Here is a 113032-nt window from a genome sequence, read left to right as displayed (position 1 = left end):
CGAGTTCCACGATCGACGCCGGCGCGCGTGGGGCGTTCACTCCACGGAACGGGTGGCGGAGGTCAGAGCTGCGCAGCCGGGACGCGGTCACCCCGCTCTCGAGAGCCTGCGCCGTCGTGAACGGCCCGCCCGCCAGGCGGTGGGGGAGCGGTGACGGCGGTTTGGGCATCCGGAGAGTATGCGCGCTGTCGGGTGTGCGCGTGCCGAGCTCTCCCCACCCTCCGGTTTGCGCAGTCGAGGTGACGCCAGCGGCGGTTATGGGGCCCGGAAGACAACCGCTGGCGTCAACTCGATGGCGGGGCGCGGGAGGGGGCGGCAGAGGGAGGGCGGGAGGAGGCGGCGGGGGAGGCAGCGGGCGGCGGGAGGTGGCGGGAGGTGGCGGCGGTGGGGTAATGGGGACAGACCCGGCAGACTGGAGGGATGGATCAGCCTGACGTGAATGCCGGAGCCGAAGCCGAAGCCGGAGCCGAGCCCGAAGCCGAAGCCGGGGCCGGAGAAGCAGCCGCGGCGGCCGCCGAGCTCGCGGCGCTGCTGCAGCGCACCGTCGCCGACCTCGAGGCCCGCGGAACCCACGACGAAGCACTCGGCACCGTCAAGGCGGGCCGTGGCCTCGGGCCGATCTCTACGTCCACGAAGATGGTGAACGCCGGTCGGGCCTGGCGGCTCGGGGTGCTGCTCATCGACCGGGATGCCCGGCTCTACGAGACCGGATCCGTCACCCGCGCGATAGCGCCGCTCCGCGCGGTCACCAACAGATCGGCCGAGGCCGAGGCCCGGCGCGACGACCGCCGGGCCGCCGCTCGGGGGAAGTTCCCCGAGGGTGAGGTGGTGAACTTCGACTACAGCCCGATCGACGTCGGTGCTGCCGCGCTCGAGGACGGCCGCGGCATCCTGTCGCTGCAGGATGGAGTCGTCATGGTCCATTGGCACGCGACAGATCCGCCGCGCCGCCTCGACACCTACCTCGCCGACCGGCTGGGCCTCCTGGGAGAGTTTTAGGCCCCTACTGGCCGATCACCGCTCCGAAGCGCTCGGCCATCGTCGCGCGGTGCACGCCTCGCAGTTCGCCGACGGAGATCGTGAACTCGTCCTGCACCTCGAGCTCGCCGCTGTTCTCGGTGACGCCGATGCGCAGGAACGGGTAATTCCGGCCCTCGCACAGGCCCTGGAAGCGCACGTCATCTTCGCGCGGCACACTCACGAGCATGCGGCCCGTCGATTCGCTGAAGAGGGCGGCCGTGGCATCCACGCCGTCGCGGGCCATGATCTCGGTGATCCACACGCGGGCGCCCACGCCGAAGCGCATGACGGCTTCGGCGAGAGCCTGGCTGAGCCCGCCATCGGCGAGGTCGTGGGCGGATGCCACGAGGCTCTGTTCACCGCCGGCACCGATGAGCGCCGCAAGCTTCAACTCGCCGCCGAGGTCGACGCTGGGCGGCATGCCGCCGAGGTGATCGTGCACAGTGCCGGCCCAGGCTGAGCCATCGAGCTCGTCACGGGTGATGCCGAGCAGGTAGATGTTGTTGCCCTCGTCCTGCCATCCCGAGGGGATGCGGCGGCCGACGTCGTCGATGGTTCCGAGCACGGCGATGACCGGTGTCGGGTGGATGGGCTGGTCGCCGGTCTGGTTGTAGAACGACACGTTGCCGCCGGTGACCGGGATCTCGAGTTCGAGGCATCCATCGGAAAGGGCTTCGACGGTCCTCGAGAACTGCCACATCACCTCCGGATTCTCGGGGGAGCCGAAGTTGAGGCAGTCGCTGACCGCGACCGGGGTCGCACCGGTCGCCGCTACATTGCGGAACGCCTCGGCGAGGGCGAGCTGCGCTCCGCGGTAGGGGTCGAGCTGGCAGTAGCGGCCGTTCGCGTCGGTGGCGACGGCGAATCCGAGACCGGATTCCTCGTCGATGCGCACCATACCGCCGTCGTCCGGGAAGCTCAGCGCGGTGTTGCCGAGCACGTACTTGTCGTACTGGTTGGTGATCCAGCTCTTGTCGCTGAGGTTAGCGGAGCCGAGCAGCGCGAGCATGTCTGCGCGCAGGTCGGTCGATCGCGGCAGCGAGGCGGTGGTGTCGGCCTGCAGCGCGTCGATCCAGCTCGGGTAGGCGACCGGGCGGTCGTATACAGGTCCGTCGACGGCCACCGTGCGCGGCTCGACGTTGACGATCTCTTCGCCGCGCCAGTTGATGATGAGCCGACCGGTATCGGTCACCTCGCCGAGCACGCTCGTCTCGACATCCCACTTCGCCACGACGGCGAGGAACCCCTCGAGCTTCTCGGGAGTCACGATCGCCATCATGCGCTCCTGGCTCTCCGACATCAGGATCTCTTCGGCGGTCAGCGTGGGGTCGCGCAGCAGAACCTGCTCGAGGTCGATAAACATGCCGCCGTCACCGTTGCTGGCGAGCTCGCTCGTCGCACACGAGATGCCGGCGGCGCCCAGATCCTGGATGCCCTCCACGAGCCCGAGCTGGAACAGCTCGAGGCAGCACTCGATGAGCACCTTCTCGGCAAAGGGGTCGCCGACCTGCACGGCCGGTCGCTTGGTCGGGCCGCCCGCCGAGAACGAATCCGAGGCGAGAATGGATGCCCCGCCGATGCCATCCCCGCCGGTGCGGGCACCGAACAGCACGACCTTGTTGCCGACGCCGCGGGCATTCGCGAGGTGCAGGTCTTCGTGCCGCAGCACACCCACGGCGAGGGCGTTGACGAGTGGGTTGGCCTGGTAGACGGAGTCGAAGTACGTCTCTCCGCCGATGTTCGGCAGGCCGAGGCAGTTCGCGTAGAACGAGATGCCCGAGACGACGCCGTGGACGATGCGCGCGGTATCGGGGTCATCGATGTGACCGAAGCGCAGGGCATCCATCACCGCGACGGGCCGTGCGCCCATGGAGATGATGTCGCGGACGATGCCGCCGACGCCGGTTGCAGCGCCCTGGAAGGGCTCGATGAAGCTCGGGTGGTTGTGGCTCTCGATCTTGAAGGTGACGGCCCAGCCCTCGCCGACATCCACGACCCCGGCGTTCTCGCCCATACCGACCATGAGGTTCTTCTTCATCTTCGGGCTGACCTTCTGGCCGAACTGTCGAAGGTAGTTCTTGCTGCTCTTGTACGAGCAGTGCTCGCTCCACATCACGGAATACATCGCGAGCTCGCCGCTCGTGGGGCGCCGACCGAGGATCTCGCGGATCTTCAGGTACTCGTCTTCCTTGAGCCCGAGCGCCGCGAAGGGCTGCACTTTCTCGGGGGTGGCAGCGGCGTTCGACACGGTGTCGGGAACAGAAGGCGAGAGGGTCACAAAGCTCCAGGGAAGGGATGGCCGAATGCCACGATTCTACGGGAGCACGCCGGCGTGCGCCGCGGCGCGATAACGGCAACAGATGTAGACGCCGTACACATAGCGTGGATATGCTGACCGCATGAGAATGCTTGTCGCTGTAGAGAACGTGTCGCTCGACGGCGTGATGCAGTCACCTGGGCGCCCTGACGAAGATACCCGCGGTGGGTTCAGTCGCGGAGGCTGGGCGACCAGACTGCTCATGTCCGACCAGGATGCCGCGATGGCGGCCATGGGTGGCCAGCGCTCCACTTCCGGGATGGTGTTCGGTCGCCGTACCTACGACGATCTCGTCGGACACTGGCTCACCACGCCCGACCCGAATCCCTTCACCGAGATTCTGCGGTCGACTCCCAAGCACGTTGTGACATCGAATCCGGAGTTGGCACACCCCAATTCGTACGCCATCACGGGTGACCTTGTCGAGAGCATCACTGCGGTGAAAGGCGACGGGGAAGGTGACCTGGTCATCCTGGGGAGCGGGATGCTCGTGCGCGCGCTCGCGGATGCGGCCCTCATCGACCGGTATGTCCTGACGATCCTGCCCGTCGTTCTGGGCAGCGGCGTCCGGCTCTTCGGCGACACCTACGCTCCGATGACGGTGGTGGAAAGCTACACATCACCGACCGGGATCGTGGTGGCCACCTACGCGGTCGCGCAGTAACTCAACTCTGCCTCGCTTGCGGCGATCCGGCGACAGAGATGGAGTGAGGTTCCCCTCAGCCCATCGAGGTGTCGCCATCGGCTGCTAACCTCCGACCTTAGTAGCGGCTTGTGACAGTTCGAGGGGATGAGCGGCTGTGCCTGCGCACTCCCACCGGGCGCCCAGAGCGGTCTCGTATCCTGAAATTTTGGTTGTGACAGGAGGTCTCATGTTCGAACAGTTCTCATGGCAGTCGTGGATCGGTCTCGGCGTCGCCGTGGTCATCGCCGTTGTCGTCGTCCTCGTCATCGTCGGGATCGTGACCGTGGCGGTGCGGGCGGCATCGCGGCGCTACCCTGGCCTGCACGAGTCCCTCGGCGGCGTGCGCCGCCGCGCGCGCATCATGCTCGGGATAGTCGGCATCTGGATCGCGGTCTCCCTGACCCTGCCCGCACCCGACTGGCGGCCGCTCATCGACCAGGGGTTCCGCATCCTCGCGATCGCCGCCGGAGCCTTTTTGCTGGCCGGGGTGATGGGGCTGCTCATCGATCGTGCGCTGACCCGGTACCCGATCGACGTTCCGGATAACCGCGTCGCGCGCCGGGTGCGCACCCAGGTCATGATCCTGCAGCGACTCGGCCTGGCGATCATCGTGCTTCTCGCGGTCGGCTCGATCCTTCTGACTTTCCCCGAGGTGCAGACCGTCGGGGCCAGCCTGCTGGCTTCGGCCGGAGTCGCGACCATCGTCGCAGGTCTCGCGGCGCAGTCCACCCTCGCCGCCGTCTTCGCGGGCATGCAGCTCGCGTTCAGCGACGCGATCCGCGTGGACGACGTCGTCGTCGCGAACGGCGAATGGGGTCGCATCGAGGAGATCACCCTCACCTATGTGGTGCTGCGCACCTGGGATGAGAGGCACGTCGTGCTGCCATCCACCTATTTCACGTCGACGCCGTTCGAGAACTGGACCCGCCAGGGCAGTGCCCTGACCGGCGCGATCCTGTTCGACCTCGACTGGCGGGTGGATACGGGCCAGCTGCGCACCCAGCTCGACGTCGTGCTCGCCGAGACCGAGCTGTTCGATGGCCGCGTTGCGAACGTGCAGGTGACGGATGCCACGGGCGGATTCGTGAGCGTTCGCGTGCTGGTCAGCGCGTCCGATGCCGGCCGGCTGTGGGACCTGCGGTGCCTCGTGCGCGAGAAGCTCGTCGAGTGGCTGCAGAAATCCGGCCCCGCCGGGCTGCCGCGCAACCGCGTGATGATGGTGGAACAGGAGCCGATCCCGCGGAGCGCGCCGCGCACCAGGGCGACGGCAGACACCGCCGCCCAGTCCGGATTCTTCAGCGGGACCCCGGAGGCCGAGGCGCGCGGAAACGACTTCACCGGCGCCATCACGATGCCCAACCCGACAGCTCGGGCCTGAATAACCTGAATTTCCGCAGGGTGCCATGGCAGAATCGGGGTGTGCCCGCCGCCGCCAGCCCCGACACGACAGTCCGCCCAGCCCTGAGTTGGGGGCTCATCCCTGCCACGCTGCTGAGCAGTTCCGCGATCCTGCTCTTCGCACTCAGGGGCACCTCGGTGGCCCTGAGTCTCACCGGATACGGCATGCTCGCCGGCGGCCTGCTCATCGCGTGGCTGTTCGACAGGTCCCGCCGCACCGATGGGCTGTTCCGCGACCTGCTGCTGATCGCGATCGGGATGGTGATCGTGTCGACGATCTCCGTCAAGGCCGACATCAGCTGGGGCAACTTCTTCCTCGTCGGATTCGTGCTGGCCGCCGCCGTCACGGTTCCCTACCTGGTCTCGCGGTTCGTCTTCCGTGACCGACTGATCAGGTTCCCGTGGCGCGGCGGCTGGCCGTGGAGCAGGGTGCAGTGGGGCTACATCGCCCTCGTGCTGGTGCTCGGCTGGCTCATCCTGCCCTTCTACTTCATCACCTCCGGCGTCTATCTGAACTGGCCGAACACGGTCACGGCGGATGAGATCGGTCGCCTGTTCGTGGGCGTGAATGCGGTCGGAACCTGGGATGAGCTGTTCTTCATCCTCACCGTCTTCGTGCTGTTCAAACGCCACTTTCCGGTCTGGCAGGCGAATCTGCTGCAGATGGTGATCTTCGTCTCGTTCCTCTGGGAGCTCGGATACCAGGCCTGGGGCCCGCTGCTGATGATCCCGTTCGCCCTGCTGCAGGGCTGGATCTTCTCGCAGACGAAGTCACTGCCTTATGTGCTGACGGTGCACCTGCTGCTGGACGTCGTGGTCTTTCTCGTCATCGTGCACGCACGCAACGACGGCGTGTTCCCGTTCTTCCTGGTCTCGCCGTAGCGATCAGGCCCTGGCGAAGGTCGACGCGAGCACGGTCGCGTCGAAGAACGACACCATGATCTCGGGGATGTCGGCGAGCGGCGTCGAGAAGTTCGCGAGCACGACCTGCTTGCTGTCGGGCACGGAGTACCAGTAGTCGACGATGAGATTGGTGATCGACTGTGCCGGAGCATCAGGATGCAGCGGCTCGACGTGTTCGCGACGGATCCGCAGGATCTCCGACCCCTCGATCGATAAGTCGGCCGCATCCTCGACACCCTCGATCTCCAGTTGGGTGAGGCCGAGTCGCAGCATCTGCTTGACCGCCTGAGGCGAGGTGCCGGTGGCGGGGGTCATCCGCAGTTCGCGCGGGCTGAAGATGGTCAGCATGATCGGCATCGGGGTGCCCGGGGTTATCTCTGAGGCCAGGAAGACTGTGACAGCGCCCGCGTCGCGCGCGGTCGTGAGCGCGGTCGTGAATCGCGCCCGCATGAGCGACCGGATCTGCGCTTCTGCGTCGGCCGGGCCCACGAGTTCGGCCACATAGTCGCGCACCGACGCCGAGATCTGCGCGTCAGCGCCGAGGACGATGCGCCTCCAGTTGCCGATCAGCTGGAAGTTGAGAGTCGGCGCGATCGCGGCGGGGGCGACAGTCACTCGCCGAACGCCTCTGCGAGGTACACGGTGGAGTAGGTGACGGAGTTGACCAGCTCGTTGTTCTGGATCCCCAGCTCTCGCGCCGCCGGGGCGATGTCGAGCGGATTCCCCGTGGCATCCTCTGTCTCCACTTCGACGGTCTCGACCTCGCCGAGTGTCGAGTCGAAGGCGATTCTGAGAACGTCGCTCAGTTCGTCTTTCGTCAAACCGTCGCTCGTCAGGGTCGGGAGAACATAGAGGGTGTTGCCCGTCCCGTCCCGCTTGACCGCGATGTAGGTGGATTCGATGGTGGGACTCGAATCGGTGATGGCCTCACCGAGCGATTCTGTGTCGATAGAGCCGGACATGTCGTTGCCGCTTTCCTGGGTGCGAGAAGGGAGGAGGAAGCACGCACTCAGGGATACCGCGATCGCGAAGGTTGCGACCAGCGACGTGAGAGTGCGGCGCGCGATTATTCCTGCCATGTGTACTGGTGTTGTTCGGTGACGGCGCCGGAAAAGTCGTCGAAGAAATGCTGGTACGGATCCAGCGCCGGCGAGTGAGCGGCTGTCTCGCTGTACTTCGAGTTGTTGTGGGAGGAGACGCCGATCGTCCCGTCGTTCGCGTCGGCCGATACCGTGACGTGGTTCGGGGTGTTCGGCTTCGGATTCGTGAGGTCGAGCGTCGGCACCACATCGCCCGTGTGCTGGATGCTCAGCACCTTCGTCGACTCGGGGATATCCATCGCATCGATCGGTGCGCCGTAGACGAACACCGCCTCGAAGTTGTAGGCGTCCGAACGGTTGGCAGCGAGGTGGCCCGCCATGATCCCGCCCTGGCTGAAGCCGACGAGCATGACGGGATCGTCAGGTCCGATACCGGCCTGCGCCATGGCGTCGAGCACCGCGCGCTCGTACTGCGTCTTCAACTCGGGAGTGAGCATGAGTGCGAGGTTGGAGTCGAGGTCGTTCGTAGCAGCGGTGTCGCCGTTCTTGGCCACCCAGTCCTGGGTGCTCGGAAGGGTGACGACCCAGCGTTCCACCCCATCCGGGCCGACGACCTTGCGGATGTCGACGACGGATCGGTCTTCGCCGCCCATTCCGTCTGTGTATCCCTCGGCGTCGGCATAGTCCTTCAGGGAGTAGAGACCGGCGACATCGTCGGCCGCAGCCTGAGCCTTCTTCTGCTCTTTTTTCTCGATGTCGGCAGGATCCAGCGGCGTGACCTTCGGGTCGGGCGCGAGCACATCACTGAGCACCCGCCACAACAGCAGCGCACCGACGAGCGGAAAGGCGACAGAAACGAGGATCGCGAGCAGTTGCGTGCGCCACTGGTCCATCCCCGGGATGAGGAAGCTCAGTAACAGGAGTCGACCCAGGATGAGCAGCAACGGTGCGACGAGCGCGAGCCAGGCCAGGATCAGCGCGATCGCGACGACGACCAGCACGAGGGCCACGAGCACGAGAACGACGATCAGGATCGCCTTGATGATGGTCGCGAGAACATCGGCGATCCACTTGGCGACGACGGCGAGGAAGTCACCGATCCTGTCCAGGAAGTCGCCGACCTTGTCCCTGAGGCTGTCGTTCGTCGAGTCGAGTGCATCGTCGATGCGAGCCATCGCCCGCTCGGCCGCTGCGTCGACGTCACGACGTAGCTGGGCCAGCTGGCTGATGGCGTCGTTCGCCTGCGATTCGTAGCCGCTCCGGCGCGACGCGAGCTGGCGCATCGTGTCATCGATGTCGTCGAGCCGCGGATCTCCCGGACTGCTCGCGTCGAGCTGTTCGCGGGTGCGCCCGAGTTCGGTCATCCGACCCTCGAGGCCAGCGGCCATGTTCTGGTCGGCGTGCGATTCGTTGATGATCGCGTCGGCTTTGCGGTGGGCATCCCCCAACTCCACGGCGAAGGCGACCAGGGCAGTCGCTGTGCCGTCGTAGCGGCGGTGGGCGTCCTTGATCTTCCCCGCCGCTTCGTCTGCGCGTTCGGCGACCACCTCGAGAGCATCGCCGGAACCCGCGAAGCTCAGCGCGAACAGTGCCTCCGCGGCATCCTGGATGGCCTGCGCCGACGCGCTCAGGGAGTCGGCCCGCGCGGCGAGCGCCGAGGGGTTTCCGTCGAGTTGCTGAAGAGTCATGGTCTACTCGTCCCCGCCTGAGCCTGAGGGCTGGCTCGGGGCCGGCGCGGTTGTTGTCGTTGCGGCTTTCGCCTGGGCCTCGTCGAGCTCCCTGAACGTGTCGATGATCGCGGTCAGCGATTCGGTCACGAACTCGAGCGCCTCGGTCAGCTTGCCCCTGTTGATATCCCAGGAGTCGGCGAAGTCGTTGACCTTGGAGGCGAGTCCGGAATGGCCCACCAGCCCGGAGATGTCGTGCCCCACCCTCTCAACGCTCTGGAAAGTGGAGACGGCGTGGTCGATGCGGGAGCGGGTCGAAACGAGTTCATCGAAGTCGACGACGAGGTCGGCCATGTCAGACCTCCCTGGTGAGGGTTCGAAGGGCGGCGAGCCTGGAATCCGCAGCGCGAAGGTGCACGGAGGTGGCGGCGACAAGGGCGGCGGCACCTGTCGAGTCGACCGCAATGGCCTGAGCAGGGGCATCCGGCGCACCGGTCAGCGCTGAGACTGCACCCTCAGGAAGCAGAGACCGGATGAACGCCCCGAGCGCCTCGCTGTCGACGCGGAGTTGCTCGGCATCGTCACCCAGGGTGGCCGCCAGCGCGTGGGAATCGTGCTGCTCGGTACCATTCTGAAATTCGGTCATGTCAGGCTCCGCTAGAGATTCGGATAATCAGACAATAATTCAACTGTCGTCGAGTCGATCCTAGGGGCGACTGGCGGCGCCTGCGATGGGCACCGCTGCCCATGAGCGGGGATTGCTCCGGAACCGATCCCGATCAACCCAGCTGCGGTGGCCCCAGCGACAACAGCACGACGAACAGCACGATTACCGCGACGACGATGAGCCCCACCAGCAGCAGGGGGCGCCGCAGGAACGCGCGAAGGGCGCGATTGATCCAGGAGGCGTCACGCGGATCGTCCGTCGGCTCGACCCGCCAGTCGCCCGCGAGCCGGCCGGTGCGTGCGAGCCAGAGCTCGACGGGGATCGTCGCGAACGGGATGACCGCGCTGCCGATCGCGAGCAGCGAGACTCCCACGCTCCAGCGCTGGTTCACGGCCAGCAGCACGGCGGTGGCGCCGTAGGCGAGAAAGACGAAACCGTGGATGCCGCCACCGATCGACACGGCAGCGTCGAGCCCGGCGGTGGCCCGCAGGATCAGCCCGGTGATCAGCAGGGTCCAGGTGATCGCCTCGGCGATGGCGAGGGTGCGGTAGAGCGAGCGAGGGGTGACCATGGTTACACGCGGGTCAGGGTCGCGATCGCGCTCGTAAAGAAGGCGAGCCCATCGGTGCCGGAGCGCATCGCATCAGTCATGTCCGGCCCGAAGCCGGGCTCGGTGGCATGCTCAGGATGCGGCATCAGCCCGACCACGTTTCCGCGCTCGTTCGACACCCCCGCGATGTCGTTCATCGAGCCGTTGGGGTTGACGTCGACGTAACGGAACACCACCTGGCCGTTGCCCTCGATGCGCCTGATCGTCTCGTCGTCAGCGACGAAACGCCCATCGGCGTTTTTGAGTGGGATGATGATCTCGGCGCCGGTCTCGTACTGGTTCGTCCACGCGGTGTCGGCGTTCTCGACGCTCAGCTTCTGGTCGCGGCGGATGAACTGCTGGTGCGCGTTGCGCGTGTGGGCGCCCGGCAGCAGGCGGGCCTCGGCCAGCATCTGGAATCCGTTGCAGATGCCGAGCACGGGCATCCCGGCGTTCGCCGCATCGATGACCTCGGCCATGATCGGTGCGTGGCTCGCGATCGCCCCCGCGCGCAGGTAATCGCCGTAGCTGAAACCGCCGGGGAGCACTATGGCGTCGACGCCGTGCAGATCGTGGTCACCGTGCCACAGCGCCACCGGCTCGGCACCGGCGAGGCGCACGGCACGCTGGGCGTCCCGGTCGTCGAGCGAGCCGGGAAAGGTGATGACGCCGATCTTCATTCGGTGACCGAGATGCTGACGACATCCTCGATGACGGTGTTGGCGAGCATATCTTCGGCGATCTCGCGGACCTCGGCGAGCATGGCGTCATCCACCGGTCCGTCCACGGTCAGTTCGAATCGCTTGCCGATGCGAACGCCCGTGTACCTGTCTTTGCCGAGCCTGCTGAGGGCGCCGGCGACAGCCTTGCCCTGGGGGTCGAGAATCTCTGCCTTGGGCATGACCTCAACGAGAATGGTGGGCACCGAAACACTCCAGGAGTTCGAGGGCGAATAGCCCGATTCTACTCGAAGAAGAGAACCGCGATCGAGGCGACCACGGCCAGCACGCCGATGCCGGCGAAGACCAGGCCGAGTATGCGCACGAGCTTCTCATCGGGCGCGCTCGCGGTGAAGTGCGCGTGGGCAGCCCGGCGTTTGCGATGGAACACCTCGAGCTTGTCGTGATCGTGGTCGATGGCGAGCTCAGCATCGCTGAGTTCGCGGGAGTGCACCTGCCCGTCGGGGGACAACCAGTTCAGTTGGCCCTCGGAGATCGCCGCCGGCGCTGTCTGCCACGGTCCGCGGGCGCCGACCATGATGATCAGGATCAGGTAACAGAACGCGGCCGATGCCAGGCCGACGATGGTGAAGACCTCGGCGAGGAGGCCGATCGTCGTCACCGCGCTCGTCATCCCTCAAGAATACGGTCGAAGGGTGGCAACTGTTGTGCTCACTTACCCCCGGATCGTCGGCGCGGCAACCCCTAGTCGGTTGACGCCGATGCCGTCAGGCTGGATGACGTGCACGTGTCGCTTTCTCCCGTTCCGCAGTCCCCGGGGCCTCTCACTTCGGCGGCCGTCGTCGATGCGCCTCGGGACGTGGATGCCGCGCTGGCGCTCGCGCTCAGGCTGGGGCTCTCCCGGCCTGTTCCGGGCGATGCATCCACCCGGGATCTCTGGGAAGCGTTCGCGACCCTCGGCGCCGCCGATCTTGGCGTCGTGCGAGCGGTGGAGCCGCATCTCGACGCGATAGGGATCCTTGCCCAGGCGGGAATCGACCCCGGCGACGGAATCTGGGGCGTCTTCGCCGCCGAGGGTGGGGATGATCCGCTCACCACCTCGACCGGCGATGCGCCGAGTCTCAGCGGCACCAAGCCGTGGTGCTCCCTGGCCGATCGACTCGACTCAGCTCTCGTCACGGCAACGACGAGCACGGGCCACAAGCAGTTGTATGCCGTCGACCTGAAGCACCACGGTGTGCGGGTCGCGCCGGCGACGTGGATGGCGAGAGGTCTCAGTGAGATCCCGAGCGGGCCCGTGACCTTCGGCGCGGTACCCGCGACTCCCGTCGGCGAGCCCGGCTGGTATCTCGAGCGACCCGGGTTCGCGTTCGGCGGCATCGGAGTTGCCGCGTGCTGGTTCGGTGGCGCCGTCGGCATCGGCCGGACCGTGCACGCCGCGGCCACGGCGAAGCCGAATCCTTTCCTTCTCGCGCACCTCGGCGCCATCGACGAACTGCTGCACTCGAGCCGTCGAGCGCTGCTCGAAGCGACCCAGCTGGTGGGCTACCCCTCGACCGACGGTCGGCTGCTGGCGAAACGGGTGCGCGCGCGGGTGGCAAAATCCTGCGAGGAGATCATCGAACGCGCGGGGCACGCCCTCGGCCCCGCGCCACTCGCACTCGACGGCGCCCACGCGAAGCGCGTCGCCGACCTGCAGTTGTACATCCGCCAGCACCACGCCGAGCGCGATGACGAGTCGCTCGGTCGTGCGCTCGCCGGGGGTCCGGCGCCATGGTGAGGTTCGACTCGAGCGTGGCAGGCACCCCGGCCGCGACCTGGCGAGCTGACCCCCGCCTGGCCGATCGCCCTCCGCTCGACCTGCACGGGGTGGATGAGCTGCTTGTCGTGGCCGCCCACCCCGATGACGAAACCCTGGGTGCTGGCGGCCTGATCGCGCTGTGCTCCGGTCGCGGCATCCGCGTCACGATCGTGGTCGTCACCGATGGCGGCGCAGGCGGGATCGCGGCCGTGCGGTCGAGGGAGCTGGCGGAGGCCGCCGCGATCCTGGGTGCCGGGAGTCCAGGAGCGGTAGTCGTCGAGCTGGGCTTCGCCGACGGCGAGACGCTCGAGCATCGGGTTGAGATCACGGCGGCCCTGCGCGAGCAGATCTCGCAGGCATCTCGATCCGCGCTCATCGTGGCGCCGTGGCGCGGCGACGGTCATCGTGACCACAGGGTGGTCGGCCAAATCGTGGCCGGGCTGGTGGCCGGGCGACGGTTCGCCGAATATCCGATCTGGCTGTGGCACTGGGGCCACCCAGAATCCGAGGCGATGCCCTGGCAGAATGTGGAGAGTGTGAGAGTGGATGCCACGAAGCAGAGCGCCCTCGACCGGTACCGCTCGCAGACCGCCGGGGACGACCCCGTGCTCAGGCCAGACTTCCTCGAGAACTTCACCGGCGGTACCGAGTTCTTCGTGACCGGGGATCGCGCGCTCGGAGCCGAGTATTTCGATGCCACGTACGAGCGGCACGATGATCCGTGGGGGCTCGCCACCCGCTGGTACGAGTCACGCAAGCGCGAGATCATGCTCGCGTCGCTGCCGCGGGAGTCCTACGGCCGCGTGCTCGAGATCGGGTCATCCATCGGCGTGACGACCGAAGCGCTTGCCGGTCGCACGTCAAGCCTCCTGTCGGTCGACGTCTCGGCCGCCGCTGTGGAGCGCGCCCGCGCGCGGGTCGGCGACCGGGCGACCATAGAAGTCCAGGACGTCACCACTGACTTCCCGGAAGGAGAGTTCGACCTCGTGGTGTTGTCCGAGGTCGGATACTATTTCGGCGCCGCGGGGCTGGCCGCCGTGCTCGAGTCGATCGTCGCCGCGCTCGGTGACGGCGGCACCCTTGTTGCCTGCCACTGGCGCCATCCGGTCGCCGACTATCCGCTGGACGGCGATGCCGTGCACGCGGCTATCGCCGGGCTGGGCCTACACCGGATCGTGCGTCACGAGGAGGAAGACTTCATTCTCGAGGTCTTAAGTCGCGACCCACGGTCCGTTGCGCGAGAGTCGGGGCTGCTGTGACGAAGGTCGCCGAACTCGTGGTGATGATCCCCGCGAGAGACGAAGAAGCGCTGATCGGTCGGTGCCTCGAGTCCGTGCTCGTCGCACGCGACCTCGTCGACGTTCCCGTGCGGGTCGTGGTCGTCGCCGACGGCTGCCTGGATGCCACGGCCGACGTCGCTCGCGCGTACCCCGGTGTGATCGTGGTCGAGATCGACTCCTCAAATGTCGGAATCGCCAGGTCCGTGGCCGCCGAAACGGCGCTGTCGCTGACCGGTGCGGATCCCGAACGGGTGTGGATGGCGAACACCGACGCCGACTCCGTCGTTCCGCCGAACTGGCTGACCGAACAGCTGCGGCTGGCGGATTCCGGTGCGGACGTGATGATCGGCACCGTGCGACCGGAGTTCGACGACCTCACCGACGAGCAAGTGCGGGCGTGGCGGGCGGGGCACGTTCCCGGCCAGCCCAACGGCCACGTGCACGGCGCGAACCTCGGAGTCCGGGCATCCACCTACCGGGAAGTCGGTGGCTACGATGCAGTGCCCGAGCACGAGGACGTGGAACTCGTGGCGAGGCTGAAGCGGATCGGCCGCGCCGTGGCGTCCGACGCGTGCGAGGTCGTCACCTCCGGCCGTCAGGTCGGCAGAACCCCCGGCGGATACGCCAGACACCTGCGCGACGACCTCGTGCCGCACAGGCAACGATCGACACAGCGTCAGCCAACCTGATGTGGAGAGTATGACGATGCCCGACCAGTACACCTTCGACAATCCCGTTGAGCGCTACAGTCGCGTCGAGCCGCCGATCCAGCACCAGCCGGTGCCAGGGGTGCAGGCGCAGATGACTCCAGTGCCCGACCTCGGCGAATCCAGCTACCGCGGCACCGGTCGCCTGGCCGGCCGCACGGCGCTCATCACGGGCGGCGACTCCGGCATCGGGGGTGCCGTGGCCATCGCCTTCGCCCGCGAGGGAGCCGATGTCGTGATCGTGCACCTCCCTGACGAGCAGGAGGACGCCGACCGCATCCTCGGCCTCATCGAGGACGCCGGGCAGAAGGGGCACTCGATCGCCGCCGACATTACCGACGCTGCCCGCTGCCGCGCGATCGTCGACGAAGCGGTGAGCGTGCTCGGCGGGCTCGACATCCTCGTCAACAACGCCGGTAAGCAGGTCGCGGTCGATCGTCTCGAGGATCTGAGCGACGAGCAGTTCGAGCTGACGTTCCGCACGAACGTGTTCGCCAACTTCTGGCTGACCAAGGCCGCTCTCGCCCACCTGCCCGCGGGCGGCACTATCATCAACACGGCGTCGCTGGAGGCGTACACGCCGTCCCCGGAGCGGCTGGACTATGCGGCCACGAAAGCCGCGATAAACAACTTCTCGAAGGGGCTGGCGCAGCAACTGGCACCCCGCGGCATCCGCGTCAACGTGGTCGCGCCCGGCCCGGTGTGGACGGCGCTGCAGGTATCGGGCGGTGTCTCCGACGAGCAGATGGAGGCGTTCGACGACGAGAGCGTCTACAACCGTTCGGGGCAGCCGGCCGAGATCGCCCCGGCCTTCGTGTTCCTCGCCTCCGCGGAATCGAGCTACGTTTCCGGCGCGACCATCAACGCCAACGGCGGCATGAATACACCGTGACCGGTCCCGACTGCACGATCTTCTTCCTCCACGGCCTCGGCTTCAGCGCCGCCTCGGCGTCGCCGTTCGCCGCGGCGCTCGGCGATCGCTTCCGGGTGGTCGATGTCGACCTGCCGGGGCACGGCGGTGCTCAGGATGCCGCTGACGGCTCCGTCGCTGCCATCGCGGATGCCGCGCTCGCGGCGATCGAGGCCGAAGCGGATGGCGGGCCGTTCCTGCTCGCAGCCCACAGCATGGGCGGCAAGATCGCGGCGCTGCTGGCCGAACGCATCCTGAGCGGTCGCGCGAACGTCTTCGGACTCGCTGGTGCCGTGTTGCTCGCGCCATCGCCGCCCACCGCGGAGCCCATGGACGACGACAAGCGCGCCGAGTTGCTCTCCTGGGTCGAGAACGGCGCCCTCTCCGAGGCACACGCCCTCGAGTTCGTGTCGCAGAACGTTGCGACGCCCTTGCCGGCGGCGTTCGAGCAGAGTGCCGTGACTCAGGTTCGGCAGTCGTCCCCGCTCGCCTGGCGGCGCTGGCTCACCGAGGGCAGCGGGGAGGATGTCTCGACCTCCGTCGGCGTCATCGACCTGCCCGTCGTCGTGCTGGCGGGCGAGGATGACGCAGACCTCGGTTCGACCGCCCAGCCTGGGCTGCTCGGCGCCGTGTACCCGCGAGCGCGCTTCGTGTCGCTCGCGGCGACGGGACACCTTCTTCCCTACGAGCGCGCGGCCGAGGTTGCCGCGGAGATCGTCGGGCTGTGGGACTCCCTGGGAGCCCCGCCGGTGGCCGCGGAGTGGGGCCGAGTAATCGCCTCGACCCGCACCGGCGTGGAGGAACGCGCCCTGCTGGCGCGTCGCGCGATCGCAGACAACCCCGAGTACGAGCCGCACGCACTCACGCAGCAGCAGCTCGCGACCCTCCGCGCGCTGGCCAATCGGCTGGTGCCCCAATCCGGAGTCGGACGCATCGACCTCGCCGCGCGCATCGACGCCGACCTCGCGGCAGGCCGCGGTGATGGGTGGCGGCCCTCGGGGCTGCCCGAGGACGCGACCGCGTACCGGCGCGGACTCGGGATCGTGGCATCCGTCTGGCCCGATGACGCTGCGGCACAGGATGACCTCATCCGACAGATCATCGCCGGTGAACTCGAGACCACTGGCGAGTGGAGCGGTGACGCGTTGCGGCGATGGTTCGACGACGTGCGCACCGACCTGGCGCGCACCTGGCTGGCGCATCCGGCGTCTCTCGCCCGCGTCGGATACGACGGCTTTGCGACCAGCGGCCCCGGGGCCGAGCCTGCCGGATATGTCGCCCTGGGCGCGGGAACGCGAGACCCGTGGGAGCCCATCGAACTAGGAGACCTCCCGTGAACCTGAACGACATGCGCGCCTACGACCTGGATGACGTGGTCGACGTCGTCGTCGTCGGGACCGGGGCAGGCGGTGCTCCCCTGCTGGCGCGACTCGCGGAACGCGGCCTCAGGGTCGTCGCGCTCGAGGCCGGCCCCAACCTCGACCCCGATCAGTTCACCAACGATGAGGTCGAGGCCCCGCGCATCAATTGGATGTCGGAGCGCGTCAGCGGCGGAAACGACCCGACGGCCTTCGGCCCCAACAACAGCGGCTGGGGTGTCGGCGGCGGCACCCTGCACTGGGGCGCGTTCACGCCCCGCCCCGACGCCCGCGACCTCAGCCTGTTCAGCGAGGCCGGGGCCGGGGCGGACTGGTCGATCGACCACGCCGAGCTCACCCGGTACATCGTCGAGGTCGAGCGCACCATCGGTGTCTCGGGCGCGACCCCGTACCCGTGGGATCCGGAGCGGGAGTATCTCGAGCCCCCCGTCGACCGCAACGCGTCGGCCGACGTCATGGCCGCCGGCTGTGCAGCCCTCGGCATCCGCGCTACCGATGCGCCGGCGGCCATCCTGAGCCGGGAGCGCGACCAGCCCCATCACGGCCGTCGCCTCGCGAGCCAGAACCTCGGCACCATCCACCAGGGTGAGAGATTCGGGACGAAGGCGACCACCGCAAATACCTACCTGCCTGCCGCGGTTGCTTCCGGCGCCGAGATCAGGCCGGACTCCATGGTGCACGGGATCGAACTCGACGCACTCGGTCGGGTCTCTGCCGTCGTCTACCTCCGCGATGGCCGTGAGTTCCGGCAGCGGTGCGCGAATCTCGTGCTCGCTGCCGGTGGCATCGAGACTCCGCGACTGCTGCTCAACACCGGCCACGCCAATTCGAGCGGCCAGGTGGGGCGAAACTTCATGGCACACGGCGGCGTGCAGGTCTGGGGCCGCTTCGACGAGCAGATCCGTGGCTACCGTGGCTACCCGTCCTCGCTCATCAGCGAAGACTTCATGCGCCCAGACGGCGTCGACTTCGCGGGCGGATACCTGCTTCAGAGCCTCGGTGCGATGCCGCTGACCTACGCGACCTCTCTCGTGCGCGGCGGCGGCCTGTGGGGCAGTGAGCTGATGGATGCGCTCGACGGCTGGCGATTCACGGCCGGCATCGGCATCAACGGCGAATGCCTGCCGGCCGAGAACAATAGGCTCGTGCTCTCCGACGAGGTGGACGAATGGGGAGTGCCGCGCGCGATCGTCACCTTCACGGCCGGTCCGAACGAGCAGGCGATCAACGAGCACGCGACCGCGACGATGATCCGCATCCTCGAGGCGGCGGGAGCACTCGATACTCGGGTGCTCGATCGCACAGCCCACACCCTCGGCATGTGCCGGATGAGCACAGATCCGGCGGACGGTGTCGTGGATGCCGCTGGCCGCAGCCACGACATCCCGAACCTCTGGATCTCTGACAACTCGACGTTCCCCAGCTCGCTCAGCGCGAACCCGTGCCTCACCCAGCTGGCACTCTCACTGCGGACCGCCGACCTGATGCTGCGCTGACGTGATGGTGCGCTGACGCCGCTGGCTGATCGCGCTGGTCTTGACTCCGTGTCAGACTCTGGGCATGCGAAGAGGCGTCGGAGTTCTGGTCGCGGTCGGACTGCTGCTCACCGGGTGCACCGCATTCGGATTTCAGCCGTCACCGACCACCACGTACATCGACGAATCGGGCAGCGAAGTCACGGTCGATTGGGTCGACTACCCAGCGCACGAGGGCAACGACGGCGAGTTGTTGATCGGATACCCGGACCAGACACAGCTCGAGCCCATTGCGCGAGACACGGTCGAGCGATTGCGAACTGCGGTTGCCGACGCTTCGGGGTTCGCGCTGACGTCGAGCGAACCCGAGTCGAAATGGTTCGACGACGAGAACTGGTTTCCAGCGGACGGCAACGGTTACGGCGGAGACGCGATGCTCATCACCGTCAACTGCTGTGACTTTTCATCGAATGGCGCTCCACGGCGAAGCGAGTGGCAGGGCGTCATCGACGCGGCCAGTGCGGCTGTCGAGCCCGCCGGATTCGGGGAGTTCGTGCTCGACGATCCGCTCGAATGGTGCGGTGCGCCCGCCGAGGAGTGCTGGCGCTGGAGCGGGTCGGCCACCGACGGTGTGCAATGGGTGTTCATCATGATCCAGGATGGCGCGCTCGATCCGACGGGGGAGGCCATCCAGGAAGCAAAGAATGCGGATCGGCCGGTCGCCACGGTGCAGTTCGACTACGGCGCCACGGTCGTACCGACCGGACTTTCGGACGAGTACGTCCGCGCGATCGACCCGTTTGTCGGGCTGAAGCAGCCCCGTGCCACGACCTCCGACTGACGTTTTCAAATACGCCTTTGATGTACATAACGCGACCATCGATGTACACTTAGAGCCATGTCGAACATCAGCGTCGCCGACGCGCGCAACAATTTTTCGGACGTTCTCGACCGTTCACAGGACGAAGCGGTTTTTATCGAGCGCCGTGGCCGCCGCGCAGCGGTGGTCATCAGCCCCGAGCGATATGAGCGAATGATGGAAGCGCTCGAGGACTCCGAAGACGTCGCGGCATTCGATGAGGCAATGACCGAAGAGGGGCCGAACATTCCGTGGGCGCAGGTCAAAGCGGACCTCGGCTGGGTGTGACCTACCAAATCGAGCTGCGACCGGCCGCGGCTCGCGCGCTGAAGAGCGTCGATCATCAGGATCGTGACCGGTTGCGCGGTGCGATTGCTCTACTCGCCGAAGATCCCCGGCCCCCAGGGGCTCGTGCGCTGCGGGGCCGGCCGGGGCTCAGGGTGCGGGTCGGCCACTATCGCATCATCTACACGATCGATGACGATGTGCTGCTGGTCGTCGTCGTGACCCTCGGGCACAGGAGCGACGTCTACGACCGCCGCTAGACGGCGACGCACTTCTCGACTCGCGGTGTCACGCTGCTGATCTGGGAAGATCAGACATGACACGAGGCAGTGACGAGGAGCTGCGGGCGCTGCGGGCGAGGGCATACGGGCCCGGTGCGGACATCCATCTGGATGCTGGCGCGCTCGAACGGCTTCGCGAACTCGAGGGTGAGGGTCGAGAATCGCAGCCGCCCGTGGTCGACGACGCTTCCGAACCCGAGGCGGCCACGCTCGAGCAGGAGGATGAACCGCCGGCGCGACACTGGCTCGAACCGCTCTCCAGAATCCGCCGCTCGACCGTGCTGCTCGTCCTCGGTGTCGCCGTCATCGGAGCGATCATCGCGGTGTCGCCCGCGCTGGTGGAGCGGGTGCAGGGCGATCCCCTGCAGATCGGAGCCGACCAGGTCGCCCGGCTGACAGCTGACCCCGGGTACGAGGTGCCCAGCATCTTTAGCGGATCCCGCTCCAGCACGGGCAGCACCTCGGAGGGGTTCGAGCTGTTCTACGGCCTCAGAGTCGTGCACGCCCAATACAGCGCTCTCGCGTCGGGCCCCGATGACGAGTGCCTGATCCTGTACGTGGATGCCGACATCGGGGATCCGGACTCCAACTCGTTCTCCGGCCCGGCCTTCAACGGCTGCTCGGCCGCCGGATTTCCTGCCACTGTCCAGTTCGTCACGACCACGGACGGTCTGCCCGACGAGTTGACTGCCGCGTTCCCCGGATCACCCGCACTGCAGTTCGTCTACGACAGCGACCACGACGAGGTGGTCGTGTTCGCCGAGCAGCCAGACGGCAGCCGATAACGCTAGAGGATGGCGCGTACCCGAGCCGCAACATCCCAACTTAGGATCGAAAGATGGCCGCCTCACGCACGTCACCCCAGCCCCTGAGCACAGAGCGGGTGGACGGATACGTCGACCTCCGCTCCTACGCCGCGATCGGTGACGGCCGCAGTGTCGCCCTCGTCGCTACCGATGGCGGCATCGACTGGCTGCCCATCCCGAGCCTCGACTCGCGGCCGGTGTTCGCGAGGCTGCTCGACGGAGAGCACGGCGGATCGATCGACCTCGCCCCCTCGGATGACTTCACCGTCACCCGCGAGTACATCGAGTCGACCAATGTGCTCGCGACGACGTTCACCACGGCATCCGGAGTCGCCATCGTCACCGATGCCCTCATCACCGGATTCGCCGGGCGGCTGCCGTGGGTGGAACTGGCGCGGCGCATCGACGGGGTGAAGGGTGCCGTGAAGTTCCGGTGGAAGGTCGCGCCGGGAACGGCTTTGGCGACGGCCACTCCGTGGGTCGACACGACGACGCACGGCAGGATCCTCAGGGTCGACGGCGTCACGATGGCGGTGCGCGGCCTCGACCACGGGCCGAGGGGTGGCGGCAACCGGGCCATCGCCGGCAGCTTCACGACCGCAGCGAAGTCACGCCACCTGCTCGTGGTTGCGGGCACCGCCGAGGAACCGCTACACGTTCCGCGCCCCGAGCTCACCGACGTGGCGCTCGATCGCACCATCCACGGCTGGCAGGAGTGGTCCCGCGACTTCGGCTATGACGGCCCCTGGGCCGATCACGTGCAGCGCAGTGCGCTCGCCCTGAAGCTGCTGATCTATGCGCCGACCGGATCGATAGCGGCCGCGGCCACGACCTCGGTGCCGGAGAACACTGACGGCAACAAGAACTGGGATTACCGCTACGCGTGGATCCGCGACCTCGCGTACACGGTGCACGCCCTGACGAGGTTCGGATTGCGCGAAGAGACCCAGGCGGCGGTGGCCTGGCTCATGCGCACCATCCGCGCCCACGGCGGCACATCCGAACTCGGCATTTTCTACACGCTGGCCGGTGAACTTCCTGGTGGCACCACCGAGTTGAGTGTGCCGGGGTGGCGCGGCATCGGCCCGGTCGTCGAAGGTAATCCGGCCGGCGAGCAGTCGCAGCACGGCGTCTTCGGAGACCTGCTGTCGCTCATGCTGAACTACGTGCGCGAGGGAAACGTGCTCGATGTTGCGACGGGCAGGATGCTGGCATCCGTCGCCGATCGCGTGTGCGACATCTGGCAGCAGCCGGATTCCGGCATGTGGGAGCTGCCGGAGTTGCAGCGCTACACGTCGTCCGCGATGGGATGCTGGCAGGCCCTCGACAGCGCGATCGAGCTGTTCGAGCTCGGCCAGATCCCCGGCTCCTCCGAGCACTGGCGCATCGAGCGTGACGTGATTGTGGAGTGGGTGGCCGAGAACTGCTGGTCGGAGGGGATGCAGTCGTACGTTGCGTGGCCGGGTACCGAATCCCTCGACGCCTCGGTGCTCCTGCATGCCCCGAGCGGCTTCGATCGTGGAGAGCGGATGTCGACCACGATCGATGCACTGAAGGCGCACCTCGGCCGGGAGCAGTTGCTCTACCGGTACACCGGGGTCGATGCTGACGAGGGCGCGTTCGTGGCGTGCTCGTTCTGGATGGCGGCGTCGCTGGCCTGCGTCAAGCGCCGCGACGAGGCGATCGCCATGATGGATGAGCTGGTCGAGCTCAGCAACGACGTCGGCATCCTCGCCGAGATGATCGAGCCGAGCGACGGCGCGTTCCTGGGCAACCTGCCGCAGGGGCTCAGCCACCTCGCCCTCGTCAACGCGGCGATTACCATCAACGAGACGGCCTGATCCTCACGCCGCGGCAGGTGCGAGCGCCTGTGGTCCAGACTGGTGCGATGAGCACCGATGCCGCGACCCAGTCGCGCATCGTGCGTGTGCTCGTCGCCGGGCAGGTTCTCGCGGGGCTCGGTCAGGGCGCGACCCTCGCCATCGGCGCCGTCATCGCAAACGAGATCGCCGGTGAGGCGTTCTCCGGGGCAGCCGCCACGTCCAGCACGCTCGGTGCGGCCATCGCCGCGATCCCGCTGGCGCGGCTAGCGCAGCGGTTCGGCCGGCGCCCGGCCCTCGCGCTCGGCGCGGCGACGGCCGCGGGCGGCTCCATCCTCACCGTCGTGGCGACCGGGCTCGTGTTCTTTCCGCTGCTCGTCGTCGGTTTCGCCATGCTCGGGGTCGGCACGGCCGTGGGGCTCCAGGCGCGATTCGCGGCAACGGATGTCGCGGCTCCCGCCCGGCGCGGTCGCGACCTGTCGCTCGTGGTGTGGTCCACCACCATCGGTGCCGTCGTGGGCCCCAACCTGTTCGGCCCCGGAGTCGCGATCCAGGACGCGCTCGGCCTCCCCGAGCACACGGGGTCGTTCGTGATCGCGATCGCCGCGCAGGTGACGGCCGCGCTGCTGTACCTCTCGGCACTGCGCCCCGATCCGCTGCGGCTCGCCCGGGGTCGCGCGGTGCTCCCCGCCCCCACCGCGGTCGCGGGGATCGTGCGCGGGCGCTCGGCTCTCGTTTTCGCGATCGGCTCCATCGCCATCAGTCATGCCGTCATGGTGTCTGTCATGTCGATGACGCCGGTGCACCTGACCCACCAGGGCGCGAGCCTCACGATCATCGGCTTCACGATCAGCCTGCATGTGGCCGGGATGTTCGGCCTCGCGCCCGCGTTCGGCTGGGCCAGCGACCGCTGGGGTCGGCTGCCGGTGATCCTCGGAGGGCAGGCGCTGCTCGGCACGGCGGTGTTCGTGATCGGCGTCGGAGCACAGAACACGCTGTTCGTGACCGTCGCACTCGTGCTGCTCGGCCTGGGCTGGAGCGCGGCGACGGTCGCGGGATCCGCCCTCGTCTCCGACCTCGTCACCGGTGCGACCCGCCTGCGCGTGCAGGGTCGCACCGACACGATCATGAGCCTCGCCGGTGCGATCGGCGGGGGAGCGGCCGGACCAGTGTTGTCGATCGTCGGCTATTCCGGACTCGCGTGGGTCGCCGGAGTGCTCGTGCTCGCGGTGCTGGCCGCGGCCAGCATTATCCGACCGCGAGTGCCCCGGTACCTCTAGTCACCGGGGCACTGCGCGCACTCAGCTCGCGAGGGCAGGGTAGTCGGTGTACCCCTCCGCGGTGGGGGTGTAGAACGTGCTGGGGTCGGCCTCGTTGACCGGCGCGTTGTCCTTCCAGCGCCCGACGAGATCGGGGTTGGCGATGACGGGGCGTCCGACGGCAACGGCGTCTGCGGTTCCGGCCTCGATGAGCTCGGCAGCCTCGTCACGGCCGGTCACGGCGCTGAACCCCGTGTTGATCACGAGAGGTCCGCCGAACCTGGCGCGCAGATCCTGCACGAGATCGCTGTCGGGCTGCGCGTGCAGAACGCTGAGGTAGGCCAGACCCAGGGGGGCGAGCCCCGTCATGAGCGCGTCGTAGGTTGCGCGCGTGACATCGGCGTCTTCCTCCAGCACGTCCTGGATGTTGTGGGACGGGGAGATGCGGATGCCGACGCGGTCGCCCCCGATGGCCGCCGCCACGGCGGTGGCGACATCGATGACGAGCCGCGCGCGCTTGTCGGGCGATCCGCCGTAGGAATCGGTCCGCACGTTCGATACGGGCGAGAGGAACTCGTGCAGGAGGTACCCGTTGGCGCTGTGGAGTTCGACTCCGTCGAATCCGGCCTCGATGGCCCGGGTCGCCGCGGTGACATGCTCGGTGACGATGTCGCCGGCCTCCGATTCCGTAAGCGCGTGCGGAGTGGGGTAGGCCTTCTTGCCGAGGGGGGTATAGGTCTGGCCGTTGATCGCGATGGCGCTCGGCGCCACAGGGGTGAGCCCTCCGGTGGTGTCTTCGTGGCTGACCCGACCGCCGTGCATGAGCTGCATCACGATCGTGCCGCCTTCGGCGTGCACGGCGTCGGCCACACGGCGCCAGCCGGCGAGCTGAGCGTCGGTGGTGATACCGGGCTGACCAGGGTTGGAGCGGCTGACAGCACTCGTGAAGACGCCCTCGCTCACGATGAGGCCGATGGATGCCCGCTGCCGGTAGTACTCGACCATCATGTCGTTGGGTTCGCCCGAGACGCCGGCGCGCATCCGGGTGAGGGGCGCCATGACGACACGGTTGGAGAGCGCCAGGGCGCCGAGGGTGGTGGGGCTGAACAGCTGCATGATCCTGATTTCCGTGAGGGGGGCGGGCGGATGTCGTCGCCCTGAGGCGAAACGAGCCAGGGCGCCGAGGTATTCCACCTCACAGCCTCTCGGCAGCTACAACCGGATGACGTGATCCGCCGTCGCTGCCGTCGCGGTGATGACCACAGCGTTGGCTTCGTCCGGGCCGAGCGCCCACGCCAGAGCCTGCTCCGGCGACTTGCCGAACCGCTCGTGGCGCGCGACGAGTCGCTCGATCCTCGTGTCGTGGTCGACGTCCACGAAGAACGCGAGGTCGAGCTGCGCGGCGGCCTCCTCCCACAGCAGCAGGTAGTTGCCGTCCACCACCACCGTCGATAACTCCTGCGGAATGACGATCGCGCCAGGCACCGGCTCCTCGATTCCGCGGTCGAATCCCGGGGCCGAGACCGAATTGCAGGAGTTGCGAACAGCGGCGAGGGTCGCCACGAACCCGTCGATGTCGAAAGTGTCCGGCGCGCCCATCCGCTCGCGGCGTCCGAGTCGGCGCAGTTCGGCCTGGGGGAGGTGGAAGCCGTCCATCGGCAGCAGCGCTGCGGCGGGAAGCAGCTCCGCGAGAGCCGCGGCGATGGTGGATTTACCGGCTCCCGGCGCTCCGACGATCCCCACGAGAAGGCGCTGCGCGGTGGGGGTCGTGGCGCGGACCTCGGCGACGAGGGCCGCGACTTCCGCCAGCGTGCCCAGGATCACAGCGAGCCCAGGATCACAGCGTACCGGCGGCCGCGGCATCCGCGATCGCGAACTCAGCCCAGTCCCGGTAGCCGCTCGCGCTCGGGTGAAACAGGTCTGTCGCGAAGAAGCCGTCGGTGTATGGCGGCGGAGGCGGCGACATGTGCACGCCGTCGAACGTCGCCGCGACGCCGCGCGCCGCATCCTCGAGGCTGCGCGAATGCAGGTAGAGGTTGAAGCGCAGCGGGTTGGGCAACAGCTCGAACCTGAAGAACGCGGGTAGCGACGACACGAGCAGGACGGGGCTCACCGTGGTCAGGGCGCCCAGGATGACGCGCATGTCGCGAGCGAAGGCCGAGCGGGTCCGCAACCCCAGCGCATCGTTGGCCCCGATCGTGAGGAACACGACATCCCACCGCTCGGCGACCGCCGCGTCGAGGTGATCCGTGATGAGGTCGCGCGAGGTGGCGCCGTTGCGGCCGGCCGCCGTCCACTGGACGCCCCTGCCGGTGCGCGCACCGAGCTGCCGCGCGAGGTTGCCCGGCAGCGCGTCGTCCTGGGTGGCCGCCCCGACCCCGGCCGCCGTGGAGTCCCCGAGCACGAGCAGTCTGAGCGGATCGGGGCCGTCGAGTGTTCCCTGCCAGGGCTCCGCGGCATCCGGAAGCCGGATGGTGTCCCTGCGCAGTCGCCGACCCTGCGCCAGCAGCAGGGGAGCGGTCGGAAGCATCGCGACCATGCTCAGCCTGCTGATCGCCCTCATAGTTCGAGCGTATTACGTTCATCATTCCGGAGGTGGTGGGGCTGCTGGGGTTGCACGGTATCAGTGGGACCTGTTCAGCCACTCCACTCCCTCCAGCAACACCACCTCCTGAATGATGAAAGCCGTAGGCTCCTTGCTATGGATATCACCGGCCTCGCAGACTTTCTCGACGACCAGGATTTCGCCGGCGTGGTGCTCATCCGCGATGGCAACCGCACGATCTTCGAGTCGGCGACGGGGCTCGCGACCCAGCGCTGGGGCGTCCCGAACGCGCTTGACACCCGTTTCGACACAGCCTCGATCACGAAGCTGTTCACGAGCGTGGCGGTGCTGCAGCAGGTGGGGAAGGGCAACCTCGATCTCGAGACCTCCATCCATCACTATGTCGACCTCGAGGGCACGGCCATCGGCATCGATGTGACCCTGCTGCACCTGCTGACCCACACGAGCGGCATCGCGGATGACGCTGACGAGGAGTCGGGCGAGAACTATGAGGATCTCTGGCGTGAGACCCCGAACTACTCGGTGCTTCAGACCACGGATTTCCTGCCGCAGTTCGTGAACAAGCCACCCCTCAACGCGCCCGGGGTGGAGTGCCGCTACAACAACGCCGGGTACATTCTCGCGGGCCTGGCGCTCGAGAAGGTCACAGGGGTCCCGTTCCGGCAGTACGTTTTCGACGAGGTCTTCACGAAGTCGGGCATGCACGATTCGGGCTTCTACGATCGCCGTGATGCCGCACCGCGGGTCGCCGAGGGCTGGGACCTGGTGGATGGCGCGTGGGTGCAGAATATCTACAGCTATCCGCCGATCGGTTCCCCCGATGGCGGCGCCCACGCCACCGCCGCAGACCTCGTGACCTTCCTGCAGGCCGTGCGCAACGGCGAGCTTCTGAATCGGGAGTTCACCGACGAGTTCTTTTCCCCGCAGGTCGAGCACGACGAAGCTACCTGGTACGGCTTCGGTCTCGAGTTCGACATGCACGAAGACGGGACGGTGCGCTCGTACTACAAAGACGGAATCAACCCGGGAGCCTCCGGCATCGTCCGCCATTACCTCGACGACGGGCTCGATGTCGTCGTGCTCTCCAACTCCGAGGAGGGGGCCTGGGAGGTCATCCAGCAGATCGACGAGCGCCTCGACGGCTGAGCCGTGAGGAATGACCCATGACGACATCATCGAGCAAGCGACAGTGGGGGTTCCGCACCAACCTGCTGCGTGAAGACGGCGAGCATGCCGACCGTGTGAGCTTTCTCGAACTGTTCTTCGACCTCGTGTTCGTATTCGCGGTCACGGAGCTGGCGCACACCCTCGTGTACGCGATCGACAAGGGCCAGGCTCTCGAGGGAATCCTGCAGACGACGGTGCTGCTTCTCGCGGTCTGGTGGGTATGGGTCTATACCGCCTGGTCCACGAACTGGCTCGACCCGGACAAGACCCCCGTGCGGTGGATGCTCCTCATCCTCATGCTCTTCGGCCTCCTGATGAGCACCTCCATCCCCGAAGCTTTCGGGGATCGGGCTCTCGTTTTTGTGACCGCCTACGTCGTCATGCAGATCGCCAGGTCGCTCTTCACCGCGTTGGGGCTCGGTCGCTTCACGCCCGAAACCGGACTGAACGTCTTTCGGCTCACGATCTGGTTCGCTGTCAGTGCGATTTTCTGGTTCGCCGGTGCGCTCGTGGACGATCTCACCCTCCGGCTCGGTCTCTGGGGCGTCGCCATCACCATCGAATACCTCGGCCCGGTCTCCGGCTACCGCGTGCCGTTCCTCGGACGCATGGTGACCTCGAGGCTGGCCATCCGCGGCGGGCACATCGCTGAGCGCGCCGGACTGTTCATGATCATCGCGATCGGCGAATCGATCCTCGTCACGGGCTCGGCCTTCGCCGAACATCCCATCGAACCCGCGGGCACCCTCGCCTTCCTCAGCTCGCTCATCGGCAGCATCGCCCTGTGGCTGCTGTATTTCTCCCGCGCGGAATCGGGCGGATCACGGTTTATCCGTCGCCACGACAATCCGAGCCAGGTGGCCGCCAACAGCTACACCTACCTGCACGTGGTGCTCGTTGCCGGCATCGTGCTGGTGGCGGTCGCCGATGAACTCGTGCTCGCGCATCCGGAATCGCCCGTCTCGTTCACCGGCCTCGCCCTGATCTACGGAGCCCCTGCCGTCTACCTTCTCGGCAACCTGCTGTTCAAGCGGTCGATCGGCGCTCCGTGGCTGCGGTCGCACCTGCTGGGGATCGTCACTCTCATGGTGTTCGTGCTCGGTGCGACAGTGGTGGTGCCCGGGCTGTCATTCGTCGTGCACTCCTGCGTGTCGACGATCGTGCTGATCGGCGTCGTGATCGGCGAGGAGCTCGATTTCCGGCGCAATCGCACGCTGCAGCTGGCGGCATCCGGAACTTAACTGACAGCTCTGGGTCGTCAGGTGGATGCCACGCCCACCCTGATCGCGTTGGCCCAGGGGTCGTCGAAGCTGACGGTCTGCCCGTCGTCGCGCGTCTGGATGCCGAAGTGGCTCATCCGCTCGGACAGCGCCGACAGGTCGTCCGCCGCCGGAACCTCGATGTCGACCTGCGCGAGCCCGAGCGCGGGCAGTCGAGGGCCGGCCCCGCGGGAGTTCCAGGTGTTCATGGCCATGTGGTGGTGGTATCCGCCGGCGCTCACGAACAGGGCCTGATCGCCGAACGCGACGGTTTCGTCGAAGCCGAGCCGACCGACGTAGAACTCGCGAGCGGTCGCGACGTCTCCGACCTGCAGGTGCACGTGTCCGACTTCTGCTCCGCCGATCATGGGTGAAGCGACGGCGCCCTCCGTGAGGTTTTCCTGCAGGAACGCGTTCGGGTCGAGGTAGAGGGTGGACATCTCGATGCTGCCGTGCACCCAGCTCCACGCCGAGCGATCCCTGTCCCAGTAGAGCTCGACACCGTTTCCCTCGGGGTCGGTGAAGTAGAAGGCTTTGCTGACGAGGTGGTCTGAGCTGCCGGTGAATGTCGCGGGATACTTCTGCGCCACTGAGTAGACGGAAGCGGCAAGCGCCTCTTCACTCTCGAAGAGGATCGCGGTGTGAAAGAGCCCGGCGTCGCGACTGCTCGCGTGCCGCAGGGCGGGAGCGTGCGTCAGGATGACGACGGGCGTGGCGCCGCGACCGAGGGTGACGGTGTCGCCCGCGGCATCCAGCACCTCGAGCGCGACAGCGTCACGGTAGTAGGCGGTCATGGCGTCGAGATCGCCGACGCTCAGGGTGACGGGCCCCATCCCGGTGTCTGCGGCAAGAAGGTGTTCGCTCATGGTCTGTACAACTTAGTTGTTGCTTCAACTATTCCACAAGACTCGAGCCCGGGCATGGCGATGGCCCGCCGTCTGGGGCAGCGGGCCATCGGTAGGGGTTCGGTGCCTTCACCGCATCGGATTGGGCCCCGTCACACCCGGATTGTCATGCCTGCGACCATTGCGCAAGCGCAGTGTGTTCATAACTCCTGCAACGGAGCGGCTCTCAGGCTGGGGAGGGTCGACGCTGCGGGCCCCCGGCTGCCCCGTGAGCGCCGAATGCCGGAGTTATGAACACGGCTGCCTCGAGCCGTGCACCTGACCCAGCAGCCCTCGAGTCAGAGTTTCTGAACCTCAGAGCACCTTCTCGAAGCAGAGGGAGTTGGCGCTGTCGACGTAGTAGCCGAACGTCGGGATGCCGTGAAAGCCTTCGCGCTCGTAGAACCGCACGGCATCGGGCTGGCGATGTCCGGTCTCCAGCACGAGCCTGTGCCAGTGGCGCTCGCGGGCGAACTCTTCGAGCCTGCGCAGGATGGCGCTTGCGGCCCCGGATCCGCGATGCGCCGGCTCGACGAACATCCGCTTGATCTCGGCGTGCTCGTCGTCGAGCCGCCTCAGCGCCCCACTGCCAATGGCCTCACCGTCGTCGGTGTACGCCACGAAGAACACTGTGATGTCGGCGGCCGTGGGGTGCGGCCCCGGCTCGGAGTCCGGGCTGCCGTAGCGCACGTCCAGGTCGAGCCGCTGGCCCACGCGCATGGCGACGGAATCTGGATGATCCCACTCGACCTCGCGGACGATCACGCTCCCGTCAGCCGCTCGATCAGCTCCCGGTAGCGCGCCGCGGTACGCTCCACGATTTCGGCCGGAAGCTCGGGAGGCGTGCCGGTCTTGTCCCAGTGGGCTGCGAGCCAGTCGCGCACGATCTGCTTGTCGAAGCTCGCCGTGCGATTGCCCGTCTCGTAGAGCGCGGCATCCCAGTAGCGACTCGAGTCGCTCGTGAGCACCTCGTCTGCGAGGGTCAGTTCGCCCGTCACCGGGTCGGCGCCGAACTCGAATTTCGTGTCGGCCAGGATGATGCCGCGCTGCTCGGCGATCGCGGACGCCGCCGCGAAGATCGCGAGCGAGGTATCGCGCAGGGCCGCGGCCACGTCGGCTCCGACGAGCTCGACCGTGCGATCGAACGTGATGTTTTCGTCGTGCTCGCCGAGAGGAGCCTTCCACGCCGGGGTGTAGATCGGCTCAGGCAGGCGGTCGCCATCCTTGAGGCCGGCCGGGAGCGGCACTCCACAGACGCTCTGCGACTGCTGGTATTCGAGCCAGCCGCTGCCGGAGAGGTAGCCGCGCACGACGCACTCCACGGGGTACATGTCGAGGGTCTTGACGAGCATGGCGCTCGCGGGAAGGCCAGCCGCGGCATCCGGAACCAGATGGCCTGGCACGAGATGGTTGGGCACGTCGAGCTGGGCGAACCACCACAGGCTCAGGCTCGTCAGCAGGGCGCCCTTGCCCGGGATGCCCGGTTCGAGCACGTGGTCGAACGCGCTCACGCGATCACTCGCGACCATCAGCACGCGCCCGTCCTGCTCGGGCGAGCGATACAGGTCACGCACCTTGCCGGAGTAGACCAGCTCCCAGCCCTCGGGAACGTCGCTCACTGTGCGACCCGCAGCGCGATGTCGGTCCGGTAGTGGCCGCCCTCGAGTGTGATGGTGTCGAGCGCCGTGTATGCGCGCGCCCTCGCCTCGGTGAAATCGGCGCCGAGCGCCACGACACTCAACACGCGACCGCCCGTGGCGACGAACTCTCCGCCGACGAGAGCGGTGGCGGCGTGCGCGATGGTCACGTTCTCGACGTCGGCAAGGCCGCCGATCGGCCGATTGGTGACCGGATTCTCGGGGTAGCCCTCACTCGCGAGCACCACCGTCACCGCGACATCAGTAGAAAACTCCGGCCTGGGCATCGAGCCGAGCTCTCCGGTCGCGGCCGCCAGGAGCAATCCGCTGAGGGGAGTGATGAGCCTCGGCAGCACGACCTGCGTCTCGGGGTCACCGAATCGCGCGTTGAATTCGATGACCTGCACACCGGCATCCGTCACGATCAGTCCGCAATAGAGCAGCCCGATGAACGGGGTGTCTTCGCTGGCGAGCTGGCGGATGGTCGGCAGCGCGACGGTCTCGATGACCTCGTCCACGAACGTGTCAGGCAGCCACGGCAGGGGAGAGTATGCGCCCATGCCGCCGGTGTTGGGCCCGAGGTCACCGTCGAGGGCGCGCTTATAGTCCTGGGCGGGAGACAGCGGAAGCACGGTGTGGCCGTCGCTCAGCAGGAACAGCGAGACCTCCTGGCCGGCGAGGAACTCCTCCACGAGCACGCTGCCGTGCGTGAGCCAGAACGTGGCGTGCGCGACGGCATCGTCGCGACTGTCGGTGACCAGCACTCCCTTGCCCGCGGCCAGCCCGTCGGCCTTGACCACGTAGGGCGAGCCGAACTCGTCGATCGCGCTGATCGCCTGCTCAAGCGACCCGGCGCGGGTGGCGCGACCCGTGGGAACCCCGGCGTCATCCATGATCCGCTTCGCGAAAGTCTTGCTGCCCTCAAGAGCCGCCGCCGCTTTGCCCGGCCCGAAGACCGGGATTCCGCGCTGGCGCAGCTTGTCTGCCACACCGGCCACCAGCGGAGCCTCGGGCCCGATGATGACCAGGTCGATGTCGCTGTCGAGTGCGTACTGCGACACGATGTCGCCGCGGGTCGGATCGAGAGCGACCACGGGCACGACCGCGGCGATGCCGGCGTTACCGGGAGCCGCGGTGATGTGATGAGCGGGGCTCTCCCTCAGGAGCGACGTGATGATGGCGTGCTCGCGCGCACCGGAGCCGAGAACCAGAATTCGCACGAGTCAACACTACCCAGCGAAGTACCGTAGGAGCATGCCTCCCAAACGCATAGCCGACGACGCCGGTCGCGCCGCGGTTGCTGCCGCCATGCTCGACTCGGCCCCGCGCGACGCCACGGCCACCGCCGTGCGATACCTGCTGCAGCTGCTCGCCGATAGTGCCGAGGGCAACACCGTCGAGATCCGAGTGCCGCCATTCGGAGCCGTGCAGGCCATCCAGGGCCCGAGGCATACCCGCGGGACTCCCCCCAACGTCGTCGAGATGGATGCCGCAACCTGGCTCGCGCTGGCCACAGGGCATCTGGCCTGGGCCGATGCCGTCCGCGCGGGCCGTGTGGCGGCATCCGGCCAGAGAGCCGACCTCAGCGACCACCTGCCGATCGCGTGGCGCGACGCCGCTCTCTAGCGTTGCCCCCGTCGCTCGCCCACCCCCCTGCCCCGCCCGTCCCCCCGCCCCGTCCCGTCCCGCCCGTCCCCCTGCCCCGCTCGCCGCCCCCCCTGCCCCTCACCTCCGCGTCTCCCCGCCGAGTGTTCCGCTTCTGCGGCTGACACGGGCGTTCCGGCCACGGAAGCGGAACACTCGGCGGTTGCGTTCAGCCGGGTGGGGGAGAATGGATGCGTGAGCGAAGAAACCCCAGCGCCCGAGGCCGGCACCGAGAGGGTGACGGTGCGTCGCGCGCCCAAAATCCCCGCCTTCCTGATCGTCGGAGGTGGAGTGGGCGCGATCGTGACGTTCATCCTCACGTCGCTGTTCCCGGTCGACCCGCTCGTCGGATTCGGGCCCCTGTTCGCCTACTTCTCGCTGTTCGGCGTCACGGCGGGCGTACTGCTCGGCGCGATCCTGGCCCTCATCGTCGACCGTCGGTCGAAGAAGCGCGCGAAAGAGGGCGAAGCCGAGTTCGTCACCGAGAAGCGTCCGGAAGCGCCGAGCTCCTGAGGAGCCGAGCTCCGGAAGCGCCGAGCTCCTGAGGAGCCGAGCTCCGGACGAGCCAGGCTCCTGAGGATGCCGGCTAGCTGAGTTGCGTGCGCTCCACCCAGTCCAGGTACTCAGGTGAGACGGTGCCCGTCACGTAGTCGCCCGTGAAACAGCTCATCTCGAGCGCGGCAACATCCGAACCCTCGATGATCGCCGCCTGCATGTCGGCGACCTCCTGGTAGATCAGGTAGTCGCTGCCGAGTTCGCGGTTGATGTCGGGGATCTTGCGGCCATGAGCGACAAGTTCCTGGCGCGAGGGCATGTTGATGCCGTAGACGTGGGGAAAGCGCACTGGCGGTGCGGCTGAGGTGAACGTGACCTTATTGGCGCCGGCCTCGCGGGCCATCTGCACGATCTCTTTCGAGGTCGTGCCACGCACTATCGAATCATCCACGATCAGGATGTTCTTGCCCCTGAACTCGCTGCCCATCGCGTTCAGCTTCTGCTTCACGCTCTTCTTGCGCTCGGCCTGGCCGGGCATGATGAAGGTGCGGCCGACGTAGCGGTTCTTGTAGAACCCCTCGCGGTATTCGACGCCGAGCTTCTGGGCGACCTGCATCGCGGCCGGCCTGGACGAGTCCGGGATCGGCATGACGACATCGATGTCGCCCATTGGCGTGTACCTGGCGATGGTGTCGGCGAGGCGGTCCCCGAGGCGCAGCCTGGCTTCATAGACCGAGATGCCATTCATGATCGAGTCGGGGCGCGCGAGGTAGACGTACTCGAACGAGCACGGGATCAGCCGCGGGTTGGCGGCGCACTGCCTGCTCGAGATCTCGCCATTCGGCGCGATGAAGACGGCTTCACCAGGAGCGATATCCCGAACGAACTCGTATCCGGCGCTCTCCAGCACGAGGGACTCGGATGCCACGATCCAGTCGTCCCCGGCGAATCCGACCTGGCGGCGCCCGAGCACGAGCGGCCTGATGCCGAACGGATCGCGGAAGGCGAGCATCCCGTGCCCAGCGATCAGCGCGATCGCGGCATAGGAACCTTCGACGCGTTCGTGGACGCGGGAGATGGCGTTGAACACCTGGTCGGGGTCGAGGTCGGTGCCGGAGACCTGCGACTGCAGCTCGTTGGCGAGCACGTTCACGAGCAGTTCGGTGTCGCTCGAGGTGTTGAGGTGGCGACGGTCGATGTGGAACAGTGCGGCGGTCAGCTCACGCGTGTTAGTGAGATTGCCGTTGTGGATGAGCGTGATGCCGTACGGCGCGTTCACATAGAACGGCTGCGCTTCCTGCTCATCGGCGGCGTTGCCCTTGGTCGCGTAGCGCACGTGGCCGAGGCCCATGTTGCCCGGCAGGTTGCGCATGTCCCTCGTGCGATACGCCTCGCGCACCTGGCCGCGGGCTTTCTGCATGTGCAGGGTGTTGCCTTCTGCGGTGGCGATTCCGGTGGAGTCCTGTCCACGGTGCTGCAGCAGCAGCAGTGCGTCGTAGACCTGCTGATTGACCGGCTGGGATGACACGATTCCGACGATGCCGCACATGGATAAGCGGGTCTCCCGAGCTCGAGGGGAAGTACCCGGCGCGGGTACGGTCTAGTTTCTCACACGTTGATCGCCCGCGTCGGTGCCGCCGGTACGCTTGAGCCGTGACTGACGACGCATCCTCCAGCTATCGCGACGCCGGAGTCGACACTGAAGCGGGCGACCTCGCGGTCGAGTTGATGAAGTCGGCGGTGTCTGCCACCCACGGGCCGAACGTGTTCGGCGGGGTGGGCGGGTTCGCCGGGATGTTCGACGTGTCGTTTCTCAAGAACTTCGAGCACCCGCTGCTGGCGACCTCCACCGACGGTGTCGGCACGAAGGTCGCGATCGCGCAGGCTCTCGACAAGCACGACACCATCGGACAGGATCTCGTCGGCATGGTCGTCGACGACATCATCGTCGTGGGCGCGCGGCCCCTCTTCATGACGGATTACATCGCGTGCGGCCGGGTCGTCCCCGCCCGCATCGCCGACATCGTCGCCGGCATCGCGCGGGCGTGCTCCGCCACGGGAACGGCGCTGGTCGGGGGCGAAACCGCCGAGCATCCGGGGCTTCTCGGGCCTGACGATTACGACGTGGCGGGGGCGGCCGTCGGAGCCGTGGAAGCCGACGACCTGCTCGGTGCGCACCGTGTCCAGGATGGCGATGTCGTCATCGCGATGGAATCGTCGGGACTGCACAGCAACGGTTTCTCTCTCGTCAGGCACATCCTGGCGTCTCGCGGCATCGGATACCTGGATCGGTCAGACGACCTCGGCGGCCTCGTCGGTGAAGTGCTGCTCGAGCCGACCCGCCTCTACACCACGCCGCTGCTGGGCGTGCTGCCCGGAGGCGGAGTGCACGCCCTCAGTCACGTCACGGGAGGCGGCATCGCCGCTAACCTCGCGCGAGTGCTTCCCGTCGGTTCCTGGGTGGAGGTCGAGCGCTCAACCTGGTCGCCGCCGCCCGTGTTCAGGGTGCTCTCGGAGTTCGCCGGATCCACGCTCGAAAGCGCCGAGGGTACCTGGAATCTCGGCATCGGCATGATCGCCGTGGTCAGCCCGGAGGCAGCCGACGGTGTGATTGCGCGGTTGTCGGCCGACGGCATCCCGTCCTGGGAGATCGGTCGGGTCGGGATGGCCGCGCGCGACCTGAGCGGATTCATCCAGGGCGCCAAGGGCGTCGACGGTGGCGCAGTTCGCCTGACCGGGGCCTACGCGGGCTGACCCTCGCCCCGACGGGCAGCTCAGTCGAGTGCCCTGGCTGCCGCCCGGTGTTCATAACTCCTGCAGCGGAGCCGAAACGGCAGTGACAGCAGCAGCATTCCGGGCTTTTCGCCGACCGGCAAGGCCGGTCTGCAGGAGTTATGCGCATGCCGGGCTGTGGGAGCTGCGCCTAGGCTCAAGGGGGTCATCGGCCTCAGGCGCGAGCCAGCCGGTCGTGGTTTCGCGCCCGTGCATGAGCGCGGACTGAGCGGTCAGGCGCGCCTCGGCAGCAGGTCGAGCGCCTCGACGGCGGCGCGCTCGTCGAGCAGCTCGGCCACGGTCGCATCGATCCGTGACCGCGAGAACGCGTCGATCGAGAGATCGGGAACGATCTCCCACTCGGCACCGGAGGACGTGACGGGGAACGAGCTCACGAGCCCAGCCGGAACGCCATAGGAACCGTCGGAGACGACGCCGGCTGAGGTCCAGTCGCCCTCGGCGGTACCGCCGATCCAGTCGCGAACGTGATCGATCGCGGCGTTGGCCGCCGAGGCCGCCGACGATGATCCGCGAGCTTCGATGATCGCCGCGCCGCGCTTCGCGACAGTGGGGATGAAGTCGTTCTCGACCCACTGCTGTTCCACCGAGACGGGGTTGCCGGCGACGAGCGCGTGACTGAGGTCGGGGTACTGCGTCGCCGAATGGTTGCCCCAGATCGTCACCCTCGTCAGGGACGAGACCGGCGCCCCGGTGTGACGGGCGAGCTGGGACAGGGCTCGGTTGTGGTCGAGGCGGGTCATGGCCGTGAAGCGGCTGGCCGGGACATCCGGAGCATGCGATGCGGCGATGAGGGCGTTGGTGTTGGCCGGATTGCCCACGACGAGCACGCGGATGTCATCGGCGGCCGCGTCGTTGATCGCGCGACCCTGCGGCCCGAAGATGCCGCCGTTGGCCGAGAGCAGGTCACCGCGCTCCATGCCTGCCGTGCGGGGGCGGGAGCCCACTAATAGCGCGACGCTGGTTCTGTCGAAGGCCGTGGTCGCGTCATCCGAGATGTCGATGGATGCCAGCTGCGGGAACGCGCAATCGTCCAGTTCCATGGCGATCCCCTCGGCGGCCCGCATCGCCTGGGGTACTTCGAGCAGCCGAAGCTCCACGCGCTCATCCGGGCCGAGCATCGCACCCGATGCGATGCGGAAGAGGAGGGCATAGCCGATCTGGCCGGCTGCGCCGGTTACGGTGATTCTCACACCCCGACAGTACGCCGCCCTCGCATCGCTGGCATCAGTTGCGGCGAAGTCGCCACGGCACGGTCAGGCGCTCTTGGACTCGTCTTCGTCGTCTTCGTCATCATCGGTGGCGTAGCGATCGACGTACTGGTCGTCGTCGCCGTCCACGGGCGTTGCGCCGGCGAACTCCGGCCATTTGCCGAGGTCTTCCTCGAGTTTGGGATCGATCGCTGCGCCCGGCGTGCCGAGCTCTTTCGCGAGGGCACCGTAGTTGGTATCCGGGCTGAAGTACTTGAGGTCGCGTGCAACCTTCGTGTGCTTCGCCTTTTGACGGCCGCGTCCCATGCGAGACCCCCTCAGATGTCTGTCCCGGTGCATCGGGATGCGCGGTACGCGCAGGCCGACGAACGAGCGAACAGGGATGGATGAAAACCAACCGCCAGTTTAGCATGCGACCCCCGACAGATTGCCGCAGGTATCACCGATGTTCGTCGTGGCGAGTAACGTTATCGGGTGACCTCCGCTGCGACCGATACCTCCGTCGTCGTCATCGGTGCAGGGCAGGCCGGATTGTCGGTCGCCTACTACCTGAAACGACTCGGGCTCGATCCTGGGAACGACTTCGTGCTGCTCGATCGCGGGCCATCGACGGGTGGTGCCTGGCAGTTCCGCTGGGAGGCGCTGCGCATCGGATCCGCCCATAAGATCAACGATCTGCCGGGCATGGACGAGCTCGATCTCAGCTTCGAGAATGCCGATCGCCAGGCGCCGGCGAAGGAGGTCGTCGCCGACTATTACCGTCGGTACGAAGACCATTACGGCTTCCAGGTCGTGAGGCCCGCGGATGTCACGGCCGTCGAGAATCATGACGCCGACCTGATCGTCACCCTCGCCGACGGCGACCACGTGCAGCAGGTCACGACCGAGACCGTGGTCAACGCGACAGGAACCTGGGGAGCCCCGTTCATACCGTGGTATCCGGGCCTCCGCTCGTTCCAGGGCAGGCACGTGCACACCAACGACTATGTCTCGGCCCAGCAGTTCGAGGGCCAGAACGTCGTCGTGGTCGGCGGCGGAACGTCGGCGATCGGATTCCTGCTCGAACTGGAGAACGTCGCCGCCCACACCACCTGGGTGAGCCGGCGCCCCATCGACTTCCTCGAAGACGGTGGGCTGAACCTCGAGGCGCGCGTCGAGGCCGTGAAGCTGCAGGATGAAGCGGCGCGGGCCGGGCGTGCCCTCCCCAGCATCGTCAGTGGCACGGGCGTGCCGCGCACCCGCCGCATCCAGGCAGGCATCGACCGGGGGCTGCTCACGCCGCGACCGATGTTCAGCGCCATCGAGCCGGACGGCGTGCGCTGGGCCGACGGATCTTTCCAGGAGGCAGACGCGATCATCTGGTCGACGGGTTTCCGGCCGGAACTGCGGCACCTGGCATCCCTCAAGCTGCGTGAGAAAGAAGGCGGGATGTCGGTTGCTGCCGGTGTCGCGCTCGGCGACTCACGCGTATTCTTTGCCGGCTATGGCCCGCAGGCGAGCACCATCGGCGCGAATCGGGCCGGCCGCATGATCGCCCGCCAGGTCATCGCGACCCTCAGCAAGCTGCAGGCCCTGCGCAACTAGCGCAGATTCCGGTCAGAGCAGGGGCGCCAGCATCGCGCCGCCGATGATCGCCCCGATGATCGCGGTTCCGATATAGACCGCGACCACGATGAGGAACGCGATCTCGGGCCCTCGCGAGCGGACTCCATCCCGCTTGAGCTTGCGTGCCCGTGCAGCGAAGTAGACCAGCGGTGGCACCAGCAGCATGAACAGGATGCTCGCCGTCTGGTAACCGCGCTGCCGCAGGGAGCGGATGTCGAGGCCGGCGAAAACCCAGACCGGGACCATTCCGATCACAAGCCCGAGAAAGCCCAATGCTGCAGGAGGGCTCCCGCCACCGACGGCGGCCATTCCGATACCGAGCAGCACCCCCTGCGCAACTCCGATGGCGACAGCGCTGATGTACGGGCCGAAGGCGAGCAGCCAGATCCAGACGGTGTTGGGCGACTGGACTGTCGTCGACCACGAGGCCGGGGTGCCCTGGTACGGGGAACCCGGGCTGCCGATTCTCGCGTATCCGGTGCCGGGGTATGCGGCGCCTCCGCGACTCGCACCGGTCTGCGCCCAGGGCACGGACGGGATGGCGGGGACGAGGGACTCCTCCTGCGGAACGTAGGACGCACCAGCTGCGGGCAGAGTGTCGAACGACGGCAGCGTGGCCCGTGCCGTTTCCGTTACGGGTGTGGGCTCCGGTGCCGTCGCCTCGACAGTTTTCTGAACGGTTGGCAGCTCGGGCGACACGTGCTCAGTCCACGAAACACCGTCCCACCAGCGCTGCGTCGCCGCGTCCAGCGGATTCGGATACCACCCTGCTGGCGCTGTCGTCGTCGTCGACATTGTCCCCCCGGTCCTGTCGTTGTGGGGTCAGTCTATAAACCGGAGGATGCCTCAGTCCTGCCCCACTTCGGGGACCACCGCGCGGCTGGTCAGCCGACGACGAAGGGCAGGCTTCCCGCCGTCACCTCGCCGGTGCCATTGACGACCACGCCGCCAGCCACGCCCGCAAAAACCAGCCCATTCATCGTCACGCCTCCGACGACGCTCGTCGGAGAGATCCCGAGGCTTCCCGCTGGGGCATCCGGCTCCAGGCCCAGAAGGCTCGACAGCACAGAGACGGCCGAAGCCGCCGACCATGCCTGGGGGCGGCAGGCTGCGGCGTACGGCACAGGGGCGGAGAACTCGGTTGCGGAGTCGCCGGAGTGCAGCTCGGGCATCCTGTAATCGAATCCGGATGCCGCGGCGAGCAGCCCGCGGGTCAGCTCGTCGGCCTCGTTCCTGAAGCCCTCCCGCGCCAGCCCGGCGATCGCGATCGCGGTGTCGTGCGTCCAGACCGACCCGCCGTGGTAGCTCATCGGCCAGTATCCGGCGGAATCCGTGGACATCGTCCGCAGCCCGTATCCGGAATTGAGCGAGGGTGCGACGAGTCGCGCGGCGACGAGGGCGGCCTGGCTCTCGTCGAGAATCCCGGTTCCGAGCACGTGGCCGATGTTGCTCGTGACGGTGTCGACCGGGTTTTTGGCGGCGTCGAGCGCGATGGCGAGGTGGGCGCCCGTCGCGTCGTGGATCCAGAACTTGTCGTGGAATGCCGTGCGGAGCTTCGACGCCCACTCGCGCCACGGCGAGCCGTCGGCACCGAACGCGTCGAGCAGGTCTGCGCCGTGCGTGGCGGCCTCATAGGCGTAAGCCTGCACCTCGACGAGGGCGATGGGCCCTGCGGCGAGCGTGCCATCGCGCCACTGCACGGAATCGCCCGAGTCTTTCCAGCCCTGGTTCGACAGCCCGCGACCCGTCTTGTCGGCGTATTCGAGCAGGCCGTCGCCGTCCGAGTCGCCGAAGTCGCGCATCCACTCGAGCGCACGTTCGAGATGCGGGACCAGTGCGCGTACCTCGTCGACGGGCATCCCCCACTTCCAGGCGTCGTGCAGGAGGCAGACCCACAGTGCCGTCGAGTCGACGGTGCCGTAGTAGAGCGGGGGAAGGTGCAGCCCGTCGGCCGGCATCTCGAGCGAGACGCGGCGAAGCTCGTGCATGATCTTGCCGGGCTCCTCTGCGGTATCGGCGACGGGTGCTGTGCCCTGGAGGCTCGCGAGAACCCTGAGGGTATCCGCGGCGATGCGGGTGCCGAGGGGCAGCATGAATCGTGCCGCCCAGATCGAGTCGCGGCCGAAAAGCGTGAAGAACCAGGGCGCCCCGGCGGCGAGGAACTGCTGGTCAGGGGCGTCGACCGGGGTCAGGCGGAGGGTATCGAGGTCCCTGAGTGCCTGTGAGACCCACCTGCTCAAACGGTCGTCGCCCGAATGCAGTTCGGGCACGACCCACGGCACCGGTCCCGTCGCGCCATTCACCACGGCGAGCTGGTCGGTTGCGGAGTACGACCAGGACACGCTCGCGCTTCCGCGCGCGGGAATCGTCACGATCCACGAGATCGAGTCGGCGGTGATGGATGCCCCGCGAGCCTCGAGCTGCACCGAGACGTCTTCGCCGCTCCAGAGGGCGGCATTCGTGATTCCGCCGCCCATCGAGACGAGCGGGGTGTTCGACTGCCCTGCCCCTGACTTGACGAAGTCCATGCCTGTCGCGTCTGCGACGAACTCGACCCGCACCTCGGCGACGAGTTCATGGTCGAGTCTCGAGGTGATCTCGAGTCGCTCCTCGATGCCGGTGATGGTGGCGGTGCGAAGGTGCTCGGCGCGCACGCCGGGGTCGGCGGTGGAGTCGTCGAGCTGGCGGGCGAGTGAGACGAAGGCCGAGGAATCCGCTCCCCGGGGGACGGTCACGAGGTGCTCGAGCGGGGCCCCCGCGACGAGGATCGACTGCGCCGAGACAATGCGCACGTCGGAGAAGTAGATGCCGTGGATCGACCGGCTGCCAATCGATCCATCCTCGGCCGACCAGGCCTGTGTCGGAGCTCGCAGCACAACTGTTTCGTCGTGCAGCAGGGGCTGCAGCGGTGGCTGTTCAGCGGCTTCCATCGGCGGCTGGAGAACTGTGTGGTCGGTGTTCTGCAGGGCATCCATGAGTATTCTCACGACTCCTCATTGATTCGGTTGATGGACAGCGGGTTGACATTTACGTCTACCGAGGTAACGTAGCACTTGAAATTTGAACGATCAAACTTTTACAGTTGGATCGTTCAAGAAGCGCAAGCGACGGGCCAAAGGAGGCCGGGGTGACACAACTGCCGACTGTCGACGATGTCGCTCGGGTCGCGAACGTTTCCCGTCAGACCGTCTCGAACGTGCTGAATTCGCCCGAGATCGTCAAAGCGACTACCCGGGGGCGGGTAGAGGCCGCGATTGCCGAACTCGGCTACCGCCCGCACGCATCGGCTCGACGGCTCCGCACCCGCCAGTCCTCGACGATCGGGGTGCGCCTCGACCCCGTCACCAACGGCATCTCGGGTTCGGTGCTCGACCGCTACCTTCACGCCCTGACCGAACTGGCCGCCGAACGGGGCATGCGCATCATGCTCTTCACCGCGACCGACCTCGACGACGAGATCGAGCAGTACCGCACCCTGCGCGACGGAGCCGATGTCGATGCTTTCGTCGTCACGGCGACCAGGCACGCAGATCCCCGCATCGAGTGGCTCACGACCGAGCGGGTGCCTTTCGTCAGTTTCGGCCGACCCTGGGGTGCGGACATGGATGCCCCGGATCACCTCTGGGTGGATGTCGACGGTTTCGCAGGCCACTACGAAGCCACGCGACACCTGATCGGCCGGGGCCACACCCGCATCGGATACTGCGGCTGGCCCGCAGGTTCGGGAACGGGGGACGAGCGCAGGCGCGGGTGGGCCGTCGCGATGAACGAGGCCTTCGGGCTGGATGACGCGGCGCTGGAACGGCTCACAACGAGAACCGAAGAAGGTGTTCCCCAGGCTCGCCGTCTCATCGAGAAGATGTTCGCTGCCGATCATGACCTCGAAGCACTCGTGTGCGTCAGCGACTCCGTCGCCCTCGGGGCGATGATGGCCGTCAATGAGGCCGGCCACCGATCCTTCCCCGTCATCGGATTCGACAACACTCCCGTCGCACAGGCCGTGGGCCTGTCGAGCGTGGAACAAAGACTTGATCAGGTCGCGGCGGCAACGCTCGAGCTGCTCATGGGCGCCACAGGCCGACGCGTGCTCCCTTCTGGAGAAAAGCGGCCTGACGACGAGGCAGGCGCAGCAGACATGGGCCACCGCCTCGTCATCCCGAAACTTGTCGTTCGCCGGTCGAGTCACCTGGCGCCCGTCGACGAGACCGAGAGCGCCGATGCCGGGATTGCCCCGGCCGGCAGTCACCATCGAGAGGAAATGCAATGAAGTACAGGAAATGGGGCGCTGCCCTGATCGCCGCTGGTATCGTAGCCAGCCTCGGAGCCTGCTCGAGCGGAGGCGGCGACTCGGCCGACGGTCCGCAGGCCCTGACCATGCTCATCGGCTCGAGCGGTGACGCCGAGACGGCCGCCGTCGAGAGCGCCACCCAGGCGTGGGCAGCCGACAACAACGCCACTGTCGAGGTGATCGTCGCGAGCGACCTCACCCAGCAGCTGAGCCAGGGTTTCGCGGGCGATGACGCCCCCGACGTGTTCTACATGGGATGGGACCAGTTCTCGACGTACGCCAGCAACGGCTACCTCGATTCCTACGCAGCCGATCTCTCCAACGCCGGGGACTTCTATCCGTCCCTCGTCGACACCTTCACCTACGACGACACCTTCACGTGTGCGCCGAAGGACTTCTCCACCCTGGGCCTCATCATCAACACCGACCTCTGGGCAGCCGCCGGGCTGACCGATGCCGACGTGCCGACCGACTGGGACAGCCTCGAGGCCGTCGCCACGAAGCTGACGACGCCAGACACTGTCGGGCTGTCGTTCGGGCTCGAGTACGCCCGCGCCGGTGTCTTCATGAACCAGGCCGGCGGCCAGCTGGTCGACGGTGACACGGTCACGGCCGACAGCGACGAGAACGTCGCAGGGCTGGAGTATCTCCAGAAACTGCACGACGCCGGAGTGCTCAAGTGGCCATCCGAGATCTCCGCCGGATGGTCCGGTGAAGCACTCGGCGCCGGCAAGGCAGCCATGGTGATCGAGGGCCCCTGGATCAAGGGCATCAAGGGCGACTTCCCCGACACGAACTACGCGGCATTCGAGCTTCCGGCAGGTCCGGCCGGCCCGTCGACGTTCACGTTCACGAACTGCTGGGGCATCCCCGCCAACTCCGACTCGAGGGATGCCTCGGTGTCGCTGGTCGAGTTCCTCACCTCGGATGAGCAGCAGCTCGCCGCCGCCGACGCCTTCGGCGTCATCCCGTCGACCGAGTCCGGCGCCGCCGAGTACGCCACGAAGTACCCGGAAAACGCCTCGTTCGTCGCGGGAGCCGACTACGCCGTGAGCCCGGTGAACTTCGCCGGTTCAGCGACAGTGATCAGCGACTTCAACGCGCAGCTCGAAAGCCTCATCGGAGGGGATGCGAAGCAGATCCTCGGCAGCCTGCAGTCCAACCTGCAGGCAGCGCTCGACGAAGCCAACGGCAACTAGCAGCACCAGAGGGCGGGCCCGCTCCGGCAGCAGCTGGAGCGGGCCCGGCCATCCTGATCGACAGTTCCATCCTGACCAGGGAGAGCACCATGGCACAGACTTTTCGGGGGAAGGGCATCCGCGGCGCCGAGGCCCGCTACGGCTGGGCCTTCGTGGCGCCCGCCATCCTCATCATCGGCGTCTTTCTCGTCATCCCCATCTTCCTCGCGCTGTTCGTGAGTTTCAGCAACTGGAACGGCCTCGGGTCGCCGCTGAACAACTCAGCCCTGGTCGGAGCCGACAACTACGCGAAGGTGCTCGTCGAGCCCGGGCTCGCGCAGCGGGACTTCGGTCTCTCGATCCGCAACAACCTCTACTACGTAGTTCTCGTCGTGCCGCTGCAGACCGCGCTCGCGCTCTTTCTTGCGGTGCAGGTGAACCGGCGCATCCTTCGCGGTCGCGGCTTTTTCCGCACCGCGTTCTACTTCCCCTCGGTGACGAGCTCCGTGGCGATCGTCACGATCTTCATCTTCCTGTTCACCGCCTCCGGTGCGGTCAACGCGATCCTGGGCTTCTTCGGGGCGGACGGGCCGAACTGGTTCGCTGACCCGAGCGGCATCATCCATAATCTGCTCGCCGGCGTGGGCATCACGAGCGCCCCGGATGCCCTGCTCGCGGCCGGACCACTCGGGCTCGACTGGTGGTCGTGGCTGAGTGGACCGTCTGTGGCCATGTGCGTGCTGATCATCCTCGCGATCTTCACCACCTCCGGCACGTTCATGCTTCTCTTTCTCGCGGCCCTCCAGAACGTCAGCGGTGAGATCGACGAAGCGGCGATGGTGGATGGCGCAGGGCCGTTCCGCAAGTTCTTCTCGGTAACACTGCCGATGCTCAAGCCCACCCTCTTCACCGTGCTCACCCTCGGGCTCATCGGCACCTGGCAGGTCTTCGACCAGATCTACCTCACGGGAAAGGGTGCTCCGGGAAAGACGCTGCTCACCCCCGCCTACCTCGCATACGACACCTCGTTCAAAGGACTGAACTGGGGGGAGGGTGCCGCGATCTCGTTCATCCTGTTCATCATCATCGTCTCGTTCACGCTGCTGCAGCGCTACGTGTTGCGTGACCGCGACCTTGGACGCTCGGGCGAGCGCCGCGCGGCGAAGCGAGAGAAGCAGTTCAGGAGCGAAGCAGCCGAGGGCGCTGCCCAGCTCGCCCGGAAAAGTGACGCCTCCACCCCGCAGGGAGAACGACGATGACCACGACAGAACAGGCGATCCGAGTAGTGACTCCTCCCGGCTCACTCACCCCACCCCGGCGCAAGCGGCAATTGTCCGGGCGGATCCGAACCACCGCAGTGCTGAGTTATCTCGTGCTCATCCTGCTCGCACTGATCTATATCTACCCGTTCCTCATCTCGATCGCGGGAAGTTTTAAGACCGACAGCGGCGCAACGCAGGATCCGCTCTCACTGATCCCTGCGACGTGGACCTCAGCGGCCTACGAGAGGTTGTTCACAACCGTCCCGTTGCTGCAATGGACGGCGAACTCGGCCTTCATCACGGTGATCGTCACGATCGGCAGGGTGTTCTTCGATTCGCTCGCGGGCTACGCGCTGTCGAGGCTGCGGTTCCGCGGCCGTACGGTCATCTTCGCCGGGGTCGTCGCGGTCATGGCCGTGCCCGGCGTGGTGCTGCTCATCCCGCGCTTCCTGATGTTGAAGGAACTCGGTCTCTACGACAGCTTCGGAGGGATGATCCTGCCGCTCATCATCGATGCTGCGGGCATCTTCATCATGAAGCAGTTCTTCGAATCGATTCCGGTCAGCGTCGAGGAGGCGGCCAGGATCGACGGGGCCGGGATCTTCCGCACCTTCTGGACTGTGGTGCTGCCCATGGCGCGCCCCGCGATCATCACCCTGTTCATCCTGAGCTTCCAGGGTTCGTGGAACGAGTTCTCGCACTTCGTGATCTCGCGCCAGGACCCGGCGCTGAACACGCTGACGACGGGGGTGGCATCCCTTACCTCGGGCGAACTGGGCGCGGGCAACCAGTATCCGCTGCAACTGGCGGCGGCCGTGCTGATGTCGATCCCGGTGGTCGTGATCTTCTTCATCTTCCAGAAACGGCTGATGAACACCACGGACGGTGGGGAGAAGGGCTAGCGGCCTGCGTTCCGGCGCCAGCGCCCGGCTGCCCCGCTGCCCGGCTGCCCCGCTGCCCGGCTGCCCGGCTGCCCGGCTGCCCGGCGTCAGCGCCCCGCGCGAGCCCATCCCGCCCCTGCCCTTTCTCATCATTCCGGAGGTTGTGGGGCTGGAGTAGCTGGAGTGGCTGCAGTCATCCCTGCAGCCACTCCAGTCCCTTCTCCCACACCGCCTCCGGAATTCTGAAAGGGGCGGGGCGGGGCGGACACCGCTACTTCGTGGTGGTGCAGGTGGGTGCTGCGCCGGCAGCGGTGGTGCTGCCCGTGCCCTGGAATCCGAAGGTGGTGGATGCCCCGGCGCTGAGTGCGCCGTTGTAGCTCACGTTCTTCGCGCTCACCTTTGCGCCCGAAACGCTGTAACTCGCATTCCAGACGTTGGCCACCGACTGGCCAGAAGCCAGCGACCACGATGCGGACCAACCGGTGGAGGCCGAACTCCCCGAATTGGTGACGGTCACGTCTGCGGTGAAGCCGCCGTTCCAGGTGTTGGTGACCTTGTATCTGGCGGTGCATGGCGCTGATCCGCCCGTGCCGCCACCGGTGCCGCTCCCGCCGGCCGCAAACGCGAAGTCCGTGACAGCGAGGCCGGTACCGCCGACCCACGGCTCGAAGCCGGCCTGCACACTGGTCATATACCAGGACCGATCAATCTGCCCACGAGTGACGGCATCATCGACGAACGCCTTCACGCTGAAGTTCGTCATGTCGTTCGTCGGTTGTTGGCGCACGTACGACACCACGTTCCAGCCGATATTACCCACCCAGACATCCCAGACCGCGCCATTGATCGTCTTCGTCGCGACAGGTTGTCCGATGGGCCGCGGAGCCCCGCGATGGTTGGCCCAGATCATGAGTTCTGCGCCGGTATTCTGGCCATCCGTGCGCTTGGTGGGGTCGAACCACAGGTCGAATGAGGCGTTCCATTCCCCCGAGTTGGGCGTGGCGATCTTGTAGGTGGCCCGCGGGTCTGCGAAGTCGCTCACCTTCAGCGGCAGGCCGCTGTTGGTCGTGCACTGGGTGTAGTGGCATCCGGCGAAGATCGACGGGTAGCTGGCGGGCGGACCGTTCGTGGCGTTGTTGTGCTCGGCCCGCGTGATCGCGAAACCATTACCGCGAACATCGATGCACTGTGCGGTGGATGCCCCCCAGCGGTTGTTCTGGACGATGTACTTTCCACCCGCCACCGGCGCGGCCCCGAATTGGTCGCAGAGCACGGGGGCAGCTTCTGCCGACGGCACCGATGCTGGCGGGGCTGCCGCGAGGGCCGCCCCCACCAGCAATGTAGCGACGGCTATTCCCAGCCATTTCCTGGTCATACTCTTCTCCTTCGTTACGTGCGCCTGGTGGCGCCCTGCGTATTTCTGGACAACTGCATAGTTCTGCACGACTGTGTAGTTCTGCACGACTGTGTAGTTCCGCGCGACCGTGTTCCCTGTCCGAGGGGTGGCCCGGCTCACCGCGTCGCGGTGCACGTCAACGGTGAGCCTGCGGCCCCGGCGCCGGTTCCCTGGAACCCGAAGGTTGCAGCAGCTCCTGGGGCGATGGCGCCGTTGTACTCCGCGTTACTGACGGTCACTTGTGCTCCGGATATCCTGTTGCTGGCGCTCCACATGTTCGTGATCGCCTGCCCGGACGCCAGGGTCCAGCCGACCGTCCAGCTCTTCGTGGCGGTTGGCCCTGGATTGGTGACGGTGACATCGGCGACGAATCCCCCCGACCATGAATTGGTGACCGCGTAGGTGGCGGTGCATGAGCCGCTCCCTCCGCCACCGGGGCTGGTGGCGGTGCGGACCGAGACGGCGGCGGATGGCGCGGATCGGTTGCCCGCAGAATCCTTCGCTTCCACCCGGAACGAATAGGCCGTATCGGGGGTGAGGCCGGGTACGGTCGCCGTCGTGCCGATCACAGTGGCCCCGGCGACCGGGGTCGTTCCGCGGTAGACGGAGTAGCCAGAGACGCCGACGTTGTCGGTCGATGCCGTCCACGAAAGCGAGACCGAGGTTGCCGTCGTCGCGGTCACTCTAAGAGCCGTCGGCGCCGTTGGGGCGGTAGTGTCACCCGGCTGAGTCGGACCGCCCGCCTCGGGAATTGCTGGGAAGGCGTTGCCCACGAGCATGGCAAACTGCGCCCCAAACCAGTAGCCGGCCAGCGGTGCATTGGGCAGGGCACCCGTCTTCTGGCCCATCAGCACGGGAGCGTTGAAGGTGGGGTCGCACATCGGATCCGCCGCCTTGCCTTCGTTGTTCGGGATGGTGGAGCTGGCGCCATCCGACTCTCCGGGAGGCTTGACCCACACGAACGCGTCGAGGTGTGACGACGCGAACCCAGCGGGAGAGGCCTGCGGTGCCGCGCCCATCCCCGCACCGCTCAGGTTGCACCAGGCACCACGGTGGTTTCTCTGGTCGATCTTCGACTCGGCGACGTAGGTCGACACGTTGGTGCTCGAGCTGACCGCAGTCGGTCGCTTCGATCCACCCCATCCATTTCGTGATGTGTCGACGATCATGCCGATGTCGGCGGGCCATCCCGCGGCGACGAACGCCGAATACAGGGAGGCGGTGAAATCGGATTCATCGAACCGGGGGTTGTACTCGTAGAACTTGGGGTCGCTCTTCACCGGTACACCGCCGACGATCTTCTCTGGATCGGTCAGGAACGGCTCTGCCGTGGGGGTGTAGTTCGAGGTGTTCGTGGCGAAACCTGAGACGTTACCGAAGCCACCCGCTGTGCCGCGCACGAGATCGGTGTAGAGCTGCACCGTGGGCGTCAGGTTGTTGTCCCAGCCGAGCCACCCGGAGTGGGCGATGTCCATGTAATTGTAGACGTTCGGGATCGCTCCGAGCTTGTCGAGCGCATACTGCATCGCCTTCACCTGGATGCCGCTCGACTTCGCGAGCTGGCAGTCGGGATCGGATGCGACGTTCGTCACGAGATTCGGGAGGCCGTCGACCTCGACGACCGTCGTGATGCGAAGATCGGCGAATTTGGGTTTTGCGAAGACCGCCGCGATCGCGTCGATGTACTCGGTCTTGTACCGCTGCAGGCCGGCCGCCGTCAGGGGCAGCTCGCCGTTGGAGGCGAGCGCCGCGCAATCCCGGCCGGGCAGGTCGTAGATGACGATCTGCACCGTCATGGGAACACCGGCCTTCTTTTGTGCCAGTGCCGCGTCGAGGTGGCCCTCGAGGCTCCTGCGGCCACCGTTTGAGGCGCCACCGGCAATGGCGGCGATCCGATCCATCCATACGGCTGTGGGGTAGGTCTGGATCGTGCGCATCTTCCGCTTCGCCGATTCGGTGGATGCCGCGGCGATCGACGTGTTGACGAGCGCGGCGTAGTCGGGGTTGACGTAGTTCGTCGCCCCCGCAAAGGGGTTGTCGACCCGGGGAGGGGCCGCCACGGCCGGGGTGGCCGTCAGCATGCCGACGGCCAGCAGCGCGCTGATGCCGGAGGCAGCGACCGCGCGGCCGAACCTGCGGGAAAGGGGGGATTGTGTATTCATGTCGGCTCCGTGAACGTCGTTGTTGCTTCCGAAAAACCTGAATCATGTTGTCGGCGGGAGTGTCTGACATCTACGTGAGAGCGCTCTCACGCCGACGCGAATGAACCTACTCCGGTGTCGCGGCGCGGCGCAAGGGCAGGGGTAGAACTTATGCTCTATGGGTTCCTGAGGACCGCTGAGATGGCGGTTCGCGGCTCCTCAGCTCGCGAGCAAGAACCCGATAGCGGCCGCCGCGATCCCGAGCACGAGGTTCGCGGCAATGCTGGCCAGGGCGACTCGCCACGTGCCGTCCTGCACGAGCTGGATCGTCTCGACGCTCCAGGTGCTGAAGGTGGTAAGCCCGCCGCACAGCCCGGACACCAGAATGAGCCGGATGTCGCCGCTCACGCCCCCGCTGGCGGCCAACCCCAGGACGACTCCGCCGAGGCTCGCGCCGACGACGTTCACGGCGAGCACTGCCCACGGGAATCCCTTGTGCACCGCGAATGCCCGGGAGACGAGGTAGCGGATGACCGCTCCAGCCGCTCCGGCGGCCACGGTCACGAGTATGACGATCACGGGTGCCGCCCGAGCCTGAGGCCGAGCGCGGCCGCGCCGAAGCCGAGCAGCAGTGTCACCGCGAGGTAGGCGAGCGCGGTCATCCACCGCTCGGCATCGACCAGGGTGACGAGCGAGACCGCGAGGGCCGAGAACGTCGTGAACGAGCCGAGGAGGCCCGGGCCGAGTGCTGCCCGCAGCCACGACGGAGCTGAACCCCAGAGCCGTGCCACAAGCAGGCCGAGAGCGAATGCTCCCACCGTATTGATGATCAGGGTCGAGACGGGAAAGGCGTCATCTGCATGGGGGATGAGTGCGTCGATGCCGAGTCTCAGGGCAGTTCCGACCGCGCCGCCCGCGACGACGGCGACGAGGTCACGAATCATGCCCGGTCTTTCGGGGACGCCGGATCTTTCGGTGGCGCCGGTGGCTTCTTTACCGCCGTGGCGGTTCCCGTCGCTGATTTAGCCCCGGTCTTGGAAGCGCTGGCCCTCGGCGTCGTTGGCTTCGCCCGCACCACGGCGGCGGCAGGAGGCATCGGCTTGCGCGCTACCGGTCTGCGCAGTTCGCCCCGTCGGTCCTGGCCGGGCAGAGGGCGCGATCGCCGGCCATAGATCAGGGTCGACGAATCGAGCAGCCACGGCACGAGGGCGATGACCACACCGTGAGTGAGCGCGAGTTTATGGCGGATGCGCCTCGCCGTGTGGTTGTGCAGGAGGTTCTCCCACCAGTGCCCCACGATGTAGTGCGGCGTGTAGACGGTGATCACCTCAGAGCCGTGGAGCTCGCGGCGGAACCTGATGTACTTGGCCAGTGGTGCGCTGATGTCGCGGTACGGCGACTCGAGGATGTTCAGCGGCACCCTGATGTTCTGCGCGATCCAGTCCTTCTCGAGCTGGTCGGTCGCCGCGTCGTCGATCGAGACGTGCACGGCCTCGATCGACTTATGGCGTGCGGCGATCGCATAGTCGAGCGCCTTCAGCACGGGCTTCTGCATGCGGCCGACGAGCACGATCGCGTGGTCGCCCTCTGAGCCGAACATGGTCGTCGGGTCTGCAGCGATCTCTTTGTCGACGTCGCGGTAGTAGCGGTTCACGCCGAGCATCAGCATGAACAGCACGGGCATGATCAGATAGACGAGCCACGCGCCGTGAGTGAATTTGGTGACGGTGACGACGATCAGCACGATCGCGGTCATGGTCGCCCCGAGTGCGTTGATGGCGAGGCTGCGGATGACCGCGCCACGATCCGAGCAGCCCTCGCGGAGCATCCTGAGCCAGTGGCGCACCATGCCGATCTGGCCGAGCGTGAACGAGATGAACACGCCGATGATGTAGAGCTGGATGAGCGCGGTCACCTCGGCCTGGTAGATGACCAGGATGATGGCGGCGACGACCGCGAGGATCAGCACGCCGTTCGAGAAGATCAGTCGGTCGCCGCGGGTGGAAAGCGATTTGGGCGCGTAGCGGTCGGTGGCGAGCACCGAGCCGAGCAGTGGGAATCCGTTGAATGCGGTGTTGGCAGCCAGCAGGAGCACGGCGGCTGTGGCGCCCTGGATGATGAAGAACAGGATGCTGTTGTTACCGAAGGTGGATGCCGCCAGTTGTGCGACCAGGCTGCGCTGCGGGATGTCTTCACAGCTCGCGTAGCCGATGAGGCTGCACGCGTCTTCGGCGTAGTGCACTCCGGCGATGAGGGCGAGGGAGATCAGTCCGACGAAGAGGGTGATCGCGATCGCGCCCATGGCGACGAGGGTCTTCTGGGCGTTCTGAACGTGGGGCTTGCGGAATGCGGGAACCCCGTTGGAGATCGCCTCGACGCCCGTGAGGGCGGCGCATCCACTGGCAAAAGAACGCAGCAGCAACAGGATGATGCCCGCTTGCGCCAGGTTCTCCGCCTGCACGACGTAGCCGGCACTTTCCGCGACGGGAGGGTCGCCGGCGATCGTGCGGGCGATGCCGACCACGACCATGAGGGCGATGCTGCCGATGAAGAGGTAGGTCGGCACGGCGAAGGCCTTGCTGGATTCGCGGACGCCGCGCAGGTTCACCGCGGCCAGCAGGATGATGAATCCGACGGCGATCTCGATCCTGAAGGGATTCAGTGACGGGATGGCCGAGATGATGTTGTCGACACCGGATGCCACGGATACCGCGACCGTCAGCACGTAGTCGACCAGCAGGGCAGACGCCACGACCAGTCCGGCCTTTTCGCCGAGGTTCTTCGATGCGACCTCGTAGTCGCCGCCCCCGCTCGGATACGCCTTGATCAACTGACGATACGACAACACGACCACGATGAGCAGGATGACGACAGCCATGGCGACCCACGGTGCGAACGAGAGGAACGCGAGGCCGCCGATGAGCAGGATCATCAGAAGCTCCTGCGGCGCGTAGGCCACAGAGGACAGCGGGTCGCTGGCGAAAATGGGTAGCGCCAGGTGCTTGGGGAGCAGTTGGCCCTCGAGTTTTTCGGAGGCGAGAGGCTCCCCGATGATCCACCTCTTGGGCGACCGTGCTTCATTTGTCACGAGGGACGACCCTACTCCTAGCAGAGGCGCGCTAAGCAATTGCTGGGTGCCCGCTATTCCCGGGCGGAAACCCAGCATGTGAGTCCTGCACGAATACGCGAGATATCAGGTAGGTAAATATCTGATTCGATTCTCGTATTAACAGTAGACAGTGCTGTATACCTGAAGTACCGGGGATCACAAGCGTTCCATACGTGCTGGGTTGTGCTTCCTCCACTCAGACAGGTGCCGCCATGGCCCGCTCAAAGTTCTCCCGTTCCTTCACCGCTGGAACGACAGTGGCTGGCCTGGCTCTCGTCGTGGTGTTCTCCACTTCGCTGTCGGCGGCCGCAGACACGACGATCAACGGCCCGATCGACCTCGGCAGCGCGGCCGATTTCGGCGTCCTCGCGGCCAGCGAGGTCACCAACACCGGACCCACGGGAGTCGACGGCGATGTGGGGCTCAGCCCCGGCACGTCGATCACGGGATTCGACGGTGCTCCGGATGGCGAGATCAACGGCACGCGACACCAGACCGACACGGTCGCCGCGCAGGCACAGATCGACCTGACCACCGCATACAACGTCGCGGCCAGTCTCACCCCGCAGGAGAGCGGGCTGGAAGAACTGAACGGCCTCGTGCTCACGCCCGGTGTCTATTCGGGTGGCGCGCTCATCCTCTCCGATACCGGCACGCTGACGCTCGCCGGTACGGCCGAATCGGTGTGGGTGTTCCAGGCGGCGAGCTCGCTCACCATCGGTGTCGGAACCGAGGTCGTCGTCACCGGGGGAGCGAGTGCCTGCAACGTGTTCTGGCAGGTCGGCAGTTCGGCCACCCTCAATTCCGGTTCGGCTTTCCAGGGCACGATACTCGCCCAGGAGTCGGTGACGGTCAACGATGCGACGACTGTTGTCGGTCGTCTTCTCGCCAGGACTGCAGCGGTAACGCTGATCAATGACCAGATCACCGTCCCGACCGGATGCCCGGCGTCGGGAACCGTGACCACCTCTCCGACCATCACCTCCTCCGCACCGACGGATGCGACCGTCGGAACTCCCTACGACTACACGGTGACCGCGAGCGGCACGCCGACGCCGAGCTTCAGCATCACCTCCGGCGCGCTTCCTCTCGGGCTGTCGATGGATTCGACCACCGGCGGCATCACCGGCACCCCCACGACCCCGGGGGCCAGCACCTTCCTCATCACGGTGAGCAATGGAGGCAGTCCGGATGCCTCGGCCGAGTACACCATCGCGACGGCCGCCGCCCGACCGCAGCTGGCCAACACGGGCAGTGGAAGCTCACCGGCCTTCGCGACCGCTGCGGTTGCGGTGTTGCTCGGTGGCGCTCTCGTCGTCCTCGCCCCTCGCCGTAGCCGTCGCCGCCACTGAGAGCCGTCCGGCACCTCTCCAACGGTTTCTCCTGACCGTTGTGCTCCGATCTGTGTTCTGATGGAGCCCTGCGAGTGCCGTCGTTCATGGACGCCCGTGGATCGATCTGGAAGATCCTCATCAACACACCAGCGCGCCGCCATGGTCCACAGTCACTCTCGGAGACGATCTCGAGCGATGTGATCGATGCCCTGCACGCCCTGCAGTCGGCAGAATCCCAGTTCCGGGGCCGATTGAGAAAGCGGCTTCAGCTCGGAGCCAACGAGTTGCTCGCCATCCAGCTCATCTCACGCCGGCAACGGCAGGGGCTGGAGGTGAGGCCGGATGACGTCACGGCCGCCCTGGGTGTGACGAGTGCCGCGACATCCATCATCCTGACCAGGCTGGTCGGCCGGCGCTTCGTCACGAGGCACAGCAACCCCCTCGACGGCCGCAGGCAGTACGTCCGTCTCACTGACGAGATGAACTCCGCCATGGCGAATGCCATCGGCGTGAGCCAGGCCTCGGCGCTCGACAAGCTCGGCGGATTGACGGCCGTCGAGAGCGGGCTGGTGATGATGCTACTGGGCAGCGTCACCGATTCTTATGACGCCGGCGCCCTGCCCGACACCCCCGGCCGCCCGCTCCTCTGAGCGCTCAGCGACGCGGCGACTCGCCTCGGGCACCCGCAGCAGCGGAAGGGTGACGCCGACCATCGGGCCGATCAGCAGCGCGAAGGCCAGCGTGCCGAATCCCACAGTGCCGCCGAGCAGCCAGCCGATGGCGAGCACCGTCACCTCGATCGAGGTGCGCACCACCCAGATGGGAAGGCCGGTGCGTCGATGGATGCCCGTCATGAGCCCATCGCGGGGGCCGGGGCCGAACCGTGCCCCGATGTACAGTCCCGTGGCGACGGCCAGCAGCGCCAGTCCGCCCGCGAGCAACAGGATCTGCTGCCACAGCCCGTCGGGCTCGGGCAGCATCCACAGTCCGACCTCGATGGACGGACCGATCAGCAGCACGTTCGCGACGGTGCCGACCCCGGGTCGCTGGCGGATGGGAATCCACAACAGCAACACCAGCAGCCCGATCACGTTGGTGACGATCGCGAAGTTGAGGCCGGATTTCAGCACCACCCCCTGGCTCAGCACGTCCCACGGGGAGGCGCCGAGCCCGCCGCGCAGCATCATCGCGATCGCGAAACCGTACAGGAACAGTCCTGCGAGAAGTTGTGCGATCCGTCGGGTCATGAGCATAAATGCAATCCAATTGCAGGATTGGACTGTAATCAAGATGCCAATTCCGTATAGTGGCGTCATGAATCTCGTGTCTTCTCGCGTATTGGCCTCGTTGCTGACCGGCTGGCGCGACGGCGGAGTGGCCTACACCTCGCTCGCTGGCCGCATCCGGTTGCTCGCTCTCGATGGCAGGATCGCGGCGGGCACGCGCCTGCCGGCCGAACGCGAACTCGCCGCCCAGCTCGCCGTCAGTCGTACTACTGTCACCGCGGCGTACGCCGAGCTCCGCGATGCCGGCTACCTGCTGAGCACGCGAGGATCGGGCAGCGTGGTGCAGCTTCCGTTCAAGGTGCCGGTGCAGAGCGAGTTCCAGCCGGGGTTCCTCGACTTCAGTAAAGCGACGCTGCCGGCGATCCCCGGCATCGTCGCGGCGGCGCAGCAGGCGGTCGAGCAACTGCCCACGTACCTCGGCGACTCCGGCTTCGACCCAGTGGGAATGCCGGCGCTGAGGGAAGCGCTCGCCGAGCGCTACGCCGCGAGGGGACTGCCAACGGAACCCGACCAGATCATGGTGACCATCGGCGCCCAGCATGCGATCGCTCTCATCGCACGCACCGTCATGGCACGGGGTGACCGAGCACTGATCGAGAATCCGACCTATCCGCATGCGATCGACAACCTCAAATCTGCAGGGGCGAGGCTCGTCCCCGTGAGCGTCACCTCGGACGGAGGCTGGGATGAGCTCGCGCTCGAACAGGCGATCCAGCGCACCAGCCCGTCGCTCGGCTACCTCATGCCCGACAACCACAACCCCACCGGCGTCACCATGTCGGTCGACCTGAAGCAAAAAGTGCTGTCGCTCGCCGCACGGCACGGCACCACGGTCATCGCCGACGAGACCATGGGCGAACTCGGGCTGGGCAGCGACGGGCCGGTGTTGCCGTTCGCCGCGCACGGCAACGCCATCCTTGTCGGCTCGGTCGGCAAGACCGTGTGGGGTGGCGTGAGGGTGGGCTGGATCCGGGCCGATCGCACGATCATCCAGCGACTCATCCGTGCGCGCTCAGCGGGTGACCTCGGCACCCCTCTGCTCGAACAGCTGATCGTGCTCAACCTCCTGCGCGACTTCGACGCCATCCTCGATTCCCGCAGGGCCTACCTGAGAGAGGGTCGCGCGAGGCTCGAGCGGCTGCTCCACGAACGACTTCCGGAGTGGACGGTCCCGCACGCCGGGGGCGGCCTCACGACCTGGGTCAACCTCGGCCATGCCGTGAGCTCCCAACTCGCCCTCGCCGCGCGCAATGAGGGGCTGGTCATCGCGGCCGGCCCGCGATTCGGCGTCGACGGCGCCTTCGAGCGATTCATGCGCATCCCGTTTTCATACTCCGCCGACGAGACCGAGCGGGGTGTGGATGCCCTCGCGCGAGCCTGGGCGACCGTAAGCCGACATCCCCTCGCCCAGCCCGCGCCCGACTTCGCGTCGAGTGTCGTGTGAGGCTCGCCCTCCCGGCCCGTCGCGTCCCCGGTGCGGCCGGCGGAATAATCCGCACGGAGTACGTGGTTCACAGCATCCACAGGGATAATTCTTGGCAGGCACACTGGCGTGCTGACTATGGCAGACCAGTAAGTCCCCCTCGCAGCAGAGAGTAATCACGTGCACCTTTTCTCCGTCTTCAGCCTGCGCAATCGCGCCCTCATCGCGCTCGTCACGATCGTTATCGGCGTATTCGGTGGCATTTCGCTGACGTCGCTGAAGCAAGAGCTGATCCCGAGCCTCTCGCTGCCGCAGATCTTCATCATCACGACCTACCCCGGCGCCTCGCCCGCCGTCGTCGACAAGGATGTCTCGACACCGATCGAAGCGGCTATCCAGGGGGTCGAGGGGCTCGAGTCGAGCTCGTCCACCTCGAGCGCAAACGTCTCGAGCGTCACGGCCGGCTTCACCTACGGCACCAACATCGCCACAGCCGAACAGAAGGTCCAGCTCGCGATCAACCGACTCGCGTCGCTTCCGGATGCCGCAACCACCCAGGTGCTGACGTTCAACTTCTCCGACCTGCCGGTCATCCAGATCGCGGTATCCAGTGACATGAGTGCCGAGGAGCTCTCGACGCAACTCGAGAGTTCGACCATCGTCGACCTCAAGAAGGTCGCGGATGTCAGCGACGTCAGCCTGCTCGGCACCACGGCGCAGCGACTCGTCATCACCCCCGACCAGGACGCGCTTCTCCAGCGCGGCATCACCAACCAGGCCATCACCGATGCCCTCGATGCCAACGGTGTGCTGCTGCCCGCCGGTCAGATCACCGAGGACGGCACGACCCTGACGGTGCAGGCGGGGGCCCGCATCTCGACGCTCGACGAGGTTGCCGCCCTCCCGCTGCTCGGCGGCAACACCGGCGCGGTCATCCCGCTCTCCGACGTCGCGAACGTCACCCTGGCGGCCGACCCGGTGACAGGCATCTCGCGCGTCAACGGCGAGCCTGCGCTGACGATTGCCATCACCAAGACCCCCGCCGGCAATACGGTCGCCGTCTCCCAGGATGTGCGTGATCTCATCCCCGAGCTCGAACAGGCTCTCGGCCAGAACACGACGTTCACCATCGCCTTCGACCAGGCGCCGTTCATCGAGGAGTCCATCAACTCGCTCGCCACCGAGGGGCTGCTCGGCCTCGCATTCGCCGTGATCGTGATCCTGCTGTTCCTGCTGTCAGTGCGATCGACGCTCGTCACGGCCATCTCGATCCCGGCCTCGGTGCTCATCACCTTCATCGGCATGCAGGCGGCGGGCTACACACTCAACATCATCACCCTCGGTGCGCTCACGATCGCCATCGGTCGCGTCGTCGACGACTCCATCGTCGTCATCGAGAACATCAAGAGACACATCGGGTTGGGTGAGGAGAAGCTGCCGGCCATCCTGACCGCGGTGAAGGAGGTCGCGGGAGCGGTCACCGCATCGACGGCCACCACGGTCGCGGTGTTCCTTCCGATCGCGCTCGTCGGTGACATCACCGGCGAGTTGTTCCGCCCGTTCGCGCTGACCGTCACCATTGCGCTCGCGGCCTCGCTCTTCGTCTCGCTGACGATCGTCCCCGTGCTCGCATACTGGTTCCTGGGAAACAAGCAGCCGCGCAAGCACGCTGGCGCTGTGCCGGTGGATGGCCGGCCCGCCGATGAGCTCGAGGCTCCGACCCGCCTGCAGAAGCGCTACCTCCCCGTGCTCGAGTTCACGCTGAAGCGCCCGATCGCGGTGATCCTCGCGGCCGTCCTGCTGCTCGGGGGAACCGTGGCGCTGCTGCCGTTCATGAAGACCAACTTCATCGGCGACAGCGGCCAGAACACTCTCACCGTGAACCAGACCCTCCCGCCGGGCACGAGCCTCGACGCGCGCGACACCGCGGCCAAGAAGGTCGAGGACGTGCTGCTCGGCATCGACGGTATCGACACGGTCCAGCTGTCGATCGGCTCCAGCGGCAACTCGCTTCGTGCAGCGTTCTCCGGGACGGGAAGCTCCACCTTCTCGCTCACCACCGACCCCGACGTAGACCAGACCCAGCTTCAGGCCGACGTGCGTGCCGCCGTCGCAGACATCACGGACAGTGGGGACATCTCGCTTGCAGCGGCCGGCAGCGGTTTCGCGTCATCCGACATCGAAGTGAACATCACCGCGACGTCAGAGCAGGAGCTTCGGGATGCCGCCGACTCCGTACTTGCGGCGGTGCAGGATCTCGACGTCGTCGCCGAGGCGACAAGCAACCTGTCGAACAACCAGCCGTTCATCGCAATCTCCGTCGACCGGGCCAGGGCCGCGGCTGCCGGGCTCAGTGAGATCCAGGTCGGTGGAATCATCACGGCAGCGATGAACCCCTCGGCCGTCGGTTCTGTCGTGATCGACGAGACGACCTTGTCGATCTACATTCTCAACGAGAGCGCTCCGACGACGATCCAGCAGTTGCGCGACTTCACGATCCCGACAGCCACGGGTCTCGTGCCGCTGTCTGATCTCGCAACGGTCGACCAGCAGAACGGACCGGCCTCGATCACGGCGATCAAGGGTGTCCGTAGTGCCACGGTCAGCGTGACTCCGAACGGCGACGACGTGGGAACGGCATCCTCGGTCGTGGCTGCGGCCCTGAAGGATGCCACCCTGCCGACAGGGGCCGACGCCGAACTCGGTGGGGTCACCTCCCAGCAGGGCGACGCGTTCAGCCAGCTCGGACTCGCGCTGCTGGTCGCGATCCTCATCGTCTACGTGGTGATGGTGGCCACGTTCAAGAGCCTGCGCCAGCCGCTGCTGCTGCTCGTGTCTGTGCCGTTCGCCGCGACCGGTGCCATTGCGCTGCAGGTCATCTCGGGCATCCCGCTCGGTGTCGCATCGCTCATCGGCGTGCTCATGCTGATCGGAATCGTCGTGACGAACGCCATCGTGCTGGTCGACCTGATCAACCAGTATCGCGAGCGCGGCATGAAGGTCAGGGAGGCGATCCTGCAGGGTGCATCCAGGCGACTGCGTCCGATCCTGATGACCGCGACGGCCACCATCTTCGCGCTGCTTCCCCTGGGGATCGGGCTCACCGGCAGCGGCGGGTTCATCTCGCAGCCGCTCGCGATCATCGTGATCGGCGGGCTCGTGTCATCCACGCTCCTCACGCTCGTGGTGCTGCCGGTGCTGTACTACCTCGTCGAGGGCGCTAAGGAGCGGCGCGACGACAAGCGCGCGGCGCGAGCAGCTGCCGAGCCCGCTGTCGCATAGCCGCGCCTCGCTACGCGCCCCCGCCCCCTTACTGGACCCCCCCGCGCCCCCATTCCGCGCCCCCGCCCCCTTACTGGCACCCCCCCGCGCCCCCAACTCGCGCCGAGTGTTCCGTTTCTGTCGCTGGATTCCAGGTTCCGGCAGCAGAAGCGGAACCCTCGCGCCTATCGCGGCGAGCAGCTACAGGGTCAGCTCCATGCAGACGCTCGACGCCGAGTCGACGTAGTCACCGAAGCGCGGGATGTGACGGTAGCCGCGCTTCTCGTACAGCGCGACCGCAGCGGTGGACCGGTCACCGGTTTCGAGCCGGATGGCCGCTGCCGCGGCATCCCGCGCCTGGTTCTCGATCGCGTCGAGAAGCCGACCGGCCACCCCCGAACCCCTTGCGTGGTCGTGGACGAACAGCCGCTTCAGCTCGGGAAACTCGCCGGTCGTCACGAGGGACGCCATGCCAAGCGCGGAACCGTCGCGGCGGGCTACCCACACCGTGACTCCGGACCTGTCCAGTTCTGAGACGTCGAGCAGGAAGCACTCCTCCGCCGGATAGACGTTGAGCGCGAATTCCTCCCCGGCGCGCAGCATCGCTTCGACGTCGGGTTGCCTGGCCGGCTCGATCTCGATCTGCATTCCGCAAGTCTGGCGCACGGGGCTCTGCCGATACAGCGGATTTCGGGCGTCCGACGTCGTTCTCCTGCCACACATCACCTACTCGCGCTCACTGGTCCGGGGAGCGGAGCAATTGTGCCGGCTCTGGCCGAACGGCCGTCGATGGAGTAGCGTAGGTAAGTCGGCTCAAGACAGCGCGAATCTTCGCGCATGGGTTTGTAGTCTTGCGGGCCGGTTTGCCAGCTAATGCGTCAGAGATGCAGGAGCTGGTGACAATCACACGAATGTATGTGACGGCCCCGGTCAAAGATCGCCCGGGTTCAGTATTGCGTGGCTGCGTCTATCCAGCTCAGTCGGCGCCCTACCTTCATGCGCTCTGTGTTTGCTCACGCGTGATGTTCACGCGTGTTAATTCACAACAACAGAGAACCCAGGAAGAACCATGCCTAATTACTCGAACTCCTCAAGCTCCAAGCCGCCCGCTGGCGGCAAGAAGCCCTACAAGTCCACTCCCTCCTCCAGCGCCCGCGGTGGCGCAACCGGTGCTCCCAAGAAGCGCTGGACCGGGGATGACCGTGCCGCCCGCACCGGCGACCGCTCGACCGGCGCTGCCCGCCCTGCGCGCGACGACCGTCGCCCCGACTGGAGCCCGCGCGACTCCAAGCCGTCCTACCAGGATCGACAGGCGCAGGATCGCGGCGCCCGCCCGTCCTACGGCGACCGCAAGCCCGCCCGCCCGTCGTACGGCGACCGTCCGGCCGTAGAGCGTCCGTCGAACGGTGACCGTCCCGGCCGCACCGAGCGCCCCGCGTACAACTCGGACCGTCCGGCCCGCCCGTCGTACGGCGACCGCAACGACCGTCCCGCGCGTTCGAACGACCGCCCGAGCTACAACTCGGACCGTCCGGCTCGCTCGAACGACCGCACGGCGTACAACGACCGCGCTCCGCGTACAGATCGTCCGGCGTACAACTCCGACCGTCCCGCTCGCACCGAGCGCCCCTCGTATAACTCGGACCGCCCGGCCCGTTCCGACGACCGCCCGAGCTACAACTCAGACCGTCCGGCCCGCTCGAACGACCGCCCGAGCTACAACGACCGCGCTCCGCGTACAGATCGTCCGGCGTACAACTCCGACCGTCCCGCTCGCACCGAGCGCCCCTCGTATAACTCGGACCGCCCGGCGCGTTCCAACGACCGCCCGAGCTACAACTCGGATCGTCCGGCTCGCTCGAACGACCGCCCGAGCTACAACGACCGCGCTCCGCGTACGGACCGTCCGGCGTACAACAGCGACCGTCCCGCTCGCAGCAACGATCGCCCCGCCTACAGCGACCGCACCGAGCGTCCCTCGTACTCCAGCGCTCGCACCGAGCGCCCGAGCTATGACCGCGCTCCGAAGCGCGACTTCGACGACCGCGCCCCCAAGCGCGAGAGCGACTACTACACGGCCCGCACCACGACCGGCCCGGTCGAGGATGTCGTGCTCGAGCGCCTCGAGGCAGCCGTCATCACGGCAACCGACGTCGAGGGCGTGAGCTTCGCAGACCTCGGCCTCGGCAGCAACATCGTCCGCCAGCTCGCGAGCATGGGTGCAGAGGCTCCCTTCGCGATCCAGGCAGCAACGATTCCGGATGTGCTTTCGGGCCGCGATGTCCTCGGTCGCGGCAAGACCGGCTCCGGTAAGACGATCGCCTTCGGCGCGCCCCTCGTGGAGCGCCTCATGGAGAACAACGGTGGCAAGGACCGCCAGATGGGCCGCAAACCTCGCGCGCTCATCCTGGCTCCGACCCGTGAACTCGCCATGCAGATCGACCGCACCGTGCAGCCGATCGCTCGCTCGGTGGGCCTGTTCACCACGACGATCGTCGGTGGCGTTCCCCAGTTCAAGCAGGTCTCGGCGCTGCAGCGCGGTGTCGACATCGTCATCGCCACGCCCGGCCGCGTCGAGGACCTCATCGAGCAGGGTCGCCTCGACCTCAGCAATGTCATCGTGACGGTGCTGGACGAAGCCGACCACATGTGCGACCTCGGATTCCTCGAGCCCGTGCAGCGCATCCTGCAGGAGACAAGCAAGGGCGGCCAGAAGCTGCTGTTCTCGGCAACCCTGGACAAGGGTGTTGCCACCCTCGTCAAGCAGTTCCTCGTCGACCCGGCCGTGCATGAGGTCGCCGGTGAAGACCAGGCGTCATCCACGATCGATCACCGTGTGCTCCTCATCGAGCAGCGTGACAAGCGTGAGATCATCCAGGAGCTCGCCCGCGGCGAGGGCAAGACCCTCATCTTCACGCGCACGCGTGCGTTCGCCGAAGAGATGAGCGACTACCTCGAGGATGCCGGCATCCCGGCTACCAGCCTCCACGGTGACCTCAACCAGTCGCGCCGCACGCGCAACCTGCAGCTGCTCACGAGCGGCCGGGTCAACGTGCTCGTCGCGACCGACGTTGCCGCCCGTGGCATCCACGTGGATGACATCTCGCTCGTCATCCAGGCCGATGCACCCGAAGAATACAAGACCTACCTGCACCGCTCGGGCCGCACGGGCCGTGCGGGCAAGGTCGGAACCGTCGTCACGCTGATCAACCGCAACCGCCGTCGCAAGATGGACGAGCTGCTCGGTCGCGCCGAGATCGACGCCAGGTCGGACTTCGCGGCCCCCGGTGACGCGATGCTCGCGGAGCTCGCAGCGCTGTAGTTCCCGCACACACGTACTCACACCCGCTCGACTGCACAGCATGCAGTAGCACGATGGCACTCACCCTTCGGGGTGGGTGCCTTCGTCGTTGGGGCGACCTCGTTGTAACGACCTCGTGTTCATAACTCCTGCAGATCCGTCGCTCGATGTCGCGGGAACCCCGGCTTTTGGGGGATCCGCCGTCGATCCGGGCTCCATCTGCAGGAGTTATGAACACGGGGTGGTCCTGCCAGACTCGATGGATGCTGATCCGACCGTTCCTCGAGGCCGACACCGAACCCGTGGTTGCCCTCTGGGAGGCCTGCGGCCTGCTTCGCGCGTGGAACGATCCGCGGAAGGACATCGCCCGCAAGCTCGACGTGCAGCGCGAACTCTTCCTTGTGGCGGAGATCGACGGGCTGATCGTGGCAGCTGCGATGAGTGGGTACGACGGGCATCGGGGCTGGGTGAACTACTTCGCGGTCGATCCTGCGGAGCGCGGAAAAGGCCTCGGCCGCAAGCTGATGGCCGAGATCGAGTCGAAACTCCGGGCGCTGGGATGCCCCAAGCTCAGTCTCCAGGTACGCACCGGCAACGATGACGCGATCGCGTTCTATCGCGCTCTCGGTTACGAAGTCGATGCCGCCGTCAGTCTGGGCAAGCGACTGATCACCGACTGAGCCCTGAGTCGCGCCGCTGCGAGCGCAGTGCCGCGCATCCATAGTGCAATGAGCGTCGTTATCGGGGAGCCGTTCCGACAGGAACTGCACTCTCGATCTCGGGAGCGCCGCCGCGCGGGAATAGAGCGGCCCGCGAGTGTGCTGTAACTTTCAGACGCATCTCGGCAGCATTGCCTAATCTGGTGCTCACCGGTTTTCCAAGAAAGGCGCTCTCATGGCCCGCATCCACAACGACATCACCGAGGTCTTCGGTAACACGCCTCTCGTGCGCCTGAACAAGGTGACCGAGGGGCTCGGCGCGACAGTGCTGGCCAAGCTGGAGTTCTACAACCCCTCGTCGAGCGTCAAAGACCGGCTCGGTGTCGCGATCGTGGATGCCGCCGAGAAGTCGGGCGAGCTGAAGCCCGGCGGCACCCTGGTCGAGGGCACCAGCGGCAACACCGGCATCGCGCTCGCGATGGTGGGTGCAGCCCGCGGCTACAAGGTGATCCTGACGATGCCGGAGAGCATGAGCCAGGAGCGCAAGACCCTGCTGAAGGCCTACGGCGCCGAGCTCGTGCTCACGCCCGCCGGTGAAGGCATGAAGGGCGCCGTCTCGAGGGCGGCCGAGATCGTCGCGAACACACCCGGCGCCGTGCTGACCAGGCAATTCGAGAACGCCGCGAATCCGGCCATCCACTTCGCCACCACCGGCCCCGAGATCTGGAATGACACAGACGGCGCCGTCGACATCTTCGTCTCGGGCATCGGCACCGGCGGCACCCTCTCGGGAACCGGCAACTACCTCAAGCAGCAGAAGCCCGGCGTCGTCGTCGTGGGTGTCGAGCCCGAAGAGTCACCGATCCTGAATGGCGGAGCCCCCGGCCCCCACAAGATCGCGGGAATCGGCGCGAATTTCATCCCCGACATCCTCGATCGCGAGGTGTATGACGAGGTCATCGATGTCAACATCGCCCAGTCGGTCTCGATGGCGCGACGCCTCGCGAGAGAAGAGGGCATTCTCGCCGGAATCTCGTCCGGTGCCACGGTCGAGGCAGCGCTCCAGCTCGCGGCCCGCCCCGAGAACGCCGGCAAGACCATCGTCGTGATCGTCGCGAGCTATGGCGAGCGCTACCTCTCGACCGTCCTGTACGAAGACCTCCAGTGACGGCGCCGTTCTCCCGGATCCGGGAGGACATCGCCAACGCTCGACGCCGTGACCCCGCTGCACGATCGAACATCGAGATCTGGCTGACCTACTCCGGGCTTCATGCCGTGTGGGGCTACAGGTTCGCACACCGGTTGTGGATGCGCGGACTGAAGACCGCGGGTCGGGCCGTATCGCAGTTCACGAGGTTCCTCACGGGCGTCGAGATCCATCCCGGTGCCATCATCGGCCGACGGTTCTTCATCGACCACGGGATGGGGATCGTGATCGGCGAGACGACGATCATCGGCGACGACGTGCTGATGTACCACGGCGTGACGCTCGGTGGCACGAGCGCGAAACACGAGAAGCGGCATCCGACCCTGGGTGATGACATCGTGATCGGCGCCGGCGCCACGGTGCTCGGCAATGTGACGATCGGTTCGCACTCGATGATCGGTGCGAACGCGGTCGTGGTGACGGATGCGCCCGAGGGTTCGCTTTTGGTGGGTTCCCCCGCGGTGCCGAGGCCTCGGGCCCCCGCCGCGACCGACTCGTACTCGGATTCGACGATCTACTACATCTGAACCATCAGCCGAGCGCGAGCATCGCGCCTGCTGCGATGGCCAGCACGAGCCCCGCGTACTGCACAGGGGCGATGCGTTCGCGCAGCACCACGGCCGCGAGGATGATCGTGCCAGCCGGGTAGAGAGCCGTGAGCACGGCCATGACGGACAGGTCGCCGATCCGCACCCCGATGAGCAGGCCGACGTTGGCGATCGCGTCGATCACTCCGCACGCGATGGCGAGCCGCAGGCCGTTTCTCCACTTCCCGTGTGCCGCCCCCGAGTTTCGACGCCGCGCCGCGACGACCATGATCCCGACGATGGTGAACATGATGACGGAGTTGACGGCCCGGTTGAATACGAGGGGGATGAGCCCCGAGTCATCCGGCGCAGCATCGATGATGACGAGGAAGGTCCCGATGCCCGCTCCCGATCCCACCGCCATCAGTACGGCCCTGATCGTCGGCCGGACGGCACCTTTCTCGGGCACGAAGCCGACCATCACGATCGCGACGATGGCGAGACCGATGGCGACGTACCCGATCGTGCCGAGGCGTTCGCCGCCGATCAGTCCGATGGCGAGCGGGACGACAGCCGAGACCACGGCGGTCAGCGGTGACAGGATGCTCATCGGGCCGACCGCGAGGCAGGCATAGAGAAGCCCGATCGCGATCGCTCCTGCGACTCCGGATGCTGCGCCCAGCAGCACGGCGTCAGCCGACCAGGTTCCCCCGGAGAGCAGCAGCCCGACGAGCAGCACGACGAGGCCGGCGAGTGCCGCGATCGCTGTGACGAGCACGGCGCTCATGCGACGTGCGGCGAGCCCGCCGAGGAAGTCGGCAGAGCCGAACACGAGGGCGCTGCAGAACCCGATGACGACAGTGAGCATGACGACCAATCGTGACGGGAGCTCTGAAGGGCATCGGGTTGCCGCCCGATGAAGGTCAGGTTACCAATCGGCGGTCACTGTCGACTTTTGAGGGCCGCCCCCCTATGGTGAAAAATAGTCCCCCGAAGAGGGGTAGAACGCTGTGCGAAAAAGGAGACTGCCAGGTCATGCGATCTTTCACACCCCAGCCGGAAGAGCAGCAGCCTTCCCGCCCCCACCGCAGAATGGTGGCAGTCGCGACGGCGACCGCTCTGGCCCTCGCGTTCACGAGCCTCACGGCCGTGCCCGCGAATGCGGCCGACGTGACGGCGACGATCGCCGATGTGCAGGGCACCACAGACATCTCGCCGCTCGCCGGCAGTGTCGTCACCGTGCAGGGCGTAGTCACGGGTGACTACCGCAACAGCACGGCGAGTGGATACCGCGGTTTCTACCTCCAGGACCCGACCGGTGACGCCGCCGACAGCCGCTCTGACGGCATCTTCGTCTTCTCGGCCACCGCGAACCCCGCTGTCTCGATCGGTGATCTCATCACCGTCACGGGAGCCGCGAGCGAGTTCAACGGCCAGACCCAGATTTCGGCAACGACCGATGCCGCGTACGAGCTCGTCACCGCGGGGGTTGGCGTTCCCGCCCCCACCGTCCTTCCCAATGCTGCGACTGGCACGGCTCGCGAAGCATTCGAGGGGATGCTCGTCACTCCCGAGACCGCGTACCTCTCGTCCAGCCACCAGCTGTTCAACTTCGGCAGCCTCTGGCTGAACGTCGGTGAGCTCGCGGTCAAGGCGACCGAGACCACGGATGCCGGTGACGCCGCGAACGCGATCGCTGTGGCCAACCGCGCGAACCGCCTCCTCGTGGACGACGGCTACAGCATCCAGGTTTCCAACGGCGCGCACCCCGGAACCCAGCCGTACTTCGACGCCGCGACGGTGGTACGCAACGGTGACAAGTTCGTCTCGCCCGCCGCCGGCATGATCCTCGGCTGGGGCTTCTCCGACTGGCGCCTGCAGCCGCAGCGTCCGCTGAGCAGCACCTCGCCCGCGGAATACGCCGCACTCGAACCGACCTTCGAGACCCTGAACCCGCGCACCGATGCTCCGGCCGAGGTCGGCGGCGACTTCTCGGTCGGCGCATTCAACGTGTTCAACTACTTCACCACGTTCGGCGGGGATGCCCGTGGAGCCGACACCGCTGAGGACTTCGCCATCCAGCAGTCCAAGATCGTCTCGGCGATCAACGCGCTCGACGCCGATGTTGTCGCGCTCATGGAGATCGAGAACTCGGTCAAGCTCGGCGAGCCCGCCGACGAGGCCCTCGGCAACCTGGTGGCGGCGCTCAACGCCGCAGCGGGCTCCGAGGTCTGGGCCTTCGTGCCCACCCCCGCCTCGTTGCTGGATGCGGCCACGACCGACTTCATCACCAACGCGATCATCTACAAGACCGCGACAGCGACACCGGTGGGTGTCGCCACGGCTGACACCGACGAGACAGTGTGGAACATCGCGCGCGAGCCGATCGCCCAGACGTTCGAGGTCGACGGCAAGGTGATCACCGTCGTCGCAAACCACTTCAAGTCGAAGAGCCCGCCCTCGGGTGGCGGCACCGAGCCGAGCGACCTGCAGGGGTTCTTCAACACCGAGCGCGTGGCGCAGGCCAACCGTCTCAAGCTCTTCGTCGACGGCATCATCGCCGACGCGGCCAAGGGCCCGAACGTCATGCTGCTCGGTGACTTCAACGCCTACGCCGAGGAAGACCCGTCGCAGGTTCTGACCGCGGCCGGCTTCGTCGATCTCGTCCCCGCCAACACCGACGAGTACACGTACACCTTCGACGGCGAGCTCGGTTCGCTCGACCACGCGTACGCTTCACCCGCGCTCGCGGAATCCGTCACGGGAGTCGACGTCTGGAACATCAACTCGCCAGAGTGGTCAGACCGCGGCTTCGAGTTCGACGCCGCCGAGGCTGGCACGCCGTTCCGCTCGAGCGACCACGACCCGGTGAAGATCGGGTTGAGCTCTGCTCTTGCCCCGGTCAACATCGACCTGCTGAGCATCAACGACTTCCACGGGCGCCTCGAGGCGTCGGGAGCCGTCGCCGGTGCCGCAGTGCTCGCCGGAACCGTGAACAAGTACCGCGCGGCGAACCCCAACACCGCCTTCGTCGGCGCGGGTGACCTGATCGGTGCCTCGACGTTCACCTCGTTCATCCAGAACGACCAGCCGACGATCGACGCGTTCAATGCGATGGGGCTGGATGCCAGTGCACTGGGCAACCACGAGTTCGATCAGGGTCGCGATGACCTCGACAACCGCATCCTGCCGGCCGCCAGCTGGGACTACCTCTCGGCCAACCTCTTCGATAAGGCGACCGGTGAGCCCGCGTACGACGAGTACTCGCTCGAGACCTTCGGCGATGTCACCATCGGATTCGTCGGTGCGACCACAGATGAGCTGTCCAGCCTGGTCAGCCCGGCCGGAATCGCCAGCCTGGAGATCAAGCCTGTCGTGCCGGAGGTCAACCGTGTTGCGGATGCACTGAGCGACGGTGATCCTTCGAACGGTGAGGCCGACGTGATCGTGCTGCTCGTGCACGAGGGCGCCGCTACCACCGCCATCGCCAGCGCCATCGACGACTCGGCTTTCGGCCGCATCGTCACGGGTACGAATGCCAACGTGGATGCGATCATCTCCGGTCACACCCACCTCGCGTACAACCACCTCATCCCGATCGCAGGCACCGATAAGCTGCGCCCGGTCATCTCCTCGGGCCAGTACGGCGAGAAGTTCGCGCACTCGGCAATTTCGGTCGACCCGAAGACGGGTGAGCTGCTGTCGTTCACCACCGAGGTGCTGAACCTCGCTGGAGCAGCCGCACCCGACCCCGAGGTCGCTGCCATCGTCGCTGACGCCGTGGCTGTGGCCAAGGTGCTCGGCGCCGTGAAGGTCGGCGACATCACCGCCTCGTTCACTCGCGCAAAGCAGACAGCCGGCGCGGAGAACCGCGGCGGTGAGTCGACGCTCGGCAACTTCGTCGCCGACGTCCAGCTCGAAGCCACGAAGGATGCCGGAGCCGACATCGCGTTCATGAACCCCGGAGGCCTTCGCGCCGACCTGACGTTCGCGTCTACCGGTGCAGCCGATCCCGATGGCAACGTCACGTTCGCCGAGGCGGCGGCCGTCCAGCCCTTCGCCAACACCCTCGTCACGACCGAGTTGACGGGAGCACAGTTGAAGGCGGTGCTCGAGCAGCAGTGGCAGCCCGCCGCTGCCGCCCGTCCGTTCCTCAAGCTCGGCGTATCCGAGGGTTTCGAGTACACCTACGTGGTGAACCCGATCGTGGCCGGTACGCCGGTGACGGGAACCGTCACGGGAATGAGCCTGGACGGAGTCGCCATCGCCCCCACCGATGTCTTCACCGTCACGGTGAACTCGTTCCTGGCATCGGGTGGCGACAACTTCGGAGTATTCGCGACCGGAGCCAACCCGGCCGACTCGGGCAAGATCGACCTGCAGAGCATGGTCGACTACTTCGAGGCCAACCCGGTGGCGAGCCCCGACTCGGCACAGCGCGCGGTGGGCGTCAGCCTTTCCGCTCCCGACGCCGACGGCTACTCGTCTGGCGACCAGGTCACGCTGTCGCTGTCGTCACTGCTGTTCAGCACCTCGGCTCCACTGGCCGGAACCGCTGTGGTGAGTGCCGGCGACGTCGAACTCGGGCGCGCCGCCATCGACCCCGCGATCGTCGACACCACGGATGAGGGTGGCCGGGCATCCGTCGCCATCACCATCCCGGCGGGAACGGCAGCGGGAACGCTCGTGCTGACGGTGAGTGTGCCGGAGGCCGGGACGTCGGTCGACGTGCCGATCGCGGTCACAGCGATCGCAACCGTGATCGAGAACGTGACGGCGCCGATCATCAGCGGGCAGCCGCGGATCGGCCGTACCCTCACCGCGACCGCAGGAACGTGGAGCGTCGAGAACCCGACCTTCGCCTACCAGTGGAACCGCAACGGCACGGCGATCACGGGAGCCACCGCCGCGAGCTACACGCTCGTCGCTGCTGACGCCGGCGCGAAGATCACCGTCACCGTGACCGCGAGCAAGGAGGGCAGCCTCGACGGCTCAGCCGTCTCGGCCGAGGTCACGGTCCAGAAGGGCAGCTCCACCACCTCGGGCTCGACCAACCGCACCGTCGTCTTCGGCAGCCAGCCTGTGACGTACACGGTGACGGTCCGCGGCGAGGGCGGGGTTGTTCCGACCGGCCAGGTCGCGATCTACGACGGCACGCGCAAGATCACCACGGTGACCCTGACGGCGGCCGACAACGGGCGCGTCACGGTTCCGGTGAGCCTCAGCCGCGGCATCCACCTGCTGACGGCTCGCTACCTCGGTAGCGACGCCCTGCAGGGCTCGATCGGATTCCCCGACTTGGTGATCAGGTTCTAGTCGGTCACCAGTAGCACCGCCTCGGGCGGGTCGGCTCACGCCGGCCCGCCCTTCGCGTTGCAGGGGTACCGACGCGTTCATAACTCCTGCACTGCGCCCGGCGGCCACCGGTCGACGCCCGTGTTTGCGGTGTTCGCCGCTCTCGCATCGTCCGGATTGCAGGAGTTACGAACATCGGTGCCGGCGCATCCACGGATATCGGGCAGGCGGCGGCGGTCGTCAGCGGTCGCTCGTACACTCGACTAGTGACTGCTGCGCCTGCCCTTCCCGCCCTCGGCGTTCTCGAGAAGACTTTCGGGTACGACAGCTTCCGCGGGCAGCAGGCCGAGGTCATCCAGACGGTGATCGACGGCGGCGACGCCCTCGTGCTGATGCCCACCGGCGGCGGCAAGTCGCTCTGCTACCAGATCCCCGCTCTCGTGCGCGAGGGCACGGGCATCGTCATCTCTCCGCTCATCGCCCTCATGCAGGACCAGGTGGATGCCCTCTCCGCCGTCGGGGCGCGCGCCGAGTTCCTCAACTCGACCCAGTCCTCGGACGAGAGACTGAGGGTCGAAACAGCGTTCCTTGCCGGCGAGCTCGACCTGCTCTATCTCGCCCCGGAGCGGTTGAGGGTCTCGTCCACCACCGATCTGCTCGACCGGGGAAAGATCGCCCTCTTCGCGATCGACGAGGCCCACTGCGTATCGCAATGGGGGCACGACTTCAGGCCCGACTACCTGCAACTGTCGGTGCTGCATGAACGGTGGCCGAGCATCCCGCGCATCGCTCTCACCGCGACCGCGACCGAAACCACGAGGCGGGAGATCGCCCACCGCCTCGACCTCGACGATGCCCGGCAGTTCGTCTCGAGCTTCGACAGGCCGAACATCCAGTACCGCATCGAGAGCAAGCAACAGCCGCTGCAACAGCTGCTGTCACTACTGTCGAGCGAACACGCGGGCGACGCCGGCATCGTGTACTGCCTGTCGCGAGCGTCGGTCGAGAAGACCGCAGACTTCCTCGTGCAGAACGGCATCACCGCGCTGCCGTATCACGCCGGCCTCGACGCGAGGGTGCGGGCATCCAACCAGAGCCGCTTCCTGCGCGAGGAGGGCATGGTGATGGTCGCCACCATCGCTTTCGGCATGGGGATCGACAAGCCGGACGTGCGATTCGTCGCCCACCTCGACCTGCCCAAGAGCGTCGAAGGCTACTACCAGGAGACGGGTCGCGCCGGTCGTGACGGGCTTCCCGCGACGGCCTGGCTGGCGTACGGGTTACAGGATGTGGTGCAGCAGCGCCGCATGATCGACCAGTCCGAGGGCGAACTGGCCCACCGGCGGAACCTCACGGCCCACCTCGACGCGATGCTCGCGCTGTGCGAGACGATCCAGTGTCGCCGGGTGCAGCTGCTCGGCTACTTCGGCCAGGACTCGACAGCCTGCGGCAATTGCGACACCTGCCTCTCGCCGCCGGAGACGTGGGACGGCACCGTCCCTGCGCAGAAGCTGCTGTCGACGATCGTGCGGTTGAAGCGCGAGCGCAACCAGAGCTTCGGCGCCGGTCACCTCATCGACATCCTGCTGGGCAAACAGACTCCACGCGTCGCGCAGCATGGCCACGATGCCCTCGCGACGTGGGGGATCGGTCAGGATGTCGGCGAGCAGGAGTGGCGCGGCGTCGTGCGGCAATTGCTCGCCCAGGGCCTGCTCGCCGTCGAGGGGGAGTACGGCATCCTGGTGCTCACCGAGGCGTCGGCGACCGTGCTCGGTGGTTCGCGCACCGTGCTGCTGCGCAGGGAAGCACCGAAGCGGTCGAAGGCCGCCAAGCGTGCCGTCGCCGCGCAGCTTCCCGAGGGGGCGATCGGCCTGTTCGAGCTGTTGCGCGCGTGGCGTTCGGCCGAGGCGCAGGCCCAGGGTGTGCCCGCCTACATCGTGTTCGGGGATGCGACGCTCCGCGGTATTTCTGTGACGAAGCCGTCGACCCTAGCCGAGCTCGGCACCATCAGTGGTGTCGGCGAGAAGAAGCTCGAACAGTATGGGGAGGCGCTGCTCGAGGTGGTGGCATCCGGAACATGATCAAGACCCCACGGCTCCTGCTGAGGGAGTGGCGCGAGGGCGATCGGGAGCCCTGGGCGGCCATGAACGCCGATCCACTGGTGCGCGAATACTTTCCCGGAGTGCTTACGCGGGCCGAGTCCGATGAGTCGTTCGATCGGTTCAGTGCCGGGCTCGACTCGCGGGGCTGGGGCCTGTGGGCTGTCGAGCACGACGGGGTCTTCCTCGGATTCACGGGGCTCTCTGTGCCCTCGTTCCGCGAGGGCACAGAGATCGGCTGGCGACTCGCGGCGCACGCCTGGGGTCAGGGCTTCGCCACGGAGGCGGCTCGGGCCGTGATCGATTACGGATTCTCCGAACTCGACCTGGCCGAGATCATCTCCTTCACCGCGGTCGGCAACATGCGCTCGCGAGCGGTCATGGAGCGGCTCGGCATGACGCGGGATCCCGCGGATGACTTCGATCACCCGCTTCTCGAGCCCGGGCATCCACTCCAGCGTCACGTGCTGTATCGACTGGCTCGGTGAGCCGGAGCGTTGACGCGCCGTGCGGGGAGGCGCACACTTGCCCCATGCCCCCACTCAGCTCGACAGCCTCAGTCGATCGGCTTGTCGACCGCCTCGCCCTGAAGTTTCCGGCGAGCCAGCGTGCGCACATCGCGTCGACGGTCGCTGAGGAGTATGCCGCTCTTTCCGACAGCCGGATCCGCACGTACATCCCGAATCTCGTGGAGCACGGAGCGCGAACACGCCTGCAGCACGAACTTCACCCGCTCTCGCCGGCCGCCTAGCGAGGGCGCGGTCGACCGCAGCCGAGATTCTCGAGCGCCGAGGAAATTGCTTTAGCGCTCGCGAAAGAGCGCGGCGATCGAGGATGTGCCGCGCCGGCTACTCTGCGACAGTCTCCTGCTGGGCTGCTTCCTGCTGAGCCGCGACCTGCTTGTGCACCTCGTCCATGTCGAGAGCACGGACCGCGGTGATCACCTGCTCGAGCGCGGGGGCCGGCAGTGCCCCGGGCTGCGAGAACACGAGCACCCCGTCGCGGAACGCCATGAGGGTCGGGATCGACGTGATGCCGGCTGCACCAGCGAGCTCGCGCTCGGCCTCGGTGTCCACCTTGCCGAACGTGATGTCGGGGTTCGCTTCGCTTGCTGCGTCGTAGATGGGTGCGAACTGGCGGCAGGGGCCGCACCATTCGGCCCAGAAGTCGACCATGGTGATGCCGGTTTTCGCGACGGTCTCGCCGAACGCTTCGGAAGTGAGTGTGACTGTAGTCATGATTCCAGCCTACGTGGCCGCGTCAGCCCCGCCCTGCTGTTCGCTCACTGCGATCCCGGGACCCGCGATCCGGGATCCGCGATCCGCGATCCGCGACCCGGGACCCGCAATTCCGGGATCCGCGATTCCGCGAACTGCGGCATATGGTGCATCCGCTCGAATGTCGCGACGATCTGCCGCAGTTCGGCGCCTCGCCGCCGCTCACTGCTGCCGCCGGCCTCCGCGCCTCAGGTGCGCTGCGCTTCGAGGGCCGGGAGCGACCGCGGCGCGATACTCAGCACGAGCGATGCGACGAGGGAAAGCTGGCCCAGCATGGCGCACCAGGCGCGGATGTCAGATCCCCCGCCGCGGAATGGCGGGAGCGTGTCGGAGATGCTCATGCCGATCCCGAAGCCCGCGAAGAACTGGAAGAACACGGCACCCGCTACGAGCAGTAGCCCGGCGCTCGTCAGCGATCGAGTGGATGGGCGGGCCGCCCTGCCCAGCACCGAGATCCCGCCCGCCAGGTAGACGAGCGTGGCGACGGTCCAGAACACGATCCAGATGATCACGAAGGCCATCCCTGCGGCGAGTTCTGCAGGCGGCAGCGCTGCCCAGATCTCGCCGAGGGCGTAGTCGGGGGCCATCGCCTGCGGCGACCACACGAGCAGGTCCAGGGCGCCCAGAGCCACTGTCGCCAGGGCGAGCGTTGCGGTCCCGATCACGGCATACCACGCCGCACGCGGTGCGGCTTCGTGGGCGGTGCGTCGGGTGCGCAGGACGAAGATGGCGCCTCCCACGAGAGCTGCGACAGGGATCACGAATACGGCAAGCCAGATCGTCAAGGAACTCAGAAGCAGGGTAAGGGATGCGAGCAGCACCCCGGCAACAACGAGCGAGAGGATCAGCGCCGGTGGCAGGCGTCGTGACGTGGTGGGAATGGCGGCGGCTGCGGGACTGCCCGGTCCAGCACTGCCAGCCCAGGCCGCGGCGGCGATACACGTGCCGATCATGGCGAGCACCAGTCCCACCGGCAGCACCACCACCCCAAGCATGTTCGCCGGCGGGATTACCAGCCCTGACGCGAAGACGAGGATGGATGCCGTCAGCGTCACCGCACCGATTTTCGCGAGGGGCGACGACAGCAGCGCGGCTCGCCACAGCGCGATGAGTCCGGCAATGGTTCCGACCACGGTGAGGGCGATCCAGAGCGCGGTCGCTCCCTGGAGAGCTCCACTGCTCTCGATCGACAAGCTCCCTGTGATGTAGCCTCCGAACGCGAACACCATCGCCGAGAGCAGAAGGGCGGTGGCCCAGCGGGCGTGGCGACGCGCGGCAACCGACAGCGGCATCCCGAGTATGTCCGGAGTGTCGCGACTCATGGTGGCGCTGAACAGCACGGCGGCTGCCGCGATACCGGATGCCGCAACCCCGGCCGCGCGTGATCCGGCGATGTCGCCCAGCCACTCCTCGCGGTAGCGCTCGCGAACACCGGCGGGCAGAGTGCGGGCCGCGATCCGCACCACAGTGCGCGCTGCGCGACTCATGCCGTTACTCCCGCTGCGCTGCCGGGCGCCGGTCGAGCACGCACCGCTCGCCGGGCGGCACTCGCCCCATCTCCGGTCAGTTCGTACAGGCGTCGGCGGGGGCCAGGTCGGTTTTGGTCGTCGTCCCATTCCGACGTGACCCAACCACTGCGTTCGAGCCGCTCAAGGATCGGGTAGACACTCCCGGCCGGCCTGCCGGACTCCCTGATGATCAGGAGCCCCCAGGTCGGCTCCGCCGCCGAGATCAGCGACTGGAGCACGTCGACAGTGGCCGGGGTGATGCGGGAGAGGGGCTGCATCCTGCAACTCTACCTATATAGAGATAGAGCGCAACTGTCGGCTTCAGTGACGCCCGTCAGCTCAGGATGCGGCTGATCCGCACCGTCACGGTGGCCTCGAGGCCGGCCGGGATCGCCGCGAGCAGTGCCGCGGACACCGCCGCAGCGGTATGCGGTGCCTGCACGCTGGAGGCCACCCCGATGCTCGCGGCAACCTGCCACACTCCCTGCACCGACCGCACGGTCACGAGAGTCCCACCTTCGGGCCCCTCGGTGAGCTGGCGAACGACCGAGACGACAGCCGGAGCAGTGGAGTAGAGCGACACCACTCCCGGCACGTTCCTCACGACGATGTCGAGTTCTGAGGCGAGGGCCTCCGGATCGATCATGATGCGTCTCCATCCGCCGCGGGCCGGGTGACGATGTGCACGTCGCTGACTGTCACATCGATGGTGCCGATGCTGAGCTCCGTATGCGCGAGCAGTCGGGTGTACACCCGTTGCCGAACCTGTTCCGCGAGTTCGAGTACTGGTGTCTGCAGCACCACGCTGATCGCCAGGTCGACCGTCACGAGTCCGCCGACGACATCCACATCCCCTTCGAGAGTGCAGCTGCCGACGAGCACTCCATCGACGGAGTCGCCCGCTGACCTGATCAGCTCGCGGATAGCTCCCTCGGTCACGCTCAGTGATGCCCGCGGGTCCGGGGCGGTCAGCGGGATATCGCGTCCGGCGCGCACTTCACGGCTGATCGACTCGAGAAGCCCGCCGAGCCAGCCCTCTTCGAGCATGGGATGCTCGCGCTGGTCCTGGGCGACCAGGTCCCGTGTGAGCGAGCCCATGCGCTCCATACTGGCGAGCATCGCCTGGCATTCCGGGCTGTTGTCGATCGCCGCAATAGCGGGGGTCCGCCCTCGGTCGAGGTAGTCGCTCAGGTCATCGAGGGTGAATCCGGTCTCCCCGATGCCAGCCGATCCGGCATCCATCGTCATCGCCACGCCTCCATGTCCTTCACGACCGTCGCGCGGGCCCTGGCGAGCTTGCCGCGCACCGTCACCACCGACATCCCGAGCCGTTCGCCGATCTCCTCGTAGCTGAAACCGCCCACTTCTTTCAATACCCAGCACTGGCGCTGCCCCTCGGGCAAGTGCGCGAGCACCGCAGACAGTGCGTCGAGCCTCGACGACGATTCGGTGCGGTGCTCAGGGCCGAGACCGGGGTCTTCCGCGCGTTCGTCATCCAACTCATCGGATGCCCGCCGCGACCTGATCTGGTCTGTCGCCTTTCGGGACACGACGCTCACGAGCCACGACCGCACCCTGCTCGGATCCTCGAGGGTATGCAGCTGGTTCCACGCGGTGATGAGTGCTTCCTGCACTGCATCGTCCGCGTCTGCGGCGGAACCGGTGAGCCGGATCGCGTACGCCCGCAGGAAGGGGCCGTGACGACGCACCAGCACCTCGAAGGCGACAGCGTCACCGTCGGCGGACCGCTGAGCGAGCAGCGCATCCCCGGCCGAAGCGAGGCTCATGGGCAACCTTCCGCGCTCAGCTTCTTCTCAGAAAAATGTTCAGATCCGACCGTGACGTTTTCCTCGCGGAATGCGTCTCCTTAGCAACAACGATAGCGGCAGACGCACAACACGAAGCCGTCATTCGACCCACAACTAAGGAGAACATCATGGTTGACAAGACCCCCATCATCAGCACCGCCACCACGACGGGCGCGGCCTCAGGCAAGACCACAGTCGTCGACCCCGTCGTCGCCAAGATCGCCGGAATCGCTGCCCGTGAGGTCCCCGGTGTCTTCGCCCTCGGCGGCGGCGCGGCTCGCGCCATCGGCGCCATCCGCGAGGCCATCGGCGGAGCCGACCTCTCGCAGGGCATCAAGGTCGAGGTCGGCGAGACCCAGGTGGCCGTCGACATCAGCATCGTCGTCGAGTACCCGCAGCCCCTCCAGTACGTGGCCGACGGCGTTCGCGCCGCGGTTGCCACCGCCATCCAGCAGCTCGTCGGCATGGAGGTCACCGAGATCAACGTGACAGTCTCCGACGTGCACATTCCGGGCGAGGAGCCGACCGAGGCCGAGGCTCGCGTTTCATGACCGGCACCGTAGTCGGCGCCGCCGCGGGCTTCCTCCTCGCGGTGACCGCGCTCCTATTCGGGTTCTGGGGCTTCCTCCTCGCGTTGGTTCTCGCGGCAGTCGGCGCCATCATCGGTGCCGTGGTGAGCGGTCGACTCGACCTGCGCGCCGTCACTGAGGCGGCTCGCGGCCGTCGAAGCGCCTGATGCTCCCGGGTCGGGTGTCGATCACCCCCAGGGCGCTCGAGCACACGGCCGCCGCTATCGCCGCGGATCACCTGGGCGTCGATCGCTCGACGGTATCGGTTCGACTCAGTGATCTCCGCGGCCAGCTGGCCGTGGCGATCACCTCCCCGCTGCGAGTGTCCCCCTTGGGGCGCGGGTCGACCGTCGGAATGGTGACCCGGTCGCAGGATGCCCGTGAGGCCATCTCGCGCGACCTCACCCGCATCGGCGGATCGACCGTTGGCACAGTGACTTTACGCGTGACAGGCGTGTCGATGATGGAAAGTTCGAGAGTGATATGAGTCCCATAGCTGCGCCACCCGCCGAGGCGGCGACCTATCGCCGCATCATCCGGCGCGAGCGTCATAACTCACGCTCGGTCGCGGTGTCGATCACGCTGGCCCTGGTGGCTCTCGGCCTCGCTTATGTCACTGTCGAGCTGGTGCTCGGCGCGCTGGAGCTTCCGGCGCTGCTGGTGGCACCGGTCGACGCCGTGGCCGTGCTTAATGAGCCGACGGTTCCGGTGATCGCCGGGTCAGCTGTGGCAGTTGCGATCGGCCTCGTGCTGCTCATCATCGCGCTGGCGCCGGGTCGCCGAGCCCGGCACGAGATCCCCAACACACGAATGGCTGTGGTGGTGGATGACGTCGTGCTGGCCGGGGCTCTCGGCCGCGCGGGCCGCGTCGCGGCATCCGTTCCCGCCCAGAGGGTTCGCACCACCGTCACGGCTCGCCGGGCACTGGTGTCGATCACCCCGACGAGTGGCATCGAGGTGGACGCGGAGGCGACGGAAGCCGCCACCAGCCGCGTTGCCGCCGAACTGGCAGCCAAACCGCCACTGACGGTCTCAGTGTCCATCGCACAGTCAGGAGTAGTGGGTTCATGAGCTCGAGCAACCGTTTTCTGAATCGCCTGCTCCTCGTCGTCGTCGGCCTTGCCCTCATCGGCATGGGTGGATGGCTGCTCGTAGCGGCCTATCCCCAGGTGCTGTCCGTAGTTCCGGGCCTGCCCGAAACGCTGCCGGCTGTGCCCGAGACCACCGTCCCCGTGCTGTGGATTGCCGCGGTCGTTACAGCCGTGCTGGCGTTCCTGTGTCTGCCGTGGGTATTCACCCGTGGCCGTGGCCGCATCTCCTACCTGCTGCAGGAAGAGGGCGCAGCCGGTTCCGTTTCGTTCGACAACGCCGTGGCCTCACAGCTCCTCGATGATGCGCTGGGCACACAACCCGACGTGATCTCGGTGAAGGTGACATCGCACAGAGTGCGCCGTCGCCCGGCGCTGGCGATCGCGCTCACGGCTCGCAACGGTTCTGATCTGCCGCGACTCCTCTCAGCGGTCACCGATGCCGTCGAGCAGCTGGATGCAGTGGTGGAGCAGAGAATTCCGGTGTTGCTGCACGTGACATCCGGGGTGCGTGCGAGTTTCGCACGCGAACAGCGTGTCACCTGACCGGGTGCGCGCACCACAATCGAAAGGAGCATCTCATGGGTGCAGACGACAAGATCAAGAACGCCTCACACGACCTGCTCGGCCAGGGCAAGGAAGCTGTCGGAAACGTCACCAATAACGACAAGCTCGTCGCTGAGGGCAAGGCCGACCAGGTCAAGGCCGCAGCAAAGGATGGCGTCGAAGACGTGAAAGACGCCGTCAAGAACAACTAAGTCCTGCATCGCAGAAACTGCCGGCCGGCCCCTCGGGGTCGGCCGGTTTCTGCTTATGGCGGTCGGCGCCGGTCGCGCCAGGCGATCCCATCGCTATCGTGGGAGCCATGATCCTTCCCGAAACTGTGACGGTCGATGAGGGGCTGACCGTCGTCGGTGCGTCTCCAGAGCTGTTGGAAGAACTGCTGGACTTTCTCGATGTCGAGACCACGAGGCTGGGGGTTTCAGTTCGGGATGCACTCCTTCCTGGTCTCGCCCGCCAGCAGGTGCAGGATGAGTTCGGAGCGGTCGGGCTTCAGGCCCCGGAAGAGCTGATCACCTGGTGGGGCTGGAGCAATGGCGTGAGGCCGGGTGTGATGGGCACTCGATCATTCGAATTTAACTCGCTCCAGACCACGCTGGGCTCCTGGTCCCGGGAAGTTCACGGCTCCGGCAACAACGACGGCACCTGGAACCCGGAATGGCTGCGTGTGCTGGGTCCAGGAAACTATGGCGTTCTGGTGAGCTGCGCAGCCGTGGACGGCCCTCCCTTGGTTCGCGATAGCGACGGGGCGCTAGGAACCGCGGTCTGGGATACCGATAACCAAGTCGTATCCCTGTGCACGCCCGTCACCTGGTGGATCCATGCCAGACAGCGCGGCTGGACCACCTGGACACCCGCGCCAGGAGGACAGAACGAGTGGATGGTCGACTGGGAAAAGTTCCCCCTCGAATGGCGACTCACTCAAATCCCTCAATACTGAAGCCCGCGCAACTGTAAATTCTTGCGAAGAGGAACCGGCCGGCCGGGGCCAGTCGCGCGGGGCTCCCCTCGCTATCGTGGGACCCATGATCCTTCCCGAGACTGTGACGGTCGATGAGGGGCTGACCGTCGTCGGTGCGTCTCCAGAGCTGTTGGAAGAACTGCTGGACTTTCTCGATGTCGAGACCACGAGGCTCGGGGTCTCAGTTCGGGATGCACTCCTTCCTGGTCTCGCCCGCCAGCAGGTGCAGGATGAGCTGGGCGCTGTCGGGCTTCACGCCCCGGAAGAGCTGATCACCTGGTGGGGCTGGAGCAATGGGGTGAGGCCCGGCGTGATGGGCACTCGATCATTCGACTTCAACTCGCTTCAGAAAACGATCAAAATGTGGACACTCAAGACACACGGCGCTGGCAACAATGACGGCACCTGGAACCCGGACTGGCTCCTGGTCCAGGGCCCGGGGACGGACGGCGTTTTAGTGAACTGCTCAGAAGCAGACGGCCCACCGCTGGTCCGCGATTGCGAAGGTGCGATCGGAACAGCCGACTGGGACACCGACAATCAGGTCGTATCCCTGTGCACACCCGTCACCTGGTGGATCGAAGCCAGACAGCGCGGCTGGACCACCTGGACACCCGCGCCCAGCGGACAGAACGAGTGGATGGTCGACTGGGAAAAGTTCCCCCTCGACTGGCGACTCACAGAGATCGCCACGATCTAGATCCTGTCTCGACCATATCGCTACCCCACAAACCGCGCGATCTGAAATTGTGGGGTATCCACAAGCCCCGGAAGACCGTCCCGACCGCCGTTTGGTGCCTCCCTACCGACTTCGTGCGGTCGCGAAGGGCCGGACGTACCGTAGTTTCATGACCCAGCTCACCGACCGCCCCGCACAGTCAGCACCGATCGCCGACCCGCAGTCCCCAGCGACTCCGACGGTCGACGTCGCAGCCCTCGGGGAGCACCTCATGGGCCGCTGGGCAGACGTGCGTCGCACCGCGCGGGCGCTCGCGGCACGCCCCGACGTGAAGCGCATCGAGGGCCAGTCCATGGCTGAGCACCGTGAGCGCACGATGGGCCAGTTGCACGTGCTGGTCAACGAAAGGGCTGTGCACCGCGCCTTCCCGAAGTCGGTGGGCGGCGACGAGAACCACGGCGGCAACATCGCCGGATTCGAGGAGCTCGTGCTCGCCGACCCTTCGCTGCAAATCAAGTCCGGCGTGCAGTGGGGACTGTTCGGGGCTGCCGTGATGCACCTCGGCACCGAGATCCACCACCAGAAGTACCTGCCCGGCATCATGAACCTCGAGATCCCCGGCGCGTTCGCCATGACCGAGACGGGACATGGATCGGATGTGGCGGCTGTCGGCACCACGGCGACCTTCGATGTGCACACCGGCGAGTTCATCCTGAACACCCCGTTCCGCGCCGCCTGGAAGGACTACCTCGGCAACGCGGCAGTCCATGGCCGCGCCGCTGTCGTCTTCGCCCAGCTCGTCACCCAGGGCGTCAACCACGGAGTCCACGCCTTCTTTGTGCCGTTGCGCGACGACAACGGCTTCCTGCCGGGAATCGGCGGCGAGGATGACGGCCTCAAGGGCGGGCTAAACGGCATCGACAACGGTCGACTGCACTTCACCGACGTGCGCATCCCTCGCGAAGACCTGCTCAACCGCTACGGCAACGTCGCTGAGGACGGCACGTACTCTTCACCGATCGAGAGCCCCGGCCGCCGCTTCTTCACCATGCTCGGCACACTCGTGCAGGGCAGGGTGTCGCTGGATGGCGCGGCCGTCGTGGCCAGCAAGCTCGCGCTCACCATCGCCGTGACCTACGGATCGGAGCGCCGGCAGTTCACCGCAGGCAGCGAGTCGAACGAGGAGGTCATCCTCGACTACCAGCGCCACCAGCGCAGGCTGCTGCCGCGACTGGCCACCACGTACGCGATGTCGTTCGCGCACGAGGTGTTCCTCGCCAAGTTCGATGACGTCTTCAGCGGCGCGCACGACACTGATGCCGACCGCCAGGATCTCGAGACGATCGCCGCAGCGCTCAAGCCGCTGAGCACGTGGGCCGCTCTCGACATCCTGCAGGAGTCTCGCGAGGCCTGCGGAGGGCAGGGATTCCTGGTGGAGAACCGCCTCACGTCCCTGCGTGCTGACCTCGACATCTACGCCACGTTCGAGGGCGACAACAATGTGCTGCTACAGCTGGTGGCCAAGCGACTGCTCACGGACTACAGCCGCAAGTTCGCCCACGCCGGCCCCGGCGTCATGGCGCAGTTCGTCGTCGACCAGGTCAACGAGGCCGCCATCAACCGCACCGGACTGCGGGGGCTCGCGCAGAGCGTGCGCGACTTCGGCTCGACCGCGAGATCGGTCGGCAACATCCGCGACGAGGATTCGCAGCGCCAGCTGCTCACCGACCGGGTGCAGACCATGATCGCCGAGATCGCGGCACGGCTCCGCCCGGCATCCAGACTCGCCAAAGTGGAAGCTGCTGCCCTCTTCAACTCCCACCAGAACGCGCTCATCGAAGCAGCGCGAGCCCACGGCGAGTTGCTGCAGTGGGAGGCATTCACCGACGGCGTGAACGCGATCGAGGATGCCGGCACCAGGCAGGTGCTGACCTGGCTGCGCGACCTGTTCGGCCTCTCCCTGATCGAGAAGAACGCCGCGTGGTACCTCATCCATGGCCGCATCTCGGGCCAGCGCGCCCAGGCGATCACGTCGTACATCGATGACCGCCTGCTGCCGCGGCTTCGTGGCCACGCGCTCGATCTGGTCGCTGCCTTCGAATTTACCGCTGAGCACATCGGGGCACCGATCGCGCTCGGTGCGGAGAAAGCGCGCCAGGATGAAGCGCGTGACTACTATCGTGCCCACCGCGACGCGGGAACCGCGCCGGTCGACGAGAAAAGCCTCGTAAAAGGAAAGCGCGCCTAGGCTTGACCCGATGATCAAATTCATGGCTCGGGCGTTCTTCGCGCCGGTCGCACGACTGGTGTTCCGCCCGCGCATCATCGGCAAGAACAATGTGCCGACGACAGGGGCAGTCCTGCTCGCCAGTAACCACCTCTCGTTCATCGACAGCGTGGTGGTGACTCTCGTCGCCCCCCGCTCCATCTCCTTTCTCGCAAAGTCCGAGTACTTCACCGGCACGGGCGTCAAGGGATGGATGTCTCGGGCCTTCTTTACCGGAATCGGAGCGATCCCGGTGGAACGTGGTGCTGGCCACGCCGCGCAGGAGGCTCTCGACAGCGGACTGAAGGTGCTGCAGGACGGTGGCGCCTTCGCGATCTACCCCGAGGGCACGCGTTCCCGGGATGGCAGGCTCTACCGTGGCCGGACCGGCGTCGCGTGGCTGGCACTCACCGCCGGCAGTGTCGTGATCCCTGTTGCGCTCACCGGCACCGAGAACCTGCAGCCCCCGGGCGCGAAGTGGGTCAAACTGGCGCGCGTGACGGTCGAGTTCGGGGCTCCGATGGACCTGTCCGCCCACGGGCCCGCGACCTCGGGTCGCGCCAGGCGCACCGCTACCGACGATGTGATGGAAGCGATTCAGCGGATGAGCGGCCAGGAGTTCGCTCACGAATACAACGAGCCGCCGCCCGTGACGGTAGCGGAGCGGGTACGCCGCGTGTTCCGCCGGCGCGGCCGCCACTAGTCCGTCGTCGAGGGAGGCCTAGGGGCGCTGCGGTTCGGCTGCTGCCTTCTCGCGCGACTCCACCGGTCGCGATTCCCCGAGCCTGAGGGTCGCCAGGAACCCGAGCGCCAGGAAGCCGGCGGCCGCGAAGGCCGCGTACCTGGTCGCGTCGCTGAAGGCGGCGCGTGCGTCTGCCGCGGCATCCGGAGACTGAGCATCGAGCCCGGGGATCGCGGTGCCGGCCGAGTCGACGACAGCATCCACGATCTGGATGCGCGCAGCTTCGGGAATCTCGGGTCGGTCGTCGAGCCTGGCGGCCAGTCCGGCGCCGAGCGAGGAGAACAGAATGGTGCCGAGGATGGCGATGCCGAGCGCCGAACCGACCTGGCGGGCCGTCGACTGTGTACCGGAGCCCTGCCCGCTCTGCTCGACCGGCACGTCCATCAGCACGACGCCCGTCAGCTGGGCCGTCGCGCTTCCGACACCGAAACCGTAGACGAAGAGGCCGGGCACGACCTGCCACCACTGCGCATCCGGGCTGATGGAGAGCGCGACCATCACGACGCCGACAATCTCGGCGATGATGCCGATCCGCACGATCAGCACCGGCGCTATGCGGTTGCCGAAGGCGCCGGCGAATCCGCTGGCCACGAACGAACCGATGGCGAGGGCGAGGATGACCAGTCCGGTCTGCAGCGCGTCGTAGCCGAGCACGTTCTGCAGCCACAGCGGAAGGGAGAGGATGATGCCGAACTCACCGAGCGAGACGATCATCGCGGCGATGTTGCCGTTGCGGAACGAGGCGATGCGCAGCAGCCCGAACGCGAGCATCGTCGACTGGCCGGCCCGCTCCCGGCGCAGCCCCCACGCGATGAACGCCACGAGGGAAACGAGAGTCAGGGCGAAGACGAACGGGATCGGGGAGACATCCAGCGTCCAGAACGCCGGCGGGGTGTCGCTGAAGAACCAGCCGAATGTGCGGCCCTCGATGAGCCCGAAGACGAGGGAAGCGAAGAGCACGACAGACAGCGCGGCTCCCACGATATCCACTCGCCTTGGCGCACCCTGCTCGCGTGATTCGAGCGCGAACACGAGCACACCGATGACGATGATCACACCGAGAGGGACGTTGATGCCGAACGCCCAGCGCCAGGAGAAATAGGTGGTCAGCCAGCCGCCGAGCAGGGGGCCGACAGCGGCCATGCCTCCGATGGTCGAACCCCAGACCGCGAAGGCGATGGCCCGTTCCCTGCCGCGGAACGTCGAGTTGATGATCGACAGCGATGACGGCAGGATCATGGCGCCGCCGATGCCCTGCACGAGCCGTGACGCGATCAGCAGGTCTCCGCTGGACGACAGCGCGGCGAGGATCGAGGCGAGCGCGAAGATGACGACGCCGATGAGCAGCATCCGGCGGCGACCGAACCGGTCGGCGAGTGTGCCGAACACGAGCAGCAGCGAGGCGAACACGAGGGTGTAGCTCTCCTGCACCCACTGCACCTGCGTCGAGGTGATGCCGAGCTCATCGACGACGGACGGGATCGCGACGTTGACGATCGTCGAGTCGACGATGATCAGGGCGACGGCGACGCTGATGAAGACGAGGCCGATCCAGCGCCTGCGGTCGGGGGCGGCGGTCTCGCTCATGCTGCTTTCACCGCACCGCTCGTGAGCCGGATGATCGCCGTGACGGCGACGATCACGATGACGGCCGCGATGGCCGCGATGCCGGCCGGTGTGGAGATGAGTTCACCCGTGAGCCGCCCGACGGCGACCCAGGCTATTCCCCAGCTGAGCGAGATCGCGGGAGCGATGCGCCCTTTCCCGATGATGGCGAGCATCACTCCGACGGCGGACGCGACGATCAGCACAAGCACGGCCCACGCATCCGGAGACAGCCCGAAGCCGTCGAATCCCGCGGCGGTGAACACCGCGGCGGCGTTGGCGGCGGTCGCGATGCTGACCCAGCCGAGGTAGAGACCGATGGTGCCGTCGGTCAGCAGGGCATCGATCGCGCCGCTCGGCCGGTACCTCAGGCACAGTACGAACGACCAACCGAGCACACCGAGAAGCAGGGCGATGATCGGCAGGCTCAGCGGCAGCAGGTCGAACTGCACACTGAGAATCCAGGCCGCGTTCAGGATGAGGGATGCCGCGACCCAGTATCCGAGTCGACGGTGTCGCTCCGCGCTCGACTGCCTGGGCAGGAACTGCCAGACCGCGTACGCGATGAGCCCGAGGTAGATCACGCTCCAGATCGAGAAGGCCGGAGTGTCTGGCGCGATGGGCGTCGACGTCGCGCTGAGGGCACCGCCCGCGGCATCCTGGATCGGAGTGCCGCCCGCTGCGCCCGAACCGACGAACGACCCGATCACGGCGATGACCGCGCTCGCGCCGACGGTGATCTGGCGCACGACGTCGCGTGTTTCCCTCATGGTGGCCTCCCGGGCGGCAATTGATAAGCTGGCTTACTAAATTACCGTAGCACTGGGGGCGTCGCATGTCAGAGTCCGTCGACGACTGGCCGCTCGGGCGGCTGCTGTCGATGGCGGCGCGGCTCGTGGAGCACTCGTGGAATGACGCCCTCGAGCAGCGCGGACTCACTCACGCGGGGCTCATCACCCTGCACTTCCTCGATGGCGGTCCGCTCAGCCAGACCGAGCTCGCGCGGTTCGCGAGGGTCGAGAACCAGACGATGTCGCGCACGGTGGAGCGCCTGGAGCGCGAGGGGCTCGTGCGTCGCGAAGCCGATCCCCGCGACCGTCGACGGCAGATCGTGACGAGGACCGACGCGGGAACGGCGGCGTGGGCATCCACCCGCGACCTCGAAGCCGAGCTCTTTCCCCGGCTCGAGCACCCCGAGACGTTGCGTGACCAGCTCGTGGAGATCATCCAGCGCTCCTCGGAGGGTCGCTGGTAGAGAGGGTCGCTGGTAGTACCGTCGGACTATGACGTTCAACGACAACGCGCGCATCAATCCCGACAAGGTGTCCCGGCGTGGCCGCAACACCGGCATCGCGGTCGGTGGCGGCGGTGGTCTGCTCGTCGTCGTGCTGTTCGTTGCCTCGCAGTTTCTGGGGGTCGACCTGACCGGGCTCGCCGGTGGGGGCACCACCGGCGGTGACCAGCAGGGCGAACCTCTCACCGAATGCACCACGGCCGAAGCCGCCAACAACGGCATCGACTGCCGGATCGCCGGCGCGGCCGACTCCCTCGACACCTACTGGGAGGGCGAGTTGCCGGCCCTCGGCCAGACCTACCGCACCACGAACGTCGTGCTTTTCACGGGGCAGGTGAATACCGGATGCGGCGGCGCCACCAGCGCAACCGGTCCGTTCTACTGCCCGCCCGACGAGCTCATCTACGTCGACACCGCCTTCTACGACGAGTTACGCAACCGCTTCGGCTCCACGGGCGGCCCGCTCGCGGAGATGTACGTGATCGCGCACGAGTGGGGTCACCACATCCAGAACTCCACGGGCATCATGGACGGTCTCGACCTGCAGACCTCGGGGCCGTCATCCGACTCCGTGAGATTGGAACTGCAGGCAGACTGCTTCGCCGGATCGTGGGTGGGCGCCGCGTCCACCATCAAGTCCGAGACCGGTGCGACCTTCCTCGACCCCGTGACCGATGCGCAGATCGCCGATGCGCTCAGCGCGGCATCCGCGGTCGGCGACGACCGCATCCAGCAGTCCACCCAGGGTCAGGTCACCCCGGAGACCTGGACTCATGGCTCGAGCGAGAAGCGCCAGCAGTGGTTCACGACCGGCCTGAACGGCGGCCCGAACGCGTGCAACACGTTCGAGGTGGCGAACCCGTGACCGGTGCGAGCCTCGCCTCGGTGAACATCGGGTCGAGCGCGCCCAACCCTCACACCGATGCCCGGCTCACCGGCATCAACAAACTCGCGCAGCCAGGCCGGTGGGAAGTGCGTGCTCCCGGTCCGAAACGGGGTGGACTCGGCAGCGGGCTCGTGGGTGACTTCGTCGGCGACTCCCGCCATCACGGCGGGGATTCGCAGGCCCTCTACGCCTACGGTCGCGAGCAGCTGGATGACTGGGAGGCGCGGCTCGAGCGCGAACTGCCCAACGGTTTCTTCGGCGAGAATCTCACGACACACGGGCTCGACGTCAACGGGGCGAGACTCGGCGAGATCTGGCAGATCGGCGACACCGTGCAATTGAAGGTCACCACGCCACGGCTGCCGTGCAGGACGTTCAGCGGATGGGTCGGCGAGGCCCGTTGGGTGAAGACGTTCACGGCCGCTGCACGCCCCGGCGCGTACCTGAGCGTGGTCACGCCGGGCTTCATCGGTGCGGGTGACGAGATCACGGTCATCCATCGCCCGTATCACGAGGTGACGATCGAGCTGAGCTACCGTGCGACCACCCTCGAGCGCGAACTGCTGCCGCGGCTGCTCGAGGCCGGAGACGACCTCGACCCCGAGCTCCGCGACGCCGCGACAGGCACCGCCCGCTGATCCGTGCTCATGATGTGGCGAGTTGTAGATTCGGGCGCCCTCGCTTCTATAGTGTTTTGCTGTGGACCTATCCCTTGAGCTTTCTCCCGACCTGATCGTCGCGTTCCTCACACTCTTCGTGCTGGAGATCGTGCTGGGCATCGACAACGTCATCTTCATCTCGATCCTGGCGAGCAAGCTCCCGGCCGAGCAGCAGGCGAAGGCCCGCAACCTCGGACTGTCGCTGGCCATGCTCACCCGAATCGGGTTGCTCTTTCTCGCGTCGTGGATCATCTCGCTCACGAACGACCTGTTCGAGCTGTTCGGGATGGGCTTCTCGGGACGCGACCTGATCCTGATCGTCGGTGGATTGTTCCTGATCTACAAGGCCGTGCTCGAGATCCACGAGAAGCTCGAAGGGGCCGGGGAGAAAAGTGGCAATGGCAAGGCCGTGACCTTCGGGGCCGTCATCGCCCAGATCCTGCTGCTCGATATCGTCTTCTCGTTCGACTCGGTGATCACCGCCGTCGGCATGGTCGACAGCCTCCTGGTGATCATCGTCGCCGTGGTGCTGTCGTTCGGTGTGATGCTCTTCTCGTCGAAATACATCTTCGCCTTCGTCAACAAGCACCCCACCGTGAAGATGCTCGCGCTTGCTTTCCTGGTGCTGATCGGCGTGACCCTGATCGCCGACGGCTTCGAGGTGAAGATCGACAAGGCCCTGATCTACGTTCCGATCGCGTTCGCGATCATCGTCGAGGCCCTGAACCTGACCTACAAGTCACGCCAGGAGAAGAAGTCGGGTACGCACGTCGACCCCGTCGCGCTGCGTCAGGCCTATTCGACGGCTCCGGATGGCGATGCCAGAGCCGCGGCGACATCCGGTGCTGGCGGCAGTGGTTCGGTGACCATCTCGACGAAGCCGGTCACGGGGACCCCGACCGACCCCGAATAGCTAACGCCGCACGAGTCGCTACTTCGTGAGGACGGGTTCGTTCGAGAAGTTCGGCACCAGGTCGGGGAACGCGATCGCGGCGATGATCGTCAGAGCGGTCAGGATGACCACGATGCCGATGCCGGAGAGTGCGACGAGACCGAGGACGCCGATTGTGCGAATGACCATGCCTCAACGGTACCGCGCATTCGCGGTCGCGGTGCGCTCTCGAGGGAAGGTCCCGGTCATATCGGCATCTCGCCTTCGACGCCGGCCCGAGCGGATCCCGCGGGCACAATTCTCATCATCCGACTAGTCTTGCGGCACGGCGGTCACGTCCACCCGGACTCTTCCGGAACCTGCCGGGGTTCTCAGATCCAGCGACGGTTCATCGAAGCTGTTCGGGGCGCACGCAGTGCCGTCACCATCGCACCAGGTCGTCGAGCGCACGCTCAGACTCGATGACCTGCCTCGCTGACACCGAAGGAAGAGAACAGCATGGACGGCACCTCCCGCGAGACCCGTGTCAACGCTGCATTCGTCGCGGTCGCTGACACGCTCACCACCAACTACGACATGGTGGACCTGCTGCACACCCTCGTGCAGGAGTGTGTCGGCATTCTCGGGATGCAGGCCGGCGGGCTCATGCTCGTCGATGGCAGCGGCGAACTCCAGCTCATGACATCGACGAGCGAGGCGGCCGGCTTCGTCGAGGTGATGCAGCTGAACGCCTCGGCCGGGCCCTGCATCGATTGCTTCAGAACGGGCACGGCGGTCTCGGTGAAAGAGATCTCCGACTCGGCACTCTGGCCCGCCTTCCGTGCCGCGGCCTCGCAGCACGGGTTCCGGTCCGTGTTGGCGACACCGATGAAGCTGAGGGGCAGAATAATCGGCACCATGAACCTGTTCGGCACCCATCCCGGCGAGGTCAACGCGAGGGATGCCGCGGTGGCGCAGGCGCTCGCCGATGTCGCCACCATCGGGATACTCCAGGAGCGGGTCATCCGTGAGAGCCATCTCATGGAGGAGCAACTGCACCGCGCGCTCGACAGCCGGATCATGATCGAACAGGCCAAGGGTGTGATCGCCAACGAACTTTCCCTGAACATGGACGATGCCTTCGGCCTGCTGCGGACCTATGCGCGAGATCGAAATCTGACCATCAGGTCTGTGGCGAAACAGGTTAGCAACCGTGACGTCAGGGTGCGCGAGATCGCCACAGCGGCTCGACCGTGAAAATGGCCGTCACCGCGGCGATGTCGGGCTACACCGCGGCGTGATACTGTCCAGCTAGTTGCTCCAAACCCTGGCAGCGGAACGTGATCCGCGATCGACCAGGGATTGCCGTGGCTGCCTCAGCACGACTCCCGCCTGGATCCGTTCATGGAACGCACCAGATATCCAGCGAGAGAAAGAGTTGATCCCATGAAGGCTGCACGTTTCCACGGTCGCGACGACATCCGAATCGACGACATTCCGGCGCCGGAGTTGCGTGCGGGGGCGGTGGCGATCGACATTGCGTGGTGCGGAATCTGCGGCACGGACCTGCACGAATACCTCGAGGGCCCGATCTTCATTCCGGCCGCACATCAGCCTCACCCCCTTACCCGCGAGGAGGTTCCCGTGACGATGGGTCACGAATTCTCCGGAACCGTCAGCGCCCTCGGCGAGGGTGTCACCGATCTCACCGTCGGCGACAGTGTTGTCGTCGAACCGTATTTCGTCTGCGACGAGTGCGCGCCCTGCCTGGCTGGACACTACAACCTGTGCACGAAGATGGGGTTCATCGGCCTCGCCGGCGGCGGTGGTGGCCTGAGCGAGAAGGTCGTCGTCGACCGCAGGTGGGTGCATCCTGTCGGCGATATCCCGCTGGATCAGGCCGCTCTGATCGAACCGCTTGCCGTCGGCCACCATGCCTTCGTGAGGAGCGGTGCGAAGAAGGGTGACACTGCGTTCGTCGGTGGAGGCGGTCCCATCGGTCTTCTGCTTGCCGCTGTGCTCGCGGCAGAAGGCATCACCGTCATCATGTCCGAGCCCGGAGCCGCTCGCCGCGCCATGGCTCTTGCGACCGGTGTCGCGCACCACGTCATCGACCCTTTCTCGGAGGACCCTGTCGCGAAAGTGCTCGAGCTGACCCACGGCGCAGGGGCCGACGTCGCGTTCGAGTGCTCGAGCATCAACGCCGTGCTCGACCAGCTCTTCGACGCGGTCAAGCCCGCCGGCGTCATCGTCAACGTCTCGATCTGGAGTTCCCCGGCGAAGCTCGACATGCAGAAGCTCGTGCTCAAGGAGATCGACCTGCGTGGCACTATCGCGTACGTCAACGACCATCCGGCGACCATCGCTCTCGTGCAGGCGGGGAAGATCGACCTGGAACCGTTCATCACGGGCCGCATCGCGCTGGACAGGCTCGTGAAGGACGGCTTCGAGACCCTCATCAACCACAAAGAAACAGCAGTGAAAATCATCGTCAGCCCGACGATGGCGGACAGCGACTGAGTCCGCCCCAGTGCTCGAGGTTGCCCCGCTTCCTGCGACACTGGATGTGAGGACGCACCTCGCGACCTCGGCAACGGAGGACATCATGAGTTCAGGAACAGGTTTCGAGTATCCCGACGAGTCGATCGACCCTGAAGAGATCGTGACCAACGATGCTGTGGCCGGAGAGCCGGTCGAGCCGACCGGTCACTATGCCGGGCCCGAAGGTTCTGAGCCCCTCGAGGCGACTCCCGTGTACGACGAGCACTCCGACGATTCCGACGACGGACCGACCGACCTCGAGAGCGAATAGCCGCGACAGCGTCCGCACATGACGTTCGACGGATTCGGCCCGGGCGCGCTCGACTTCTTCGCTCGACTGAAGAAAGACAACACCAAACAGTTCTTCGACGAGCACCGGGCCGAGTACGAGAGCAGCATCCGCCAGCCCATGGAGGACCTGCTCGGGGCGGCCGAAGCGAAGTATGGCAGCGGCCGTGTCATGCGACCGAACCGGGATGTGCGGTTCAGTGCGAATAAGGAGCCGTACCGCACCAACGCGAGCATGTGGGCCGGAACCGTCGGAGGTGTCTACCTCAGCCTGACTGCGGAAGGGCTCGAGGTCGGTGGAGGGCTCTATGGTCCCAGCCGCGACCAGCTCCAGCGCGCCCGCACAGCCATCGATTCCCAGCCTCTCGCTGCGTCAGCGCTTCGTGACATCGTGTCGGACCTGGCCAGACGCGGATTCGAATTCGCAGGCCCAGCGTTGACGACGGCGCCGCGAGGCTACGACAAAGATCATCCCAGCATCGAGTTGTTGAGACTGAAGCACTTCGCGGCCCTCGAGAAGCTGCCGGTCTCCACTCCGGCGACCTCGATCTTCGCGACGTGGGAACGCGTGGAGCCCCTCATCGAGTGGTGCGGAACGTACGTGGGGCCCGCGCTCTCCTGGCCGTGACGTGTTCGCAACGGCCGGAAGCCGACCTCGAGGATGAATCAGGCGGGAGCGGCGGCGATCGACGACCGCAGGACGACCGGCATGGGGACGAGGATCTGGCCGGTCGGGTGGTCTGACAACAGGGCCTCCACCGCGCGCTTTCCCATCTGCACGTGGGGCAGGCCCACGGTCGTGAGGCCCGGCCGGAGGTAGGCGGCGAGCTCGTCGTTGTCGAACGAGACGACCGAGACATCCTGGGGCACAGACAATCCGGCTTCGGTGAGGGCCTGGTACGCACCGAACGCGATGCGGTCGTTCATGCACAGCAGCGCGCGGATGTCGTCCCGTCGCTCCAACAGGGCCCGGGTCGCCCGGTAGCCTTCGTCGGGCTCCCAGAGCCAGATCGACTCCTCGGCGACGAAGGTGAGACCCTCTGACTCCATGGCGCTTCGGATGCCAGCCACGCGGCGAGACACTGTCGCCGATCGAAACGCATCCCTCTCCACGTCGTCGTTCTGTCCCATGAGCGCGATTCCCGATCGGTGACCCGCCTGCACGAGCAACCGGACGGCCTGGGCGCCACCCTCGAATTCGTCGGGCAGCACGGAGGCCGGGAATCGCGGGTTCGTCGCGTTCAGCATCACGACGGCTGTGCCCGCTGGCAGGTCCGGCACGAAAAGCTCGCGGGCTCGCATGGTCGCGAAGATGATCCCGTCGACCTGTCTGTCGAGCACCGCGGCGATCGCCTCGGCCTCCCTCGCGGGATCACCGCCGGTTTCGAGCACGAGCACGACGTGCCCTGCGGCTTCGGCCGCTTCGAGTGCTCCCTTGATCAGTCCGCTCGCGAAACGGGTGGTCGCGACGAGGTCGGAGATGAATCCGACGGTCAGGGTCTTGTCGGTGCGAAGCCCGCGGGCGGCGATGTTCGGTCGGTAGCCCAGTGCTTCAGCCGCGGCGTTGACGCGATCGTGCGCGTCCTGTGAGAGCCGCGTATCCGGGCGCCCGTTGAGAATCATGGAGGCGGAGGTCGGCGACAGTCCGGCGAGCCGCGCTACATCGGCAAGGGTCGCTCTCTTGCTCGCCATCGAGCCGTCCTTTCCCATGTCCGCATAGTAGCGATCTCGAGGTGATGCTTGACAACCCGAAGCGCCCACCGCAATATTAGTAGTGCTAAAAGGATTTAGCACGCACCAATCGACAGTGATGTCGATACACCGGCCCACATTCAGGCCCATCTCCACCTACCAGGGGTGTCGATGGAAGGCCACAGTCTGCACAATCACAGAAGACAAAGGAGTCAACGAGATGTCATCCTCCCGACCCCGCGCCCGTTTCGGGCGTGGACCCGTGGCCTTTGCGGCGATCGCTACCGCGGCCACCATCACCCTGGCCGGTTGCGCACCGGGCAGTTCCGGCCCCGCTGAAACCAATTCCGTCGACGTGAGCACCGAGCTCACGACCGAGGATGTCGTGCTGACGATCGCCGATGAGACGGGCTTCCCCCTCACCGACGATCTCGCCGCCGAGTTCACCAGGCAGTACCCGAACGTCACGTTCAACGTGACGCGCGACACCTTCGCGAACCTCACGGCGAACGCGCCGAAGCTGCTCGCGAGCGATACTCCGCCCGACCTCATCCGCCTCCCCACCATCGGCGACACCGTCAAGGATGGCCTGCTAGCAAACCTCGACGCCTGGTTCGACGCCTACGGGTGGGACTCCTGGTCCGAAGCACAGCTCGCACCACTGCGCATGAGCGAAGAGGGGATCCGAGGATCCGGTTCGCTCTACCAGCTCGGTCTCGGATACAGCATTACCGGTATCTACATGAACACGCAGCTCGCAGACCAGCTGGGAATCGACGGACCCCCGTCGACGCTGGCTGAGCTCGAAGAGGACTTCGCCACGGCGAAGGCCGGCGGCGTGCTTCCGATGATGGAGGGCGACAAAGACGGCGTCGTGAACTTCGTCGTGCAGGCCGCGATGAACCAGTACGCAGACCCGAAGGAGATGATGGACTGGATCCTGAACGAGCCTGGTGCGACCTACGACACGCCCGGCAATGTTCAGGGCGCAGAGCTCATCAAGAAGTGGGCGGATGCCGGTTACTTCCCGAGCGACATCAACTCGATCGACTACGCGACGTTCGTGAGTCGCTTCCAGGGTGGCGAGGGTCTCTTCACCTTCAACGGCAACTGGGCAGCGGCCGACACTCAGGCGAAGATGGGCGACAACGTCGCGTTCTTCCTCGTGCCGCCGGTGGAGGAGGGCGGAAAGTATGTCGCCATGGGCGCGGCCAACTCCTTCTCGGTGGCGGCGGGCCCGAAGAACCTCAACGAGATCGCCTTCTTCCTCAACTGGCTACACACTAACGAGGAGGCCCGGCAGATCGTCACCGACGTCACAGGCGCGTCACCGGGTGGAGACCCGTCGCAGGAACAACCGACGGTGGCAGCAGGATCATTGATCGAGGACGCCCTCGCGATGTCTGCCCAGGTGTCAGCCGATGACGGGCAGGTCGACTTCATGGCCAATGCGACAGCAGGCATCTACGCCGGAGCGATCATCCCGGAGTCGCAGCTGCTGGTCACCGGCCAGATCAGCGGCCAGGACTTCGTGACAGCCGTCCAGAAGTTCTACGAAGACGAACTAGCCGGCTGATCGTGGAAGACCGCAATCGAGATCTACACTTCGGCAGCACGCGATCATGTGCCTGGCGTGATTAAGGAAAGTTGACGTGACGACATCGATTGCGCCCCGTCGGGCTGCTGCTCGCGCAGCAGCCCGACGGCGAATCCTCCGGGGATGGTTGTTTTCCCTCCCCGCCCTGATCGCCTACTGCGGGTTCGTGATCTACCCGCTGATCCTCGGCATCCAGTACTCCTTCTACAAGTGGAATGGGGTAGGCCCCTCGGAGTGGGTCGGCCTCGCCAACTACATCCGGGTGTTCACCGACGAGACGCTTCTCGCCTCGATCGGCAACGCCTTCGTCTTGATCGCCTTCTTCACGATCATCCCGGTCGCGTCAGGGCTCGTACTTGCGACCCTCATCCGATCCATGAAGCCGGGGCCTTTCTCGAGCCTGTCGCAGACGATCCTGTTCCTTCCCCAGATCATCCCGCTGGCTGCCGCCGGCATCGCGTGGTCGTGGATGTACGCCCAGACCGGTGCCGTCAACCAGCTGCTCAACGCGGTGGGTCTCGGTTTTCTGGCCCGACCCTGGCTCGGAGACTTCCAGACAGCGCTGCCAGCGGTCGGCCTGATCGGTTCATGGGTGCTAACCGGGTTGTGCACAGTGCTGTTCCTGACCGGAATCGGAAAGATCGACCAGTCGCTCTACGAAGCCGTGCGACTGGACGGCGCGAGCTGGTGGCGCGAGTTCGTCACCATCACCATCCCAGGCCTGCGCCAGGAGATCGCGGTGCTCGTGACCATCACGATCATCGCTGCACTAAGCAGCTTCGACATCATCTACACGACGACCCTCGGAGGGCCCGGTCGCGCGACTCTCGTTCCCGGAATCTCCATCTATCGGATCGGATTCACTCAAAGTGACGTCGGGCTCGCGTCTGCCTTCGGCATCGTGCTCATGGTGATCGTGCTGGCCTGTGTGCTTCCCATCCAACGACTGGCGAGAGCGAACGACCGATGATTGTCAACAGGACCGAAAAAGTCGTCGGACGCGTGGTGCTCATCCTCGTCCTAATTGTCACTCTGATCCCGTTGGTGAACATGCTGTCTGCGGCGCTGCAGCCGGCAGACACGAACCCCACGGGGCTGACCTTCCCGACCGATCCGCAGTGGATCAACTTCGTCACGGCCTTCAACACCGGGAACGTGTGGAGGCTGATGGGCTCGAGCCTGTTCATCGTCATCTTCGTGGTGCCGATCAGTCTCGTCTTCGCGACGCTGGCGGGCTACGCCCTGGGAAACCTGCGGGTGCGTGGTGGCAGGTTCATCTTCATCTTCCTGATTCTCGGGCTCACGATCCCGTTCGAAGCCCTCATCATTCCGCTGTACTACGAGATCCAGGCGCTGGGCGTGCTGAACACCCAGTGGGCGGTGATCCTTCCCCTCATCGGTCTGTACATGCCGTTCAGTGTCGTGTGGATGCGCGCCCACTTCATCGGCGTTCCGCCCGAGCTGTCGGAGGCGGCGCGAGTCGACGGTGCCACGACGTTCCAGGAGTTCCGTCGCATCCAGCTGCCACTGGCGCGCCCGGCGCTCTCCGCGCTCGCGATCCTGCTGTTCCTGTGGACCTGGAACCAATTCCTCCTGCCTGTCGTGCTGATCGCCGACCCCTTGAACCGCACCGTGGCCGGGGCGCTGACCTTCTTCCAGGGGCAGTATTACTCCAGCATCCCCCTGCTGAACGCGGGGGCGCTCATCATCATCGTCCCGACCATCGTGATCTTCGTGATCTTCCAGCGACAGTTCATCGCCGCTCTGCTCCAGGGTGCCGTCAAGGGCTGACGGCACCAGCGTGCACCGCCACCCGCGGATCGCTTCGTCACGCCCCTCGAAAGAATCGACACGATGACATTCACCCTCGACACCCACTGGGTGTGGGACTTCTGGCTGGCCGATGACGGCGACCTGTTCCACATGTACTATCTGCATGCCCCGACATCGCTGGGCGATGAGCACCTCCGGCACCGCAACGCCAGGGTCGGGCACGCGGTCTCACGCGACCTCGCCACCTGGACGGATCTCGGGGTCGTGCTGGGGCACGGTGTCGCCGGTGATTTCGATGAGACTGCGACGTGGACGGGAAGTGTGGTGCAGGGGCCGGATGGAGTCTGGCGGATGTTCTACACCGGCTCACGCTTCCTCTCGCCCGATTCGCACGCGAACGTCGAGACCGTGGGGGTCGCCACGTCGACCGACCTGCACTCGTGGTCGAAATCGCCGGGTCCGATTCTGACGGCGGACAGCCGCTGGTATGAGACCCTCGGCGACTCGAGCTGGCCCGAAGAGGCGTGGCGGGACCCGTGGGTGTTCGCTGACCCCGAGGGCACCGGCTGGCACATGATCCTGACGGCGCGAGCGAACCACGGGGACGAGCTCGACCGCGGGGTCATCGCGCACGCCACATCCGGCGATCTCGACACCTGGCGGGTGCAGCCACCTCTCTCGAAGCCGGGTTCAGGATTCACGCACCTCGAAGTTCCGCAGGTGGCCACGATCGGGTCGCGCGCGATCCTTCTCTTCAGCTGCGACAGCTCGGCGCTGGCCGGTCGGCGTGCGGGCCTGGCCGGAGGGATCTGGGCGCTCGAAGTCGACTCGGAGGCCGGGCCGTACCCCGCCGAACGGGCGACGCTTCTCGCTCCGGAGTCGTTGTACAGCGGCCGCGTCATCCGGGACCGCACCGGCGGCTGGGTCATGCTGGCTTTCGAGAACAGCACTGAAGACGGCCGATTCGTCGGCGCACTGTCTGATCCGATCCCCGTCGAGTGGTCGTCGCCGCACGGACCACTGGTCTTTTCTGTAGTCGCATCGTCAGCAATAAGGGGAGAACTCGTATGACCGTCACCATCTCCGGAGCTTCGGCCCCAGGATTCGACTCAGTGAGGGCGGCGTTCGAGGCCGCGTTCGACGGCAAGCCCGAGATGGGAGCCGCACTCGCGATCCGTGTGGATGGCGAGCGGGTCGTCGACCTCTGGGGCGGGGTCTCGCACGAGCGCACGGCAGCACCGTGGCTCGAGCAGACTCCGAGTGTGATCTTCTCGTGCACCAAGGGCATCAGTTCGATCCTCGCCGCCCGACTCGTGCAGGAGGGCAGGCTCGGCTATGGCGACAGGGTGGCCGACTACTGGCCGGAGTTCGCGGCGGCGGGCAAGGCCGACGTGCGCATCAAGGACCTGCTTTCGCACCGGTCCGGCCTCTCCGCCCCGCGCGAGTCGATGACCACCGAACAGATCGTCGACTGGGACTTCGTGGTGGCGAGCCTCGCGGCACAGGAACCGCTCTGGGAACCCGACACGGGATACGCGTACCACGCACTCACGCACGGGTGGCTGATCGGCGAGGTCATCCGGCGGATCACCGGCCAGAGTGTCGGCGAGTACTTCCATTCGCTCATCGCGGAACCGCTTCACGCCGACGCGTGGATCGGGCTGCCCGAGGGGCTGCATGATCGCGTTGCGCACATGCACGTGGGATCCACTCTCGCGACGCTGATCGTGAACCAGGCTGCAGCCCGCACGCCGGGTGTCATCGACTGGAGTGAGCAGGCCATGACGCTCGGAGGTGCGCTGGATCCGGCGCTCGTGACCGTCGATAAAGACTTCAACAGCCCGGCCATCCAGTCGGCCGAGATTCCGGGAGCCGGGGGCATCGCCACGGCTCGGGCGCTTGCGAGCATCTGGTCGGCGACCATCGTCGAGACCGACGGAGTGCGACTTCTCGAACCAGACGTCATCGCCGAAGCCACAGTGACGCAGTCTGAGGGCAGCCCGGTCTGGGATGTCCCTGGGCCGTGGCCGCGGTGGGGGATGGGTTTCCAGCTCGACAGCGAGGCCCGTCGCTACACCGGTGACCGGGCGTTCGGGCACGATGGTGCCGGCGGACAGGTGTCGTTCGCCGATCCGGAATCCGGGGTGGGATTCGCGTTCCTGACCAACCAGATGGAGGCCATCGACGACGTGCGGGCAACGCGCATCGTCGACAGCCTCAGGGAGATCCTGCGTAGCAACAGGGGCGCAGTCGGGTTTGCCTGAACCTCACTCTCCGTTCACCGGGATGTAGTCCGGCGTATTCCTTCGGCTCGTAATTTGTGTGGATGACCACGCCTTCGACCGGTAACACACCAAAGGTCGTCGTCGCCGTCATCCCGGCTCGCGGGGGCTCCAAAGGCGTGCCGGGCAAGAACCTCCGCAGGGTCGGAGGCGTCTCGCTGGTCGCGAGGGCCGTGGCCTCAGCGCTCGCAGCAGAGAGCATCGACCACGTCTATGTCAGCACCGATGACGCGGCGATCGCGCTGGCAGCCCGGGCAGCAGGGGCGACAGTCATCGACCGGCCCGCCGAGCTCTCCACCGACACCGCGAGCTCAGAGGCCGCACTCACGCACGCTCTCGAGACCCTCGGATGGTCGGCCGACGTGCTGGTCTTCATCCAGGCCACCTCGCCCTTCGTCGATCCCGTGGATCTCGACGCGGCCGTCGCGCGTGTCGCCGATGACGAGTGTGATGTCGTCTTCGCCGCCCGCAGGACCCACGCGTTCCTCTGGCGGCTGACCGAATCCGGCGCCGTGGGCGTGAATCACGATGCGTCGGTGCGCCTTCGCCGACAGGACCTCGAGCCCCAGTTCCAGGAGACCGGCGCGTTCTATGTGATGGATGCCGCCGGCTTCCGGTCTTCGGGTTTCAGGTTCTTCGGGCGCGTGGGCATCGCCGTGGTCGACGACCTCGGATCGATCGACATCGACTCAGCCGACGACCTGGAACTCGCCACCCGGGTCGCGCCCATGCTGACCCCGCGCGCCGCCATCGAGGTGGACGCGGTCGTGACCGACTTCGACGGGGTGCACACCGACGACCGTGTGCATGTCTCGGCCGACGGCACCGAATCTGTGACCGCGAGTCGCGCCGACGGCATGGGTTTCTCCCTGTTGCGTCGAGCGGGAATCGGGTTGCTCATCATCTCGAGTGAGACCAATCCCATCGTCTCCGCCCGCGCGCAAAAGCTCCAGGTCGAAGTGCTGCAGTCGATCGACGACAAGGCTGCAGCACTCACCACCTGGGCGCTGGAGCGCGACGTCGACCTGGAGCGCGTCGCGTTCGTGGGCAATGACGTCAACGACCTGGGCTGCATGGCGCTCGTCGGATGGCCCATCGCCGTGGCCGACGCGCATCCACTCGTGCTGTCCGCCGCCCGCGTCACGCTCTCCGCGAAGGGCGGCCACGGAGCGATCCGGGAGGTCGCCGACCGCATTCTCACCGCCCCTGGCTCAGCACAACCAACTCTGGAGGAATTATGGTCTCGATCGCTGCCCACCCCGTAGGCAAGGGTCATCCCGTCTATGTCATCGCCGAGATCGGCCTGAATCACAACGGTGACGTCGAGATCGCGAAGCGACTCATCGACGTGGCCGCCGAGGCCGGCGCGCAGGCCGTGAAGTTCCAGAAGCGCACCCCTCTCATCTCGACGCCGGAGCACATGCGCTCGGTTCCGCGGGAGACTCCCTGGGGCACGATGAGCTACCTCGATTACCGCTACCGGGTCGAATTCGATCGCGACCAGTACCTCGAGATCGGCGACTACGCGAACCTGAGCGGGCTGGACTGGTTCGCTTCACCGTGGGACGTCCCGTCTGTCGACTTCCTCGAAGACCTCAACGTGGTCGCCCATAAAGTCGCCTCGGCTTCGGTGACCGACCTCGAGCTGCTCGGCGCGCTCGCCGCCACAGGGAAGCCGATCATCCTGTCGACGGGCATGTCGACGATGGATCAGATCGATCGCGCTGTCGACATGTTCGACCCCGCGAAGCTCATCGTCCTGCACGCCACCTCGACCTACCCACTGTCGCCGGAAGAGGCGAACCTTCGCGTCATCACCACGCTCGCCGACCGTTTCCCGACGATTCCCGTCGGCTACTCCGGACACGAGCGCGGACTGCAGATCTCGCTCGCCGCGGTCACGCTGGGTGCCGTTGCCGTCGAGCGCCACATCACGCTCGACCGCACGATGTGGGGCTCCGACCAGGCGGCATCGCTGGAACCCGCCGGTCTCGAACACCTCGTGCGCGACATCCGGATCATCGAAGAGGCCCTGGGCGACGGCGTCAAGCGCGTATTCCCCGGGGAGATCCCGTCGATGGAGAAGTTGCGCAGAGTCGTCGCGTGAAAGTACTCGGGATCGCGGACTCCGACTCGTACATCAAGTGGGGCGCGGCGATCCTGGGCCAGCTGCCGACCGAGTGGGAGAAGAGCCTCACGATCATCCGCACGCCGGCGCTGCCCAGCCGCAACCAGCTCACGGCAGCGCTGGCCGACACGGGATTCACCGCTGACGATTCGCCGTTCGTCGACCTCGCCGACCTGGCGGCGCTGATCGCGTCGGAGCGGCCTGACGTCGTTCTGCTGTCGGTGCGCGGACCGGTCGTACGAGTGCTGATCCGGATGATCGTGACCGCCGTCCGCGACAGGCCGTTGATCGTGAGCGGGTTGCCCGGCATCTCGTTCCCGGCGACGTTGCTCGCGCTCTACTACCGCTCCCAGGTGGATGTCGTCATCCTGCACAGCAAGCGCGAGATCGCGGAGTTCGAGGCGCTCGCGGCCCAGTGGGGCATCGAGCAGCGATTCGCGCTCGCGACCCTGCCGTATCTCTCCGCGCTGCCCGCGTCGGGTCATGGCGGCACGGATATCGTGTTCGCGGCGCAGGCGAAGGTGCCCCGGCAGCTGGAGGAGCGGCAGCAACTGCTCGAGTCGCTTGCCCGCGCTGCGCGGGCCAGGCCCGAGCGGCGCGTGATCATCAAACTCAGGGGAATGGCGGGCGAGCCCCAGACTCACGCCGAGCGGTACCCGTTCGACGTGCTGCTCGAATCGCTCGAGGATCGGCCCGAGAACCTCGTCATCTCCACGGGACCGATGTCGCGCCACCTCGACCGGGCAGCCGGGCTCGTCACGGTGAGTTCGACGGCGGTCATCGAGGCGATCGCCATGGGCGTGCCGTCGCTCGTGCTCGACGACTTCGGGGTGAGCCCCGCGCTCATCAACGTCGTGTTCGAGGGCAGCGGGCTGCTCGGCAACTCCGAGCGACTGCTGACTGACGACCTTCCCACGCCCGATCCTCGGTGGCTTGCGGAGAACTACCTGCAGGATGCCTCGGCCAACACGGTCGACTCGACGATCGAAGAGGGCGTCGCCCTGCGCAACCGGGGAACTCTCGCGCTGCGGCCGCAGTTTCGCGCGACGCTGGGGGGCAACATCCGGCGCATCTGGGATCGCAAGCGGGCGCTCGGCCAGTACGACACGAGCATCGGGGGATACTTGGCGCTCGGCGTCGGCCTGCCGTTGCGCGGCGGCGTGCGGTTCGCGCGACGGGTGCGCTCGCGACTCAAGGCTGTGGTCAGGCCTGTCGACGAGCAGGCGCCGTCGCTCGTGAAGGGCGCCTAGCGGCTGAGCGTCACGAGCTGCACGCCATCGTCGTCCCAGGTGCGGTCGAGGGTGAACCCCGCTTCCTCGAGAAGTGCGGCATTCGCGGCCGTGTCCGTGCCGAGGAGGAACACCGAGTCGAGGCCGAACAGCTTTCTGCTCGTGGGATCGAGCGGGGAATAGGTGCTCCACAGTTCGCCGAGCTCAGCTCCTGACTGTTCGACAGTCACGTCGCGAAGCCCCTCGAAGGCGACCGGATACGCGATCGCGATGACGCGCGCCGTGGCAGCAGTGTGTGGCGCGAGTTCGCCGAAGACGATGCCGGAGGCCTGCGCCGAACCCGCGCGCTGCTGCGAGATCTCGGCCGCCACTCGCGCCCACGACGTGTCCTTCTTGGCGTCGACTGAGCGTTCCGCCGCCAGTTGCGGAATCGCGAGCCCGACGACCAGCGCACACGCCACCACTGCCAGCGGTCTTCGGGGGAGCGCGGCGATCCCCGCCGCCATTCCGAGTGCGACGAACGGTGTGACCATCCCCAAATAGCGGGACTGGTACAGCTCCGGATTGCCGAGTCCTGCCGCGAGCAGCCCGAGAGTCGGCACTCCGAGGGCAGGCACCACGAGCCATCCTGTCCGCACCCCGAGCGCGAGCAGAACCCCGGCGACAGCCGCAAGAGGCACGCTCGAGCCGAACCACTGCCCGACGAGCACGTCACGGGCCGCACCGTCGTCGAGCTCTGGCATTGCCGGCAGTTGGGATCCCTGCGTCGCGACGAGCAGCGCGAAAGGGATGAGCGCGATCCCCGCGCCCGCTGAGGACAGCGCCCACGGCAGCAATGCCCGGCGTTCGCGCAGCGCGACGCTCACCCCGTGCGCGATCACGACAAGCGCGAAGTAGACGAACAGCGTGCATCCGATCACCGCGACGACCGCATACAGAACCCACGGCAGCACAGTTCGGCGGCGCAGTGCGAGCAGCAATACGAGGGAGAGGATGCCCGCCGCCAGGGCCGTGAGGGCGAATGACCTGCCCTCGCCGCCCATCCACGTCACGCGCGGAAGCACGCAAAACACGCCGCCAGCCACGATGCCCAGCGAACCCGGACGCAGTTGCCGGTCCAGCACGACCACCACTGCTGCCGTGGCGCCGACCGCGACCGCGCTCAGGAGGCGCAGCGACAGCGGGCTGTAGCCCACGGCGCCGAAGACGCTGTGCATGAGCAGGTAGTACAGGCCGTGCGCGGCGTCGACGTTGCCGAGCATGTTCAGCAGCTCCGGGATGGATCGCGTCGTTCCACTCACTGTCGCGGCCTCGTCGAACCAGACCGGCGGCGTCGTGATCGCGACAGAGGACAGGGCGGCTCCGGCAATTCCGGCGACCAGGGGTACGAGCATCCGGAACTGCCAGGTGCTCGTCACCCGCCCGACCCTAGGTGCGCGAGGTGAACGGTGCGTGACGCGGTGCTGAGGGGCGCTACGTGCCGGGCATCACCCACGCCGTCGTCGAACCCGGAAGGGAGTCGCCATCGACGGAGGAGCTCGCCAGCAGTGGGCGTGCGCCGTCGAGCGGGAAGGCTGTCAAGCCGAAATTCGTGACGACCTCCCAGCCGTTCGGCCTCCGGAATCTCAGCACGTCGTTGCGACCGGTCTCGATCCACTCCAGTGTCTCCGCGGTCTGCAGCTTGCGTCTGAGGCCAAGCGCCTGACGGTACAGGCTGAGGGTCGAGTCAGGATCACCCTCCTCGACCTCGACCGAGTAGCGGGAGAACCATTCGGGCTGCGGGAGGTGGGCGTCGCCTGGACCGAAGCCGAAGGACGATCCCGATGCCGCCCAGGGCATCGGGACGCGGCATCCATCTCGTCCGCTATCTGCTCCGCCGCTGCGGAAGAAGGTCGGGTCCTGTCGCTGGGAGTCGGGGATCTCTGCCACTTCGTGAAGCCCGAGTTCCTCGCCCTGGTACAGGTAGCTCGAGCCGGGAAGTCCCAGCATGAAGAGCGTCGCCGCGCGCGCCCGGCGTTCACCGTCTGCGGCCTGAAACTCCGGCGAGACTCCGCCGCTCAGCACCCATTCGCTGCCGTGCTTGACGCTCGGGCGCCCATCGGGAAGGCGGTCAGGATGCGGCAGGCCATAGCGCGTCGCATGCCTGACCACGTCGTGGTTGGAGAGCACCCAGGTGCTGGAAGACCCGGATGCCGCAGCCAGCTCGAGGTTGTCGCGCACGACTGTGCGGAACTGGTCAGCGTCGAAGTCGGCCTCGAGGAGGTCGAAGTTGAAGGCCTGGCCGAGGCTGTCCGGGCTCGCGTAGAGGGGGACGCGCGATCGGGCCACCCATGCTTCGGCGACGGCCGTGCGCGGCGGGTCATAGGAGTTGAAGAGAGCGCGCCACTCCGCGTAGACCTCGTGCACGTCGTCGCGGTCGATCAGCGGATGTTGGCCGTCCTGGGGCATCGCATCCAGCATCGCCTTCGACGGGAACGGCTCTGTCAGGTCTTTAGTCAGCATGTGCGCGACGTCGATACGGAAGCCGTCGACGCCCCGATCCGACCAGAACCTCAGGGTCGCCAGGAAGTCGGCGCGCACCTCGGGGTGTGACCAGTTGAGGTCGGGCTGCTCTTCCGCGAAACTGTGCAGGTACCACTGGCCGTCCGCCACCCGCGACCACGCCGGTCCACCGAACGCAGACTCCCAGTCCGCCGGGGGCTCGGATCCCTCGGGCCCCGAGCCCTCGCGGAAGATGTAACGCTCGCGCGACGCCGAGCCGCGGCCGTCGGCCAGGGCATCCTGAAACCAGACGTGATGGTCCGACGAGTGGTTCGGCACGATGTCGACGACGACCCTGATCCCACGAGTGTGCAGGGCTTCGATGAGCAGGTCGAAGTCCCCGAGCGTTCCGAGGCGGGGGTCGACGTTGCGATAGTCTGCCACGTCGTATCCGCCGTCAGCCAGCTCCGACGGATAGAACGGGCTCATCCACACAGCATCGATGCCGAGCGCGCCGAGATAGTCGGCGCGGGACGTGATGCCGGGGAGGTCGCCCAGCCCGTCACCGTTCGCATCCGCAAAACTGCGCGGATAGATCTGGTAGACCGAGGCCTGTCGCCACCATGGCGCGGGTTCCTCCACTTTGGTGAGGTTGTCTGTGGTGAGGGCCTGCGCGATAGTCACGGGTGCTACTTCTTTCTATGGTGATGGATCGGGTGGACGCTGGATCAGCCCTTGACGGCACCCTGCGTCACGCCCTCCATCACCCAGCGCTGGGTGAACAGGAAGACGATGATCGCGGGAGCCATGGCCATCAGGTACGAGGCGAACGACACGTTGTAGTTGTTGCTGAACTGGGTCTGGAAGATGCGCTGCACGACGGGAAGCGTCTGCATCGACGAATCCGAGGTAATGAGCGAGGGCATCATGAAGTCGTTCCACGACGCGAGGAACGCGAAGATCGCGACAGTCGCACTCATCGGCGCGAGCAGCGGGAAGATCAGCTGCCAGAACGTCTGCCAGGTGGTCGCGCCGTCGATCCTCGCGCTCTCCTCGAGCTCGGCCGGGATGGACCTGAGGAACGCGGTGAAGAGAAGGATGCTGAAGCTCAACTGGAACATGATGTGCAGGATGGTCACGCCGATCGGGTTGTCGAGACCTGCCAGACCGGTGAGCTGGATCTGGGGCAGGGCCACCACGGGGAACGGGATGAACATCGCCGCGAGCAGGTAGAAGAACGACCAGCGGAACAGGCGATGATCCCAGTTGCGCGAGATCGCGAACGAGGCCAGGGCTCCGAGCAGCACGGTTCCCGCGACAGTTCCCGCGGTGATGATGGCGGAGAAGAAAAATGCTGCCGGATAGTTCGTGAGATTCCACGCCGTGACGAATCCCTCGATCGAGAACGGGGCAGGAAGTGAGAAGGCGTTGCCATCCACCGCCTGGCCCGGAGTCTTGAACGCCATCGACAGCGTGACGTACAGCGGCACGATCACTGTCACAGCGCAGAGCAGCAGCACGATAGTCAGGGAGAAGCTGGGCTTGCGGCCGCCGAGGTCAGAGCTCAGGGACGATCGGCGCGCTTTCGGGCCGGAGAGGAGGGCAGGCTGGATGGCCATCAGAGTGAGTTCCTTCCGCGGGTGATCCGGAATTGGATCAGCGAGATCACGACCACGATGACGAAGAACATCGTGGCGTTTGCCATCTGGTAGGCGTAGTCGCCGCCGGTAAAACCGGTGACGATCGTCATGGGGATGCTGCGGGTCGACGTCCCTGGACCACCGTCGGTGAGCCCGACGATCACGTCGTAAGCGTTGAGGAAGTTCTTGAACCCGAGGATCACGTTGATGACGACATAGCCGGCGACGAGCGGCAGCGTGATCCTGAGCAGTTGCTGCCATTTGCCAGCGCCGTCGAGGTCGGCCGCCTCGTAGACCTCGCCCGGCACGGCGAGCAGGCCGGCGATGTAGATGAGCAGGGTGCCGGGGATCGCCTGCCATGCGGTCACGATGACGATTCCGACCCAGGCGAGTTCGGGGTTAGCCAGCACGCTCGAACTCAGCCACTCGATGCCGAGCGCTTGACCGAACACCGGGAGGGAATTCGAGAAGAGGAAGTTGAAGACGTAAGCGATGATGATGCCCGAGATCACCATGGGGATCACGAAGATGGTGCGCAGCGCCGTCTTCATCCTGATACGTGCGGTGAGTCCGACCGCGAGCAGGAACGCGAGCACGTTCACGAGAACGACTGTGACCGCCGCGAAACCGAACGTGAAGAGGTAGCTCTGCAGGATCATCGGATCGGAGAACATGGCGATGTAGTTGATCAGCCCCACGAACTCCCAGTCGCCGAACCCGATCGAGTTGGTGAAGCTGAAGAGTATCCCGATGATCGCCGGCACGGTGATCGCCAGGGTGAAGAGAATCAGGCTGGGGATGAGAAACAGGTAGTAGATGCGCTCTACCCGTTTGCGGGGTCGTGGCGGTCCGGACGCGCCGGGTCCGCTGGTCGTGACCGGTACGGCCGGTGCCGCTGTCGTCGTTGTCATGGTCGGCTCCTCTTCTGTTCGTGGTCTGTCACTGGCGGAGGGCGAGTCGCGCCCAGTCCGCGTCGAGGGTCCTGAGGGTCGACTCGATGCCGCCACCGAGGGCGATGCCCTGCACGTAGTTGTCGGTGGGGATCGTCTGCGGGATGGCCTTCGACGGGCCCTGGTAGAAGGCGGCCCGGTCGTAGTACTCCTTCATTCCCAGGATGCGCTCGTCGGTCGCCGGGGCGGCGTTCGTGGTGGTGCCGTAACCGAGTTGAGCCGCGTTGTATTCGTCCATGACGTCCTGCTGGAAGAGGTACGTCAGGAACTCGCGTGCGGCGTCCTTGTGGCGGGATGCCTCGGGGATCCATGCCGCCAGGTCGATGTTGACCCGCACTCGGAGGTCGGCCGGGTCATCCGTCATCGGGAGCGGGAAGGTTCCTATGGGCAGGTCGGGAGACGTCTTCGCGATCTCGCCAAGGGCCCATGGGCCCTGGAGATACATGGCCGACTGGCCCTGCGCGAAGGCGAGATTGCCGTCACCATATGCCTTGCTCGCCGCATCGGCGTTCGTATAGTTGTCGATGAGGAACCGCATCCGGTCGACCGGCTCGGCGAAGGTCTTCTCGAACGAGACCGCGGAGTCCGCCCCGACCTCCGTGCCCTGGTCATTCAGCTTGTCGTAGAAGTCTGAAACGTCGACCTCCCCTCCCACCGTGTAGTCGAACCAGCCCTGCGCGACAGTCCACGGATCCTTGAATGTGCCGTAGAACGGCGTGATCCCCGCAGCGGTCAGGGCGTCGCACACGGCGATCAGCTCGTCATAGGTCTGCGGCACCTCGAGGCCCTGCTGCTCGAAGATCTCGGTGTTGTAGATGACGGATGCCGCCATCACCGAGTAGGGAAGCACGCTCGTGCGGCCGGGGTATGTGGCGTACTGGTCCACGAGATCCTGGACGCTGGGCAGGATCCGATCCGCTTCCGGCATGTCGGAGAGGTCGCTCAGGGCGCCGCGTTCCATGAAGCGCGCCATCTCCATGTTGTAGTTCAGCAACCCGAGATCCGGGGGGTTGCCCCTGAGAAACCCGGCCTGGAGATTCGCTGACGTGTCGAACACGACCGTCACGTCATCCTGCGACGCGTTGTATTCCTTGATGAGTTCCCGGAAGTAGGGAATCGCCTCGGGCTTGCTGAGGTGAAAGCGCACAGTCTCGGAGGAATCGGCGGTAGCGCAGCCCGCGAGGGTGGAACCGAGCACGATCATGCTCGCTGCGGCGGCGATGGTCCTGAGGGACCGGGGAAGGGGTCGAGGCACGTCATTGTCCTTTCGAATCCGACACTGGATTCCGCGGTGATGGATTCCGCGATTTTTTCGATGATTAGATTTAGCCGTCAAATCAATTGCACATGGTCCATAATGCATCAGGAGATCGAAAGGGTCAAGGGCAATGGTGATGTCGATGAACGACAACCCCGCAGCACCGCGACGGGCGAGCGTGGATGCCCTCCTCGCGTTCGCATGGAACGCCGGCGTCTTCGTGAGCGCTGACGCTATGGCAGCGACAGGTCTGACCCGCTCGACCGCTATCGACGCTCTCGATGAACTCATCGAGATCGGGCTCTTGCGGGAATTGCCGAATGCGCGGTCAGTCGGGGAGTACAGCAAAGGCCGTCCGTCCCGCCGATTCGAGCTGCGATCCGACGCTGCGGTCGTGATCGGCATGGATGCTGGCCGGTCGCACCTCACCACGAGCGTCGCCGACCTGCGTGGTGACGTGCTCGTCCGGCTGACGACCGAGTTGGACCTGGAGAACGAGACCGCTGATGCACGACGCGAGGCCGTCCAGGGCGCCGCTGACGCAGCATTGGCTGCTGCGGGGGTCGCGCGGACGAGCGTGCTCGCGGCGTGTGTCGGAGTCCCCGCCCCCGTGGACGCCCGAGGAGTCTCACCGGAGCACCGCGACGACTTCTGGTGGCGGATGAACCCCGACTTGCGCGCCATGCTCGGCGAGTGGATCCCTATCGTGCGGATCGAGAACGATGCTGCGCTGGCGGCGGTCGCCGAGGGTGCAGTCGGCGCTGCCGTGGACTGCAGCGACTACATCGTGGTGCTTGCCGGGGATCGCCTCGGTGCCGGAGTCGTATCAGACGGTCGACTCCTTCGGGGGGCCCACGGGGGCGCGGGAGAGGCGATCGCGTTCGACTCCGTCGAGGGGGTCAGGAGCGCGTACGGCATCGGTTCGCAGATCACGACCTGGGTGCGCGACGACGTATCGTCCGGTGTGCTTCCGGTCGGGCATCCATTGCGGGATGTCCCCATTGACGGGCTCACGGGCCGGGACGCCATCGAGCTCGCACGAACCGGTGACCCGTGGGCGCTCACCATCGTCCAGCGTGCCGGGCTGATGACGGCGCGCATCATCGCGGTCTATTCGAGCTTTTTCGATCCAGCACGGTTCATCATCTCCGGCGCGGTTGCGGACGGACTGGACGAGGTACTCCACGTCGCGCGGGTCCATCTGGCGAAGGAGCTGCACCTGCCCGTGCCCGAGCTCGCGCTGTCCACCCTGGGCGCGAATTCGGTGGCAATCGGGGCCGTGTCGGCTGCCATCGAAGCGGCGCAGGCGGGGGTGCTGCACCTGGCCGGCGGCGCGCGCCAGCCCCTTAACCGTGCGGGCTGAGGAAGGGCCGATGACGCGGGCTGCCCGGATCGCCGCCTGGTGGCTCCTCGATTACGCGTACGTGTTGTACTGGCAGTGCCGCGCGCTCGCCGATCGGCGACGGCCCGAGGCCTACAGCTCAGGCACGCTCCGCCCCATCGTGGTGATCCCGGGCATCTGGGAGACCTGGCAGTTCATGCGACCCCTCGTGGAGAAGCTGCACGATGCGGGGCATCCGGTCTTCGTGCTCGCCTCCCTGGGGCGGAACACCCGACCGGTTCCGGAGTCCGCTGCCGACGTCGCCGACTTTATCGCCCAACAGAACCTGCGCGACGTGCAGCTGGTCACCCACAGCAAGGGCGGGCTGATCGGCAAGTATGCGATGGCGCTGCTGGATCCGGATGCCCGGATCGCATCCATGATCGCGGTGTGCTCGCCGTTCGCGGGATCCCGCTACGCGCCGTTCCTGCCGCTGCGGAGCCTGCGCGCCTTTTCGCCGAAGAATGCCACGACGATCCAGCTCGGGCGCAACAGCGACGTGAACGCGCGCATCACCTCGATCTACGGCGAATTCGATCCGCATATTCCAGAGGGGAGCGAGCTGCCCGGCGCGCGCAACATCCGGCTCGCGACAGGCGGGCACTTCCGCATCCTGAGTCGCGCCGAGGTGGTGGAGGCGGCGTTGTAGGCACAAGCACTCCGTTTCTCGATCCACTCGATGCACTGCGCGGAATAGCGGTGGAGCCCTACCGTTCGATAGGCAAGACTGGTGGTGTGCTCACGGTCGATGTAACAGCGGACATCACGGTAGTCGACCGGGATCCCTGCTCGGTCACGCCCGACGACCTCGGCGAGGCTGTCGTGCTGCTGACCCCCTTCGGTCGCTCCGGCAGTCTGGAGGACGTCGCTTACGCGTTCGCCTATCTCGCCAGCGACGGGGCGTCGTGTATCACCGCACAATTGATTCCCGTCGACGGCACGAACTCCATCAGCGAAGAGCGCGGTCGCCAAGACCCCGAAACGAATGGCTAGAGAGATGACCACAGGCGACAGCACCGCTGGCTTCGACTTCTTCGCCGCGGGAGAGCTGCCAGTTCCCCTTGTGTCGGCCGAGTTAGCAGAGCGTTGGGCCAAAGAAGCGTTCGGCCTCGTCGTGCGTGCCGTCGATCTCGGAAGTCAGCAGGACGCGAATTTCCTCCTCATGGATGCCACGGGTGCAAGCGACACGGCCAGCGGAACTCCGGTCGCCGTCATGAAGATCTCCAACAGCGCGTTCACCAGCGACACGGCCGAGGAACAGGATCACGCGGCACAATGGCTTGCG

114 protein-coding genes (2 of these 114 cut by a window edge) are annotated in these 113032 nt (G+C 66.5%); 68 read left to right on the top strand and 46 right to left on the bottom strand.

Annotated elements, in window-relative coordinates; translation table 11 throughout:
• On the bottom strand, positions 1 to 169 hold the beginning of the coding sequence (locus IWX81_RS07220) for a hypothetical protein (protein ID WP_199280648.1). The gene continues 719 nt to the left of window position 1, outside the view; the window shows 169 of its 888 coding nt (coding positions 1-169); it begins with the start codon at positions 167 to 169; its stop codon lies beyond the left edge, outside the window.
• Positions 170 to 420: 251 nt separating this feature from the next.
• Between IWX81_RS07220 and IWX81_RS07215 the strand changes: the two genes are divergently transcribed.
• On the top strand, positions 421 to 999 hold the full coding sequence (locus IWX81_RS07215; RefSeq protein ID WP_199280647.1) for a hypothetical protein: 579 nt from the start codon (positions 421 to 423) through the stop codon (positions 997 to 999).
• 4 nt (positions 1000 to 1003) lie between these two features.
• Here the strand turns inward: IWX81_RS07215 and purL are convergent, their stop codons facing one another.
• Positions 1004 to 3298 carry a phosphoribosylformylglycinamidine synthase subunit PurL gene (purL, locus tag IWX81_RS07210; protein WP_199280646.1) on the bottom strand — a complete coding sequence of 765 codons (2295 nt, stop codon included), beginning with the start codon at positions 3296 to 3298 and terminating at the stop codon, positions 1004 to 1006.
• A 121-nt stretch (positions 3299 to 3419) separates the two neighbouring features.
• On the opposite strand from purL, the gene IWX81_RS07205 reads away from it, so the two are divergent.
• The 3 genes from IWX81_RS07205 to IWX81_RS07195 all read left to right on the top strand — a co-directional run bounded on the left by IWX81_RS07205 (position 3420) and on the right by IWX81_RS07195 (position 6302).
• The gene (locus tag IWX81_RS07205; RefSeq protein WP_199280645.1) at positions 3420 to 4001 is read left to right on the top strand and encodes a dihydrofolate reductase family protein; all 582 of its coding nucleotides are present in this window, start codon (positions 3420 to 3422) and stop codon (positions 3999 to 4001) included.
• 208 nt (positions 4002 to 4209) lie between these two features.
• Positions 4210 to 5400 carry a mechanosensitive ion channel family protein gene (locus tag IWX81_RS07200; protein WP_199280644.1) on the top strand — a complete coding sequence of 397 codons (1191 nt, stop codon included), beginning with the start codon at positions 4210 to 4212 and terminating at the stop codon, positions 5398 to 5400.
• Positions 5401 to 5441: 41 nt separating this feature from the next.
• A complete protein-coding gene (locus IWX81_RS07195; protein ID WP_199280643.1) occupies positions 5442 to 6302 on the top strand; it encodes a CPBP family glutamic-type intramembrane protease in 861 nt (286 codons plus the stop codon).
• A 3-nt stretch (positions 6303 to 6305) separates the two neighbouring features.
• Here the strand turns inward: IWX81_RS07195 and IWX81_RS07190 are convergent, their stop codons facing one another.
• The 9 genes from IWX81_RS07190 to IWX81_RS07150 form a co-directional block, all read right to left on the bottom strand.
• Entirely contained in the window at positions 6306 to 6938 is a 633-nt protein-coding gene (locus IWX81_RS07190; RefSeq protein WP_199280642.1) for a hypothetical protein, read from the bottom strand.
• The gene (locus IWX81_RS07185; RefSeq protein WP_199280641.1) at positions 6935 to 7402 is read right to left on the bottom strand and encodes a hypothetical protein; all 468 of its coding nucleotides are present in this window, start codon (positions 7400 to 7402) and stop codon (positions 6935 to 6937) included. The genes IWX81_RS07190 and IWX81_RS07185 overlap by 4 nt, the downstream gene beginning before the upstream one ends.
• Positions 7390 to 9051, bottom strand: a complete 1662-nt coding sequence (locus IWX81_RS07180; protein ID WP_199280640.1) for a hypothetical protein — start codon at positions 9049 to 9051, stop codon at positions 7390 to 7392. The genes IWX81_RS07185 and IWX81_RS07180 overlap by 13 nt, the downstream gene beginning before the upstream one ends.
• A 3-nt stretch (positions 9052 to 9054) precedes the next feature.
• Positions 9055 to 9384, bottom strand: a complete 330-nt coding sequence (locus IWX81_RS07175) for a hypothetical protein (RefSeq protein WP_199280639.1) — start codon at positions 9382 to 9384, stop codon at positions 9055 to 9057.
• Between the two features lies 1 nt (position 9385).
• A complete protein-coding gene (locus IWX81_RS07170; protein ID WP_199280638.1) occupies positions 9386 to 9676 on the bottom strand; it encodes a hypothetical protein in 291 nt (96 codons plus the stop codon).
• Positions 9677 to 9809: 133 nt separating this feature from the next.
• A complete protein-coding gene (locus tag IWX81_RS07165) occupies positions 9810 to 10268 on the bottom strand; it encodes a DUF3817 domain-containing protein (protein WP_199280637.1) in 459 nt (152 codons plus the stop codon).
• A 2-nt stretch (positions 10269 to 10270) separates the two neighbouring features.
• Positions 10271 to 10966 (bottom strand): phosphoribosylformylglycinamidine synthase subunit PurQ, encoded by a 696-nt coding sequence (gene purQ, locus IWX81_RS07160; protein ID WP_199280636.1) that lies wholly within the window; start codon positions 10964 to 10966, stop codon positions 10271 to 10273.
• A complete protein-coding gene (gene purS, locus IWX81_RS07155; RefSeq protein WP_199280635.1) occupies positions 10963 to 11211 on the bottom strand; it encodes a phosphoribosylformylglycinamidine synthase subunit PurS in 249 nt (82 codons plus the stop codon). The genes purQ and purS overlap by 4 nt, the downstream gene beginning before the upstream one ends.
• A gap of 38 nt (positions 11212 to 11249) precedes the next feature.
• Complete coding sequence (locus tag IWX81_RS07150) at positions 11250 to 11639, bottom strand: hypothetical protein (RefSeq protein WP_199280634.1); 390 nt, start codon at positions 11637 to 11639, stop codon at positions 11250 to 11252.
• A gap of 108 nt (positions 11640 to 11747) precedes the next feature.
• Between IWX81_RS07150 and IWX81_RS07145 the strand changes: the two genes are divergently transcribed.
• From IWX81_RS07145 to IWX81_RS07090, 12 genes are all read left to right on the top strand, one after another.
• Positions 11748 to 12746: an acyl-CoA dehydrogenase gene (locus tag IWX81_RS07145; protein ID WP_334593470.1), complete on the top strand. Its 999-nt coding sequence runs from the start codon at positions 11748 to 11750 to the stop codon at positions 12744 to 12746.
• Positions 12740 to 14026: a PIG-L family deacetylase gene (locus IWX81_RS07140; protein WP_199280633.1), complete on the top strand. Its 1287-nt coding sequence runs from the start codon at positions 12740 to 12742 to the stop codon at positions 14024 to 14026. The genes IWX81_RS07145 and IWX81_RS07140 overlap by 7 nt, the downstream gene beginning before the upstream one ends.
• Positions 14023 to 14736: a glycosyltransferase gene (locus IWX81_RS07135; protein ID WP_334593466.1), complete on the top strand. Its 714-nt coding sequence runs from the start codon at positions 14023 to 14025 to the stop codon at positions 14734 to 14736. Before IWX81_RS07140 ends, IWX81_RS07135 begins: the two co-directional genes overlap by 4 nt.
• 16 nt (positions 14737 to 14752) lie before the next feature.
• The gene (locus IWX81_RS07130) at positions 14753 to 15646 is read left to right on the top strand and encodes an SDR family oxidoreductase (RefSeq protein ID WP_199280632.1); all 894 of its coding nucleotides are present in this window, start codon (positions 14753 to 14755) and stop codon (positions 15644 to 15646) included.
• On the top strand, positions 15643 to 17001 hold the full coding sequence (locus IWX81_RS07125; RefSeq protein ID WP_199280631.1) for an alpha/beta hydrolase: 1359 nt from the start codon (positions 15643 to 15645) through the stop codon (positions 16999 to 17001). The genes IWX81_RS07130 and IWX81_RS07125 overlap by 4 nt, the downstream gene beginning before the upstream one ends.
• Entirely contained in the window at positions 16998 to 18539 is a 1542-nt protein-coding gene (locus IWX81_RS07120) for a GMC family oxidoreductase (protein ID WP_334593463.1), read from the top strand. The genes IWX81_RS07125 and IWX81_RS07120 overlap by 4 nt, the downstream gene beginning before the upstream one ends.
• A gap of 64 nt (positions 18540 to 18603) precedes the next feature.
• A complete protein-coding gene (locus IWX81_RS07115; protein WP_199280630.1) occupies positions 18604 to 19359 on the top strand; it encodes a hypothetical protein in 756 nt (251 codons plus the stop codon).
• Between the two features lie 57 nt (positions 19360 to 19416).
• Positions 19417 to 19665 (top strand): type II toxin-antitoxin system Phd/YefM family antitoxin, encoded by a 249-nt coding sequence (locus tag IWX81_RS07110; RefSeq protein WP_199280629.1) that lies wholly within the window; start codon positions 19417 to 19419, stop codon positions 19663 to 19665.
• Positions 19662 to 19922 (top strand): type II toxin-antitoxin system RelE family toxin, encoded by a 261-nt coding sequence (locus tag IWX81_RS07105; protein WP_199280628.1) that lies wholly within the window; start codon positions 19662 to 19664, stop codon positions 19920 to 19922. Before IWX81_RS07110 ends, IWX81_RS07105 begins: the two co-directional genes overlap by 4 nt.
• Positions 19923 to 19978: 56 nt before the next feature.
• Entirely contained in the window at positions 19979 to 20728 is a 750-nt protein-coding gene (locus tag IWX81_RS07100; protein WP_199280627.1) for a hypothetical protein, read from the top strand.
• Between the two features lie 53 nt (positions 20729 to 20781).
• Positions 20782 to 22590 carry a glycoside hydrolase family 15 protein gene (locus IWX81_RS07095; RefSeq protein WP_199280626.1) on the top strand — a complete coding sequence of 603 codons (1809 nt, stop codon included), beginning with the start codon at positions 20782 to 20784 and terminating at the stop codon, positions 22588 to 22590.
• 47 nt (positions 22591 to 22637) lie between these two features.
• Positions 22638 to 23849, top strand: a complete 1212-nt coding sequence (locus IWX81_RS07090; RefSeq protein WP_199280625.1) for an MFS transporter — start codon at positions 22638 to 22640, stop codon at positions 23847 to 23849.
• Positions 23850 to 23870: 21 nt separating this feature from the next.
• Here the strand turns inward: IWX81_RS07090 and IWX81_RS07085 are convergent, their stop codons facing one another.
• From IWX81_RS07085 to IWX81_RS07075, 3 genes are all read right to left on the bottom strand, one after another.
• Entirely contained in the window at positions 23871 to 24944 is a 1074-nt protein-coding gene (locus tag IWX81_RS07085; protein WP_199280624.1) for an alkene reductase, read from the bottom strand.
• A 96-nt stretch (positions 24945 to 25040) separates the two neighbouring features.
• Entirely contained in the window at positions 25041 to 25652 is a 612-nt protein-coding gene (locus IWX81_RS07080) for a nucleoside/nucleotide kinase family protein (protein ID WP_334593458.1), read from the bottom strand.
• A 13-nt stretch (positions 25653 to 25665) separates the two neighbouring features.
• Positions 25666 to 26391, bottom strand: a complete 726-nt coding sequence (locus IWX81_RS07075) for an SGNH/GDSL hydrolase family protein (RefSeq protein WP_199280622.1) — start codon at positions 26389 to 26391, stop codon at positions 25666 to 25668.
• Between the two features lie 138 nt (positions 26392 to 26529).
• Between IWX81_RS07075 and IWX81_RS07070 the strand changes: the two genes are divergently transcribed.
• Positions 26530 to 27540, top strand: coding sequence for a serine hydrolase domain-containing protein (locus IWX81_RS07070; protein WP_199280621.1), 1011 nt, complete (start codon positions 26530 to 26532; stop codon positions 27538 to 27540).
• Positions 27541 to 27557: 17 nt separating this feature from the next.
• Positions 27558 to 28802: a low temperature requirement protein A gene (locus IWX81_RS07065; protein ID WP_199280620.1), complete on the top strand. Its 1245-nt coding sequence runs from the start codon at positions 27558 to 27560 to the stop codon at positions 28800 to 28802.
• Between the two features lie 17 nt (positions 28803 to 28819).
• Here the strand turns inward: IWX81_RS07065 and IWX81_RS07060 are convergent, their stop codons facing one another.
• The 4 genes from IWX81_RS07060 to purD form a co-directional block, all read right to left on the bottom strand.
• Positions 28820 to 29686, bottom strand: coding sequence for a VOC family protein (locus IWX81_RS07060; protein ID WP_334593455.1), 867 nt, complete (start codon positions 29684 to 29686; stop codon positions 28820 to 28822).
• 333 nt (positions 29687 to 30019) lie between these two features.
• Entirely contained in the window at positions 30020 to 30469 is a 450-nt protein-coding gene (locus IWX81_RS07055) for a GNAT family N-acetyltransferase (protein ID WP_334593453.1), read from the bottom strand.
• Positions 30466 to 31323 (bottom strand): phosphoribosylaminoimidazolesuccinocarboxamide synthase, encoded by an 858-nt coding sequence (locus IWX81_RS07050; RefSeq protein ID WP_199280619.1) that lies wholly within the window; start codon positions 31321 to 31323, stop codon positions 30466 to 30468. The genes IWX81_RS07055 and IWX81_RS07050 overlap by 4 nt, the downstream gene beginning before the upstream one ends.
• Complete coding sequence (gene purD / locus IWX81_RS07045) at positions 31320 to 32561, bottom strand: phosphoribosylamine--glycine ligase (RefSeq protein ID WP_199280618.1); 1242 nt, start codon at positions 32559 to 32561, stop codon at positions 31320 to 31322. Before purD ends, IWX81_RS07050 begins: the two co-directional genes overlap by 4 nt.
• 34 nt (positions 32562 to 32595) lie before the next feature.
• Here purD and IWX81_RS07040 point away from each other — a divergent pair, with 34 nt between their 5' ends.
• Both IWX81_RS07040 and IWX81_RS07035 read left to right on the top strand, forming a co-directional pair.
• Positions 32596 to 32967, top strand: coding sequence for a sterol carrier family protein (locus IWX81_RS07040; RefSeq protein WP_199280617.1), 372 nt, complete (start codon positions 32596 to 32598; stop codon positions 32965 to 32967).
• A gap of 213 nt (positions 32968 to 33180) precedes the next feature.
• Entirely contained in the window at positions 33181 to 33498 is a 318-nt protein-coding gene (locus IWX81_RS07035; RefSeq protein WP_199280616.1) for a hypothetical protein, read from the top strand.
• Between the two features lie 73 nt (positions 33499 to 33571).
• Here IWX81_RS07035 and purF read toward each other — a convergent pair whose 3' ends face one another.
• Positions 33572 to 35029 carry an amidophosphoribosyltransferase gene (gene purF / locus IWX81_RS07030; protein WP_199280615.1) on the bottom strand — a complete coding sequence of 486 codons (1458 nt, stop codon included), beginning with the start codon at positions 35027 to 35029 and terminating at the stop codon, positions 33572 to 33574.
• 104 nt (positions 35030 to 35133) lie between these two features.
• Between purF and purM the strand changes: the two genes are divergently transcribed.
• Entirely contained in the window at positions 35134 to 36234 is a 1101-nt protein-coding gene (gene purM, locus IWX81_RS07025) for a phosphoribosylformylglycinamidine cyclo-ligase (RefSeq protein WP_199280614.1), read from the top strand.
• A 251-nt stretch (positions 36235 to 36485) separates the two neighbouring features.
• Here the strand turns inward: purM and IWX81_RS07020 are convergent, their stop codons facing one another.
• Positions 36486 to 37463: a malate dehydrogenase gene (locus tag IWX81_RS07020; RefSeq protein WP_199280613.1), complete on the bottom strand. Its 978-nt coding sequence runs from the start codon at positions 37461 to 37463 to the stop codon at positions 36486 to 36488.
• A gap of 63 nt (positions 37464 to 37526) precedes the next feature.
• On the bottom strand, positions 37527 to 37787 hold the full coding sequence (locus IWX81_RS07015) for a DUF3073 domain-containing protein (protein WP_199280612.1): 261 nt from the start codon (positions 37785 to 37787) through the stop codon (positions 37527 to 37529).
• 168 nt (positions 37788 to 37955) lie between these two features.
• On the opposite strand from IWX81_RS07015, the gene IWX81_RS07010 reads away from it, so the two are divergent.
• Positions 37956 to 39065, top strand: a complete 1110-nt coding sequence (locus IWX81_RS07010) for an NAD(P)-binding domain-containing protein (RefSeq protein WP_199280611.1) — start codon at positions 37956 to 37958, stop codon at positions 39063 to 39065.
• Between the two features lie 12 nt (positions 39066 to 39077).
• Here IWX81_RS07010 and IWX81_RS07005 read toward each other — a convergent pair whose 3' ends face one another.
• Together IWX81_RS07005 and IWX81_RS07000 are read right to left on the bottom strand one after the other, a co-directional pair.
• Positions 39078 to 39881, bottom strand: coding sequence for a DUF2510 domain-containing protein (locus IWX81_RS07005; RefSeq protein ID WP_199280610.1), 804 nt, complete (start codon positions 39879 to 39881; stop codon positions 39078 to 39080).
• A gap of 89 nt (positions 39882 to 39970) precedes the next feature.
• Complete coding sequence (locus tag IWX81_RS07000) at positions 39971 to 42073, bottom strand: glycogen debranching N-terminal domain-containing protein (protein WP_334593446.1); 2103 nt, start codon at positions 42071 to 42073, stop codon at positions 39971 to 39973.
• Between the two features lie 140 nt (positions 42074 to 42213).
• Here IWX81_RS07000 and IWX81_RS06995 point away from each other — a divergent pair, with 140 nt between their 5' ends.
• From IWX81_RS06995 to IWX81_RS06980, 4 genes are all read left to right on the top strand, one after another.
• Positions 42214 to 43353 (top strand): LacI family DNA-binding transcriptional regulator, encoded by a 1140-nt coding sequence (locus tag IWX81_RS06995; protein WP_199280609.1) that lies wholly within the window; start codon positions 42214 to 42216, stop codon positions 43351 to 43353.
• Positions 43350 to 44573 (top strand): sugar ABC transporter substrate-binding protein, encoded by a 1224-nt coding sequence (locus IWX81_RS06990; RefSeq protein WP_199280608.1) that lies wholly within the window; start codon positions 43350 to 43352, stop codon positions 44571 to 44573. Before IWX81_RS06995 ends, IWX81_RS06990 begins: the two co-directional genes overlap by 4 nt.
• Positions 44574 to 44662: 89 nt before the next feature.
• Complete coding sequence (locus IWX81_RS06985) at positions 44663 to 45811, top strand: carbohydrate ABC transporter permease (RefSeq protein ID WP_199280607.1); 1149 nt, start codon at positions 44663 to 44665, stop codon at positions 45809 to 45811.
• Complete coding sequence (locus tag IWX81_RS06980; RefSeq protein ID WP_199280606.1) at positions 45808 to 46716, top strand: carbohydrate ABC transporter permease; 909 nt, start codon at positions 45808 to 45810, stop codon at positions 46714 to 46716. Before IWX81_RS06985 ends, IWX81_RS06980 begins: the two co-directional genes overlap by 4 nt.
• 250 nt (positions 46717 to 46966) lie before the next feature.
• On the opposite strand, the gene IWX81_RS06975 is transcribed toward IWX81_RS06980, so the two are convergent.
• The 5 genes from IWX81_RS06975 to IWX81_RS06955 form a co-directional block, all read right to left on the bottom strand.
• Positions 46967 to 48070, bottom strand: a complete 1104-nt coding sequence (locus IWX81_RS06975; RefSeq protein WP_199280605.1) for a GH12 family glycosyl hydrolase domain-containing protein — start codon at positions 48068 to 48070, stop codon at positions 46967 to 46969.
• Between the two features lie 137 nt (positions 48071 to 48207).
• The gene (locus IWX81_RS06970) at positions 48208 to 50253 is read right to left on the bottom strand and encodes a glycoside hydrolase family 6 protein (protein ID WP_199280604.1); all 2046 of its coding nucleotides are present in this window, start codon (positions 50251 to 50253) and stop codon (positions 48208 to 48210) included.
• Positions 50254 to 50451: 198 nt separating this feature from the next.
• Positions 50452 to 50811, bottom strand: a complete 360-nt coding sequence (gene crcB, locus IWX81_RS06965; protein WP_199280603.1) for a fluoride efflux transporter CrcB — start codon at positions 50809 to 50811, stop codon at positions 50452 to 50454.
• Positions 50808 to 51176 carry a fluoride efflux transporter FluC gene (locus tag IWX81_RS06960; protein WP_199280602.1) on the bottom strand — a complete coding sequence of 123 codons (369 nt, stop codon included), beginning with the start codon at positions 51174 to 51176 and terminating at the stop codon, positions 50808 to 50810. Before IWX81_RS06960 ends, crcB begins: the two co-directional genes overlap by 4 nt.
• On the bottom strand, positions 51173 to 53287 hold the full coding sequence (locus tag IWX81_RS06955) for an APC family permease (RefSeq protein ID WP_442977642.1): 2115 nt from the start codon (positions 53285 to 53287) through the stop codon (positions 51173 to 51175). Before IWX81_RS06955 ends, IWX81_RS06960 begins: the two co-directional genes overlap by 4 nt.
• A gap of 266 nt (positions 53288 to 53553) precedes the next feature.
• Here IWX81_RS06955 and IWX81_RS06950 point away from each other — a divergent pair, with 266 nt between their 5' ends.
• Both IWX81_RS06950 and IWX81_RS06945 read left to right on the top strand, forming a co-directional pair.
• Positions 53554 to 54693, top strand: a complete 1140-nt coding sequence (locus tag IWX81_RS06950) for an ice-binding family protein (RefSeq protein WP_199280600.1) — start codon at positions 53554 to 53556, stop codon at positions 54691 to 54693.
• Between the two features lie 74 nt (positions 54694 to 54767).
• Entirely contained in the window at positions 54768 to 55325 is a 558-nt protein-coding gene (locus IWX81_RS06945; protein ID WP_199280599.1) for a MarR family winged helix-turn-helix transcriptional regulator, read from the top strand.
• Here the strand turns inward: IWX81_RS06945 and yczE are convergent.
• Positions 55254 to 55922 carry a membrane protein YczE gene (yczE, locus tag IWX81_RS06940; protein WP_334593437.1) on the bottom strand — a complete coding sequence of 223 codons (669 nt, stop codon included), beginning with the start codon at positions 55920 to 55922 and terminating at the stop codon, positions 55254 to 55256. The genes IWX81_RS06945 and yczE overlap by 72 nt on opposite strands.
• A 67-nt stretch (positions 55923 to 55989) precedes the next feature.
• Between yczE and yczR the strand changes: the two genes are divergently transcribed.
• On the top strand, positions 55990 to 57405 hold the full coding sequence (gene yczR, locus IWX81_RS06935; protein ID WP_199280598.1) for a MocR-like transcription factor YczR: 1416 nt from the start codon (positions 55990 to 55992) through the stop codon (positions 57403 to 57405).
• 159 nt (positions 57406 to 57564) lie between these two features.
• Positions 57565 to 60666 carry an efflux RND transporter permease subunit gene (locus tag IWX81_RS06930; RefSeq protein WP_199280597.1) on the top strand — a complete coding sequence of 1034 codons (3102 nt, stop codon included), beginning with the start codon at positions 57565 to 57567 and terminating at the stop codon, positions 60664 to 60666.
• A 180-nt stretch (positions 60667 to 60846) separates the two neighbouring features.
• Here the strand turns inward: IWX81_RS06930 and IWX81_RS06925 are convergent, their stop codons facing one another.
• The gene (locus IWX81_RS06925) at positions 60847 to 61293 is read right to left on the bottom strand and encodes a GNAT family N-acetyltransferase (protein WP_199280596.1); all 447 of its coding nucleotides are present in this window, start codon (positions 61291 to 61293) and stop codon (positions 60847 to 60849) included.
• 421 nt (positions 61294 to 61714) lie between these two features.
• On the opposite strand from IWX81_RS06925, the gene IWX81_RS06920 reads away from it, so the two are divergent.
• The 4 genes from IWX81_RS06920 to epsC all read left to right on the top strand — a co-directional run bounded on the left by IWX81_RS06920 (position 61715) and on the right by epsC (position 66339).
• On the top strand, positions 61715 to 63967 hold the full coding sequence (locus IWX81_RS06920) for a DEAD/DEAH box helicase (RefSeq protein ID WP_199280595.1): 2253 nt from the start codon (positions 61715 to 61717) through the stop codon (positions 63965 to 63967).
• Between the two features lie 242 nt (positions 63968 to 64209).
• Complete coding sequence (locus IWX81_RS06915) at positions 64210 to 64626, top strand: GNAT family acetyltransferase (RefSeq protein ID WP_199280594.1); 417 nt, start codon at positions 64210 to 64212, stop codon at positions 64624 to 64626.
• Between the two features lie 214 nt (positions 64627 to 64840).
• Entirely contained in the window at positions 64841 to 65773 is a 933-nt protein-coding gene (cysK, locus tag IWX81_RS06910) for a cysteine synthase A (RefSeq protein WP_199280593.1), read from the top strand.
• The gene (gene epsC / locus IWX81_RS06905; RefSeq protein ID WP_199280592.1) at positions 65770 to 66339 is read left to right on the top strand and encodes a serine O-acetyltransferase EpsC; all 570 of its coding nucleotides are present in this window, start codon (positions 65770 to 65772) and stop codon (positions 66337 to 66339) included. The genes cysK and epsC overlap by 4 nt, the downstream gene beginning before the upstream one ends.
• A gap of 4 nt (positions 66340 to 66343) precedes the next feature.
• Here epsC and IWX81_RS06900 read toward each other — a convergent pair whose 3' ends face one another.
• Positions 66344 to 67207, bottom strand: a complete 864-nt coding sequence (locus IWX81_RS06900; protein ID WP_199280591.1) for an EamA family transporter — start codon at positions 67205 to 67207, stop codon at positions 66344 to 66346.
• Between the two features lie 167 nt (positions 67208 to 67374).
• Here IWX81_RS06900 and IWX81_RS06895 point away from each other — a divergent pair, with 167 nt between their 5' ends.
• From IWX81_RS06895 to IWX81_RS06880, 4 genes are all read left to right on the top strand, one after another.
• Entirely contained in the window at positions 67375 to 71655 is a 4281-nt protein-coding gene (locus IWX81_RS06895; RefSeq protein ID WP_334593430.1) for an ExeM/NucH family extracellular endonuclease, read from the top strand.
• A gap of 245 nt (positions 71656 to 71900) precedes the next feature.
• A complete protein-coding gene (gene recQ / locus IWX81_RS06890; RefSeq protein ID WP_334593428.1) occupies positions 71901 to 73715 on the top strand; it encodes a DNA helicase RecQ in 1815 nt (604 codons plus the stop codon).
• On the top strand, positions 73712 to 74221 hold the full coding sequence (locus IWX81_RS06885) for a GNAT family N-acetyltransferase (RefSeq protein WP_199280589.1): 510 nt from the start codon (positions 73712 to 73714) through the stop codon (positions 74219 to 74221). Before recQ ends, IWX81_RS06885 begins: the two co-directional genes overlap by 4 nt.
• A gap of 44 nt (positions 74222 to 74265) precedes the next feature.
• Entirely contained in the window at positions 74266 to 74484 is a 219-nt protein-coding gene (locus IWX81_RS06880) for a three-helix bundle dimerization domain-containing protein (protein ID WP_199280588.1), read from the top strand.
• A 97-nt stretch (positions 74485 to 74581) separates the two neighbouring features.
• On the opposite strand, the gene IWX81_RS06875 is transcribed toward IWX81_RS06880, so the two are convergent.
• The 6 genes from IWX81_RS06875 to IWX81_RS06850 form a co-directional block, all read right to left on the bottom strand.
• Entirely contained in the window at positions 74582 to 74971 is a 390-nt protein-coding gene (locus IWX81_RS06875; RefSeq protein ID WP_199280587.1) for a thioredoxin family protein, read from the bottom strand.
• Positions 74972 to 75198: 227 nt separating this feature from the next.
• Positions 75199 to 76497 (bottom strand): hypothetical protein, encoded by a 1299-nt coding sequence (locus IWX81_RS06870; RefSeq protein WP_199280586.1) that lies wholly within the window; start codon positions 76495 to 76497, stop codon positions 75199 to 75201.
• Positions 76494 to 76796 carry a PadR family transcriptional regulator gene (locus IWX81_RS06865; protein ID WP_199280585.1) on the bottom strand — a complete coding sequence of 101 codons (303 nt, stop codon included), beginning with the start codon at positions 76794 to 76796 and terminating at the stop codon, positions 76494 to 76496. Before IWX81_RS06865 ends, IWX81_RS06870 begins: the two co-directional genes overlap by 4 nt.
• Positions 76797 to 76852: 56 nt before the next feature.
• A complete protein-coding gene (locus IWX81_RS06860; RefSeq protein ID WP_199280584.1) occupies positions 76853 to 77164 on the bottom strand; it encodes a hypothetical protein in 312 nt (103 codons plus the stop codon).
• Positions 77161 to 77766, bottom strand: coding sequence for an Asp23/Gls24 family envelope stress response protein (locus IWX81_RS06855; protein ID WP_199280583.1), 606 nt, complete (start codon positions 77764 to 77766; stop codon positions 77161 to 77163). The genes IWX81_RS06860 and IWX81_RS06855 overlap by 4 nt, the downstream gene beginning before the upstream one ends.
• Positions 77763 to 78305, bottom strand: coding sequence for an RNA polymerase sigma factor (locus tag IWX81_RS06850; protein WP_199280582.1), 543 nt, complete (start codon positions 78303 to 78305; stop codon positions 77763 to 77765). Before IWX81_RS06850 ends, IWX81_RS06855 begins: the two co-directional genes overlap by 4 nt.
• A 149-nt stretch (positions 78306 to 78454) precedes the next feature.
• Between IWX81_RS06850 and IWX81_RS06845 the strand changes: the two genes are divergently transcribed.
• From IWX81_RS06845 to IWX81_RS06800, 10 genes are all read left to right on the top strand, one after another.
• Positions 78455 to 78877, top strand: a complete 423-nt coding sequence (locus IWX81_RS06845; protein ID WP_199280581.1) for an Asp23/Gls24 family envelope stress response protein — start codon at positions 78455 to 78457, stop codon at positions 78875 to 78877.
• Positions 78874 to 79062 carry a DUF2273 domain-containing protein gene (locus IWX81_RS06840; protein ID WP_199280580.1) on the top strand — a complete coding sequence of 63 codons (189 nt, stop codon included), beginning with the start codon at positions 78874 to 78876 and terminating at the stop codon, positions 79060 to 79062. The genes IWX81_RS06845 and IWX81_RS06840 overlap by 4 nt, the downstream gene beginning before the upstream one ends.
• Before the next feature lie 14 nt (positions 79063 to 79076).
• Positions 79077 to 79382, top strand: coding sequence for a hypothetical protein (locus IWX81_RS06835; RefSeq protein WP_199280579.1), 306 nt, complete (start codon positions 79077 to 79079; stop codon positions 79380 to 79382).
• Positions 79379 to 79966 carry a hypothetical protein gene (locus tag IWX81_RS06830; RefSeq protein WP_199280578.1) on the top strand — a complete coding sequence of 196 codons (588 nt, stop codon included), beginning with the start codon at positions 79379 to 79381 and terminating at the stop codon, positions 79964 to 79966. The genes IWX81_RS06835 and IWX81_RS06830 overlap by 4 nt, the downstream gene beginning before the upstream one ends.
• Entirely contained in the window at positions 79963 to 80529 is a 567-nt protein-coding gene (locus IWX81_RS06825) for a hypothetical protein (protein WP_199280577.1), read from the top strand. Before IWX81_RS06830 ends, IWX81_RS06825 begins: the two co-directional genes overlap by 4 nt.
• A 35-nt stretch (positions 80530 to 80564) precedes the next feature.
• A complete protein-coding gene (locus IWX81_RS06820) occupies positions 80565 to 80741 on the top strand; it encodes a CsbD family protein (protein WP_199280576.1) in 177 nt (58 codons plus the stop codon).
• Between the two features lie 107 nt (positions 80742 to 80848).
• Positions 80849 to 81484 (top strand): hypothetical protein, encoded by a 636-nt coding sequence (locus IWX81_RS06815; protein WP_199280575.1) that lies wholly within the window; start codon positions 80849 to 80851, stop codon positions 81482 to 81484.
• 85 nt (positions 81485 to 81569) lie between these two features.
• Positions 81570 to 82205, top strand: a complete 636-nt coding sequence (locus IWX81_RS06810) for a hypothetical protein (protein ID WP_199280574.1) — start codon at positions 81570 to 81572, stop codon at positions 82203 to 82205.
• A 148-nt stretch (positions 82206 to 82353) separates the two neighbouring features.
• Positions 82354 to 84432, top strand: coding sequence for an acyl-CoA dehydrogenase family protein (locus tag IWX81_RS06805; protein ID WP_199280573.1), 2079 nt, complete (start codon positions 82354 to 82356; stop codon positions 84430 to 84432).
• Positions 84433 to 84442: 10 nt separating this feature from the next.
• A complete protein-coding gene (locus tag IWX81_RS06800) occupies positions 84443 to 85153 on the top strand; it encodes a lysophospholipid acyltransferase family protein (protein ID WP_199280572.1) in 711 nt (236 codons plus the stop codon).
• Positions 85154 to 85171: 18 nt separating this feature from the next.
• Here the strand turns inward: IWX81_RS06800 and IWX81_RS06795 are convergent, their stop codons facing one another.
• Both IWX81_RS06795 and IWX81_RS06790 read right to left on the bottom strand, forming a co-directional pair.
• Positions 85172 to 86779 (bottom strand): DHA2 family efflux MFS transporter permease subunit, encoded by a 1608-nt coding sequence (locus tag IWX81_RS06795; protein WP_199280571.1) that lies wholly within the window; start codon positions 86777 to 86779, stop codon positions 85172 to 85174.
• Complete coding sequence (locus IWX81_RS06790; protein ID WP_199280570.1) at positions 86776 to 87567, bottom strand: tryptophan-rich sensory protein; 792 nt, start codon at positions 87565 to 87567, stop codon at positions 86776 to 86778. The genes IWX81_RS06795 and IWX81_RS06790 overlap by 4 nt, the downstream gene beginning before the upstream one ends.
• A 65-nt stretch (positions 87568 to 87632) precedes the next feature.
• Here IWX81_RS06790 and IWX81_RS06785 point away from each other — a divergent pair, with 65 nt between their 5' ends.
• The 4 genes from IWX81_RS06785 (at position 87633) to IWX81_RS06770 (ending at position 90549) form a co-directional block, all read left to right on the top strand.
• The gene (locus tag IWX81_RS06785) at positions 87633 to 88052 is read left to right on the top strand and encodes a MarR family winged helix-turn-helix transcriptional regulator (RefSeq protein ID WP_199280569.1); all 420 of its coding nucleotides are present in this window, start codon (positions 87633 to 87635) and stop codon (positions 88050 to 88052) included.
• 28 nt (positions 88053 to 88080) lie between these two features.
• Positions 88081 to 88956, top strand: a complete 876-nt coding sequence (gene ypfJ, locus IWX81_RS06780) for a KPN_02809 family neutral zinc metallopeptidase (RefSeq protein WP_199280568.1) — start codon at positions 88081 to 88083, stop codon at positions 88954 to 88956.
• Positions 88953 to 89615, top strand: coding sequence for an MOSC domain-containing protein (locus tag IWX81_RS06775; protein ID WP_199280567.1), 663 nt, complete (start codon positions 88953 to 88955; stop codon positions 89613 to 89615). The genes ypfJ and IWX81_RS06775 overlap by 4 nt, the downstream gene beginning before the upstream one ends.
• Before the next feature lie 61 nt (positions 89616 to 89676).
• Entirely contained in the window at positions 89677 to 90549 is an 873-nt protein-coding gene (locus IWX81_RS06770) for a TerC family protein (protein ID WP_199280566.1), read from the top strand.
• Between the two features lie 18 nt (positions 90550 to 90567).
• On the opposite strand, the gene IWX81_RS06765 is transcribed toward IWX81_RS06770, so the two are convergent.
• Positions 90568 to 90717: a hypothetical protein gene (locus tag IWX81_RS06765; protein WP_199280565.1), complete on the bottom strand. Its 150-nt coding sequence runs from the start codon at positions 90715 to 90717 to the stop codon at positions 90568 to 90570.
• A gap of 309 nt (positions 90718 to 91026) precedes the next feature.
• On the opposite strand from IWX81_RS06765, the gene IWX81_RS06760 reads away from it, so the two are divergent.
• From IWX81_RS06760 to IWX81_RS06745, 4 genes are all read left to right on the top strand, one after another.
• Positions 91027 to 91764 (top strand): GAF and ANTAR domain-containing protein, encoded by a 738-nt coding sequence (locus IWX81_RS06760; RefSeq protein ID WP_199280564.1) that lies wholly within the window; start codon positions 91027 to 91029, stop codon positions 91762 to 91764.
• 189 nt (positions 91765 to 91953) lie between these two features.
• On the top strand, positions 91954 to 93027 hold the full coding sequence (locus IWX81_RS06755; protein ID WP_199280563.1) for a 2,3-butanediol dehydrogenase: 1074 nt from the start codon (positions 91954 to 91956) through the stop codon (positions 93025 to 93027).
• 85 nt (positions 93028 to 93112) lie between these two features.
• The gene (locus IWX81_RS06750) at positions 93113 to 93319 is read left to right on the top strand and encodes a hypothetical protein (protein WP_199280562.1); all 207 of its coding nucleotides are present in this window, start codon (positions 93113 to 93115) and stop codon (positions 93317 to 93319) included.
• Positions 93320 to 93337: 18 nt separating this feature from the next.
• Positions 93338 to 93964 (top strand): DUF2461 domain-containing protein, encoded by a 627-nt coding sequence (locus tag IWX81_RS06745; RefSeq protein ID WP_199280561.1) that lies wholly within the window; start codon positions 93338 to 93340, stop codon positions 93962 to 93964.
• A gap of 38 nt (positions 93965 to 94002) precedes the next feature.
• On the opposite strand, the gene IWX81_RS06740 is transcribed toward IWX81_RS06745, so the two are convergent.
• Positions 94003 to 95046: a LacI family DNA-binding transcriptional regulator gene (locus IWX81_RS06740; RefSeq protein ID WP_334593412.1), complete on the bottom strand. Its 1044-nt coding sequence runs from the start codon at positions 95044 to 95046 to the stop codon at positions 94003 to 94005.
• A 202-nt stretch (positions 95047 to 95248) separates the two neighbouring features.
• Here IWX81_RS06740 and IWX81_RS06735 point away from each other — a divergent pair, with 202 nt between their 5' ends.
• The 8 genes from IWX81_RS06735 (at position 95249) to IWX81_RS06700 (ending at position 104058) form a co-directional block, all read left to right on the top strand.
• Positions 95249 to 96604: an ABC transporter substrate-binding protein gene (locus IWX81_RS06735; RefSeq protein ID WP_199280560.1), complete on the top strand. Its 1356-nt coding sequence runs from the start codon at positions 95249 to 95251 to the stop codon at positions 96602 to 96604.
• Positions 96605 to 96692: 88 nt separating this feature from the next.
• A complete protein-coding gene (locus tag IWX81_RS06730) occupies positions 96693 to 97595 on the top strand; it encodes a carbohydrate ABC transporter permease (protein ID WP_442977641.1) in 903 nt (300 codons plus the stop codon).
• Entirely contained in the window at positions 97592 to 98416 is an 825-nt protein-coding gene (locus tag IWX81_RS06725) for a carbohydrate ABC transporter permease (protein WP_199280558.1), read from the top strand. Before IWX81_RS06730 ends, IWX81_RS06725 begins: the two co-directional genes overlap by 4 nt.
• 63 nt (positions 98417 to 98479) lie before the next feature.
• Positions 98480 to 99469 carry a glycoside hydrolase family 68 protein gene (locus IWX81_RS06720; protein WP_199280557.1) on the top strand — a complete coding sequence of 330 codons (990 nt, stop codon included), beginning with the start codon at positions 98480 to 98482 and terminating at the stop codon, positions 99467 to 99469.
• Positions 99466 to 100662 carry a serine hydrolase domain-containing protein gene (locus IWX81_RS06715; protein ID WP_199280556.1) on the top strand — a complete coding sequence of 399 codons (1197 nt, stop codon included), beginning with the start codon at positions 99466 to 99468 and terminating at the stop codon, positions 100660 to 100662. Before IWX81_RS06720 ends, IWX81_RS06715 begins: the two co-directional genes overlap by 4 nt.
• Positions 100663 to 100724: 62 nt before the next feature.
• Positions 100725 to 101945 carry a cytidylyltransferase domain-containing protein gene (locus IWX81_RS06710; protein WP_199280555.1) on the top strand — a complete coding sequence of 407 codons (1221 nt, stop codon included), beginning with the start codon at positions 100725 to 100727 and terminating at the stop codon, positions 101943 to 101945.
• Positions 101918 to 102787, top strand: a complete 870-nt coding sequence (locus IWX81_RS06705; RefSeq protein ID WP_442977635.1) for an N-acetylneuraminate synthase family protein — start codon at positions 101918 to 101920, stop codon at positions 102785 to 102787. Before IWX81_RS06710 ends, IWX81_RS06705 begins: the two co-directional genes overlap by 28 nt.
• Positions 102784 to 104058 (top strand): DUF6716 putative glycosyltransferase, encoded by a 1275-nt coding sequence (locus tag IWX81_RS06700; RefSeq protein WP_199280554.1) that lies wholly within the window; start codon positions 102784 to 102786, stop codon positions 104056 to 104058. The genes IWX81_RS06705 and IWX81_RS06700 overlap by 4 nt, the downstream gene beginning before the upstream one ends.
• Here IWX81_RS06700 and IWX81_RS06695 read toward each other — a convergent pair.
• From IWX81_RS06695 to IWX81_RS06675, 5 genes are read right to left on the bottom strand one after another with little or no spacing between them, the layout of a single operon-like run.
• The gene (locus IWX81_RS06695; protein ID WP_199280553.1) at positions 104055 to 105455 is read right to left on the bottom strand and encodes a glycosyltransferase family 39 protein; all 1401 of its coding nucleotides are present in this window, start codon (positions 105453 to 105455) and stop codon (positions 104055 to 104057) included. The two genes, IWX81_RS06700 and IWX81_RS06695, sit on opposite strands and share 4 nt — an antisense overlap.
• A 55-nt stretch (positions 105456 to 105510) precedes the next feature.
• Positions 105511 to 107202: a glycoside hydrolase family 13 protein gene (locus IWX81_RS06690; RefSeq protein ID WP_334593404.1), complete on the bottom strand. Its 1692-nt coding sequence runs from the start codon at positions 107200 to 107202 to the stop codon at positions 105511 to 105513.
• A gap of 44 nt (positions 107203 to 107246) precedes the next feature.
• Complete coding sequence (locus IWX81_RS06685) at positions 107247 to 108137, bottom strand: carbohydrate ABC transporter permease (RefSeq protein ID WP_199280552.1); 891 nt, start codon at positions 108135 to 108137, stop codon at positions 107247 to 107249.
• Positions 108137 to 109069 (bottom strand): carbohydrate ABC transporter permease, encoded by a 933-nt coding sequence (locus IWX81_RS06680; RefSeq protein ID WP_199280551.1) that lies wholly within the window; start codon positions 109067 to 109069, stop codon positions 108137 to 108139. Before IWX81_RS06680 ends, IWX81_RS06685 begins: the two co-directional genes overlap by 1 nt.
• 28 nt (positions 109070 to 109097) lie before the next feature.
• Positions 109098 to 110363, bottom strand: coding sequence for an ABC transporter substrate-binding protein (locus tag IWX81_RS06675; RefSeq protein WP_442977634.1), 1266 nt, complete (start codon positions 110361 to 110363; stop codon positions 109098 to 109100).
• Between the two features lie 145 nt (positions 110364 to 110508).
• Between IWX81_RS06675 and IWX81_RS06670 the strand changes: the two genes are divergently transcribed.
• From IWX81_RS06670 to IWX81_RS06655, 4 genes are all read left to right on the top strand, one after another.
• Entirely contained in the window at positions 110509 to 111729 is a 1221-nt protein-coding gene (locus IWX81_RS06670) for an ROK family protein (protein ID WP_334593402.1), read from the top strand.
• 10 nt (positions 111730 to 111739) lie between these two features.
• Positions 111740 to 112396, top strand: coding sequence for an esterase/lipase family protein (locus IWX81_RS06665; RefSeq protein WP_199280550.1), 657 nt, complete (start codon positions 111740 to 111742; stop codon positions 112394 to 112396).
• A gap of 86 nt (positions 112397 to 112482) precedes the next feature.
• Positions 112483 to 112740: an SDR family oxidoreductase gene (locus IWX81_RS06660; RefSeq protein ID WP_334593400.1), complete on the top strand. Its 258-nt coding sequence runs from the start codon at positions 112483 to 112485 to the stop codon at positions 112738 to 112740.
• A gap of 4 nt (positions 112741 to 112744) precedes the next feature.
• Positions 112745 to 113032: the beginning of an aminotransferase gene (locus IWX81_RS06655; RefSeq protein ID WP_199280549.1), read on the top strand. 2685 nt of this gene lie beyond the right edge of the window; 288 of the gene's 2973 nt are visible here — the first part of the coding sequence; its start codon is at positions 112745 to 112747; its stop codon lies off the right edge, out of view.

This window comes from Salinibacterium sp. CAN_S4 (assembly GCF_015752305.1).
Lineage (GTDB): Bacteria > Actinomycetota > Actinomycetes > Actinomycetales > Microbacteriaceae > Rhodoglobus.
This window is presented reverse-complemented; position numbering and strand designations above follow the sequence as displayed.

Excerpts from the sequence above, each read along its gene's own strand:
- IWX81_RS06865 (WP_199280585.1), bottom strand. The coding sequence starts at position 76,796 with ATGCAGCCCCTCTCCCGCATCACCCCGGCCACTGTCGACGTGCTCCAG.
- IWX81_RS07130 (WP_199280632.1), top strand. The coding sequence starts at position 14,753 with ATGCCCGACCAGTACACCTTCGACAATCCCGTTGAGCGCTACAGTCGC.
- IWX81_RS06970 (WP_199280604.1), bottom strand. The coding sequence starts at position 50,253 with ATGAATACACAATCCCCCCTTTCCCGCAGGTTCGGCCGCGCGGTCGCT.
- IWX81_RS07005 (WP_199280610.1), bottom strand. The coding sequence starts at position 39,881 with ATGTCGACGACGACGACAGCGCCAGCAGGGTGGTATCCGAATCCGCTG.
- IWX81_RS07205 (WP_199280645.1), top strand. The coding sequence starts at position 3,420 with ATGAGAATGCTTGTCGCTGTAGAGAACGTGTCGCTCGACGGCGTGATG.
- IWX81_RS06975 (WP_199280605.1), bottom strand. The coding sequence starts at position 48,070 with ATGACCAGGAAATGGCTGGGAATAGCCGTCGCTACATTGCTGGTGGGG.
- IWX81_RS07165 (WP_199280637.1), bottom strand. The coding sequence starts at position 10,268 with ATGGTCACCCCTCGCTCGCTCTACCGCACCCTCGCCATCGCCGAGGCG.
- IWX81_RS06795 (WP_199280571.1), bottom strand. The coding sequence starts at position 86,779 with ATGAGCGAGACCGCCGCCCCCGACCGCAGGCGCTGGATCGGCCTCGTC.
- IWX81_RS06705 (WP_442977635.1), top strand. The coding sequence starts at position 101,918 with ATGGTCTCGATCGCTGCCCACCCCGTAGGCAAGGGTCATCCCGTCTAT.
- IWX81_RS06765 (WP_199280565.1), bottom strand. The coding sequence starts at position 90,717 with ATGGTCATTCGCACAATCGGCGTCCTCGGTCTCGTCGCACTCTCCGGC.
- IWX81_RS06870 (WP_199280586.1), bottom strand. The coding sequence starts at position 76,497 with ATGAGTCGCGCAGCGCGCACTGTGGTGCGGATCGCGGCCCGCACTCTG.
- purF (WP_199280615.1), bottom strand. The coding sequence starts at position 35,029 with ATGTGCGGCATCGTCGGAATCGTGTCATCCCAGCCGGTCAATCAGCAG.
- IWX81_RS06720 (WP_199280557.1), top strand. The coding sequence starts at position 98,480 with ATGACATTCACCCTCGACACCCACTGGGTGTGGGACTTCTGGCTGGCC.
- IWX81_RS06850 (WP_199280582.1), bottom strand. The coding sequence starts at position 78,305 with ATGAGCCTCGCTTCGGCCGGGGATGCGCTGCTCGCTCAGCGGTCCGCC.
- IWX81_RS06710 (WP_199280555.1), top strand. The coding sequence starts at position 100,725 with ATGACCACGCCTTCGACCGGTAACACACCAAAGGTCGTCGTCGCCGTC.
- purQ (WP_199280636.1), bottom strand. The coding sequence starts at position 10,966 with ATGAAGATCGGCGTCATCACCTTTCCCGGCTCGCTCGACGACCGGGAC.
- IWX81_RS07140 (WP_199280633.1), top strand. The coding sequence starts at position 12,740 with ATGGTGAGGTTCGACTCGAGCGTGGCAGGCACCCCGGCCGCGACCTGG.
- IWX81_RS06985 (WP_199280607.1), top strand. The coding sequence starts at position 44,663 with ATGGCACAGACTTTTCGGGGGAAGGGCATCCGCGGCGCCGAGGCCCGC.
- IWX81_RS07060 (WP_334593455.1), bottom strand. The coding sequence starts at position 29,686 with ATGAGCGAACACCTTCTTGCCGCAGACACCGGGATGGGGCCCGTCACC.
- IWX81_RS06855 (WP_199280583.1), bottom strand. The coding sequence starts at position 77,766 with ATGACGATGGATGCCGGATCGGCTGGCATCGGGGAGACCGGATTCACC.
- IWX81_RS06820 (WP_199280576.1), top strand. The coding sequence starts at position 80,565 with ATGGGTGCAGACGACAAGATCAAGAACGCCTCACACGACCTGCTCGGC.
- IWX81_RS07110 (WP_199280629.1), top strand. The coding sequence starts at position 19,417 with ATGTCGAACATCAGCGTCGCCGACGCGCGCAACAATTTTTCGGACGTT.
- IWX81_RS07065 (WP_199280620.1), top strand. The coding sequence starts at position 27,558 with ATGACGACATCATCGAGCAAGCGACAGTGGGGGTTCCGCACCAACCTG.
- IWX81_RS06875 (WP_199280587.1), bottom strand. The coding sequence starts at position 74,971 with ATGACTACAGTCACACTCACTTCCGAAGCGTTCGGCGAGACCGTCGCG.
- IWX81_RS07040 (WP_199280617.1), top strand. The coding sequence starts at position 32,596 with ATGCCTCCCAAACGCATAGCCGACGACGCCGGTCGCGCCGCGGTTGCT.
- IWX81_RS07215 (WP_199280647.1), top strand. The coding sequence starts at position 421 with ATGGATCAGCCTGACGTGAATGCCGGAGCCGAAGCCGAAGCCGGAGCC.
- IWX81_RS06950 (WP_199280600.1), top strand. The coding sequence starts at position 53,554 with ATGGCCCGCTCAAAGTTCTCCCGTTCCTTCACCGCTGGAACGACAGTG.
- IWX81_RS06790 (WP_199280570.1), bottom strand. The coding sequence starts at position 87,567 with ATGAGGGAAACACGCGACGTCGTGCGCCAGATCACCGTCGGCGCGAGC.
- IWX81_RS06900 (WP_199280591.1), bottom strand. The coding sequence starts at position 67,207 with ATGCTCACTGTCGTCATCGGGTTCTGCAGCGCCCTCGTGTTCGGCTCT.
- IWX81_RS07070 (WP_199280621.1), top strand. The coding sequence starts at position 26,530 with ATGGATATCACCGGCCTCGCAGACTTTCTCGACGACCAGGATTTCGCC.
- IWX81_RS06725 (WP_199280558.1), top strand. The coding sequence starts at position 97,592 with ATGATTGTCAACAGGACCGAAAAAGTCGTCGGACGCGTGGTGCTCATC.
- IWX81_RS06665 (WP_199280550.1), top strand. The coding sequence starts at position 111,740 with ATGACGCGGGCTGCCCGGATCGCCGCCTGGTGGCTCCTCGATTACGCG.
- IWX81_RS06740 (WP_334593412.1), bottom strand. The coding sequence starts at position 95,046 with ATGGGAAAGGACGGCTCGATGGCGAGCAAGAGAGCGACCCTTGCCGAT.
- IWX81_RS06840 (WP_199280580.1), top strand. The coding sequence starts at position 78,874 with ATGACCGGCACCGTAGTCGGCGCCGCCGCGGGCTTCCTCCTCGCGGTG.
- IWX81_RS06785 (WP_199280569.1), top strand. The coding sequence starts at position 87,633 with ATGTCAGAGTCCGTCGACGACTGGCCGCTCGGGCGGCTGCTGTCGATG.
- IWX81_RS06750 (WP_199280562.1), top strand. The coding sequence starts at position 93,113 with ATGAGTTCAGGAACAGGTTTCGAGTATCCCGACGAGTCGATCGACCCT.
- IWX81_RS06760 (WP_199280564.1), top strand. The coding sequence starts at position 91,027 with ATGGACGGCACCTCCCGCGAGACCCGTGTCAACGCTGCATTCGTCGCG.
- IWX81_RS06880 (WP_199280588.1), top strand. The coding sequence starts at position 74,266 with ATGCCCCCACTCAGCTCGACAGCCTCAGTCGATCGGCTTGTCGACCGC.
- IWX81_RS06845 (WP_199280581.1), top strand. The coding sequence starts at position 78,455 with ATGGTTGACAAGACCCCCATCATCAGCACCGCCACCACGACGGGCGCG.
- IWX81_RS06715 (WP_199280556.1), top strand. The coding sequence starts at position 99,466 with ATGACCGTCACCATCTCCGGAGCTTCGGCCCCAGGATTCGACTCAGTG.
- yczR (WP_199280598.1), top strand. The coding sequence starts at position 55,990 with ATGAATCTCGTGTCTTCTCGCGTATTGGCCTCGTTGCTGACCGGCTGG.
- IWX81_RS07180 (WP_199280640.1), bottom strand. The coding sequence starts at position 9,051 with ATGACTCTTCAGCAACTCGACGGAAACCCCTCGGCGCTCGCCGCGCGG.
- cysK (WP_199280593.1), top strand. The coding sequence starts at position 64,841 with ATGGCCCGCATCCACAACGACATCACCGAGGTCTTCGGTAACACGCCT.
- IWX81_RS07185 (WP_199280641.1), bottom strand. The coding sequence starts at position 7,402 with ATGGCAGGAATAATCGCGCGCCGCACTCTCACGTCGCTGGTCGCAACC.
- IWX81_RS07175 (WP_199280639.1), bottom strand. The coding sequence starts at position 9,384 with ATGGCCGACCTCGTCGTCGACTTCGATGAACTCGTTTCGACCCGCTCC.
- IWX81_RS07095 (WP_199280626.1), top strand. The coding sequence starts at position 20,782 with ATGGCCGCCTCACGCACGTCACCCCAGCCCCTGAGCACAGAGCGGGTG.
- IWX81_RS06830 (WP_199280578.1), top strand. The coding sequence starts at position 79,379 with ATGAGTCCCATAGCTGCGCCACCCGCCGAGGCGGCGACCTATCGCCGC.
- IWX81_RS07115 (WP_199280630.1), top strand. The coding sequence starts at position 18,604 with ATGCGAAGAGGCGTCGGAGTTCTGGTCGCGGTCGGACTGCTGCTCACC.
- IWX81_RS06810 (WP_199280574.1), top strand. The coding sequence starts at position 81,570 with ATGATCCTTCCCGAGACTGTGACGGTCGATGAGGGGCTGACCGTCGTC.
- yczE (WP_334593437.1), bottom strand. The coding sequence starts at position 55,922 with ATGACCCGACGGATCGCACAACTTCTCGCAGGACTGTTCCTGTACGGT.
- IWX81_RS06685 (WP_199280552.1), bottom strand. The coding sequence starts at position 108,137 with ATGGCCATCCAGCCTGCCCTCCTCTCCGGCCCGAAAGCGCGCCGATCG.
- IWX81_RS06960 (WP_199280602.1), bottom strand. The coding sequence starts at position 51,176 with ATGATTCGTGACCTCGTCGCCGTCGTCGCGGGCGGCGCGGTCGGAACT.
- IWX81_RS06980 (WP_199280606.1), top strand. The coding sequence starts at position 45,808 with ATGACCACGACAGAACAGGCGATCCGAGTAGTGACTCCTCCCGGCTCA.
- IWX81_RS06815 (WP_199280575.1), top strand. The coding sequence starts at position 80,849 with ATGATCCTTCCCGAAACTGTGACGGTCGATGAGGGGCTGACCGTCGTC.
- IWX81_RS07150 (WP_199280634.1), bottom strand. The coding sequence starts at position 11,639 with ATGACGAGCGCGGTGACGACGATCGGCCTCCTCGCCGAGGTCTTCACC.
- IWX81_RS06680 (WP_199280551.1), bottom strand. The coding sequence starts at position 109,069 with ATGACAACGACGACAGCGGCACCGGCCGTACCGGTCACGACCAGCGGA.
- IWX81_RS06925 (WP_199280596.1), bottom strand. The coding sequence starts at position 61,293 with ATGCAGATCGAGATCGAGCCGGCCAGGCAACCCGACGTCGAAGCGATG.
- IWX81_RS07015 (WP_199280612.1), bottom strand. The coding sequence starts at position 37,787 with ATGGGACGCGGCCGTCAAAAGGCGAAGCACACGAAGGTTGCACGCGAC.
- IWX81_RS06825 (WP_199280577.1), top strand. The coding sequence starts at position 79,963 with ATGAGCTCGAGCAACCGTTTTCTGAATCGCCTGCTCCTCGTCGTCGTC.
- IWX81_RS06895 (WP_334593430.1), top strand. The coding sequence starts at position 67,375 with ATGCGATCTTTCACACCCCAGCCGGAAGAGCAGCAGCCTTCCCGCCCC.
- IWX81_RS06990 (WP_199280608.1), top strand. The coding sequence starts at position 43,350 with ATGAAGTACAGGAAATGGGGCGCTGCCCTGATCGCCGCTGGTATCGTA.
- IWX81_RS07085 (WP_199280624.1), bottom strand. The coding sequence starts at position 24,944 with ATGCAGCTGTTCAGCCCCACCACCCTCGGCGCCCTGGCGCTCTCCAAC.
- IWX81_RS06805 (WP_199280573.1), top strand. The coding sequence starts at position 82,354 with ATGACCCAGCTCACCGACCGCCCCGCACAGTCAGCACCGATCGCCGAC.
- IWX81_RS07090 (WP_199280625.1), top strand. The coding sequence starts at position 22,638 with ATGAGCACCGATGCCGCGACCCAGTCGCGCATCGTGCGTGTGCTCGTC.
- IWX81_RS06670 (WP_334593402.1), top strand. The coding sequence starts at position 110,509 with ATGAACGACAACCCCGCAGCACCGCGACGGGCGAGCGTGGATGCCCTC.
- IWX81_RS06885 (WP_199280589.1), top strand. The coding sequence starts at position 73,712 with ATGATCAAGACCCCACGGCTCCTGCTGAGGGAGTGGCGCGAGGGCGAT.
- ypfJ (WP_199280568.1), top strand. The coding sequence starts at position 88,081 with ATGACGTTCAACGACAACGCGCGCATCAATCCCGACAAGGTGTCCCGG.
- IWX81_RS06735 (WP_199280560.1), top strand. The coding sequence starts at position 95,249 with ATGTCATCCTCCCGACCCCGCGCCCGTTTCGGGCGTGGACCCGTGGCC.
- IWX81_RS07200 (WP_199280644.1), top strand. The coding sequence starts at position 4,210 with ATGTTCGAACAGTTCTCATGGCAGTCGTGGATCGGTCTCGGCGTCGCC.
- IWX81_RS07100 (WP_199280627.1), top strand. The coding sequence starts at position 19,979 with ATGACACGAGGCAGTGACGAGGAGCTGCGGGCGCTGCGGGCGAGGGCA.
- IWX81_RS07075 (WP_199280622.1), bottom strand. The coding sequence starts at position 26,391 with ATGAGGGCGATCAGCAGGCTGAGCATGGTCGCGATGCTTCCGACCGCT.
- IWX81_RS06800 (WP_199280572.1), top strand. The coding sequence starts at position 84,443 with ATGATCAAATTCATGGCTCGGGCGTTCTTCGCGCCGGTCGCACGACTG.
- IWX81_RS06920 (WP_199280595.1), top strand. The coding sequence starts at position 61,715 with ATGCCTAATTACTCGAACTCCTCAAGCTCCAAGCCGCCCGCTGGCGGC.
- IWX81_RS06860 (WP_199280584.1), bottom strand. The coding sequence starts at position 77,164 with ATGATCGATCCGGAGGCCCTCGCCTCAGAACTCGACATCGTCGTGAGG.
- IWX81_RS06755 (WP_199280563.1), top strand. The coding sequence starts at position 91,954 with ATGAAGGCTGCACGTTTCCACGGTCGCGACGACATCCGAATCGACGAC.
- IWX81_RS06915 (WP_199280594.1), top strand. The coding sequence starts at position 64,210 with ATGCTGATCCGACCGTTCCTCGAGGCCGACACCGAACCCGTGGTTGCC.
- IWX81_RS07170 (WP_199280638.1), bottom strand. The coding sequence starts at position 9,676 with ATGACCGAATTTCAGAATGGTACCGAGCAGCACGATTCCCACGCGCTG.
- IWX81_RS06745 (WP_199280561.1), top strand. The coding sequence starts at position 93,338 with ATGACGTTCGACGGATTCGGCCCGGGCGCGCTCGACTTCTTCGCTCGA.